Raw genomic sequence first — 115,343 nt, forward strand, 5'->3', positions numbered from 1 at the left:
CGGTGCTGCACGGCATCTCGGCGTCTATTGTGTGCGTCTGCTGCGTCGCAAAACATCCGGGTTTGCACTGATTATGAAACATGAACCAGATGTCAGGTTGGTGTCAGGTTTGCCACGTGTTTGCCGCGCGTCCGCGGCAGGCAGCGTACTCAAGCCTGGGTTGTGGCTCCCGTTTTGATGGCCGGCAAAGCCCCCGCAGGGGAAACAGCACCGTGGGCGGCCCCTTGCCCCACGCCGCTCGCGCGCCGGCGCCGGTCCTCGCGGATCAAGTCGCTGGCGCGCTCCGCGATCATGATGGTCGGGGAGTTGGTGTTGCCCGAGGTGATCAGCGGCATGATCGACGCATCGACCACGCGCAAGCCATCGATGCCGATCACGCGCAGGCGCTGGTCCACCACGGCCTGCGGGTCATCGGGACGGCCCATGCGGCAGGTGCCCACCGGATGGAAGATGGTGGTGCCGATCTCGCTCGCGGCCTGGGCCAGTTGCTCGTCGGTTTCGAACGCCGCGCCCGGCAGCCATTCCTGCGGCTTGTAGGGCGCGAGCGCGGGCGAGGCCACGATGCGCCGCGTCAGCCTCAGCGAATCCGCCGCGACCTTGCGGTCGGCGTCGGTCGTCAGATAGTTGGGCGCGATCACCGGCGCGTGGCGGAAATCCGGATCGGCGATGTGCACGCTGCCGCGCGAAGTCGGGCGCAGGTTGCACACGCTGGCCGTGAACGCATTGAAGCGATGCAACGGATCGCCGAACTTGTCGAGCGATAGCGGCTGCACGTGGTACTCCAGGTTGGGCCGCGCATACGATGCATCCGAGCGCGCGAAGGCGCCGAGCTGGGACGGCGCCATGCTCATCGGGCCGCTCTGGTTGACCGCGTACTGCAGGCCGATGCCAAGCTTGCCCCACCAGCTGCCCGCGCGCGTGTTGAGCGTGCGCACGCCCTCCACCTTGACCACGCTGCGCAGCTGCAGGTGGTCCTGCAGGTTTTCGCCCACGCCGGGCAAGGCATGGCGCACCGCGATGCCCGCCGCCTGCAGCCGCTCGGGCTGGCCGATGCCGGACAGTTCCAGCAACTGCGGCGTGTTGACCGCGCCCGCCGCCAGGATGACCTCCTCGCGCGCGGCCACCGTGAATGGATTGCCGCCGCCGAGATAGTCCACGCCGGTGCAGCGGCGTCCCTCGAACGTCAGCGCGCTCACCTGGGCGCCGGTGACGATCGTCAGGTTCGGCCGCTCCGCCGCACGGCGCAGGAACGCCTTCGCGGTATTCCAGCGGATGCCGCGGCGCTGGTTGACCTCGAAATAGCCCACGCCAAAGTTGTCGCCGCGATTGAAGTCATCAGTGCGTGGGATGCCGGCCTGCTCGGCGGCATCGATAAAGCGCTCCAGGATGTCCCAGCGCAAGCGCTGCCCTTCCACCCGCCATTCGCCACCCGCGCCGTGGAATTCGTCGCCGCCGCGATGATGGTCCTCGCTGCGCTTGAACAGCGGCAGCACATTGTCCCAGCGCCAGCCATCGTCGCCCGTCAGGCGCGCCCAGTCGTCATAGTCTTCGCGCTGCCCGCGCATATAGATCATGCCGTTGATCGACGACGAGCCACCCAGCACGCGGCCGCGCGGGTAGCCCAGCGAGCGGCCGCCCAGGCCGGCTTCCGCCACGGTGCGGTACATCCAGTCGGTGCGCGGGTTGCCGATGCAATACAGGTAGCCCACCGGGATGTGAATCCAGTGGTAGTCGTCGCGCCCGCCGGCTTCCAGCAGCAGCACGCTCACCTCGGGGTCCTGGGTCAGGCGGTTGGCCAGCACGCAGCCGGCCGATCCGGCGCCGACGATGATGTAGTCGTAAGTCTCCATGCTTTCTCTTGTCAGGCCTTGCGCCACGTTTGGAACGGTTGATGATGAGTCCGCGCGGGAACATCCCGCCAGGATGGCAAATGCATGCATCCATGCGCGGCATGCCGAGCTTGGGCCGTGGCTGCGTGCAATGGTTCAGTTGACGGCAGCCAGGCGCACATCATGCACGCTCACGTCGCCTGCGGCTGCAGATGCTTGCGCAGCCAGCCGGTGAGCGCGGCCAGCACCTCGCCGCGCAGCGGCTGTGCCTCGTTGAAGATCTCGTGGTAGCCGGTGTCGAACCAGAGCGCGTCGCGCAGGTCGGGCGGCGCGTTGTCGAAGAAGCGGCGGCTGCCGGCCGGGTCGACGATGCGATCGTCGCCCGCCACCAGCATCAGCATGGGCGCTTCCAGCATGGGCGCGTCGGTTTGCGCCTGCGCCATGCCGCGCACGAAGGTCTCCAGCACGCCGGCGCTGATGGTGCCCTGCACCAGCGGATCGGCGCGGTACTGCGCCACCACCGCGGCGTCGTGCGACAGGTAGCGCGCGTCGATCGGGTTAGGCACGCGCAGGCGCGGCACCAGCGTCAGCAGCATGCGGTGCAGGGCCAGCATCGGGGCCGACAGCCTCAAGGCCAGCGCCGGCGATGACAGCACGAGCGCGCGGATGGGCCGCACGCGCGCGGTGGCGAAGCGCGCGGCCACCAGCCCGCCCATGCTGTGCCCCAGCAGGAACGGCAGCTCCTGCCACTGGCCCACCGCGGCGTCGTGGATTTCGGTGAGGTCTTCAACGAACACATCCGGATGCTCCGCCACCATGCGCGGCCCGCCGCTGGCGCCGTGGCCGCGCTGGTCGTAGGCGCGCACACGCAAGCCCAGGCCGCACAGCAGCTCCGCCACGTGCTGGTAGCGGCCGCAATGCTCGGCCAGGCCGTGCACCAGCAATAGCGAACCGGCGGGCTCCGGGAACAACTCGGGATCGGGCTGCCAGGTGCGCAAGAACAGTTCGGTGCCGTCACGCATGCGCTGGCGGCTTTCGATAGGAGTGACGGGCCGCGCGGGGGCCTCCTCGGCAGGGCCGGCGCCATCGGCGCCGATGGCGGCCGGCTCGGCGCAAGCAGCGGTACTCGGTCGATCCATTCGGTTGATCTCCATCTGCGTTCCGCTACGATGCCGCCGGCCTTTCCTGGCTAGGAGGCCGCGGTGCTGTCCTCGCCGTGACGATGGCAGGCCGGCACCGCGCCATTGCTGCCGCCGCCCGTTTCCACTTCCTCCGCCGCCAGGCCAAATCCCGCCTGCGCCATATCGGCGAGGATCGGGCAGTCGGGCCGCGCATCGCCGCTGCACGCCTCGGCCAGCTGGCGCAGCGTGTCGCGCATGGCGGCAAGCTCGGCAATGCGCTGCTCCAGGTCCGCCACGTGGCGCAAGGTAAGCGCCTTGACGTCGGCGCTGGCCCGCGCGCGGTCGTGCCACAGCGACAGCAGCCCGCGTATCTCGTCCAGCGAGAACCCGAGATTACGGGCACGCCGCACGAAGCGCAAGGTGTGCACCGCGCGCTCGTCGTAGCGGCGGTAGCCGCCCTCGCTGCGCGGCGGTGGTGCCAGCAGGCCGATGGACTCGTAGTGCCGGATCATCTTGGCGGAGACGCCGGAGGCCTGTGCCGCATCGCCGATATTCTTGCCGATATTCATGCTTGCTCTCCCGCCGGCTTCCAGCGCCGCAGCAGCAGCGCATTGCCGACCACGCTCACGCTGGAGAATGCCATGGCCGCGCCGGCCACTACCGGGTTGAGCAGGCCGGCCGCCGCCAGCGGGATGCCGATCACATTGTAGAAGAAGGCCCAGAACAGGTTCTCGCGAATCTTGCGCACGGTGCGGTGCGAAATCGCCAGCGCGTCGGCCACCAGCGCCGGGTCCCCGCGCATCAGCGTGATGCCGGCGGCATGCATGGCCACATCGGTGCCGGTCGACATGGCGATGCCGACATCCGCCGCGGCCAGCGCCGGCGCATCGTTGATGCCGTCGCCCACCATCGCCACCACGGTGCCGCCCGCCTTGAGCCCGTTCACGCGCTCGGCCTTGTCGGCCGGCAGTACTTCCGCCTGCACCTCGTCCAGCCCCAGCGTCTGCGCCACGCGCGCGGCGGCGCCCTGGTTGTCGCCGGACAGCATCACCGTGCGCACGCCAGCGGCGCGCAGCCGCTCGATCGCGCGCCGCGCGCCAGGCTTGATGGCGTCGCCAAAGGCAACCAGCCCCACCACGCGGTTTTGCGCTGGCGACGCATCCCGCGCGCCGGTCTCGATCAGCCAGGACACCGTGCGGCCCGCTTGCTGCAGTGCCTGCGCCTGCGCTTCGAGCGTACCCGCCGCTGCGCCAAGCGAGGCACGCAGGCGCTCGCTGCCAAGCTGCAACGCCACGCCATCGACCTTGCCGGACAAGCCCATGCCGGGCAATGCACGCACATCGGTAGCCGTCGGCGCGTGGATGCCGCGCGCGCGCGCCGCTGCCAGCACCGCGTGCGCCAGCGGATGCTCGCTGCCGGCCTGCAGCGCGGCCAGGCTGGCCAGCAAGCGTGGCTCCGCATCGTCACCGGCACCCGCCGGCACCGCCAGCGCCACCACTTCCGGCTTGCCCACCGTGAGCGTGCCAGTCTTGTCGAAGGCCACCACCTTGACCCGGTGCGCCACTTCCAGCGCCTCGGCGTCCTTGATCAGGATGCCGGCGCGCGCACCCGCGCCGGTGCCTGCCATGATCGCGGTCGGCGTGGCCAGGCCGAGCGCACACGGGCAGGCGATCACCAGCACCGCCACCGCGTTGAGCAAGGCCGCCTCCCAGTTGCCGCCGAACAGGCCCCAGCCTAGCAACGTAACCAGCGCGATGCCCAGCACCACCGGCACGAACACCGCGCTCACACGGTCGACCATGCGCTGGATTGGCGCCTTGGCCGCTTGCGCGTGCTCGACCATGCGGATGATGCGCGCCAGCACCGTCTCCGCGCCCACCGCCACCGTGCGCGCCACCAGGCGGCCTTCGTAGTTGATGGCGCCGCCTGTGAGCAGCGCGCCGGGCTCCTTGGGCACCGGCAGGCTCTCGCCGGTCAGCATGGATTCGTCCGCATGGCTGCTGCCTTCGATCACCTTGGCATCCACGGGCACGCGTGCGCCCGGCAGCACCACGATCTCGTCGCCGACCCGCACCGCGCCCAGCGGCACGCTCACCTCGGCGCCGTCACGGCGCACGATCGCGCTATCGGGGCGCAGCGCGGCCAGCGCGCGGATGGCGTCCGCCGTCTGCCGCTTGGCGCGGGTTTCCAGCCACTTGCCCAGGCGCACCAGTGTGATGACCACCGCCGCGCTCTCGAAGTACAGGTGCGGCATATCGTCCGCGCCACGCCACATCAGCCACAAGGACAAGCCGTATGCCGCCGAGGTGCCGAGCGCGACCAGCAGATCCATATTGCCCGCGCCCGCGCGCACCGCCTTGAAGCCAGCCTTGTAGAAACGCCAGCCAAACACGAACTGCACCGGCGTGGCCAGCAGCCACTGCACCCAGGCCGGCAGCATCCAGTGCACGCCGAACCATTCGGCCACCATGGGCGCCACCAGCGGCAACGATAGCGCCGCCGAGATCGCCACCGGCCATGGCCCGGACCAGAAGCCTTCGCCAGGCACCGCCCCAGCCGGCAATTCGCCGGTGACCGGCACCGCGCCATAGCCGGCGCGCGCCACCGCAGCGGCCAGCGCATCGGCATCCACGGCACCGCGCAGCACGGTCACCTCAGCCTGCTCCGTCGCCAGGTTGACCTGCGCATCCACCACGCCGGGCACGGCTTTCAACGCCCGCTCGACACGGGCTACGCAGGAAGCGCACGTCATGTCGCTGATGGACAGCGTCATGGCCTGGTGCGGCACCTCGTAACCGGCAGCCCTCACGGCCTCGGCGGCGGCCGGCAGCACGGTTGCGCTATCGGCCTGCAGCGTGGCTTCTTCGGTGGCGAGATTGACGGCGACCTGGCGCACGCCAGGCACCTTGCCCAGCGCGGTCTCGACGCGCCGCACGCACGAGGCACACGTCATGCCGCCGATCGGCAGCCGCCATTCGGAGGCCGGCGCGCCTGCTGCGGCGCCGGGTACGGGAAGGAGTTGGGAGTGAGCGGGCATGGCAGGGATCGGGTCCACAGTGATGACAACCACATCATGGACCTTACCATGTTGGGAAGGTCAAGCCCGCACGCAAGCAATGCATTCATCACGTGCCGCGCGCGAGAACGTTCGGAAAAGGCCTTGCGCTTCCCACGGTGGGAAGGTGCAAACTTCAGGGGTAGACCGAAGTCCGGCCCGGCCAGCGCAGCGACAGGTACGCTTTTTGGACGGCCGGGCGCTCACCTTGATTCCGTACCCCAGGTACTAACAGGAGATTCCAGATGATCCAGTTCCAGGTTGAAGGCATGTCGTGCGGCCATTGCGTCGGCGCCATCACCCGCGCCGTGCAAGCGCTCGATCCCGCCGCGAAGGTGTCGGCCGACATCCCCGCGCAGGCAGTCACGGTAGAAGCCACCGCCAGCGGCCAAGCGCTGCGCGAAGCCATCGAGGCTGCCGGCTATCCCGTCAAGGGCAGCACCCAGGCCGCGGGCTGAGCCGGCAGCAGCACAAAGCAAAACGGGCGCCAGCAATGGCGCCCGTTTTGTCGTCTGGCGAGCCGCTTAGAAGCGGTAACCGACGTTCAGGTAGGTCACGACCGGATCGATCTTGATCTTGGTATGCGACACAACGGTAGCATTGCCTGCCGCACCCGCGTTCTGCGTGGTGAGCGTGGCCGTGCTGGACAGCGGCAGGTAGGACACCGACAGGCCAACGAACCAGTTATCGGTGACGGCGTAGGTCGCGCCGACATTGAACACCGGATTCCACGAGCTCTTGGCGCTCGCCGTCATCCTTGCGTTCGGACCAAACTCGGAGCGCACGAAAGTCTGGTTGTTGATGGTTTCGTCGGTGAACCACGTGTAGTTCACGCCAAGGCCCACGTAGGGGCGGAACTTGGTTTTCGCTTCCCCGAAGTAGTACTTCACCAGTACCGCCGGGCTCCATTGCTTCACATTGCCCAGCGTGCCGTATTTGGCAAACGTGCCAGCCCCCTCTACGTCGTGCTTCGGCGGGATCCCCGCCACGATTTCGCCCGCGATATTGTCGGTAAAGAAATGCGTGAACGCGATGCCAAGCGTATCCGCGGACTTGATCTTGGCACTCGTGCCGGCTTCGGTCCGGTTGACGGGGAAGCCACCGATGCTATCGACGACCAGCGCATCGGCCGAACTCGTCGGCATCACGCGGAACCAGCCCAGGCTGACAATATTGCTGCCGGCGCTCTGCGCTTGCGCGGCGCCAGCAATTAGCATGGCTACGCTGGCCAGCAGGATCTTCTTGGGGGACATGCCTCTTGCTCCTTATTAACTCTCTACCCGAGGCAGGCATTATCCCGTCTGGTGTGACCCGCCTGTTTCAAACGCTTAATACTTTTGTAGAAGCCCGCCCCTAAATCACGGGTTAACCATTAAAAACGCAGGCAAACGAGCCAAACCGGCCAGGCAAACCGTATGCAATTTGCGACGCTCGCCGTTCAAAAAACCTACTGCACGGTATAGGCCTACTCGCTGCAAGGGAATTACGCCGTGCCGGCACTCGCCAGCACGCATGCCGCGAGATCCCACAGGGCATAGCCGACGCTCTTGAAGACCAGTGGGCTGCCGCGGCGCGCGCGCAGTGCGTCCGCGGCGAGGATGGCGTGCTCGAACGGCTGCACGGTGGACCAGGCGATGCCCGCCTGCAGCAGGTCGCCCGCCTCCTCCTCGATGCCGAACAAGGTATCGGCCAGCAGCCGGCCGTGCGCCGAGGCCGCCTGGCAAAGCGCCGGGGGCAGCTCGCACATCTCCGGGCGGAACGCGCCCACCGCGGCGATGAAATGATCGTCGCGCCACAGGCCGCTATCCAGGTCCGGCAGCACCGGCACCAGGCTGGACGTCACCGTCACCACCATCGACACGCGCGGCAAGACGGCGCGCACGTCATCCACCGTCTGCGCCTCCACGCCCAGCGTGCGCGCATGCGCGGCGAGGGCTTCGGCCTTGGCGGCCGTGCGCGAATGCAGCCACACCCGGCGCGGCGAGAGGCCGGCGGCAAAGGCTTCCAGATGGGTCAGCGCCTGCACGCCGGCACCGATGATCAACAGCTCGCCAGCGGGATCCGGCGCGAAGCTCTGCGCCGCCAGCAGCGACACGGCGGCGGTGCGCCGGCCCGTCACGGTCGGCCCGTCCAGCAGCGCCAGCCGGCGTCCCGTATGGGCGTCGGCCACCACCACCTCGCCGAGGATGTTGGGCAAGCCGCGTTGCGGATTCCCGGGGTGCACGGTGATGTTCTTGGTCATCACCAGCTCCCGGTTGCGCGCCGGCATCACCAGCAGCGTGCCCTCTCCGCCGGCGGGGTCCCCCACAGGCAACGCAATGCGCGGCGGCGCCATGGCCGTGCCCGCGCGCAGCTCGGCCAGCATGGCGGCAATGGCGCGGGCCAGAGCGGGGTAAGGCAGGCGGGCCGCGGTCTGGGCGGCGTCTAGCAGGGCAACGGACATGGCGGGTGACTCCGGAGGCGGTTCGCGATGCTGGATTATCGGCGAACTCGCCGCCGGCCTCCCCCCACGCTCTACAGGTTCAGCCGATTCAGGCGGATCAGCGCGCCAGCAAGGACATCACCTGCCCGGGATAGCGCGTACCCGCTACTGCGTCCGCCGGGAACACGGCATCGATGGCCGCCATGTCGGCCGCGTCCAGCACCACATCCAGCGCGCCAAGGTTGTCGTCAAGGTTGGCCACGCGCCGCGTGCCGGGGATCGGCACCAGCATGTCGCCACGCGCCAGCACCCACGCCAGCGCCAGTTGCGCCGGGCTGCAGCCCTTGTCGCGCGCCAGCGCGTTCACCTTGTCCACCAGCATCAGGTTGCGCGCGAAGTTCTCGCCCATGAAACGCGGGCTGGTACGACGGTAATCGTCCTGCGCGAAATCCTCAGGGCTACGGATGGCACCGGTCAAGAAACCCCGGCCCAGCGGGCTGTACGGCACGAAGGCAATGCCGAGCCGCTGGCACGTAGCGAGAATGCTCTGGTCGCCACCCGCCTCCACGTCGCGCGTCCACAGCGAATACTCGCTTTGCAGCGCGGTGATGGGATGCACAGCATGCGCGCGCTCGATGGTCTGCGCACCGGCCTCCGACAGTCCCAGCCAGCGCACCTTGCCCGCCTTCACCAGTTCCGCCATCGCGCCCACGGTTTCCTCGATGGGCACCTGCGGATCGACCCGGTGCTGGTAGTACAGGTCGATATGCTCCACCCCGAGCCGCTTGAGGCTGGCGTCACAGCTGGCTCGCACATACTCGGGCCGGCCATCCACGCCGCGCGCCACCGGGTTGGCGGCGTCGCGCACGATGCCGAACTTGGTCGCCAGCACCACGCTGTCGCGGCGATCCGCGATGGCCCGGCCTACCAGGCTTTCGTTGGTGTACGGGCCATAAATATCAGCCGTATCAATAAAATTAACGCCTTTATCGATAGCGTGATTGATAGTGCGAATAGATTCGACGTCGTCATGCGCGCCGTAGAACTCGCTCATGCCCATGCAGCCCAGGCCAAGCGGGAATACCTGGGGGCCATGCCGGCCCAGCTTGCGTAGTGCGGTCATGCGGAACTCCTTGGTTGAGGAACCTCGGCAGTATCGCCAAGGCCGGGGCGCGGAAACAGCCGGCTGCGCTGCATGCGTCATGAAGCACAGCTTCACAATCCGGAGGCCCTTTTTAGCTGGACACAGTGGGTTCTGATCCCGGGTTCTCCCGGCGGGACAGGAAGTCAACCAGCACCCGCAGCTTAGGCAGCATGTGCCGGCTCGATGGCCACAGCATCCAGAATGTGCCTTGCACCACGTTGTACGTGTCCAGCGCCGTCACCAGGCGCTGGTCGCTCAACGCCTCCTGCGCGACGAAATCCGGCACGTAGCAAATGCCCAGGCCACCGATCGCCGCGGCCAGCACGCCTTCGATGTTGTTCAAGGCGAACGTGCCCGGCAAACGCACTTCCTCGTCGCCGGCACCTTGCGTCAATACCCAATCCTGGAGTTTCCCGCTGGAGGGAAAACGATAGCGCAGGCAAACATGCTGCTCCAGGTCCTTCGGCCGCGTGGGCATGCCGTGCCGCGCAAAGTAGTCCGGCGCAGCGCACACCACCTGGCGAAAAGGCCGCAGGCGCCGCGCCATCAGCTGGGAATCCGCCAGCGCGCCGCTGCGGATCACCAGGTCGAAGCCCTCCTCCACCACGTCCACCATGCGGTCGCTGAAATCCAGGTCAAACTCGATCTCCGGATAGGCGGCGCAAAACGCGGCCAGGTCGGGCAGCAGCAGGCGATAGCCGATCGCCGGCACGCTGATGCGCAGCCGGCCGCGCGGCGCCTCCTGCAACCGCGACAACTCCAGTTCCGCGTCGTCGATTTCCTCGAGGATGCGACGGCAGCGCTCGAAGAAAAGCGCGCCCTCATCCGTCAGCCGGATCTGCCGCGTGCTGCGGTGAAACAGCCGGATGCCGAGCCTGGCCTCGAGCCGCATCACGCTCTTGCCGATGGCCGATGGCGAGACACCAAGAAGCCGTCCCGCCGCGACGAAGCTCCGGGTCTGCGCCGCGCGCACAAAGGCGTACAGGCCACTAAGACTATCCATGACGATCCATGCCGCTTCATTAAAGAATTTTTGTCCATTAAGCACGGAAATCCAGGTGCTTTAAGACGTATTAAGGCCATCCTATCATCAGTCCACTTTCGCGAATGGCTATAGCCACGTGCCATCGGCGGCAGCAACATGCGACCCCCGCCCCGCCCTCCAAACCGGACTCCCGATGCCCAAACCTGCACCTGACGCCGCGCGCACCACGGCGCAAAAACTGTTGATCCTTGGCGCGGTCTGTCTCGCCGCGCTGGCCATGCCCCTGAGCTTCACCGGCCCGGCGGTAGCCCTGCCAGCGATCGCCGCCGATCTCGGCGGCAGCCCCATCGCACTGAACTGGGTCACCAACGCCTTCATGCTGTGTTTCGGCAGTTGCCTGATGGCAGCCGGCGCGCTGGCCGACCGCTTCGGGCGCAAGCGTGTCTTCCTCGCCGGCATGGCTGGCTTTGCGCTTAGCTCGCTGGCCCTCACGGCAGCGCCCGACATCGCCTGGCTGGATGGCCTGCGCGCAGTGCAAGGGGTGGCTGGCGCCGCCGCCTTTGCCGGGGGCATGGCAGCGCTGGCGCAGGAGTTCGAGGGGCAGGCCGCAACCCGCGCCTTCAGCTTGCTGGGCACCACGTTCGGCGTGGGGCTCGCCTTCGGGCCGGTGCTGGCGGGATGGCTGATCGGGCAAGCCGGCTGGCGCGGCGTCTTCCTCAGCGCGGGCGCGATCGCCGTTTGCGCCGTGGTGCTGGGCGCACGCTGCATGCGCGAGTCGCGCGACCCCGCCGCCAGCGGGCTCGACTGGCCGGGCGCGGCCACCTTTACCGGCGCGCTGACCTTGTTCACCTATGCGGTGCTGCGCGCGCCGGACAGCGGCTGGGGCAGCTTGCCGGTGGTCTTGCTGCTGGCCAGCGCTGCCGTGCTGATGCTGGCGTTCGTCATGATCGAGCAGCGCGTGCGCGCGCCTATGCTGGACCTGTCGCTATTTCGCTATCCGCGCTTTGTCGGCGTGCAATTCCTGGCGGCCGCGCCCGCGTATTCGTACGTGGTGTTGCAAGTGCTGCTGCCGGTCCGCCTGATCGGCATCGAAGGCTACAGCGCGATCGAAGCCGGCCGCATGATGATTGCACTGTCCGCACCCATGCTGGTGGTGCCGCTGCTGGCCGGCCATCTGACCCGCTGGCTCTCGGCCGGCCTCATCTGCGGCCTGGGCTTGCTGGTGTGCGCCGGCGGCCTGCTATGGCTGGCCCAATGCGCGCCGGGCCAGCCGAGCGCCGGGCTGGTGCTGCCCATGCTGGCGATTGGCCTTGGCATCAGCCTGCCCTGGGGCCTGATGGATGGCCTCGCCGTCAGCGTGGTGCCCAAGGAACGCGCGGGCATGGCCACCGGCATCTTCAGCACCACGCGGGTGGCGGGTGAAGGCATTGCCCTGGCCATCGTCGGCGCCATGCTTGCCGGGCTTGCCCAGTCCAGGCTGCACGCCATCGCCACTGCGCCCCCGGCCACGCTGGCGCAAGCCGCTCAGCGGCTCGCCATGGGCGACCTGCCCCGCGCCATGCGCCTGCTGCCGCAGGCGAGCGAGCAGGCGCTGGTGCAAGGCTATGACGATGCCTTCCGGCTCCTGCTGTATATCCTCGCCGCGATCACCGTTGCATCGGCGGCATTGGTATTCGGCTTGCTTAGCCATTCACGGTTGCCGCATCTGTCGGCATCCGCACCAGAAGCCTTGCGCTAGATCGGCCAGCCTGAGACGGTCGCAGTTTCACGCTCACGCCCGCCGGTGGCCAATAGGTGCCATCTGGCAACGCATTGCGAACGCCTGCCTTCAGCGATAATCGTCATTCGAGCGTCGCAAACTTCATGGATCGTGTCTGGCGGGACCGAAGAGTCTGCGCCTACGGCCCGAGGCGCCGGCTAAAGCTTGAGCGCGATCCGACAGAACAATAGATTGACAATGATCACAGGACACGTCTTTATTGCGACCAGCCTTGACGGCTTCATCGCCCGACCCGATGGGGACATCGACTGGCTTCTGAAACGGGATGAGCCGGCAGAAGACCATGGCTATCCGACCTTCATCGCCGACAAGGACGCGATCGTTATGGGCCGAGGCTGCTACGAAAAAGTCCTCACGCTGGGCGAATGGGCTTACGACAAGCCCGTTCTGGTGCTGTCCCGGCAATTGGCCGGCAAGCCCGTGCCGCAGAGGCTGCAGGGAAAGGTGCGGTTCTCGGATAGCACGCCCACGGATGCGATGAAGCAACTGGAGGCAGCAGGCGTGCGTCGCGTGTACGTCGATGGCGGTCAGTTGGTTCAGTCGTTTCTGCGCGACGGATTGATCGCTGATCTGGTGGTCACCACCGTGCCAGTGTTGATCGGGGCAGGCAGACCATTGTTCGGCGCCCTGCCGCGCGACGTCAGTCTGGCGCTCGAATCGAGCCGGCACTTTCCGTCCGGCCTAGTGCAGTCGACCTATCGCGTGCTGTGCTGATTTGCGAAGATACGATGATGAGGCTTGTACATCTGGCCTCGCCACACCATGAAGCCTGACGTCTCCCTTGACCCCGACCTGCTGCCCGCCATGGCCGCCTTCGTCCGCGTGGCGCGCCTGGGCAGCTTCACCGCCGCCGCCGCCGCGCTGGCGGTGAGCCCGTCGGCCATCTCGCAGACGATCCGCCAGCTTGAGCAGCGCCTGGGCGTACGCCTGTTGCAACGGACCACGCGCCGGGTCGGCCTGTCCGAAGCCGGCGCCGCGCTGCTGGCCCGCGTGGAGCCCGCGCTGACGGAGATCGGGGCCGCGGCCGACGACACGCGCCAGCAGCGCGAAATGCCCGCCGGCACGCTGCGCATCACCACTTCGTACTCGGCTGCGGCCACCGCGCTGCAACCGGTGCTGGTGGAGTTCATGCGGCTCTATCCGTCGATCTGCGTCGACGTGGCCGTCGACGACCGCTTGACCGACCTGATCGCGGAGGGCTTCGATGCTGGCCTGCGCCTGGGCGAAGCGCTGCAGCGCGACATGGTGGCGATTCCCATCACCGACCCGATGCGCATGGTGGTGGCCGGCGCGCCGGACTACTTCGCGCGCCGTGGCAAGCCCAAGCTGCCGCGCGACCTGCAGGCGCATGCCTGCCTGCACTACCGCTTCGGCCCCGCGGGCCAGGTCTATCGCTGGGAGTTCATGCACGCCGCGCGCCAGGCCACGGTCGATACCGGCGTCGCGCTGATCGCCAATGACAAGGCCCTGCTGCACCAGGCCGCGCTCGCCGGGCTCGGGCTGCTTTACGAGTTCGAGGTCTTGCTGCGCGCGCCTCTCGCCTCGGGCCAGCTGGTCACGGTGCTGGACGACTGGCTGCCGCCGTTCGATGGCTTCTACCTCTACTACCCGGGCCGCCTGCTGATGCCGGCCAAGCTGCGCGTGTTCGTCGACTTCCTCAAGGCGCGCGCACCGCTCGCGCCGGCGTAGTCAGCGGCGTAATCAGCGGCGCGGCGCCTTGGCTACGGCGCCGCGCACTTCGATGCCGATGCGGTCAACCACCTTGCCCGCGGCATCCAGCAACTCCACCTCATGCCGGCCCGGCCAGGGCAGCCAGGAAAGCTGTCCGCCGCGCCCCAGCGGCTTGCCGTCGATGCGCCAGCTCACGCGTTGCGCGGTCTGTCCGCTGACGCCCTCGGCATGAAACCAGACGCGCTGCGCCGCCGGCGGGATATCGGGATCCAGCGCGAACACAGTGCCGTCGGCAGGGCTGGCGATGGCGGTGACGCGATCCTTGGTGGCACGCACGCTATCCGCGCTGGCTATGTTGACAACGCGCATGGCGGTACCCGCGAGGAAGACCTCATCGCGCGCGGGCTCGAGATCATCGGCGAAGCGCAACGCCACACGCTCCACGCCGGCAGGCATGGCCGGCGCCACGCTCGGCACCGAGCGGTGCAGCGCCTCCATGATCTCGTGCCACACCGGCGCGGCGCCGGACACGCCCGAAACCTCATGCATGCTTGCGCCACTGGCGTTTCCCACCCACACGCCAACCGTGTAGCGCTGCGACCAGCCCACGCACCAATTGTCGCGCATGTCCTTCGACGTGCCCGTCTTGACCGCGGTCCAGAAGCGCGTGGTCAGCGGGCTGTCCAGGCCAAACGTGCGCGCCCGCGCATGGCGATCCGACAGCACGTCGGCAACCAGATAGCTTGCCGCGGGCGACATCACCGCGCGCATTGTCACGGGCGGCGCATCGGCGCGCAGCCGCACGCCCGCAAAACGCCCGCCGTTGGCGAACGCGCGATAGGCATTGGTGAGCGCGACCAGCGGCACATCGGCGCTACCCAGCGCAAGGCTGTAGCCGTAGTAATCGCCCGCCTGCGCCAGCGGCAAGCCGAGCGCGGTCAGCCGCTGGTGAAAGCGATACGGCGTGACCATCACCAGCGTGCGCACGGCCGGCACGTTCAACGACGACGCCAGCGCGGCCCGCATGCTCACCCAGCCCGCATATTGCCGGTCATAGTTCTGCGGCACATAGAGGCCCCCGCCGCCGCCCGTGGGCAGGTTGACCGGCCGGTCGTCCAGCAGCGACGCCGTGGTCAGCCGCCGCCCCTCCAGTGCCTGCTCATAGAGGAAAGGCTTGAGCGTGGATCCCGCCTGGCGCGGCGCCCCCGCGTGGTCGACTTGCGCGGCCGCCGACAACGCGCCCGACGAACCCACATAGGCCAGCACGTCGCCACTCGCGTTGTCGATCACCACCACCGCGCCGTCCTCCACATTGCGCCCGGCGAGCTCGCGCAGATGTCGATCCAGGCTTGCCGTGGCGAGGCGTTGCAGGCCGGCATCGAGCGTGGACGTGATGGTGGCGGGCATCGGGCCGGCGGCGCGGGCTTGCGATACCAGCAAGCGCGCCAGATGCGGCGCGAGGTTCGGCGTGAGGCCCGAGGTCGATGTTGTGCCCGCGGTGCCGCCGCTGCTGCGCAGCAGCGCCAGTTGCGCGAAGCCGTCCAGCCCATCGCATGCCTTGGGCAATTGCTGCTCGCGCAGGATGCCGCACGCGCGCTGCGCCACCTGCGGCGCACGCGCGTTGGGCGCACGCACCAGCGCCACCGCCAGCGCCGCCTCGCGTGCATCCAGGCCGCTCGGATACTTGCCGAACAGCGCCTGCGACAGCGCGGACAGGCCGACCAGCTCGCCGCGAAACGGCACCAGGTTGAGATACGCCTCGAGGATCTGGTCCTTGCTCCAGTTGCGCTCCAGTGCCGTCGCGCGCACGGCCTGCGCCATCTTCTGCCCCACGCTGCGGCCGCTGTCGGCTCGCCGCAGGTCCTCGTCGAGCAAGCCGGCGAGCTGCATGGTCAAGGTGGAGGCGCCGCGCGTGCGCGTGTTCCACAGGTTGGCCCACGCGGCGGCGGCAACGCCCTGCCAGTCCACGCCGCTGTGCGCATAAAAGCGGCGGTCCTCCGACAGCACGATAGCGGTGCGCACCGCGGGCGATATCTCCGCCAGCGTGACCCAGTCGCCGCGGCGCGCACGGAAATCGTCGCGCACGCGGGACAGGGTTTCGCCATGGCGGTCGAGCACCACCACATCCGCGCTGCGCCAGCTGGCGCGCACGCTGTCGAAGGACGCAAGCGCATACGCGGGCGCGCAGGCCACGCAGGCCGCGCAGACCAGTACGGCTACCGCGCGCTGGCCCGCGTTCATTTGTCCCGCCCGGCCGCCACGCCGGCCACCAGCAGCACTTGCGCGGCCGCGTAGGTCCACCAGATGCCGAGCGCAAAGGTATCGAACGGCACGAGAAACCGCGCGGTGCCGAGCAAGCCGTCGGACACGGCGAAACACAGCGCACCGATTGCCGCCAGCGGCGTCGGCAGTTTCGCCAGCAACGCGGCGCAGGCCATCGCCGCGAGCGCGCCGACATAGACCGAGACCGGCACCGCCAACGTGCCCAGATTGGGCCAGAAGCGCGCGAGCATCACGCCGGCCGCGCCCACGACCACACCGCAAGCAATCAGGCGATGCGCGCGTCCGTCGCCCGCCATGGGCACGAACAAGCCAAGGTAAGCAAAGTGCGCGATCAGGAAAGCCCCAAGGCCGCCGATGAAGGAGAACGACAGCCACGGCATCGCCAACAGAAAGTCCCCCAGCGCAGAGAACAGCAGCGCCGCCATCAGCCAGCGCCGCTCGCGGCGCAAGGGATGGAAGTGCGCGGCGCGTACCAGCAGCAGCGCCATGGCGGTCTTCCACAACGGCTGGAAGGCGATCTGCCCGTTCAACGGCGCGCCGGGCGGCGAGTCCATCGCGACGGTGACCAGCAGGCCGCCGTAGACCAGGCCGGCCATGGTGCCGGCCAGCCACCACTCGCGCACCCGCGCGGGCATCATCATTGCAAGCCAGCTCAAGGGCGTGCTCCTACGGTCAGTCTGGCATTGGGTTGCGCGCCGAATACATCCGGCGCGTACATCGCCTCTACCCGGGTGGGCGGCAAGGCGAACTCGCCGGCATTGTTCAGGCGCACGGTGTATTCCACCGTGGCAATGCCGCGCGGCATGTAGGCGTAATACTCACGGAAGGCCTGCGGCGTGCGCTCGGTGAACGCGGGCCATGCGCCCTTGCGCCGCTCGCCGCGCGTGGCGATCTCCGAGTCGCGCCCAAGGCCGCTGCCGAGGATGGTGGCGCCGGCGGGCACCGGGTCGCTCACCACCACCCAGGTCATGTCGGCCTGCGCATCGATCTCCAGCTTCACGCGATACGTGTCGCCGCGCGACCACTTGCCCGCCACCGCCTGCTCCACCGCCGTCACGCTGCGCGTGATGCGGTAGCCCGCCGAGAGCGGCGCGGCGAGCGGCACCGCCGCCAGCGCCCGCACCGTGGCCCAGGGTTTGCCCGCGCCTTGCTGCACGGCCTGCAGCGTGGCGGATTCGCCCGCGCGTGGCCACGGCAGGCTGATGCTGCCGCTTGCCACGCCATCCACCTTCACGGCGCGCGCCCAGTCGAAGCTGCGCGATGCATCGGCCACGCCTTCCAGCGTCACGCGCGTGGCGCCCGACACCGGCGTCTTCTCGAAGGCTTGCGCAAAACGCGTGATCGCCAGCGAGCCCCAGGCGTTGGCCGTGGTCGTGCCCCAGGCGCCGCGCATCTGCCGGCCGAGCAAGCCGGTAGCGAGTTGCGCGCTTTCGTCCTTCCAGCCGGGCAGGTCGAGCGACAGCGCCAGCAGGCGCGCGGCGTTGAGATCGCCGCCGCTCATCAGCCACCACCAGTTGTCGTCGCGCTCGGTCGAAAATGCCAGCCGCGTGCCTTGCACGGTCAGCCGCGAGCGCAGGATCTGCTGCGCTTGCGCGAGGCGCTCGTCGCGTTGCGGGATATCCTGCACGCGCGACAGCACGGCAATCCAGTCGAGCAGCGCGGAGGTGGGCCACTGCGCCGGCAGGATCTGGATCGAGCCCAGCATGCGCGCCTGCGCGTGCCCGCTGCGCGAGAGCGCCTCTAGCGCCGCCAGCTTGCGTACTTCCAGGTCTTGCGTCGGTGCCCAGCGTTCGCGCTTGATGCGGCCTTCGATAAACGCGGCCAATCCGCTTTCCATGCGGGCCCGCGATTCGTCGGGCAGGCGCAGCGGCAGCCCCGCGCGCACGGCTTCGTCGGACACGGCCAGCAGGTAGGCGGTCAGCACCTCACTGCCGGCATTGCCGTCGTTTTGCAGCGGGAAATACGAGGCCAGCCCGTCGTTGTCGAGATAGCCGGGCAGTTGCGTAGCCAGTGCATTCCATTGCGCCGCATCGCCCAGCCCGATCGCGCGCGAGGCACGCTGCTCCAGGCACGAGAACGGATAGTCGCGGAACCACGCGCGCACGCCCGGCATGCCGCCTGCCAGCGAGGCTTGCAGGTTCACCTGCAGGCCACCGCGAGGCTGGCCCGCACCATCGGCCAGCGCACCCTGCGGTGCGCGTACCGGCACCGACAGGTTTGGCGCGAGCTGCGCCAACGTGGCTTGCTGCACGGTAAGCGGCACCGCCGGCACCAGTTGCTGCGAGAGCTTGACGCGGTCGCTGGCGCCGCCCGTCTTGCCGGCCTCGGTCGCTTCCACCTCCCACTGCACCGTGCCGTCCTGGGCCGGCGAGCCCGCCGGCAACAGCGGCGCGGCCACATCCCAGCCGATCTCGCGCGATTCGCCCGCGGGAATCTCCACCGTCTGCGCAGCCAGCGCCTGCGGCTGCACGGATTGTCCCGGCGGGCTCACGCGCGCCACGGCCTGCACCGTCATCGCGCGCTGCGTGGTATTGCGCAGCGTGAACATCGCGCGATAGCGGTCTTCCTCGCGCACCAGCGGCGGCAGTCCCGAGATCAGCTGCAGGTCCTGCGTGGCAGCAATGGTGGCGCTGCCGTTGCCGAAGCGGCCCACGCCCAGGTCGGCCACGGCCACAATGCGGAATCGCGTGAGCGAATCGTTCAGGGGCACCGTCAGCGTGGCACGCCCTTCGCCGTCTAGCTGCACGCGCGGATTCCACAGCAGCAAGGTATCGAACAGCTCGCGCGTCGGGCTCTTGCCGCCGCCGCCGCCCGCCGGCACGGCCTTGCGGCCGTAGTGGCGCCGGCCGATGATTTCCATCTGCGCGGTAGCGGTCTCCACGCCATAACTGCGTCGGCGCAACATGGCGTCGAGCAGATCCCAGCTCGTGTTCGGCATCAGCTCCAGCAGTGCTTCATCCACCGCGGCAAGCGCGACTTCGCCATTGGCGGCAGGCTTGCCGTCGGGCAGCTTCACCTGCACGGCTACCTGCGCCTTGCCGCGCACGGGGTAGCTCGTCTTGTCAGGCGTGACCTTCACATCGAGCTTGTAGCCGTCGTTGCCCACGCGGATCTCCGCCAGCCCGAGGCGGAATGCCGGCTTGGACAGGTCCACCAGCGCGCTCGGCGCAGCATACTCGCGGCCCTCGCTGCGAAACGCCTGCCACCACTCAGTCGGCTGGCGCCAGCCCCAGATGAAGAACGAATACCAGGGCACCTCGCGCAGGCGCCCGCGCAACGCCAGCACCGACACATACACATTGGGGCCCCACTCCGGCCTTACCTTGACCCGCACCGTGGGATCGCGCCCGTTGAGCTCCACCACGCTGGTCTCCAGCACCCCCTCGCGCTCCACCGCCACCAGCGCGGTGGCATGGCGGAATGGCATGCGTACCTGAAACACGGCAGTCTCGCCCGGCGCGTAGGCCTTCTTCTCGGGCAGCAGGTCGATGCGGTCGTTGTTCTCGCCGCCGAACCACAGCTCGCCCTGGCGCGTCACCCAGACCGAGGTGGCAGCCTGCGATACGCGCCCCGCGTTATCCCGGGCCTGCGCGATCAGTTCCACCTGGCCGGCCTCGGGCAACGTCACGTCGCATTGCATACGGCCTTGCGCATCGGTACGGCCCTCGCACACGATGCCCAGATCCTTGTTCTCGTTGCGGTTGTCGTAGCGATAGAAGCCGCCCACCACACGCTTGCGCACCGAGGTGGTGATACGCACCTGCGCGCGCAGCGAGATCGGCACGTTGGCCTGCGGCCGCCCCTGCGGATCGAGCGCCACGGCATGCACGGGAAGCTTCTGCCTGACCGAGACCCAGCTCTCCGTGCGGATGCCAGCTATCACGCCCGCCGGCCACATCGGCACCGTCTGGCGCAGCGTCTGGATCTCGCCGTTGGGATCGGCAAAGCCCGACTCCACCACCAGGTCCTTGGGTGCGTCGAGCCTCGGCATGTTCTTGAGGGTGAGCGTGCCGCCGCCGTTCTTGTCGAGCTTCAGCGGCAGTTTGTCCGCCACCAGCTTCTGCGCATCGTCGCGCTGCGTATTGCCATCCTCGCCCTCGTCCTCATCGCCGCTGCTATCCTTTTGCGGCTTGCGCGGCGCGGCGAAGGCATAGCTGTCGTAGTCGGCAAAGCGCACGTACTTGTCGCGCAGCAGCGCCGACACCTGCACCGGCAAGCCTGCCGCGCCGCCACCCGAGACGTAGTGCACTTCCAGGTTGAGCGGCACCTCCGCCGGGGCTACCAGCGCCCCGCCGCTGCCGGCCTTGAGCGTGCCCGCGAGCACCGGCAGGCGGAAGGCCTCGACGCGGAAACTGCCGCTGTCCAGCACACGGTCCTTCGCATCGCTGAACGACACCGTATAGACGCCCAGCTTCGCCGCGGCGGGAATCGCGAACGTGCTTTCGGCGCTGCGCCCACCGGTAGCGGTGCTGCGCCATTGCACCGGCTGCTCGTAAGTCTGGCCGCTGCCTTCATGCTGGATGACCAGCTTCTCCGGCAAGGGATCGCCCGCGCCCGGCAAGGCGAAGCCATTCGCAGTCTCGGTGCGGATCATGTGCTTCATCGACACGGTCTCGCCGGCACGCAGCAAGGTACGGTCGAAGATGGTGTGGACGCGCACGTCCGGCACCGCGCTGGTGTCGGTCGGCACGTTGAAGCGCCAGCTCTCGATGCCCCGGTTCCAGTCGGACATCACGAAGGCCATGTCGGCCTGGCCGCGTGCCTGCGGATGGTCCGCGGCGATGCGTGCCGAAACGAAATAGCCGGACAGCCCGGTGTCGTCGCAACTGCGCTCGCGCACGTCGTCCAGGCCGTTGAAACGCGCCAGCCCGGCGGCATCGGTGCGGCCCGAGGCCAGCAGCTTGCCGCTGCAATCGCGCAGCGCCACTGCGGCGTTGGCCACCGGCTTGCCGTCGTCGAGCGTGGTGACCCATGCCAGCGCGGTCATCTTGCCGGGGCCTCGCGCGAGCTTGAAATGCACGCCGAGGTTGGTCACCAGCGCGGCGGTGCGCACGTACATGGGCGCCGGCTTGCCAAGCAGCGCCTCGCCCAGCATCGGCGAAGCGATCTCCACCACATGAAAGCCCGCTTCGGGCAGGGGAATGCCGACCACCTCGAACGGGCGTGGCGCCTTGCCGCCCGGCTCAACCAGTTGCGGGATGGCGAGCTTGCGCGCGCCGGCCACGCCATCGAGCAGCGAGATGGAGCGGGTCTCGATGGAAGGCGCATTACGCGGGTTGTTGACCGCGGACGGCGAGCGGCCGGCGAGAATGGCATCCAGCTCGCCGCGCGTCCAGCTGCCTTCGTGCAGCCGGCGAACCAGCCCGTACCAGCGCAGTACCGCGCCGTCGTCGTCCACCTTCAGGCGGCGTACCGTGCCGGCTTGCGCGCGCACGCCTTGCACCGGCAGGTCGGCCTCGACATTGCGCAGCGTCACCGGCAGCAGCGCCGGATAGTCGGCCGCTGGCTTGCCCTTGGGGAGCTCGCCAAAACGCTCGAGCACGCCGAACGGCGCGGCCGAGAATTTCGCCAGGGGCGGCATCGCGGCCATGCTCACCTTGAGCGGGAACAGCTCGGCATTGGACAGCACGCGGCCGCTGTCGTCCTTCAGGCCAGCGGGTACAGACAACGTGAACTCGGCCTTCTCGGCAAAGGGCGGCTTGAAGCTGACACTGCTGACGGGCGCGTCGCGCGCCGCTTCCGGCTCGAACTGCGGGGCGCGCGGGCCTTTCGGCGTATTGAGCAGGATATGCTCGGCGTCCTTGCGCGAAATCGGCGCGGAGAACGACAACGAGATCGGCCGCAATGGCGTGCAGGGCGACTGCGCGCGCTCTCGCTCGCAGGTAAAGCTCGCGGTGAAGGGCTCACGCACGGTGTAGTCGAAGCGCCGTTCGTCGCGCGTGGCCAGCCCCGAAGGCGTGGCGATGCCGCTGCCCAGCACCAGTTGCATGCGCGCGCCGGACGGCAGGCGCTGCTGGCAGGCCAGCAGGTGGACGGAATCCACCTCGTCGGCCTTCAGCTTCCAGTGCAGCGCGCCCAGCACGGCGTCACGCTCCTTGCCGGCAACGAGACGCACGGGGATGCGCTCGCCCAGGCCTTGCGCCTGGCACCAGGCGGCGTTGCGCACCGAGTCGGCGGTGGCCGGGCCGTTGAAGCGCAGCGCAAAGACCTGGTCCTCTTCGATCTCGCCGCCGCCGGGACGCGCGGAGACCACGGTGGGCCCGCCGGTCTCGAAGCGATACTCCGGCTTGCCGGTGTACGCCTTGCCGGCCTCGCTCTTGAGGCCGGCCGCCATGCGCACCGTGCAATTGACGCCTGGCGGCAGGTCGCGCGCAAAATCGAATGCCCAGTTCTTCGCGTCGATCCAGCGTGCCTGTCCGGTGATCGCGCTGCCTTTGCAGGACACCGTGGCGGGCGGGCTCGCCTGCAGGTCGCCCAGCGGCACCATGGCTTCGTCAAAGCGGATCGCCACCTGCCGCACGCGAGCGACCTCGCCCTCCGGCGAGAAACGGACCACCTGCGCGGCCTGGCCGGAACCCGGCATCGTCGCCAACATTGCCTGCAGGCAGGCCGCGGCGGCCCACCAGTACCCACGTCTCTCACGCTTGTCCATCCGCGCGACGATCTGCGTCATCCTGCCCCTCCCGATTACGGCACCCGGCGAGGGTGACATGCGCCGATGGCAAGCGCAAGTCCGCGCGCGCTGCGAGCGATCCGCAGGCTAGCGCAAATGCGACAGTGGCAACGGCCCGTCGCGCTTGAGCGCGGTCAGCACGATGTTGGAACGCACGCTTTCCACGCCCGGCACGCGCATGAGCTTCTTCATCGTGAATTCGGCCAGCGTCGGCAGGTCGGGCACCATGATGCGCAGCAGGTAGTCGGCCTCGCCCGCCACGGAGTAGCACTCCTGCACTTCTTCCAGCAGCAGGATGTCCTCGCGGAAGCGCTCGACAATGGTGTCGCCGTGATGGGCCAGCTTGACGCTGGTGAACACCAGCACGCCAAGCCCGAGCGATGGCGGCGACAGCACCACGCGGTAGCCGGTGATCACGCCGTCGGCCTCCAGCCGCGCGAGCCGGCGCCCGATCTGGCTGGGTGAAAGATGAATGCGCTCAGCAAGCTGCTGGTGGGTGGAGCGGCCGTCGGTCTGCAACGCCGCCAGCAGCGCGAGGTCGAATGGGTCGAGATTGATCATGGTCATGTCGCTTCGGTCGCGTTAGACGCGCTGGGTGCGTTAGGCGCGTTAGGCGCGTTGGTCGAGTCGGAATCGCTTCTTGTTGTGCACTGGGCCTGCGGGTAGGAATGCTACCCCGCCGCCGCCTGGCGGCGGGCCGATTGTCGCTGGCAGCGCACCCGCGCACATTTTCCGCAGACAATACCAAATTTTTGCGCACTTGATGCATCGCTTGACGAAACCAAGCCGTTTTTGCGGGCCATTTGCGTCACCTCCTCGCTAAACTGTGCGGTAAATCTGCAGGAGATAAAACATCATGGACGCAATGGCTACCGCCACTCACGCTGGCGACGCCCAGGCCAGCTTTTCCGGCACCCTGACCGACAAGCTCAAGGAACAATTCGACGCCGGCCTGCTGTCCGGCCAGGAATTGCGCCCCGATTTCACCATCGCGCAGCCGCTGGACCGCTATACGGACACCGACCACGCGGTGTGGGCCAAGCTCTATGACCGCCAGGCCTCGATGCTGCGCGGCCGCGTCTGCGATGAGTTCCTGCAAGGCCTGTCCACGCTGGGCATGGGGCGCGACCGCGTGCCCAGCTTCGACCAGCTCAACGAAACCCTGATGCGCGCCACCGGCTGGCAGGTGGTGGCGGTGCCCGGCCTGGTGCCGGATGCCGTGTTCTTCGAGCACCTGGCCAACCGCCGCTTTCCCGCCAGCTGGTGGATGCGCAAGCCCGAGCAGCTCGATTACCTGCAAGAGCCCGACTGCTTCCACGACGTCTTCGGTCATGTGCCGCTGCTGATCAACCCGGTCTTTGCCAATTACATGGAGGCGTACGGCAAGGGTGGGCTCAAGGCCGCCTCGCTGGGCGCGCTCGACATGCTGGCGCGGCTGTACTGGTACACCGTGGAGTTCGGCCTGATCCGCACGCCGGAAGGCCTTCGCATCTACGGCGCGGGCATCCTGTCGAGCCAGGGCGAATCGATCTACAGCCTGGACTCGGCCAGCCCCAACCGCATCGGCTTCGATGTGCGGCGCATCATGCGCACGCGCTACCGCATCGACACCTTCCAGAAGACGTACTTCGTGATCGACAGCTTCGATCAGCTGTTCGACGCCACCCGCCCCGACTTTGCGCCGCTGTATGAGGAACTGCGCACACAGCCCACGCTGGGCGCGGGCGACGTGGGGCAATCCGACCTCGTGCTCCAGCGCGGCTCGCGCGAAGGCTGGGCCGACAGCGACGACGTCTGACACGCGCTACCCGTGCGCGCCCTTTGTGAAACAATGACGGCGTGCCCGCTCCACCCCCGCCCCGATGCACATCGCAAGGGCCGGGAGGCCGAGCAGGCGGGCCGGCATTGACCTTGCCAACTTCCTTTTCGACCATCGAGCCCATCATGTCCCCTGCGCCTGTCGTTCCCCTAACGCTTGAAGAACGTGCACCGCTGCTGGCCAGCCTGCCCGGCTGGAGCACCGTCGATGACCGCGATGCGATCCACAAGCGCTTCACCTTCGCCGATTTCAACGCCGCCTTCGCCTTCATGACGCGCGTGGCGCTGGCCGCGGAGAAGGCCGACCACCATCCGGAGTGGTTCAACGTCTACAACCGGGTCGACGTCACCCTGTCCACCCATGACGCCAACGGCCTGACCCGGCGCGACACCGACCTGGCCGCCTTCATGGACCGCGCGGCTGCTACGCTGGCGAAAGCCTGAGCACGCGTGCGGCAAGCCAGGGCACGCTGGAGACCGCTGGGGACTGTAGGCAAACCGAAAGCTCGCTGATGGTCGTGCGCTGTACAATCGGTGGCTGACCGTTTGTAACTTTCGTTACTCTCCCGATCCCTTTCCAGCCTCCCAGCCTGCCACCATGCGTATCCTTCTGATCGAGGACGACCGTCAGATCGCCAGTGGCGTCGAAGCCGGCCTGGCCCAAGCCGGCCATCAGGTGCGCGTGGTGCACGATGGCGTCTACGCCACCGAGCACCTGCTGCGCGAACAACACGACCTGGTGATCCTCGACCTGGGCCTGCCCGGCATCGACGGCATGACCCTGCTGGCGCGCTACCGCGCCCGCAACCGCACCACGCCGGTCATCATCCTGACCGCGCGCGACGAGCTCGAAGACAAGCTCTCCGGCCTGAACGCCGGCGCCGACGACTATCTGGTCAAGCCCTTCGCCCTGCCCGAGCTGGAAGCGCGCGTGCGCGTCTTGCTGCGCCGCAGCCAGCACGGCGAGGCCGCGCCCGAGCGCGACGTGCGGCTCGGCCGGCTACGCCTGTCGGGCAACGACCGCCGCATGTTCATCGATGGCAAGCCGCTGGAGCTCTCGCCGCGCGAATTCGCCGTGCTGGAGTTGCTGCTGCAGCGCCAGGGCCGCGTGGTCAGCAAGGCGCAGCTGCAGGACCACCTCGCCACTTTCGCGCATCCCGCGGGGGAAGGCGGAGACACGGTCGGCGACACCGCCATCGAGGTCTACGTGCACCGCGTGCGCAAGAAGCTCGAAGAATGCGACGTGGAGATCGTAACCGTGCGCGGCTTCGGCTACCTGCTGCAGATCCGCGCCGGCACCTGACGCCGCGCCCAGGGAGAAGCCTGCCATGTGGCTGCGCACACGTCCTCCCCAGCCTCCCAAGGCCCTGACCGACGCCGCCGCCGGCGCGTCCGGCAAAGCCGCGACCGCCGCCGCGACGCCATCCGCGCGCTCGGCCTCCACGCAAAGCCTGCGCGTGCACTTGCTGCGCGCGCTGGCCACGCCGCTGTTCGCGCTGGTGCTGACCAGCGGCTCGCTCTCCTACTGGCTGGCGGCGCACTACACCACGCAGGTATTCGACCGCGCCCTGTATGGCGTGGCCAACAATATCGCCCAGCAGATCCGCATTGCCGGCCCCCGGCTGGAGCAAGACATCCCGATGATTGCGCAGACGCTGGTCGAGGCCGAAGGCACCGACCGCATCTACTGGCGCATCCACGGCCCCGACGGGCTGATCGGCGGCATGGACACCTGGCTGGGCTACGGCACCGGGCAAACCTCGCTGCACGATGCGCGGCTCTTCTACGCCTGGTTCAGCGGGCGCCAGGTGCGCGCCGTGCGGCTGCCGGTCAACCTGCCCAGCCCGGCCTCGGATGAACTGGCCACCAGCGAGGCCGGGCGCGTCCCGCGCGGGCCCATCGTGGTGGAAGTGGCCGAGCTGCTGGACCGGCGCGAGACCGCCGCCAACGAGATCCTGCTTTCGGTCTCCGTGCCGCTGATCCTGCTGCTGGTGGTGGGCAGCCTGATCCTCTCGCATGTGCTCAAGGAAGAGCTTGTGCCGCTGCAGATCCTCACCGACAAGCTCAATCGCCAGACGGCACGCTCGCTGGCGCCGCTCGATGAAACCCAGGTACCGGCCGAAGTGGAGCCACTGATCCGCGCGCTCAACGCGCTGCTGGCCCGGCTACGCGATGCGCTGGACGCGCAGCGCAAGTTCATCGCCGATGCCGCGCACCAGTTGCGCACGCCGCTCACCGCCGTCAAGCTGCATGCCGACCGCGCGGTGCAGTCGGCGGATCCCGCGGTGACGGACCACGCGCTGCGCGAGCTGCAATCGGCGGCCGACCGCGCGGTGCGCCTGTCCAACCAGCTACTCTCGCTGGCCCGCGCCGAGCCTGGCCTATCGCTGGAGCGGCTTGGCCCGATCGAGCATTTCGACCTGGCCACGCTGGCCTTCGAGACCGGCGCCGAGTGGGTGCCGCAGGCGCTGGCCCGCCAGATCGACCTGGGCTTCGAGACCTTGCCCGGCCCCACCTTTACCGGCGCGGCACCCTCCACGGTGCGCGGCAACCGCCTGCTGATGCGCGAGGCGCTCAGCAACCTGATCGACAATGCCGTGAAATATGTGCCGCCTGGCGGGCGCATCACCGTGCGCGCCGGCGGCGAGGCGCTCGGCCATCGCGGCATGGCGGTGGTGATGGTGGAAGACAACGGGCCTGGCATCGCGCTGGCGCGCCGCGAGGAAGTCTTCAAGCGCTTCTTCCGAGGCGACCATACGCCGGGGCCCAATGCGCCGGCGCAACCGCCCGGCGGCGCGGGCCTGGGTCTGGCGATCGTGCATGAAATCATCGGCCTGCATCACGGCACCATCCGCATCGAGGATGTGCCCGCCTCCGGGGAGGAGGCCGAGGTGCGCGGCATGCGCTTTGTGATCCGCATCCCGTGCGAGGCCGCCGGGGCGGTCTGAGGCGGGACAAGCCGCGGCGCGGCTCGCCCTTGTCTTTTCCAGTGTTCTACCTGGCCTTCTTTTCCTTCGGCGCCAGCATGGTGCCGCGGCATTTCGGGCTGCCGCAACGGCACTCGAACTCCTTCTTGAGCTTCTTGGTGTAGCGCGCGTCGATCACCAGCCCATAGTCATAGAACAGCTCCTCGCCGCCTGCGATGTCGCGCAGCGCGTGGATGAACACCCGCCCCTTTTTCTCGCGCGCCTCGCAATTGGGCTGGCAGGCGTGGTTGATCCAGCGCGCGCGGTTGCCGCCGAACTTGGCGTCGATCACGTCGCCGTCTTCCAGGCTGAAGTAGAAGGTATGGTTGGGATCCGCCGGATCGTGCGGATGGCGCTTGAGCGCCTCCTTCCAAGAAATGTGCTCGCCCTTGTATTCGATGATGCGCTCGCCCTCGGCAATCGGCGCGTTCGCATAAACGCCCTTGCCATGCACGCCCGAGCGGCGCACTTCGACGCGGTCGGACGCGGTCTTGCGCTTGCCTTCCTTCGGGCTCTTGACGCGCTTGGCGTCTTTCGCCTCAGTCCCTTCCTGCTTCAATTCCTCTTGCTTTGCCTGTTCCGCCATGTGCCATCCCGTATAGATCCGCCTGCCTGCCACCCCGCGTGGCTGCGCGCCGCCCCGGGCGCGATGGCGATGATACCTGCCCATATTGGCCGCGGCATCCCCTTGCCGGCAAATAGCCGCGTATACGGACAACGTGGGGCAACCCAGGGCAACCCGCATGAACCTGCACACGTCAAGCCAGGTATACGACGCACTGGTTTACGGGGGAGGCCCACCATCAAGAACAGCCTTAATCAGCGCTTCGGTGTTTACGTATACGACCGCGACCGCGTTGATCGCCTGTGGATAACCTGGCAAAAATCTGGGGATAAAGACATGCAATTCATGTGGGCTGCCTGGGGTTGGCATGGGGATGCATCAGGCATAAGTCGGAGGGTTTCACCCGACCCTCTCCGCCAAATGGCTAAGTCATCCACGTCCGCCAACACCGGGTCCCACCACTTCTGCTTCTTGCAACACACTGATTTGAAAAGCGTTTATAGAGTTATCCACAGAAAAGGCTGCCGTTTACCTACTACTACTATCTGTATACATTAAAGAAAGAAGTAAACAGAAAGGACTACGTCCTGCTATCGGTGAGCAAAGAGAACCAGGCAAAAAATAAAAGGCTGAAAAGCCGCTTCAGGCGTGGCTTCTTTTTTGAGCAGAAGGAATCCGCTGGCCACGGCACGGTTTACTGCCGTGCACCCATGGTTTTTTGATGAGAAGGATCGCGTATACGTCGCCCGTAGGCTGGACGCGGACGTATACGCGATCAGGGCTGTCTGGCAGCGGTATACGTCGGCCCCGCCAGGCGTGTAAACGCGCATCGTCTGCTGCGTTGGCCAGCGCATGCATGACGCGAATAGCCCCGGGATTCCGGCTGCGCCTGGCCATCGGTCGTCATGCACAATAGTGCATACGGCTTCCTGGCGGCCCCTTGAGCCTCGCTGCTACGCTGCAATGGGTACGCAGTCCCCGCAGCTCGGCTCCAGCGAAAGAATCGCCCACAGCGCCTGTCAGGCCCCTTTATGGGCAGGGATAGCCGCTGCGCGCCGGCCAACAGCCGTTGGCACGCGCCCAAGGCCCGGGCATCAGAGAGATTTCGCCCTGCACGCACCGGGCTGCGCTTCTGCGGTGCAATGCCCCTGAGAGGGCCTGCGGGGCGATTAGAGCCGTTTTTCAGGCGTGGATGCCCTCTGGGATACCTGGGCGCGTTAACTCGCCTGAGGCCCATCCTGACGCCGCCGAAGGCCCTGCTTATTTCCCCGAATCCCCACAAAGCCCCAGCCAGCGCGGCCTGGAGCGGGGTGCGCTGTAACAATCTGTTCCCGGTTGGCGTGGCCCGACACGGTATGATGTGGCCCGCGGCGCCTTTGCCGGCGCCGGTGCGCAGTGCGCCGGCCCAGCCAGGCGTCCTTGTTTTATCAACTCGACACGGAGTGAAGCATGACGAAAACCGAACTGATCGACGCCATCGCGGCCGGCGTGGACGGCCTGACCAAAGCCAAGGCAGAACAAGCGCTGAACGTGACGCTTGGCGCCATCATGGAAGCCGTGGCCAAGGGCGACACCCTGAGCCTGATCGGCTTTGGCACCTTCAGCCAGGGCGAGCGCGGCGAACGCATGGCGCGCAACCCGCGCACCGGCGAAGAAATCAAGGTCGAAGCCGCCAAGACCGTCAAGTTCAAGGCTGGCCAGAAGTTCAAGGACGCAGTGAACCAGTGAGTCCCGCGGGCGGTCTCGTGCCAGCCCAGTTGGATCAACCCCGCCGTGCCGCCACCAGTTGCCTGATGGCATGGGTGAGCGCCAGGCGGGGCGCGTTATCCACAGTGTTCGACCCGCGGTTATCCTGCCGCTTCGCGGTATACGCCGCATCCTCCGCCAGCCCGGTAAGATAGTGCCCTGTCGGCGCCTTCCCTCTGTAAATACAAGGGTCTAGAGCGTCCTGCTCAGTAGGCCTCTCATGCACCTTCGTTCGCCGCGCGGCAGATTTCCACAGCTTTATTCACAACGTTTCCCACAAAATTTTCCACAGGCACGAGGGCTTGGCCTGAGCCTGCTGATGACGCTCGCGCTGGTCTCGGGTTGCACCACGCCTTCTCCGCCCGCCCGGCCTCAGGCGACCCCCCTCCCCGATACGGAAAGACCCGTGACAACGCCCGGCGCCACGCAGCGCCAGCGCATCGTCGAGATCGCCTGGCAGGAATGGCAGCGCTGGGGTGGCCAGACCGTGCGCCTGGGCCGCGACGACACCGCGTGCGTGGCCGACAGCCCGCTGCCCGCGCCGGTATTGCCCGGAATGCCGGTGGCGGGGGCCAATGAGGAGGGAGTGGATGCCGCGGACCGCTCCGCCGATCGCGAGGAAGAAGACAGCAGCGAGTCAGCCTGCCTGCACTTTCCCGATGGCACCGGCATGGAGGCCACGCCCCAGGGCTGCAAGCTCGCCCAGCGCTATTGGGCCATCGTGGGCAAGACTGTCACCTGCCGCCAGATCACCCAGGGAAACTGGGCCTGGTCCGCGGTGTTTATTTCCTGGGTGATGCGCAAGGCCGGCCTGGACGACCGCCAGTTCCTGACCGGCGATTCGCACTCGATGTACGTGGTGGACGCGCGCGACGGCATTTTGCCCGCGCCGGCGTTCCGCATCGAACCATTGCCCGCCATGCCCCGCCCGGGCGATGTGATCTGCGCCGCGCGCGGGCGCGACAAGTACCTCGACAGCGCGGCCGAGATCGGCTTTGGCACCACGCCCATGCACTGCGACATCGTGGTCGAGGTCGACCCGGCGGCACGCCTGGTCAAGGCCATCGGCGGCAATGTCCAGCAATCGGTGTCGATGGAGCTGATCGAGCTCGGTGACTCCGGCATGATCGACAGCGTCACCAACTCGCACATGCCGTGGCTGCTGATCATGCGCAACACGCTGCCTTGAGCCTGAGGCGTTGCTGGATGGCCTGCGGTCAGGCCGGCGCACGCGGGTAGCCCCCGGCTTGACCAGTCCTGCAAAATCATTAACATGGTAATTAATCGGGCTGCGGCATGGTTTTTCCCGCGCTGGCATCCTGGCCCGACCCCACCTGAACCGCATTCCGATAGCGCGCGCACCGACGCCGCGAGCAACGCGAGAGGAGACCTGCATGGCTGTAGCCAACTGTCATCCGGCGGAATGGGAGGCGCGCGTCAAGCTCGCCGCCTGCTACCGCATCTTCGACCGGCTGGGCTGGACCGAGCTGATCTACAACCACATCACCTTGCGCCTGCCGCCGGAGGCTGGCGGCGGTGGTAGCAATCCCCATTTCCTGATCAATCCCTTCGGCCTGCGCTATGCGGAGGTGACCGCTTCCAACCTGGTGAAGATCGATCTGGCGGGACAGGTCATCGGCGAGAGCCGCTGGCCGGTCAACCCGGCCGGCTTCACTGTGCATGCGGCCATCCACGCCGGCATCCCGGGCGCGCACTGCGTCATGCATACGCATACCACGGCGGGCATGGCGGTCGCCTGTTCGGCGCAGGGCCTGTCGATGAGCAACTTTTACGCAGCGCAATTGTTCGGCAAGGTGGCCTACCATCCGTTTGAGGGCATCACCGTGCACGACGACGAAGGGCCGCGCCTGGTGCGCAATATCGGCGACAAGCCCGCCGTGATCCTGCGCAATCATGGCCTGCTGGCCTGGGGCGACAGCATTGCGCGTACCTTTTCCACGCTCTGGCTGCTCAACCGCGCCTGCGAGATCCAGCTGGCCACGCTGGCCATGGGGGCGGCGCTGCCGGTGCCCGAGGAGATCCAGCGCAAGTGCACGCGCGACTCGCTGCAGTTCAATCCCAAGTTCGGTGCGGGCGAAGATGTGTTCGCAGCACTGACCCGTGAAATTAACCACATCGATGAATCGTATCGTGATTAGCAATCATTGATTCGTCGTGGGAATAAATCTACAGGAACAAGGCAGTCATGACATCCCTATGCATCGTCGGCGCAGGCGCCGTCGGCGGCTTTATCGGCGCGCGGCTCGCCCGTTCCGGCCAGGCGCTGAACATACTGGCGCGCGGCCAGTCGCTGGAGGCGCTGCGCTCGCAAGGCCTGACCCTGATCGAGGGCGAGCGCACCGAGACGTTTCCGGTCAATGCGCAAGGCGATCCCGCAGCGCTAGGTACGCAAGATGTGGTGATCCTGGCGGTGAAAGCCCCGGCATTGCCACAACTGGCGCAGACCATCGGGCCGCTGATCGGCCCTGATACGGTGGTGGTGACAGCGATGAACGGCGTGCCGTGGTGGTTCTTCGAGCGGCCTGGCCCGCATGCCGGGTTGTCGCTGCGCACCGTGGATCCGCAAGGTGCCATTGCGCGCGCCATCCCGGCCGCGCAGGTGATCGGCTGCGTGGTGCACCTGACCGCCTCCACGCCGGCCCCGGCCACTGTGCGCCACGGCTTTGGCGCGCGCCTGATCCTGGGCGCCGCGGGTGGCGCTACCGGCATGGCAGCCGGCAAGCTCGAGGCCGTGGCCAGCCTGCTCGCCAGCGGTGGCCTGGAGGTCGAGCGCAGCGCCGCGATCCAGCAGGACATCTGGTTCAAGCTGTGGGGCAATATGACGATGAATCCGGTCTCCGTGCTGACCGGCGCCACCTGTGACCGCATCCTCGACGATCCGCTGGTCAATCGTTTCTGCCTGGCGGTGATGGAAGAAGCTGGCAAGATCGGCGCGGTCATCGGTTGCCCGATTGCGCAGAGCGGCGAGGAGCGCAGCCAGGTCACGCGCAAGCTGGGCGCCTTCAAGACTTCGATGCTGCAGGATGCGGAGGCCGGGCGGCCGGTGGAGATCGATGCGCTGGTGGCATCGGTGCGGGAAATCGGCGAGCACGTCGGGATCGCGACCCCCAGCATCGATGCGCTGCTAGGGCTGGTACGGCTGCATGCGCAAGTGCGCGGGCTTTACTGACCAAGTGTGCCCGGGTAACGGGGGGTCGTATTCTCGCTATAAATCAAGATGGCCTTTTTATTTTGTATTTGATAAATGTCGAGAATTATTTTGGCCTGGGTTGCCGATATTTGGCTCACTGCCCGTTGAGCGAACTGCCTCAAAGGCACGCAAACCATCCATGCCAAGAATACTTTCCACTAATGCTTGGCTTGATTCATTGTTATCACAAATATAAAGGGACCTCTATGAGGCCCCTTTTTCACCCTTGCGTCGCCAGCTTCGCGCGCTGGCGCCCCGCCCATATCCCCTCGACCGCATAAACAACCAGCGATATCCAGATCATCGCGAAGCCGATCTGCTTGCTGGCCGGGAACGGCTCGTTCCAGAGCCATACGCCGAGCAGCAGCTGCAGCGTCGGGCCGGTGTACTGCAGCAGCCCCAGCAAGGACAGCGGGATACGCCGCGCGCCGGCCGCGAACAGCAGCAGGGGGACGGCGGTGACCGGCCCGGCAAGCAGCGCCAGCAACTGCACCCCGCCGCCCACCTCGGTGAAGTCAGCCTGGCCCGTCGCGAACAGGTACGCCAGAGCGCTTGCCGCCAGCGGGAACAGCAGCATGGTCTCCAGCGAGAGGCCTTCCAGCGCGCCCAGCGTGGCCGTCTTGCGCAGCAGCCCGTAGCCGCCAAAGGTCGCGGCCAGCGCCAGCGCAATCCATGGTAACTGGCCCGCGGCTACGGTCAGCCAGACCACGCCTGCCGCAGCCAGCGCAATGGAGGCCCACTGGCCGGGACGCAGGCGCTCGTGCAGGAACAGCACGCCCAGCAGCACATTGAACAGCGGGTTGATGAAGTAGCCCAGGCTGGCGTCGACCACCCGGCCGTTCGATACCGACCAGATGTAGAGGAACCAGTTGCCGCTCAGCAGCAGCGCACTGGCGACGAAGCCGGCCAGCAGGCGCGGATTGGTCCGGACGCCGCGCAGCCAGCCCCAGTGGCGCCGCCAGGTCAGCACCAGCCCGAGGAACACCAGCGACCACACCATGCGGTGCAGCAGGATCTCCATCGGCGCGATGCCATGGAGGGATTTGATATAGAGCGGCAGCAAGCCCCAGATGATGTAGGCGAGCAGCGCGTAGATGATGCCGGTTTGCATGAAGAGTCCCAAGGAATCGGGGGATTCTACCGGCGTAAAAAAGCCCGTGCTGGGCACGGGCTTATGGCTGGCTTGCGCCACCTCGCACGGATGGCGGCAGCGCGCTTACAGCTTGCGCGCGAAGCTGAACTGCGAAAATGCTTGCTCGGCCACGTTGAACCACGCTGCTTCGTTGTTGCGGAACACGCGCCAGTCGTCGTAGATCTTCTTGAACGATGGGTTCTTGGCGGTTTCCTCGGCGTAGGCGTCCTGGGTGGCCTTGAAGCAGGCTTCCATGATTTCCTTGGAGAACGGACGCAGTTTCACGCCGTTTTCCAGCAGGCGGGCCAGCGCTTGCGGATTGACCGCGTCGTACTTGGCCATCATGTTGGTGTGGACTTCGATCGTGGCCGTTTCCAGCGCGCGCTTGTACAGCGCGGGCAGCTTCTCGTACTCGGTTGCCGACGAGTAGAAGGACAGCTGCGCGCTGCCTTCCCACCAGCCCGGGTAGTAGTAGTACGGGGCGACCTTGTAGAAGCCGAGCTTCTCGTCATCGTACGGGCCAACCCATTCCGCCGCATCGATGGTGCCCTTTTCCAGCGCGGGATAGATGTCGCCGCCAGCGATCTGCTGCGGCACCACGCCCAGGCGCGACAGCACCACGCCAGCGAAACCGGCGATCCGGTACTTCAGGCCCTGCAGGTCGGCAACCGTCTTGATCTCCTTGCGGAACCAGCCGCCCATCTGCGCGTTGGTATTGCCGCCCAGGAAGTTGACGACGTTGTATTCCTTGAAGAATTCGCGCATCAGCTTCATGCCGTTGCCCTGCAACATCCAGGCGTTTTGCTGGCGCGAGGTCAGGCCGAACGGGACGGTGGTGTCGAAGCACAACGTCGGGTTCTTGCCGAAGTAGTAGTAGCCGGCGGTGTGGCCGATCTGGACGGTGTTGTTCTGCACGGCGTCCAGCACCTGCAGGCCCGGCACGAGTTCGCCGGCGGCAAAGACCTTGATGTTGAATTTGCCGTCGGTCAGTTCCTTGACCCGTTGCGACAGCAGCTCGGCGCCACCGTAGATGGTGTCAAGCGACTTGGGGAAGCTCGAAGCCAGGCGCCATTCCACGGCCGGATTGCTGCCGATCACGGCCGGTGCGCTGGCACCGGCGGCGGCCGGCGCGGCGGCCTTTTCTTCCTTGCCGCACGCGGCCAGCGCACCCGTGGCGGCCACGGCCGATGCCTTCAACAGAAAGGAACGACGTTCCATGACTTCTCCTCTTTTATAGATTTTTAGTGCGGCAGCAGGGGATGGGCACGCCCGCGTCATGCGCGGGCATTCCGCTCTGCACCGAGACGCGCAAGCAGCCGGGGTAAAGCCACCGCGCAACAATGAGCCTGTTACGGAGACACGCCAGGAATGTGGCGTATCCTGGCATGCCTTCGTAACAGGCTCGGGGGCCGGTCCGTACCCGTTCGGACAGGCCAGATGATTATAGCGGTGGCCCTTTCGCCACGGGGGGCCGTGCAAGTGCGGGTTTTCGCTAGGAAAGTGCAGATTTAGCGGCTGCTGCACATCGTCCTGTCATCGCGCTCCGCTCCCATTGGCATGGCCGCACCGTCGCGTGCCAGATGGCGCAAGCGATGTATTCCATATGGTGAGAAGGACGCCTCGCCGCGGATTTTGTAACCCCGCTTGCGGTCCAATCGGTCGACTGTTAAAAAATCACGCCTTACTGGTCCTGCCCTATGTTGTTCGCCGTTTCGCCCGCTTCCGGCCGCCTGCCGGCGCTCCGCTTGCGTTGCCTCGCCGTTGCCGTGCTGGCCGCCTGGGGACTGAATGCGTGCGCGCAGACCGGGCCTGACCTGGCGGCAGCCGATGTGCCAGCCACACCCACGGTGCCGCAGCGTCCGGCTCCCCCGCCTGGCGCCGACCCGCTGGCAGCGCTGATTGCGGACGATCAAGCCGCTGCGGCATCGGTAGCCGGCGACACGCCGGCCGCGGCTGTCGCGCAGGAAGCGCCCAAAGCCGCCGCTGCGGATGGTGCTGCCCCCGCCCCCACCCCCGCCCTGCCAGAGCCGCCCCCGCCTGCTACCTGGGCCAATGCCGGCATGGATGACAACGGTAACGAGCTCGCCGGCCCGCCCGATCCACCCTTGCCCCCGGAGCCGGTTGTTGCGCCTCCCCCGCCCGTCGTGCTCTTTCCCAAGCGCCTTGGCGAGTTCGTGGCGGAGGCCGTGCCGAAGGTCGCCACGCCCGCCGAGGGCGAAGTCGCCGACACGCCGGCCAGCGCCGACGAAAGCTATGCGCTGGTGTCCCAGCTGCCCGCCGATGATCCTGCCGGCAACCAGGTCTGGCGCCTCAGCTACAGCGGGCGCGCCGCGTATGACGATCGCACCGCCGCCACCCGTGCCTGCGCTGGCGGCGGCACCTTGTCCACCGGCATCGGCGGCGGACTCGCGTGCCGCAGCACCGGCGAGGTCAAGGTCAAGGAGTCCCTGTTCTCGCTCGACGGCGGCGCGCAGGTGCAACTGGTGGCGCAGGCCAAGGGGACCGATGCCACTTCGATCAATGGCCGCCCGGCCGCGGTCGATCCCTATGCCCTGCTGCCGCAGATCTATACCTCGGTCAGCGGGCTGTCGGTGCTGGACGGCGCCACGATGTGGGCCGGCCGGCGCGAGAGCTCATCGTTCCTGATGTCGTCGGGGCTGCTGCCGCCTACGTCGCCGGCGATGCGTTTCGGCGTGGATAACGCCCGCTTTGGCGACATCGCGCTCAACTACCAGTACACCGCGCGCAATGACCTGAATGGCGCCAACCTGCCGAGCTATCACTCGTTGCGTACCGCGCCCATCGCCACCAATGAGAAAGGCTCGGTGCAACTGGGCTATACGCGGGTGGAAGCGCAGCCGCTGATCCAGCAGACCGGCAGTGCGTGGTGGGTGTCGGCCATGCACGAGCAGCAAGGCGTGCTCGCCGGCACCAACCGCTTCGGCATGCAGTTTGGCGAGGGCAGCCGTAACGCATTGACCGGCTACACCGGCATGGGGCCCGCCTTGTCGCGGGTACGCGTGGCCGAATCGATGGAGTGGAAGCAACGCTCGGGGCTGGGCCTGGCGGGCTCGGTCGAGTCCAGCATGCAGTTCGACCGCTCGCCGGTGGGCACGCTGCAATGGATGGCCACGCGTGTGCGCCCCGCCTATATCGCCAGCGACCAGTTCAAGCTGACCTTCGAAGTGGCGCACGACCAGATCTCTTCAGGCTTCGGCGCCAGTGGACAGCGCACTGCGGTGACCGTGGCGCCTACCTTCACGCTTGGCAAAGCGGCCGGCAACGCCAACCTGCGCGCCTTCTACACCTACAGCAGGGCCAACGACGTGGACGGCATTGCCTTTGCCTCACCCACCGATACCTGGGCTTCGCAGACCTCGGGCTCAATCTTCGGCGTGCAGCTCAATCGCCGCTGGTAGGCGCAATAGCGGCTGCGGCCCCTGCTCGCCATGGCGCCTTGCGCGTGAGCGGCGCGCGGCCCGGCAGCACCGCCGGTGCTCGCAGCAGCCAGTGGAAGACCAGCGTGGCGCTCAGCCCGCCCGCTAGCTGCGCCAGCACGAAGCCCGGCACGTCGATGGCGCGAATGCCGGTGAAGGTTGCCGTCAGCGCGCACGCAAGGGTCAGCGCCGGGTTGGCGAATGACGTCGATGCCGTGAACCAGTACCCCGCGGTGATATAGCCCGCCACCGCGAACGGCAGCAGCCCGGGCCGGCTGCGCCCGGTGCCGATTGCTATGCCGATGAGGCCAAAGGTGGCAACAAACTCGCTCCACCACATCGATGGCCCGGTACGGCTTTGCGCCGACCAGGCCAGCATCGGCTCGCCAAACATCGCATGCGCGCAGGCGACCCCTGCGATGGCGCCGCCCATCTGCACTAGCCCGTAGCGCCAGGCATCGCGCGCCGGCAGCGCGCCGCGCACCATCGCCGAGAGCGTGACGACTGGGTTGAAGTGTCCACCCGAGACCGGTCCCAGCGCGAGCAACAATGCAATCAGCCCGCCGCCCGTGGCCAGCGAGTTCGCCAGCAAGGCCAGCGCGATATTGCCGCCGGCCAGCTGCTGCGCGCGAATGCCCGAACCCACCACTATCGCTACCAGCAGTGCCGTGCCGAGTCCTTCCGCGACCAGGCGCTGGCAGAGCGTGCTCGCAGCCGCAGGTACGCTTGCGCTGTGCGACTCGGCAGCGTGGACCGGGTCGGCCATGGTATCGGGGGAAGGCGCGTGCATCGGGTTTGCAGTGATGGGCGGGAGCGCGCAGTGTTTCGTCTTTCGCCTTGCAGCGTCAATGCATGCTTGGGTAGTTTTGAATGAACCGGTGGTATCGAATGCTTGCGTGCTTTGCTGAATCGCGATCGGGATGGCATGGATGGTGACATGACATCGCGAAAATCGGAGGTCAGGACCAAATGCAAAGACCGGATTTTGGGGGTAATTTGCGCAATGCCGATAATCGCGGGCGCGATGGCACTGGACGGACGAATTCGTGCCTGAACATTAGGCGGTGACAGGTGATATTGCAAGGGTTTGCGCACGTGGGGCGAGGCCGCTGCAACGGAGGTGATAGACGCGTCCAGGCCGCGTTCCAAGCGGCCAAATGCGTGTGGATGAGGGCAGAACCAGCAGCCCAGGGCTGGGCCTCTCAGACGCGCCGGAAGAAGGCCCTGCAAGGCCGCGATGAAACGATGGCCACAATGGAAATGAAAAAAGCCCAAGACCTTTTCAGATCTTGGGCTTTTTCGTAATGCTGGTGGCCTGGGACGGAATCGAACCGCCGACACAAGGATTTTCAATCCTCTGCTCTACCGACTGAGCTACCGGGCCAAAGAAGCGAAACTATAGCAGCGCTTTTCGACCCGGTCAAGCGCTGCGTGCATCACCGCATCATTGTTCCGCAGGTTCCGGCTTGTTGCGGCCGAGTTCCACGCCAAGCTGCTTGAGCTTGCGGTACAAGTGGGTGCGTTCGAGGCCGGTTTTCTCGGCGACGCGGGTCATGCTGCCGTGCTCGCGCAGCAAGTGGTATTCGAAGTAAGCGCGCTCGAACAAGTCGCGTGCTTCGCGCAGCGGCATGTCGAACGAGAAATGCATCTCGGCTTCGGGCAAGCGTTGCGGGCTGCCATTGGCGGCCTCGGCGGCGCTTTCCGCGGCAATCGCCGCCGTGCCCTCGCCATTGCCGTTCGCGGCGAGTGCCGCGCCTGCGGCCACGCCCGAGCGCGGACGCTCGATGCCACGCGCCAGGCCCTGCTCGACTGCCGAGAGCAGCTTTTGCAGGGCAATTGGCTTCTCGAGGAAATTGAGCGCGCCAATCTTGGTTGCCTCCACCGCGGTATCGATGGTTGCGTGTCCCGACATCATGATGACGGGCATGGAGAGCAAGCCTTGCGCCGACCACTCCTTGAGCAGCGTGACGCCGTCGGTATCGGGCATCCAGATGTCAAGCAGCACCAGGTCTGGCGTATTGCCGGCACGGTACTCGCGCGCTTTCTGCGCGTTTTCTGCCACTTCGACCACATGGCCTTCGTCGCTGAGGATTTCCGAGAGCAACTCCCGGATACCCATTTCGTCGTCGACTACGAGGATGGTTGCCATACTTCCCCTCTTGACCCCACCGCGGCTTGCCGGGTTCGGGGCCGCACATTGACTATGCCAGTTTAACGAACAGGATGGAGATCTGCGCCCCGATGATGTCGGAGCCCTCCATGCGATTGCGCAACTCGATGCGTGCGCCGTGTTCGTCAATGATCTTCTTCACCATCGCAAGACCCAGGCCTGTTCCTTTGGCCTTGGTGGTCACATACGGCTCGAACGCGCGACTAAGGATACGCGGAGCGAAACCGGGACCGTTATCCGCAATGGTGAGCTTGACGGCCTGCCGGTCTTCGCCGGCAGAATCTTTGTATTCTACAGTCTCGGTGTGCAGAGCGATATGGGGCACCGCCCTAGCCGCGCCGAGGTTGTCCGCCACCGCATCCTGCGCGTTTTGCAGCAGGTTGTGAATCACCTGGCGCAGCTGGGTCGGATCGCCCTTGATTTCGGGCAGGCAGGCGGCCAGCGCCGGATGGATCACGGCGTGCTCGTGCGCGCCGGTGTCGTCGATGCCGTAGAGATGCAGCACTTCGGCAACCAGGCCGTTGAGCTGCAGTGACTGCAACAACGCAGGCGGCGTGCGGGCGTAGTCGCGGAAGTCGTCGACCATGCGCTTCATGGCCTGCACCTGGTTGACGATGGTGGTGGCGCCGCGCTTGAGCACGTCGACGTCGGTGCCCTCCAGTTTGGGCGAGAGCTTCATCTGCAGGCGCTCGGCCGAGAGCTGGATCGGGGTCAGCGGGTTCTTGATCTCATGCGCGAGGCGCCGTGCCACTTCGCCCCACGCCACCGAGCGTTGAGCGGAAATCACATCGGAAATGTCGTCGAATACCACCACGTAGCCGGGTTCGTCGCGCTCGTCGCCGCGCCCGCCCGGCAGGCGCGCGCCGCGCACCAGCAGCGTGAGCGCTTGTTCCTCGTCGCTCTGCGGCAGCTCGATCTGCTTTTGCCAGTGCTGCGCGCCGCCCAGCATCTCACTGGTGCTCTGCTCGGAGAAGGCCTGCCGCACGATGTCGCCGAACTCGCCGAGGGCCGGGATGCTGTCGATGGGCTGGCCCAGCGCGCCGGAAAACGGCTGGCGGAAGATGCGCTCGGCCCCGGGATTGGCGGTGATCAGCACAAAGCGGCGATCGAACACGAACACGCCGGCGGTGAGGTTCTGCAGCACGCTCTCGAGATACGCCGTCGATTTCTCGAGCGCGCTGCGGTTCTGCTCCACCGCGATGCGCGCCTCAGACAGCTGGCGCGTCATCATGTTGAACTGCTGGGTCAGCATGCCGAGCTCGTCGCGGCTCTTGAGCTCGCGTTTGGGCGAGAGGTCGCCCTCGGCCACTTCCTTGGTCCCTTGCAGCAACATCAGCAGCGGCCGCGCCAGCTGCCCGCCGAGCAGCAGCGCCAGCATCACGGCAATGAACACCGCGAGGAACAGCGTGAGCGTCAGCGTGCCGATATACATCTTGCGCAGGCCGGTGCGGCCGAGCGCCTTTTCCTGGTACTCCTGGTAGGCGCGCTGGACTTCGTCGGCGTTGCGCGCCAACGCTGCCGGCACCGGATGCACGACCTGCAGGTAACGCTCCTCGCGCACGGTGTCGCCCACCAGCCCGAAGCCGGACGATGCGGCGTCCTCGGGGCGGCGCTCGACAGACAGCCCCGATCCGGCCCAGCGGCCGGCACCATTCACGCCCGGCTTGCCCGCGGGCCGGCTGGCGCTATCCGCGGTTGGGGGTGCGTCGGTTTGCGCGGTGGGCGCGGGACCTAGCGGCACGATGACGCGCAGCCGGTACAGGTGGGAGCCATCGGTACGCTCGGGCTGGTGATGGCTATCGACGGATGGATCGGTGCCCCCTTCCACCGCGGCATAGCCGCCGGCCAGCCGGGCCTGCTCGGCCAGCACGCCAGAGGGCAGGTCCGGCACCAGCGACGCATAGTTGCTCGACGCCGTGGCGATCACGCGGCCGCTGCCGGTAAAGATGGCGGCTTCCTGCACGCCGTATTGCTCGCGCAGCCGGTTGAGCTGCAGCGAGGTGGCGACATTGGGCGAGCTGGTGAGCTGGTCGGCCATCAGCCGCGCCTTGCCTTGCAGGTCCGACAGCGAGCTGTCGATGGTGGAGCGGCCAAGGTTGAGGCCGGCCTCGAGCGCGGTCTCGACGCGAACGTCGAACCAGGACTCGATGCTGCGCGAGACGAACTGCAGCGACACCAGGTAGATCAGCACGCCGGGCAGCACGCCCACCACGCCGAAGAACACGGCGAGCTTGGTCATCAGCCGCGTGCCGAACTTGCCGCGGCGGTAGCGCAGCCACAGCGTCAGCGCCAGCGCGCCGATGATCAGTACCAGCAGGATGCCGATCACCAGGTTGATCTTGAACAGCAGCGTGAAGTACCGATCGAAGAATTCGGTATTGGCCGAGGCGCCGGCGAGCAGTGCTACCAGCACCAGCGCCAGGAACACGATGATGCCCGCCACGACGCGGTAAAGCACGCGCCGGAACCGGCTGTCCCACAGGCTGGGGGGCGCGCTCATGGCTGGCCCGCGGCGGGCTGCACCAGGGTGGTGGGAGAGAGCACGGTCGATACGGTCTGCGCGAACGGCACCGCGCGCGTTTCGCCGGCCACCGCGGCGGACGCGGCAGACGCCGGCGCCGGCACAGGCACCAGTTGCGGCGCAGGCGTGGGCGTGGGCGCGGGCGGCGGCGGGAATTCGCTCGGCACGGTGAAGTTGAAGCGCCGCCATTCCGATGCCAGGTTCCACTCGCGGGTGTTGACGGCGTTGATCTGGAACGGCTTGGGCAGTTGCGTCAGGTCCAGGCGCATGCGCGCCTCGGCCTGGTAGGTCTCGCCCGGCTTGACCATGCTGCGCTCGAACACGCGCCAGCCCCGCACGCGCTGGATGAATTGCAGCGCGCCCTTCAGGCGCATGAACGGCAATTGCAGGCCGCCAGTCGACACACGGTACTGGCGCGTGAGCGGATGGTAGGACAGCCGCACGCTGCGGCTGGCATTGACGGGCTTTTCATCGAACCAGTACCAGCGTGGGCGGGTGAGCTGGAAATCGACGACGAAATACAGCGAGATGCCTTTGTTGAGCGCGTCTTCAAGCGGCGGCGGCAGATCGAAATCGAAACTCGCGGCCAGGTCGAAGCCTCCGTCCTGGTACTCGATGCGGGCCTCGTTGACTTCGATGCCGTCGGCGCGGGCCGTGCCCGGCAGCGCGACCAGCGTCATCAGGATACCGAGCACGATCGTCGCTGCGAGCCACCACGACGCCAGCCGCGCGCGCAAGCTGCATATCGGGCCGGCGCCGGCTACTGAAGCAGTTGCCCGAGCTGCAGCAAGGGGCACGCACGCACTGTCGTCTGGGACGCGAAGGACGAACAAGCGAAGCGGGTTCGGCATTGGGATCGATTGGGATCGGTCAGGGTCGTTTCTGGAAACGGGCGTAGAAGAAGCCATCGTGATCGGTGGGCAGGCCTTCCTGGCTGCCATTTCCGCCACCGGCCAACTGATCCTTGCTACCCGGCAGCATCTGGCCGGGCGCTTGCAATCGTATCGCATCTGGTAGCTGTGCACCAAACCAGCGCGCCTGCTCTTCGTTCTCCGTTGGGAAAATTGAACAGGTGACATAGACCAGGATGCCGCCCGGCTTGAGCAGATTCCAGAGCTGCGACACGATGCGCCGCTGCTCGGTGACCAGCCGGGGGATATCCACCTCGCGGCGCAGCCAGCGGATGTCCGGGTGGCGGCGCACGATGCCCGAGGCGGAGCACGGCACGTCGGCCAGGATGCGGTCGTACTGGCGGTTGTCCCACCAGTCCTGCGGGCGGCTTGCGTCGCCTACCACCACGGTGGCTTGCTGGCCCAGGCGCGCAAGGTTCTCGTCGATGCGGGTGGCGCGCTGCGCATCGCTCTCCAGCGCGGTGACTTCCACGTTGGCGAGTTCAAGGATGTGGCCGGTCTTGCCGCCGGGCGCGGCGCACGCATCGAGCACGCGCTGGCCGTCGGCCAGGTCCAGCAGCGCAGCGGCCAGTTGCGCGCCGGCGTCTTGCACCGAGACATCGCCCTCGGCAAACCCGGGGATCTGCGACACGGGAAACGCGCGCACCAGCCGCACGGCCTGCGGGCCGATGGCCACGCCCGCCATGCCGGCATTGAGCACGCGCTTGAGGTAGTCAGGCACCGAGACCCGCGCCGTATTGACGCGCAGGGTCATGGGCGGGCGCACATTGGCGCTCTCGGCCAGCGCGGTCCACTGGTCCGGGTACGCCTTGCGCAGCGCATCCAGCCACCATGCGGGCAGGTTCCAGCGCGCTTCGTCGTCCTGGCGCACCTCGGCCAGCAGTGCCTTGCGTTCACGCAGGAAACGGCGCAGCACGGCGTTCACCAGCCCGCGCGCGTGCGCGGTCTTGGGCTCGGAGGCTGCCGCACTGACGGCCTGGTCGACCACGGTGAACTCGGTATAGCCCCCTTCCCCCTGCTCGTCCTCGACCAGCAACGCCAGGGCCACGGCCAGCAGGGAGTCCACCAGCGCGCCAGGCGGCCGGGTCACCAGCTTGGTGACCAGCGCGCGCGCCGTGCCGAACTGGCGCATGGTGCGGTAGGCCAGGTCCTGCAGGGCGCCACGCGTGGCGGCGTCGCGCACGCGGTCCAGGCGGTACTGGGCGGCGGCGTTCTCGATGGCCAGTGGCAGCGCGCTGCCTTCGTTGACGCCGCGTACGGCAGCCGCGGCGGCGAGCATCTGGAAGGCGAGGGATTCGTGTTGCAGGCGCATGACAGTGGGGCAGTGAGACGGTAAAACGGGGTGGCAGGAGGCAAGCCGCAAGCGGCGAGGACTGGCGGCAAGGCCGGGCGAGGCCAAAAACACACTGCCCGCCGCTTCCGGGGAAGCACGGCGGGCAGTTTACCCTGTATGTGGCGGGGGCCGGCGTTTTTGCGCCTGGCCGGCCGCAGCGAGGGGGTAGCGCGGCGGCTTGGACCGCGCTTGGACCACGCTTGGACCGCGCCTACACCGGATAGACGCCGGTCTGTGCCATCTGCATCAGCCGCGCCACGCGTTCCTCGGTCGCCGGGTGGGTCGAGAACAGGTTGGCGATGCCGCCGCCCGAGAGCGGGTTCATGATCATCATCTGCGCCGTGGCTGGATGCTGTTCCGCGGTCTGGAACGGAATCCCTTGCGCATAGCGGTGGATCTTGTCGAGCGCCATCGCCAGCGCCTGCGGGTCGCCGCTGATGGTGGCGCCGCCGCGGTCCGCCTCGAACTCCCGGGCGCGGGAAATCGCCATCTGGATCAGCGAGGCCGCCAGCGGGGCCAGGATTGCCACCGCGATGCTGGCAATGGGGTTGGAGCGGTTGCCGTTCTCGTCGCGCCCGCCAAAGAACATGGCGAAGTTGGCCAGCGCGGCGATGGCGCCGGCCATGGTGGCGGCGATGGTCGAGATCAGGATATCGCGGTGCTGCACGTGAGCCAGCTCGTGGGCCATCACGCCGCGCAGTTCGCGCTCCGACAGCACCCGCAGGATGCCGGTGGTGGCCGCAACCGCGGCATGCTCCGGATCGCGGCCGGTGGCAAAGGCGTTGGGGGCATCCTCGTTGATCAGGTACACGCGCGGCATCGGCAGCTGGGCGCGCTGCGCCAGCTCCTGCACCATGCCGTAGAACTGCGGTGCCGTGCTCGCGTCGACTTCCTGCGCGTTGTACATGCGCAGGACCATCTTGTCCGAGAACCAGTAAGAGAAGAAGTTCATGCCCAGCGCCATGATCAGCGCGAACATCATGCCGCTGCGGCCGCCGATCATGCCGCCGATGACGATGAACAGCGCCGTGATGGCGGCCATCAGCATGAAGGTCTTGACCCAGTTGAACATTGTCGTGATCTCCGAAAAAATCATCCTCGCGCGCGCACCGGGTGGCCGGGCTGGCCGTGCTGCGCAAAGCGTGGCGCGGTGCTGTTTAGATAGTACCCCGGCCCGGAAATTCAACCGTCACCTGCCTAAAAAAAGGGCAGGCGGCGCCGGCAGCCGTTCGTTGCGCCAGCGGGTTTGGCAACCGTTCCTAGCGTTGGGCTAAGGCCAGGCGCGCGCCCAGCCCGATGAATGCCATGCCCACAATGCGGTCCATCCAGCACTTTAGGCGCGGCACCTTGCTGGCGCGGCGGGTCAGGGTGCCCGCCATCCATGCCACCAGGCTGTTCCATAGCGTCGACATCGCCACCATGATCCCGCCCAGGGCCAGGAATGCCAGGGCCTGGTGCTCGGCGTTGCGATCCACGAACTGCGGGAAGAAGGAAATGAAGAACAGGATCACCTTCGGATTCAGCACATTGGTGAGGAAGCCCTGCATGAACAAAGCGCGCAGGCCGCGCGTGCCCGGCTGGGCAGTGGGGGCCGCTTCCGCGCCGGGGGGCGCGGATCGCTGCCAGATCAGGCGCAGCCCAAGCCACACCAGATAGGCAGCGCCGGCAAACTTGATCAGGGTAAAGGCGGTGGCCGATGCCGCCAGCAAGGCAGTCAGGCCGAAGGCGATGGCCAGCGAGTGCACGCAGCATCCGGCACTGACCCCGAGTGCCGAGACCACGCCTGCCGCCCTGCCCTGCGCCACGCTGCGCCCGACGATATAGGCGGTATCCGGGCCAGGCGTCACATTGAGCAGGAACACCGCGCCGACGAACAAGGGAAGGTCAGTCATGCCGAGCATGGTTGGCTGCCGGTGGATGGGATGCGGAAATGGGTCGCGGAGCATGCTGCGGCAAGTTGGCCACCGTGGCTTTGCCGCAAGCGCAGGGCGATTATGCCGTGCCGCCAGGCACGGCGCAGCGGGTACCCGGCGGCAGCGGCATGCTTTGCAGGAACTGCTGGGCCGGCACGCGGCGCCCGCCCGGCTTCTGCAGCTCGGCCACACGCAGCGTGCCCTCGCCGCAGGCGATCACCACGCCATCGGCATCCGCCGCGAGCACGGTGCCCGGCGCCTGCGGGTGGCTGGCCGTGGACGCCAGGGCCTGGGCCTGCCAGCACTTGATGACGGTCTCGCCGACCTGCACGGTGGCGCCGGGGAACGGGTTGAAGGCGCGCACCTGGGCGGCCAGCGCCGCAGCCGGGCGGCGCAGGTCCAGCGGGGCTTCTTCCTTGGCGATCTTCTCGGCATAGGTCACGCCCTCGGCCGGCTGCGGCGTGCCGGTGAGCGGCTGGCCCGCGGCGAGGCGGCGCAGCGCCTCCACCACCATGCGCCCGCCCAGCGCGGCCAGCGTGTCGTGCAGGGTGGCGGTGGTGTCGCCGGGGCCGATCGGCACGGTTTCGCCCTGGATCATCGCGCCCGTATCCAGCCCTTCGTCCATCTGCATCAGCGTGATGCCGGTCTGCGCATCGCCGGCCTCGATGGCGCGGTGGATGGGCGCGGCGCCCCGCCAGCGCGGCAGCAGCGAGGCATGGATGTTCAGGCAGCCGTAGCGTGGCAACGCCAGCACCTCGGCCGGCAGGATCAGGCCGTAGGCGGCCACCACCATGACATCCGGGGCGATCTGCGCCAGCGTGTCCACGGCGGCGCCGGCCTCTTCGGGATACTTGCCGTTGCGGCGCAGCGAGCGTGGCTGCAGCACCGGGCCCAGGCTGCGCTCCAGCGCGTACTGCTTGACCGGGCTGGCCTGCAGCTGCAGGCCGCGGCCGGCTGGCCGGTCGGGCTGGCTGAGCACCGCCACCACCGGGAAACCGGCGGCGTGGATGGCTTCGAGCGCCACGCGGGCGAATTCGGGCGTGCCGGCAAAGGCAACGCGCAGCGCTTGGGATGGGCTTGCGGCTTGGGACATGGCACGCTCCGGCATAAAGCGGCACCGGCCGCATCAGCGGCCGGTAACTTGATTCATCGGGAAGGCAATACGATAGCAGACCGCTAGCTGGCCGGTAGCAGCCCAGCGCCGGCGCGCGGCCGGCCGCGGCGGCCTTACATACGGGTGCGTTCGCGCTTGTGCAGCTTGACCAGCTTGGACTTGATGCGCTGAAGCTTGAGTGGCGACAGGTACTCGACGAAGACCTTGCCCTTGAGGTGGTCCATCTCGTGCTGGATGCACACGGCCAGCAGCTCGTCGGCTTCGATCTCGAAGGGCTCGCCCTTCTCGTTCAGGGCACGTACGCGCACATGGTCCGGGCGCTCGACCCGGTCGTAGACCTCGGGCACCGACAGGCAGCCCTCTTCGGCCACCTTGCGGGTGTCGCTGGACCAGAGGATCTCCGGATTGATGAAGACCTGCAGTGCGTCACGGGTCTCGGAGATATCGATCACCACCACCTGTTCGTGCACGTCCACCTGGGTCGCGGCCAGGCCGATGCCGGGGGCTTCGTACATGGTCTCGGCCATGTCCTCTACCAGCTTGCGAATGCGGTCGTCCACCACGGCAACCGGTTTTGCCACGGTATGCAGGCGGGGATCGGGGTAGGTCAGGATGTCGAGTTTAGCCATGATGCTGGGGCGCAACGCCTGCCGCTCACACATGTGACCCGCGCGTTGCGGCTACGGGTGTTTACATGCAGAATCGGGGCGCAAGTACAAAAATTCAAGGCGCGCCGCAACAGGCACGCTCTCCAGGGTCAATCCGGCTGTTCTGCCAGCCGGTTCGAGAAAATGCGCGATCTTACCAAAGAACACCAGGCGGCGCCGGGCCGCAGGCCGTACGCGTTTGCCCGTTGGATATTGTGTGCGGCCGGAATCACCGCCGCCACAGGGGCGCCAGTACATGCCGCCGATCTTACCGTCACCCCGGCCCAGCGGGCCCAGGCCAGCGTTACCGCGCAGCAGGGCATCGCCGCCGCCGACCTGGCTTCGGACGCGCCCCAGCAGTATGTCGTGCGTAGCGGCGACACGCTTTGGGGGATCTCCGGGCGCTTCCTGCGCCAGCCCTGGCGCTGGCCCGAGCTGTGGGGGATGAACCAGCAGCAGATCCGCAATCCACACCTGATTTATCCCGGCCAGGTCCTGTACCTGATTCAGCGCGACGGCCGCGCCTGGCTTTCCACTCGCCCCGATGCCGGCGGCACGGTGCGGCTCACGCCAGCCGTGCGCAGCGAAGGCGGGCCCGATGGCGCCATCGCCAGCATTCCCGCCAAAGACATCGAGCCGTTCCTGATCCGCCCGCTGGTGGTGGACCAGGGCATGCTGGAGACCTCGGCGCGCATCATCGCCCTGCCCGAGTCGCGGGTCTACCTGGGCATCGGCGACATCGCCTATGCGCGCGGCATTTCCCCGCCCGAGGCGGTGGTCGGCAGCGACTGGCAGGCCTTCAAGCCGGTCAAGCCGGTCAAGGACCCGGTTACCGGCCGCGTGCTGGGCTATGAAGCCGAGTACCAGGGCAATGTCCGTGTGTCGCGCCCGCCGGAAGGCTTCGACGCGGTAACCACCGTCAAGGTCACGGCAGCCCAGCAGGAAATGGGCTCTGGCACCTTGCTGATGCCCCAGCCGGCGCGCGAACCGGTGCGCTATGTGCCCCGCGCGCCGGATGTCATGCTTGATGGCCGCATCGCGGCGGTCTATGGCGGCGTGCAGTTCGGCGGCGCCAAGCAGGTGGTCGTGCTCAATATCGGCACCGCCGCGGGCCTCGAGCCTGGCCACGTGCTCGCGCTGTCGCGCGCCGGCCAGGTGGTGCGCGATCGCACGGACGGCAACCGCGCCATCCAGCTGCCCGACGAGCGCTATGGCCTGGCTTTCGTGTTCCGCGTGTTCCCCGGCTTGGCCTATGCCCTGGTCACCGATGCCTCGAACGCAATCGAGGTGGGCGACCGCGTGACATCGCCGCGTTGACCGGGCTGGCAGCAACCGGCGCCAACCCGGCGCCCGTGCCCACCACCACCCGCAGCGCTGCCGATATCGAGGCGTGGCTGCGGCTGACCGGTGCCCGCGGCCTGGGCACCGGCGCTTTGCGCCAGTTGCTGGCCACCTTCGGGCTGCCGCACCAGCTGCTGGCGCAAACCGTCAGCGCACTGGCGGCGGTCATCCCCGAGAAGCACGCCCGGGCGCTGCTGGCGCCGCCCGATGCTGTCACGATGGCGCTGGTCGAGCGCACCGTGGCCTGGGCCGCCGAGCCCGGCAACCATGTGGTGACGCTGGCCGATGCCGCCTATCCCCGTGCCTTGCTGGACCTGTCCGACCCGCCGCTGGTGCTGTACGTCAAAGGCCGGCTGGGCGCGCTTGGCGGCCCGGCCATTGCCATGGTCGGTGCGCGCAGCGCCACCGTGCAGGGCGTGGAGGATGCGCGGCGTTTTGCCCGCGTGCTGTCCGGCGCCGGGCTGACGGTGGTGTCGGGGCTTGCGCTGGGCATCGATGGCGCAGCGCACGAGGGGGCTCTGGAAGGCGCTATGGAAGGGGCTGGCGGCACCGTGGCGGTGATCGGCACCGGCGCCGACCTGGTCTACCCCGCCCGCCATCGCGACCTGGCCCACCGCATCGCGGCCCATGGCGCCATCGTCAGCGAGTTCGCGCTCGGCTTGCCCGGGCGCAGCCACCACTTTCCCCAGCGCAACCGCATCATCGCGGCGCTCGCGCGCGGCGTGCTGGTGGTGGAGGCGGCCGCGCGCTCGGGCTCGCTCATCACCGCGCGGCTGGCAGCCGAGATGGGACGGGAGGTCTATGCCATTCCCGGCTCGATCCATGCGCCGCTGTCCAAAGGTTGCCACCTGCTGATCCGCCAGGGCGCCAAGCTGGTGGAGACCGCGCACGACGTGCTCGAGGAACTCGGCATGGCCGGGGATGCCGCCCGGCCGGTGGCGCCTGCGCCCATGCCGGCGCTGGACGATGTCCTCGGCCTGACGCTCACCCACGACCCCGTCACGCTGGACGCGCTGTGCGCGCGCACCGCCCTGCCGCCCGAGCAAGTGGTGGCCAGCCTGTTGACCCTGGAACTGGCGGGCGCGGTGGAGCGGCTGCCGGGCAATGTCTATCGCCGGATAAGCTAGTGAGCAACCCTGGTACCGCCGGCCGAAATACGGATTTCCTGGCGACCGCTACAATCAAACGATTTCCCGTGCCTGAAAAGGCTCATGTTTCCCCCATCATGACCGTTTACTTTCCGGAGCAGGACCCGGGCGCAATCGCCCAGGTGTTGGCAGCGCGACCGCAAGGCCGCCTGGTAGCCTGCCTGTGCGCAGCCTGGTGCGGCACCTGCGGGACCTACCAGGAGGCGTTCGCGGCGCTTGCTGCCCGGTTTCCGGGCGATTGCTTCGTCTGGATCGATATCGAAACCCATGCCGACCAGCTGGGCGACCTCGATATCGATAATTTTCCGACGCTGCTGGTGCAGCCGGCGGCGGGCGGCGCGCCGCAGTTCTACGGCACGTTGCTGCCGCATATTGAAGTGCTCGAACGCATGCTGGCGCGCGGCGCGGCGATGGTGCCAACGGCCGGCGCAGCGGTGCCGAACGTGCTGGAGTGGCTGGCGCCGCATGCTAACGGCGACTAACCCCGGTCATCGGCGCCCGGCGCAAGCCAGGAGCACGAGCGCCGGACTGCGGTCAAAAAACGAAGTGGGCGGCGGCTGTTCAGGGCCGGCCCGCATGCCAGCAGCGCCCGTTTGACGGCGACGGCGGAGGCAGCTTGCTTGCACCGCCGTCGGAACCGCGCTTATTATTGGCGCCTCAAAGCCCCAAGCTCGCTGTTTACATATAGTGCAGAGCCCTTAGTGGCAATAATTCGCAGGCCGCCAGAGTGCGGCCAGCAAGGATCCGATCCATGTCAAAAGCCCTCATCATCGCGGAAAAGCCATCGGTTGCTGCCGATATAGCCCGTGCCCTCGGGGGCTTTACCAAGCATGACGAATACTTCGAAAGTGACGATTACGTTATTTCGTCGGCCGTCGGCCACCTGGTTGAAATCGCCGCCCCGGACGAATACGAAGTCAAGCGAGGCAAGTGGAGCTTCGCCAACCTGCCGGTGATTCCCCCCCACTTCGACCTGCGCCCCATCGCCAAGACCGAGTCGCGGCTGAAGGTGCTCAACCGGCTGATCAAGCGCAAGGACGTTACCGGCCTGGTGAACGCCTGCGACGCGGGGCGCGAAGGGGAACTGATCTTCCGCCTGATCCAGCAGCACGCCAAGGCCAAGCAACCGGTGCAGCGCCTGTGGCTGCAGTCGATGACGCCGCAGGCGATCCGCGACGGCTTTGCCCGCCTGCGCGACGATGCCGACATGCTGCCGCTGGCGGACGCCGCGCGCTGCCGCTCGGAAGCCGACTGGCTGGTCGGCATCAACGGCACGCGCGCCATGACCGCGTTCAACAGCAAGGGCGGCGGCTTCTTCCTGACCACGGTTGGCCGGGTGCAGACCCCCACGCTGTCGATCGTCGTGGAGCGCGAAGAGAAGATCAAGAAGTTCGTCCCGCGTGACTACTGGGAAGTGCGCGCCGAGTTCATCGCCGCCGCCGGCCTGTACGAAGGCCGCTGGTTCGACCCCAAGTTCAAGAAGAGCGAGTTCGATCCCGAGACGCGCGAGTCGCGCCTGTGGAGCGAGGCCGAGGCCAAGAGCATCGTGGCGGCCTGCCGTGACAAGACCGGCACCGTCACCGAAGAGTCCAAGCCGTCCACGCAACAGTCGCCGGCGCTGTTCGACCTGACCACGCTGCAGCGCGAGGCCAACTCGCGTTTCGGCTTCTCGGCCAAGAACACCCTCGGCCTGGCCCAGGCGCTGTACGAAAAGCACAAGGTGCTGACTTACCCGCGTACCGACGCGCGCGCGCTGCCCGAGGACTACATGGACACGGTCAAGCAGACCATGGACATGCTGGCCGAGAGCTCGCCCAACTACCTGCCGCATGCCAAGAAGGTGCTGGCCAGCGGGTGGATCAAGCCCAACAAGAAGATCTTCGACAACAGCAAGATCAGCGATCACTTCGCAATCATCCCGACGCTGCAAGCCCCGAAGAACCTCTCGGAGCCGGAGCAGAAGCTGTATGACCTGGTGGTGCGCCGCTTCCTGGCGGTGTTCTTCCCGGCGGCCGAGTTCCAGGTCACCACCCGCGTCACCGAGGTGGCGGGCCATCATTTCAAGACCGAAGGCAAGGTTCTGGTCAATCCGGGCTGGCTGGTGGTCTACGGGCGTGAAGCCCAGGGCGATGATGCCAACCTGGTGGCAGTGGCCAAGGACGAGCGCGTCAAGGTCGACAAGGTCGACGGCGTGATGCTGACCACCAAGCCGCCCGCACGCTACAACGAAGCCACATTGCTGTCCGCCATGGAAGGCGCCGGCAAGCTGGTGGATGACGACGCGCTGCGCGAAGCCATGGCCGGCAAGGGCCTGGGCACGCCAGCCACGCGCGCGGCCATCATCGAAGGCCTGCTCGCCGAGAAATACCTGGTGCGCGAAGGCCGTGAGCTGATTCCCACCGCCAAGGCCTTCCAGCTGATGACGCTGCTGCGCGGGCTCGGTGTGCAGGAACTGACCCAGGCCGAGCTGACCGGCGAATGGGAGCACAAGCTGTCGCAGATCGAGCGCGGCGGCCTGAAGCGCGACGAGTTCATGCGCGAGATCGCGCAGATGACGCAGCAGATCGTCAAGCGCGCCAAGGAATACGACAGCGACACTATCCCGGGCGACTACGCCACGCTGGCCACGCCGTGCCCGCAGTGCGGCAGCCAGGTCAAGGAGAACTACCGCCGCTTTGCCTGCACCGCGTGCGAGTTCTCGATCAGCAAGATCCCGGGTGGGCGCCAGTTCGAGATCGACGAAGTCGAAGAACTGCTGCTGAAGAAGGAAATCGGTCCGCTGCAGGGTTTCCGCAGCAAGATGGGCCGGCCGTTTGCCGCCATCCTCAAGCTGGGCAAGGACGACGAAGGCCACTACAAGATGGAATTCGACTTCGGCCAGAATGACGACGACAACGACGGCGAGCCGGTCGATTTCACCGGCCAGGAAGCGGTTGGCGCTTGTCCGAAGTGCGGTGGCTCGGTCTACGAGCACGGCATGAAGTACGTGTGCGAGAACAGCGTGGCCGTGCCCAAGAGCTGTGACTTCACCACGGGCAAGATCATCCTGCAGCAGGAGATCTCGCGCGAGCAGATCGGCAAGCTGCTGGGCGCGGGCCGCACGGATCTGCTGACCGGCTTCAAGTCATCACGCACCGGGCGCAACTTCAAGGCCTTCCTGGCCAAGCAGCCGGACGGCAAGATCGGCTTCGAGTTCGAGGCACGCGAGCCCAAGGCGGGCGCCAAGACGGCGGCCAAGGGCGCTGCGGCCAAGACCGCATCCGCCAAGGCTGGCGACGAGGATAAGGCTGCGGAAACGGCGGGCAAGGCCAAGGCGCCGGCCAAGAAGGTGGCGGCCAAGAAGGCCCCCGCTGCCAAGAAGGCCCCCGCAGCGAAGAAAGCCGCGGCCAAGACGCCAGCAACCAAGCGTGCTGCCGGCAAGTCCCGCGCCGACGACGAAGCCACGGCCGACGCCGAGGAAGAGTGAGTCGCTCGCGGAGCCGGCGTCCTGCCGGCTCCGCGCTTCCCTTCCCCTTTATCTCTACTACCCCTCGATCCTGCGCTCTCCTTCCTGGTTGTCGCTGCGGATCTTGCCCTCTTCGAGCAGGAAATCGATAAAGGCGCGGACCTTGGTCGGCAGGAACTTGCGGCTCGGGTAGACCACGCTGATATCGCGCTTGGGCAACTGGTACTGCGGCAGGATGTGCGTCAGCCGCCCCGCCTCGATATTGGGGCGTGCCAGGTAGGACGACAGCATCGCCACGCCCATGTCGGCCAGCGCCGCCTGGTGCGCCAACTCGGCATTGCTGCACAGCAGGCCCGGGCGGATCGGCACCGTCACCTCGCCCTCCGGGCCCGACAGCGTCCATTCATGCTCAGCGGTGGGGATGCGCATCGCGATGCAGCGGTGGTTGGTCAGCTCGTGCGCGTGGCGCAGCGGCGGGTGCTGGCGCAGGTAGCCTGGCGAGGCGCACAGGATGATCTCGGCAGAGATCAGCGGGCGTGCCACCAGGTGCGAACCCAGCCCCAGGTCCGACAGCACCACGCCCACGTCGCGGCCCTCTTCCACGATATCGACGATACGGTCCGATAGCAGCACGTCGAACACCACTTCCGGGTACAGGGCCTGGAAGCGCGCCAGCGTGTCCGGCAGCAAGTGCAGCCCGAACATCACCGGCGTGACCAGCCGCAGCGTGCCGGAGAGCGACTGGCTGCGCGCCGTCACCACGGCCTCGGCCTCCTCCACGTCCTCCAGGATCTGCTGGCAACGCTGCAGGTAGGTCTCCCCGGCGTCGGTCAGCGACAGGCTGCGGGTGGTGCGGTTGAGCAACCGCGTGCCAAGGTGGCTCTCCAGGTCGGCCACATAGCGCGTGACTACCGCATTGGACATTTCCAATTGTTGCGCCGCACGAGCAAAGCTGCCCAGTTCGACCACTTTGGAAAAGACGCGCATCGATTGCAGCCGGTCCATGACATAGTCTCCAGTCTTGCCCGCGAATTTTTACGGAAAGTGGGTTATTTATTGTTGAAACTACAACTAATCATTGTCGCGGGCAATATTTATTCATATCAGGGAAATGCCTAATATGACGTCATCGGATGCCGCATTGCAGCGAAGGCTGCTGAGAAGACTAGGTGTCCTGCCTGTGGAAAGGATTCAATCATGAAAAGCCAACGTTTCGCCCTGATCGCCGCTGCCGCCACGCTCGCAGCCACCCTGACCGCCGCCCCCGCCTTTGCCAAGGCCGGCAAGTTCGACCCGTACACCGATGGCGCCCGCGCCACCCAGACCTCGGTCTACAGCAACGGCGGCAAGGCTGGCAAGTTCGACAGCTTCACCGACGGCGCCCGTGCCGGCAAGTTCGACGCGTTCACGGATGGCGCCCGCGTTGGCAAGTTCGACCCGTACACCGACGGCGCCAAGGCCAGCAAGTTCGACGTATTCAGCGACGGCGCCGCCACCCTGTAATTCAGGCGCCCTGTCGGCGGGAACCGCGTCTTTTGGCGGTTCCACCCCTTTCGGCTGATCTCCACAGGCCGACGGGGAGGGTGCGAAAGCGCCTTCTCCGTACTAACTGGAGGACACGCCCGTACCACGCCGGTACGGGCGTGTTTGTTTTAGGGCACCGCTTTTGTTGCGCACGCTTACGACCGTCGAGTGATGCATGATACCCCCGGCGAGGTTCTCCGGCTGCGTCGCCGCATCAATCAAGGCATAAAAAAACGGGCCAGTCATGGCCCGTTCTTGTTGCCGGCATCGCAGGCCGGCTGCCGGCGGGCGGGGGATGATCCCCGCCTGCGCCAGGCAGATCAGTCGTCGTGATGGTGGTGGCCACGGCCGTGCTTGCGCTTGTAGCCGCTGCGGTAGTAGCGGTCATCGCGGTAGCCGCGGCCGCGTTCTTCCGCGTAGGAGTTGCTGCGCGAGACGTTGCCGCCCAGCGCCGCGCCTGCACCGCCGCCAACCGCTGCCCCCAACAGGCCGCCGGTGCGCCCGCCCATGGCGTTGCCCGCTGCCGTGCCTGCGCCGCCGCCCAGCGCGCCGCCGATGATGGCGCCAGTGCGCTCGCGGCGGTTGGACGTGACCGCGCCGCCTGCGCCGCCGCCAACCGCGCCGCCGATCACCGCACCGGTCGAGCCGCCGAGCGCGCCACCGACCGCCGCGCCGGCGACACCGCCGAGTGCGCCGCCGAGGGCATTATTCATATCGCCCGCAAACACCGGCAGCGCGGATGCCGCCAGGGCGATGGCCAGGGTGAAACTGCGAACGGGATGCCGAGACATGTTCTTCTTCCTTGGGTTGAGCAACTGTGACGCAAGTGTAGAGATGTAGCCGCGAGCTTGCTGTAACCACGTGTAAGGCCCTGTAACCGCTGCAGAAACCAAAAACGGGCCGCCAGAATTGGCGGCCCGTTCTTTAACGGCGTGAAGCGCGGAGTTACTAAGAGGTTAGGACTGTTGTGCGGCTACGCGCACTCGCATTCTTCCCTGAGCGATCCGCGTGCCTCGTGCAGATCAACAACATTTTCCCTGCCCCCCGCCGTAGCGGGCCTCCTGCCGCTCGCGAAAGAACGCCTCGTAGGTCATGGGCTCGCGGTCGGGGTGGGTGGCCTCCATGTGCGCCACATAGGTCTGGTAATCCGGCAAACCCACCATCAGGCGCAGGGATTGGCCCAGGTAGCGTCCCATGGTTCCAAGTTGCTCAAGCATGCTGGATCTCCTGTTTCCAAATCCAAATCCAAATCCAAATCCAAATCCAAATCCAAACCCGATATCGGGGCAGCGCTGGCCGGTGGCCAGCGCACGCGCTCAATGCTGCGCCGAAGCCGAAGCCGGCATCGGTTCGAACGGTGTCTCGCGGTCGGTCGGCCGGTTTTCCGCACGGGCCTTCATCGCGATCTTGAAACCGTAGAACACGATCGACAGCACCACGAACATGAACAGCGCGCATAGCCCGGCATCCAGGTAGTCGTTGAAGACGATGCGGTGCATCTGCTCCATCGACTTGGCCGGGGCCAGCACCTTGCCCTGGGCGATGGCGTCGCTGAACTTGGCCGCGTGGGTCAGGAAGCTGACCTTGGGATCGGCGTCGAACAGCTTTTGCCAGCCGGCGGTCAGCGTGCAGATTAGCAGCCAGATGGTGGGCACCAGGGTGACCCAGGCGTACTGCCCGCGTTTCATCTTGACCAGCACGCAGGTACCGAGCACCAGCGCCACCGCGGCCAGCATCTGGTTGGAGATGCCGAACAGCGGCCACAGCGTGTTGATGCCGCCAAGCGGGTCAACCACGCCCTGGTACAGGAAGTAGCCCCAGAACGATACGGTCAGCGCGGTGGCGATCAGGTTGGCCGGCAGCGAGTCGGTGCGGCGGAACGAGGGCACGAAGCTGCCCAGCAGGTCCTGCAGCATGAAGCGCCCGGCGCGGGTGCCCGCGTCCACCGCGGTCAGGATGAACAGCGCCTCGAACAGGATGGCGAAGTGGTACCAGAAGGCCATCATGGCCTGGCCGCCCACCACCTGGTGCAGGATGTGGGCAATCCCCACCGCCAGCGTCGGAGCACCGCCGGCGCGCGAGATGATGGAGTTCTCGCCAACGTCCTTGGCGGTCTGGATCAGCACATCCGGCGTGATCACGAAGCCCCAGCCCGAAACCACCTGGGCCACCGATTCCGGCGAGGTGCCGATCACGGCTGCCGGGCTGTTCATGGCGAAGTACACGCCCGGCTCGATCACCGAGGCCGCGACCAGCGCCATGATGGCGACGAACGATTCGGCCAGCATCGCGCCGTAGCCGATAAAGCGCATATGCGCTTCGCTCTCAAGCAGCTTGGGCGTGGTGCCCGAGGAGATCAGCGCGTGGAAGCCCGACACCGCGCCGCAGGCGATGGTGATGAAGAGGAACGGGAACAGGTTGCCCGACCACACCGGGCCGCCGCCCTTGGCGAACTGGGTGAACGCCGGCATCTTCAACTCCGGCGCCACGATCAGGATGCCGATGGCCAGCGCGATGATGGTGCCGATCTTCAGGAAAGTGGAGAGATAGTCGCGTGGGGCCAGCAGCAGCCACACCGGCAGCACGGCAGCGATAAAGCCGTAGATGATCAGCATCCACGTCAGCGCCTTGCCGTCGTAGGTAAACAGCGGCGCGAGCACGGCGCTCTCATGCACGTACTGGCCACCGATGATGGCCAGCATCAGCAGCACGAAGCCGATCACCGACACCTCGCCGATGCGGCCCGGGCGGATGTAGCGCGTGTAGATGCCCATGAAGAGGGCGATAGGAATCGTCACCCCCACCGTGAACGTGCCCCAAGGCGAGCCCGCCAGCGCCTTCACCACGATCAGCGCCAGCACCGCCAGGATGATGATCATGATCATGAAGCAGCCGAACAACGCGATCATGCCTGGCACCGTGCCCATCTCGGACTTGATCAGGTCGCCCAGCGAGCGGCCGTCGCGGCGCGTGGAGATGAACAGCACCATGAAGTCCTGCACTGCCCCGGCAAACACCACGCCCGCCAGGATCCACAGCATGCCGGGCATATAGCCCATCTGCGCGGCCAGCACAGGACCCACCAGCGGGCCGGCGCCGGCAATGGCGGCGAAGTGGTGGCCGAACAGCACGGCCTTGTTGGTCGGCACGTAGTCCAGCCCGTCGTTATGCCGCCAGGCCGGCGTCATGCGCTTGGGGTCGAGCTGCATCACCTTCTCGGCGATGAACTTGCTGTAGTAGCGGTAGGCGATCAGATAGATACAGATCGCTGCGACCACGATCCACAAGGCACTGACGGCTTCGCCGCGAGACAGTGCAACGGTGGCAAAGGCGAAGGCGCCAAGGATGGCGACGGCCAGCCACACCAGGTGTTGCCCGATGCGATTCATGATGAGGGTCTCCTCAGACCATTTTTAGGAATGCCGGCGGCGGCAGGTGCCGGAAGCAAGGGGGGCACCTGGGCGGCGTCCCCTGGTGGCGGCGGGCGGAGGGGTGGGTGGCGGGATGGTCCCAGCCATGTCTCCGTCGACGCCCGGTATGTCTCGCAAGATCCGGATCTGGTCGTCGCAGGCGGGCGATGCAAACAGCATTGACGCTAGCCGCACCCACTGCGCAGGACGCATGCATGACGCCGCTTGAGCGGCGCGCGCGCGTCCGGCGTGTAGTATTGACACCCGTCCCTGGCGGCACAAGCGCGGAACTACGCAGCGATGCTGCGTGTTACTACGTAGATCGACGCTCGCATGCCGCTTGCGCGTCATCCGTGTTTACCCCGGTCCCGATGAAACTCCGTCAGAAAATCCTATTATTGGCCGTCGCGCCGCTCGCCGTGGCCATGTTCGGCATCGCGCTGGCCGTGCGTTACCAGGCCACCCAGCTGGCAAGCCACGAGCGCGCCCTGGTCGAGGCGGCCTACCTGCAGAGCAAGGAAGTCGAGCTGCGTCACTACGTAGAACTGGCACAAAGCGCGATCGCGCCGATGGTGCGCTCGGGCCACAACGATGCGGCCACCCGTGACGCCGCCATGCAGGCCTTGGCGCGCCTGGACTACGGCCCCGACGGCTACTTCTTCCTCTATGACCTGCAAGGCCGCAATCTGATGCACCCGCGCCAGCCCGAGCTGGTCGGACAGGATTTGTGGAGCCTGCGGGACCCGCAGGGCGCGCTCACCATCCAGAAGCTGATCGCCGCGGCCCGTTCCGGCGGCGGGTCGGTGCGCTATATGTGGAAAAAGCCCTCCTCGCGGCAACTGGCCCCCAAGCTGGGTTACGTGGTCGCCGTGCCGGAGTGGAACTGGATGCTGGGCACCGGCATCTATCTCGACGACGTGGAGCGCACCCTGCGCCAGCTCGATGCGCGGGCGGAGACCGATATCCGCGAAACCATGGCGTGGATCGGCGTGATTGCCGCGATCAGCATCCTGCTGGTGGCCGCCAGCGGACTGGCGCTCAATGTGAGCGAGCACCGCGAGGCCGACGCCAAGCTGCGGCAGCTGGCCCAGCGCGTGGTGCAGTCGCAGGAAGAGGAGCGCGCGCGGCTGTCGCGCGAGCTGCACGATGGCATCAGTCAGCTGCTGGTGTCGGTCAAGCTGCTGCTGGAGACGGCCGCCAACCGCCTGCGCATGGCCCCGGACCAGGGCCAGTCGGTTGCGCCCGTGCTCGGCACGGCGCTGGTCCGCCTGGATACGGTCTTCAACGAGGTGCGCCGGGTGGCGCGCAACCTGCGCCCCGCTCTGCTTGACGACCTTGGCCTGTTCGCCGCGCTGGAGCACCTGGCACGCGAGATGCAGGAAGGCAGCGGGCTGCAGATTTCCGTGTCGCACACGGGCAAGCCGCGCGAACTTGCCGACGAGCAGGCCACAGCCCTCTATCGCATCGCCCAGGAGGCCCTGACCAATGTGGAGCGGCATGCGCATGCGCGCCATGTCACGCTGGTGCTGGCGTTCGATGCCAACGCTACCCGGCTGACCGTGCAGGATGACGGCGCCGGCTTCGACGTAGCGCGCATGCAGCTCGATCCGAAGCGCGGCATCGGCCTGCGCAACCTGCGCGAGCGCATTGCCGCGCTGGGCGGCGAGTTCGATATCGTCTCCGGGCCGGGCTCGACCCGGCTGAGCGCCGCGGTGCCGGTGGTGCCGGCACAGTCGGCCGCACGCTACCACCCGGATGCGCCGGATTCGCCAGATTTACGAGGAAACCCCCACTCATGACCCCCGCCCCCGCCCGCGTCCTGTTGATCGACGACCATGCGCTGGTGCGCGACGGCATGCGCATGCGCCTTGCCCTGCAGCCCGAGCTTGCGGTGGTGGGCGAAGCCGACGACGGCGAGGCCGCGCTGGCCTGGCTGGCGCGGGCCAGCGCCGAGCACATGCCTGAGCTGGTCATCACCGATATCGGCATGCGAGGCATGGGCGGCATCGCGCTGGCCGGCGCGCTGCATGAGGACTATCCGGAGCTGGCCGTGCTGATCGTGTCGATGCACGACAACCTCGAATACGTGCGCCAGGCGATCCGCGCCGGCGCGCGCGGCTATGTGCTCAAGGATGCGCCCGCCGACGAGCTGATGGCTGCCATTGCCGCGGTGCTGGCCGGCCGCGTCTTCTACAGCGCCCGCATTGCCCGCAGCATGGCCGAGCAAACCCCGGCCGCCGGGCCGCTCGATGCGCTCACCCCGCGCGAGCGCGACATCTTCAACTGCATCGGCCGCGGCCAGTCCAACAAGGACATTGCCGCCGCGCTGGGCGTGTCGGTGCGCACCATCGAGACCCACCGGCTCAACCTGCGGCGCAAGCTGGGCATCGAAGGCCGCGCGGAGCTGGTGAAATTCGCCGTGGAGCAAGGGAGCACGGAGGGCGGCCCGGCCGGGTCCCAATGAAAAAAGCCCACCCCCGTTGACGGAGTGGGCTTTGTGGGCTTTGGAGATGGCTGAGAAAGCCGGATCCGCGTTGCCGCGTTCCCCTTTGCCGCGCGCGGAAGAGGGCGGGCGCTCGTCATGCCTGCGTGCTGGAAAACACCGCGGGCTTCGCTTCAAGTGGCCCCTAGCTAAGCCACCCCTCTCCCCGGCCCTCTCCCCCTGAGGGGAGAGGGAGAGACAGCCGTCGTCGTGGCGCTGGCTTTGGCCTGTTCCAGGGCTTCGGCTGGTGTGCCTGTTATTTAGGCAGCAAGACGCTTGGCCAGCGCGGCCTTGGCATCCACCAGGGCTTGCGGCAGGTTGTGCTTGAGTTGCGTGAACAGCTCCTCATGCAGCGCCAGTTCCTGTTGCCAGGCGGCGTGGTCGATCGAGGTGACCTGCTCGAACTGCTGCTTGGTGAAGTCCAGGCCTTCCCAGTTCAGGTCCTCGAAGCTGGGCGAGGTGCCGAACACGTGGTCGGTGCCCTTGCCACGGCCTTCGACGCGGTCGATCATCCACGACAGCACGCGCATGTTCTCGCCAAAGCCCGGCCACACGAAGTTGCCGGCCTCATCCTTGCGGAACCAGTTGACGCAGTAGATGCCCGGCAGTTTGGCGCCGGACGCTTCCAGCTTCTTGCCCAGCGCCAGCCAGTGGCCGAAGTAGTCGCTCATGTTGTAACCGCAGAACGGCAGCATGGCGAACGGGTCGCGGCGCACCACGCCTTGCTGGCCAGCAGCCGCGGCGGTGGTTTCCGAGCCCATGGTGGCGGCCATGTAGACGCCTTCGGTCCAGTTGCGCGCCTCGGTCACCAGCGGCACGGTGGTGGAGCGGCGGCCGCCGAAGATGAACGCATCGATGGCGACGCCAGCGGGGTTGTCCCAGTTATCGTCGATCGACGGGCACTGCACGGCCGGGGCGGTGAAGCGGGCGTTGGGGTGGGCAGCCTTGGCGCCGGTTTCCTTGGCGATGGCCGGGGTCCAGTCCTTGCCTTGCCAGTCGATCAGGTGCGCCGGGGCTTCCTTGCTCATGCCTTCCCACCACACGTCGCCGTCATCGGTCAGCGCCACGTTGGTGAAGATGACGTTTTCCTTCAGGGTAGCCATCGCGTTGAAGTTGGTCTTCTCGCTGGTGCCCGGGGCCACGCCGAAGTAGCCGGCTTCCGGGTTGATGGCGTACAGGCGGCCGTCCTGGCCCGGCTTGATCCAGGCGATGTCGTCGCCGATGGTGGTGACCTTCCAGCCTTCGAAGCCCTTGGGCGGGATCAGCATGGCGAAGTTGGTCTTGCCGCAGGCCGACGGGAACGCGGCGGCCACGTGGTACTTCTTGCCTTCCGGCGAGGTCACGCCCAGGATCAGCATGTGCTCGGCCAGCCAGCCCTCGTCGCGGCCCATGGTCGAGGCGATGCGCAGCGCGAAGCACTTCTTGCCCAGCAGGGCGTTGCCGCCGTAGCCCGAGCCGTACGACCAGATTTCGCGCGTTTCCGGGAAATGCACGATGTACTTGGTCGGGTTGCACGGCCAGGCCACGTCTTTCTCGCCGGCAGCCAGCGGCTTGCCCACGGTGTGCACGCACGGCACGAACTCGCCATCGGTGCCCAGCACGTCGAACACGGCGCGGCCCATGCGGGTCATGATGCGCATATTGACGGCAACGTACGGCGAATCCGACAGTTCCACGCCGATGTGGGCGATCGGCGAGCCCAGCGGGCCCATCGAGAACGGCACCACGTACAGCGTGCGGCCGCGCATGCAGCCATCGAACAGGCCGGACAGCGTCTGGCGCATCTCAGCCGGGGCGGTCCAGTTGTTGGTGGCGCCGGCGTCTTCCTTGTTCTGCGAGCAGATGAAGGTGCGGTCTTCCACGCGTGCCACGTCGGATGGGTCGGACAGCGCCAGGAACGAGTTCTTGCGCTTGGCCGGGTTCAGGCGCTTCATGGTGCCGGCGGCGACCATCTGCTCGCACAGGCGGTCGTACTCTTCCTGCGAGCCGTCGCACCAATAGATACTGTCGGGTTTGGCGAGGGCCGCGAACTCGGCCACCCAGGCGACCAGCTTCTGGTGCTTGACCCAGGCTGGTACGTTGAGTGCGGGCGTGCCCTGCATGGTGGGGTGGTTCATACTGCTACTCCAAAGCGTAAAGGAAATCTTGCAAAGCCAGGCCGGTTGCCGCGGCCGGGAGACGGCTGGCAGCGGCCCCATGACCTGGGCAGACCGCGGCAATTCGCCACTGGTTCCGCACCGGGCCGCGTAGGGCGGCTCTGACCAGGATCGTCACATCCCGTTACAACTGCACAGCGACCGGAACTGCGCAAAAGGTCGCGACAGGCCCCGCGGCTGCGCTACAGTTGCGCTTCGCCTTTGGCAGGGCCGGGCAGGCTTTGTCCGGCGCGGCCCGGGTGACGGGAGCATGGCTCGACCGACAATCTGGGGCGGCACCGGAACCGGCAAGGATACCACCGCCGCACGCCGCTGTTTTTTGCTCCGCAGCAATGTTTGTGCGCGATTCCGGGCCATGCCGTATTGTCTCGTCTGCCCGTCCGTCGGCTCACTTTCGTGTCGAGTGGGATTGTTCCCGCCGCGTGCGGCATTCGGTGCGGTGTCGGGCGGCAGATGCTAAAACTATAACGTTGATGGGTGCGCCTCAATGTGGGTGTGCGCACCTTGCGATAGCCAAAATAGAGTTTCCGATGAAGATTGCCGTACTCGACGACTATCAGGATGCCGTTCGCAAGCTGTCGTGCTTCAGCCTGCTCGATAGCCATGACGTCAAGGTGTTCAACAACACCGTCAAGGGCGTTGGCCAGCTGGCGGCACGCCTGTCTGACGTGGAAGCCGTGGTGCTTATCCGCGAACGGTCGCGCATCACCCGGCAACTGCTGGAAAAACTCCCCAAGCTCAAGATCATCAGCCAGACCGGGCGCGTTGGCGGCCATGTGGATGTCGAGGCCTGTACGGAGCGCGGCGTGGCGGTGCTGGAAGGCGCCGGCTCGCCCGTGGCCCCGGCCGAACTCACCTGGGCCTTGATCATGGCGGCCCAGCGCCGCATTCCCCAGTACGTGGCCAGCCTCAAGCACGGCGCCTGGCAGCAGTCCGGGCTCAAGTCCACCACCATGCCGCCCAACTTCGGCCTGGGCCAGGTGCTGCGCGGGCAGACGCTCGGGATCTGGGGCTACGGCAAGATCGGCAAGCTGCTGGCGGGCTACGGCCGCGCCTTTGGCATGAATGTGCTGGTATGGGGACGCGAGAACTCGCAGAACGCCGCGCGCGAGGACGGCCTGGCCGTGGCCGAGTCGCAGGAGCAATTGTTTACCGACAGCGATGTGCTGTCGCTGCACCTGCGCCTGAATGACGAGACCCGCGGGGTGGTCAAGCTGGCCGATTTCTCCCGCATGAAGCCCACCGCGCTGTTCGTCAACACCAGCCGCGCCGAGCTGGTCGAGGAAAACGCCCTGCTGGCCGCGCTCAACCGCGGACGCCCCGGCATGGCGGCGGTCGATGTGTTCGAGTCCGAGCCCATCCTGCAGGGCCACGCCCTGCTGCGCATGGAAAACTGCATCTGCACGCCGCACTTGGGCTATGTCGAACGCGAAAGCTATGAGATGTACTTCCGCATCGCCTTCCAGAACATTCTCGATGTGCTGAGCGGCAAGCATGACAGCATCGCCAATCCCAAGGCGCTGACCCCGGCGCTGTCGCGCTAAGCGCTGGCCCGCAGGCACCCACCCACCGGCACCCTCGCCGGCGAGTGCGCTACGCTCAACGCGAACCGGGCAAAACCGCTACACTCGGACTTCCCGCGCGGCCTCTGGCCGCGTTTTTCGTCCTCCCCCCTTCTCCGCCCTCGTCGCCATGGATCCCAGGCTCGTGATGCTGTGCCTTGGCAATTTTGTCATCGGTACCGGCGCGATGATCGTCACCGGCATGCTCAACGACATTGCCGGCGATTTCCAGCTCGGGGCAGGCACCGCAGGCCAGTTGATCTCCGTGTTCGCGCTGGCGACCTGCGTCGGCGCGCCCTTGTTCGCCACGCTCGGCTCGCGCATCGATCGCCGGCTGCTGCTGGCGGGCTCATTGCTGGTCTATGCCGCGATGCACCTGGCCGCGGCTTTTGCGCCGAGCTTTGCCAGCCTGATGGCGATCCGCTTCCTGACCGCGATCGGCGCGGCCATCTTCACCCCGCAGGCCGCCGCCACCCTGCCGTTGCTGGTCAACGCGCAGACGCGCGGGCGCGCCATCAGCTTTGTCTTCCTGGGCTGGAGCGTGGCCAGCGTGGTGGGCGTGCCAATGGGGACGTGGATCGCCAGCACGCTGGGCTGGCGTTTCAGCATGGGGCTGGTGGGTTTGCTGGCGCTGGGCGCGTCGGTGGGCGTGTGGCAGGCCTTGCCGGCGCGGCTGTATGTGGAACCGGTAGGCCGCGCGGCCTGGGGCGCGGTGCTGCGGCACACGCCGATGGTGCTGGTGGTGGCCACCACCATGATCCAGTCGGCCGGGATGTTCACGCTGTTTACTTATATTGCCCCGCTGCTGCGCGACGTGCATGGCATCAGCGGCGGCACGCTCAGCCTGATGTTCCTGGCTTACGGCGCCTGCGGCGTCAGCGGCAATGTGCTGGCGGCGTCGCGCATGGACCGTGCCACGCCCGCGCGCATCGTTCAGGCCGCCATGCTGACCTCGCTGGCGGCCATGCTGCTGTGGCCGCTGGCGACACTGGGGCCGGTGGCGCTGGTGCTGATCTTCATGCTGTGGGGTGTCGGCGGCTTTGCCACCAACAGCGCGCAGCAGGCGCGGCTGGTCGCGCTGGCGCCGGAGCGCGCGGCGGTATCGATCTCGCTCAACTCGTCTTCCATCTACCTCGGCCAGGCCCTGGGCGCGATGGGCGGCGCGGCGATCTACGGGACCGCTGGCGCCGATTCCCTGCACTGGGGGGCAGCGGGGCTGATGCTGCTGGCGCTGGTGGTGTCGCAGCGGGCGCGGGTGCTGGGGCAGCGCTGGTGCCTGCGCGAGACGGCGCGGCAGCAGGCCTGAGCCAACCGGCTCATCGCCCCACTGGACCGAGCAGACAAAGCACACAAAGCCGCCAGCCGTGCGGCGCCGCACACGCGGCGGCCGCTTGATACCTCTGTTTGGAAAATCCCGGCGCTAAGATAAAGGGCACAGGATCAAGGAGACGGCATGAGCACATCCAACGGCATGCGCCTCATCGCCATCAGCGTCGGCAAGGCGGTCCCGCTCGTCGTGGCGGCGGTGGGCACCGAGGCGGTGGTGATGTCCGGCATCCGCAAGCATCCGCTCAGCACCTTGCTGCACCCGCTGCCGGTGGCGGTGCGCCCGCTGGGGCTGGCGGGCGACGAGCAGGCCGACCTGAGCGTGCATGGCGGCCTGGACAAGGCGGTCTACGCCTACCCGGCCGAACACTACGCCTGGTGGAACGCGCGCCGCCGGGAAGCACGGCTGCCCGAGGCCGAGAAGCCGCTCGTGCCCGGCGCCATGGGCGAAAACCTGACCCTGGAGGGCGTGCTCGAGACCGATCTGTGGGTGGGCGATCTGCTGCGCATTGGCGACGTCGTGCTCCGGGTGGAGTCGCCGCGCCAGCCCTGCTACAAGTTCAACGCCGTGATGGGCTACCGCCATGCGATCAAGCATATGGTGCAAAGCGGCTATTCCGGCATTTACCTGAGCGTGGTCACCCCCGGCGAGCTCCAGGCCGGCACCGCGGTGATCATCGAGCCGGGACCGCGCGAGGTGTCGATAGAAAGCATCAACACCCGGCAACGCAATGGCCGCCTGAAGCTGCTTTTCTGATAATGTTTGGCTCTCGATACAAGCAGGCATCTATTCGCGCTGTAATAGTTTGTAATGGCGTGGATTGCGCGGGCACTGGCCTTCAACGCCCCTGATCCTGTACTACTAGCGGTTTTCCGCAGCGCGGCACCGGTTTCCCAGAAGACCGGGCCACCGGGGAGCGGGCGCATTTTGCGCGCACTGTAAGAGAGTCCTCACATGAAAACGAATGGGATCGACCAGGCCAAGGGCTTCGTCGACGCTAAGTGGAGTCCTTCCACGGGTACCGGCAAGGGTGTGTCGCCCTGGTGGCTCGGTGCGGTCTTGATCGCGCTGGCTGCTGGCGGATGGTTCGGCTGGCGTGCCTGGACGGCGCCCAAGCCGGCGGCCAAGGCGCCGCCCGTGGTGGTGGTGACCACTGCGGTGGTGCAGCAGGGCGACGTGCCGCTGCGGGTGACGGCCAACGGCACGGTGAGCGCGCTCGCCACGGTGGAGATCCGCCCGCAAGTGTCCAGCACCGTGCGCACCGTGCATATCAAGGAAGGCCAGACCGTCAAGCCGGGCGACCTGCTCTTCACGCTCGACACCCGCATGGACGAGGCCAACCTTGCCAAGGCCCAGGCCCAGCTGATGCGCGACCAGGCCGACCTCTCCGATGCCCGCCGCACGCTGGTGCGCAGCAATGAGTTGCTGCAGCGCAACTTCATCTCCAAGAGCGCGGTGGATACGGCCCAGGCCAAGGTCGACGGCTTCGAGGCCACCCTGCGCGCCGACCAGGCCGCCATCGAAGCCAGCCGCGTGGCGGTCAGCTACGGCGCCATCCGCGCCACCATCGGCGGGCGCACCGGCGTGATCAATATGTTCCCCGGTTCGCTGGTGATGCCCAACAGCGCCCTGCCGATGGTCACCATTGCCCAGGTGCAGCCGATTGCCGTCACCTTCACCCTGCCCGAGCGCCAGCTCGCCGCGCTGCGCGAGGCACTGCACGCCGGCCCTGTCGCCGTGACCGCGTTGCCCAACGACGGCAGCAAGACCCCCGTGACCGGCAAGATCAGCTTTGTGGACAACACGGTGGACCCGCAGTACGGCAGCATCCGCATCAAGGCGCAGTTCGACAACGACGAGCAGCGCTTGTGGCCGGGGACGTATGCCAACGTGGACGCCGTGGTGCAGACCCTGAAGAACGCGCTGTCGGTGCCGCCGCAGGCGGTGGTGACGGGGCCGGAGGGCCGCTTTGTCTACGCTGTGCAGGCGGACAACCGCGTCAAGCCGATGCCGGTGAAGGTGCAGGTCTCGACTGCTAGCGCCGCCGTGATCGACGGCGTGCCGCCCGGCACGCGCGTCGTGGTGGAAGGCGCGCAGAACCTGCGCGCCGGCAGCATGGTGCGGGAAGCGACGCCCGCGGCCAAGGCCGGTGCGGCAAGCGCTGCCGCCGCCGATGCCAACGCCAATGCCAAGCATTGAGCCCAGGGCACTGACACCATGACCCTGTCCGAGCTTTGTATCCGCCGCCCGGTGATGACGATCCTGCTGTGCCTGGCAGTCATCGTCACCGGCATTGCGCTCTACCCCACCATCCCGATCGCGGCGCTGCCGTCGTTCAACTCGCCGGTGATCCAGGTCACGGCCACCTTGCCCGGGGCCAGCCCCGAGACCATGGCGGCCTCGGTGGCGACCCAGCTGGAAAAGCAGTTCGCCACCATTCCCGGCGTGTCGGTGATCAGCTCATCGAACACGCTCGGCAACTCCAGCATCACCATCGAGTTCAACAACGACCGCGACATCGACGCCGCGGCCGTGGACGTGCAGGCGGCGCTGTTCCGCGCGCAGCGCGCGCTGCCGATCGAAATGACGGTGCCGCCGTCGTACCGCAAGGTCAACCCGGCCGATGCGCCGGTGCTGCTGCTGGCGATCAACTCGCCGGCCATGAGCCTGGCCGAGCTCAACGCCTTCGGCGACAACCTGATCTCGCCCAGCCTGGCCACCTTGCCGGGCGTGGCGCAGGTGCAGGTGTTCGGGCAAAAGCGCTTTGCCGTGCGCGTGCGCGCCCACCCGGACGCGCTTGCCGCGCGCGGCCTCACGCTGGATGAGCTGGCCACGGCGCTTAACCGCGCCAACGCCAACACGCCGGTGGGCACGCTGGACGGCGCGCGCCAGACGCTCACCATCCAGGCCAACCGCCAGCTTGCCAGCGCAGACGCGTTCCGCAACATCATCGTGGCCAGCCAGCCCAGCGGCGCGCTGGTACGGCTGTCTGACGTGGCCGATGTGGAAGACAGCGTCGAGACCATCAAGACCGGCAGCTGGCTTAACAACGAGCGCTCGATCGTGCTGGCCGTGCTGCGCCAGCCCGATGCCAATACGGTGGCGGTGGTGGACGCCATCAAGAACGCGCTGCCGCGCCTGATCCAGCAGATGCCGGATTCGGTCAACGTGGCCGTGGTCAACGACCGCTCGCAGTCGATCCGCGAATCCATCCACGATGTGCAGTTCACGCTGGCCCTGACCGTCGGGCTGGTGGTGATGGTGATTTTCCTGTTCCTGCGCCGCGCCGCCGCCACGCTGATTCCCACCGTGTCGCTGCCGATCTCGCTGATCGGCACGGTGGCGCTGATGAAGGCCTTCGGCTACAGCCTGGACAATGTGTCGCTGCTGGCCATCACGCTCGCCGTGGGTCTGGTGGTGGACGATGCCATCGTGATGCTGGAAAACATCGTGCGCCATATCGAGGAGGGTGTGCCGCCGCTCAAGGCCGCGCTGGTCGGCTCGCGCGAGATGGGTTTCACCATCCTCTCGATCTCGATCTCGCTGGTGGCGGTGTTCATCCCCATCTTCTTCATGCCGGGCGTGATCGGCTTGCTGTTCCACGAGTTCGCGGCGGTGGTGTCGCTGGCCATCCTGGTGTCCGCGCTGGTGTCGCTCACGCTGATCCCGATGTTATGCGCGCGTTTCCTGTCGGCCGAGAACGTGCCGATCGACGAGTCGCAACATGCCTATGGCGACCACGCGGATGCCGGCCATGCACCGGCCATCGTGCAGAAGCAGACCATCGGGCTGCGCTCCACCCAGTGGTTCGAGAACCTGTTCGAATTCACGCTCCACCGCTATGCGCGCGGGCTTGACTGGTGCCTGGCGCACCGCAAGTCGGTGCTGGCGGTGGCCGGCCTGACCTTCGTGCTGACCGCGGTGCTGTTCGTGATGATCCCCAAGGGCTTCTTCCCGGAAGAAGACATCGGGCAGATCCAGGTCAATGCCGAAGGCCCGCAAGACATTTCCTTCGACGCCATGGCCGAGCGCCTGCGCGATGCGGCCGAGCGCATGCGCAAGAACCCGGCGGTGCGCAGCATCGTGATCTCGATCGGTGGCGGGCCCTCCCCCGCCATCAACACGGGCCGCATGTTCGTCGAGCTCAAGCCGCTGGGCGAGCGCCCCAAGATGGCCAAGGTGGTGGAGTCCCTGCGCAAGGACGTGTCGGGCATCGCCGGCCTGGCGGTCTACTTCTCGCCGGTGCAGAACCTGCGCCTGGGCGGGCGCCAGAGCAAGAGCCGCTACCAGTACACGCTGCAAAGCGTGAAGGCCGGCCAGCTGCAGGAGTACTCCGACAAGCTGATGGGCAAGATGCGCGCCGATCCGCTGTTCCGCGATGTCACCAGCGATTCGCAGCAGTCGGGCCTGGAAGCGCAGTTGTCGATTGACCGCGACAAGGCCAACGCGCTGGGCGTGCAGATCCAGGACGTGCGCCAGGCGCTGTACTCCGCCTTTGGCGAGCGCCAGGTCTCCACCATCTACACGCCGATCGACAACTACTACGTGATCCTGCAGGCGGCCGACATCGACCGCGCCGACGAGACCGCGTTTTCCAAGATCTACGTGCGCAGCAAGACCGGGCAGATGGTGCCGATCTCCGCTTTCGCCACCACCGAGCGCCGGGTCGGGCCGATTGCCGTGAACCACCAGGGCCAGCTGCCCTCGGTGACGGTGTCGTTCAACCTTGCGCCGGGCGCGGCGCTGGGCGCGGCCTCGGCCAAGATCGATGCCTACAAGCAAGAGATCGCCATGCCCACCTCGATCTTCACGAGCTGGGGCGGCGACGCGGCGGTGTTCCAGTCGTCCCAGGCTACGCAGGTGCTGCTGCTGGTGGCGGCGCTTGCGGTGATCTACACGCTGCTGGGCGTGCTGTACGAGAGCTACATCCATCCGCTGACCATCCTGGCCGGGCTGCCGTCGGCTGCCGTCGGCGCGCTGCTGACGCTCTTCCTCTTCAACGTGGAGCTGTCGCTGATCGCCACCATCGGCGTGCTGATGCTGATCGGGATCGTCAAGAAGAACGCCATCATGATGATCGACTTCGCGCTGGCCGCGCAGCGCGAGCAGGGCATGGCCCCGGCGCGCGCGATCCGGCAGGCCTGCCTGCTGCGCTTCCGCCCGATCATGATGACGACCTTCGCCGCCGTGATGGGCGCGCTGCCGCTGGCGCTCGGCCTGGGCGCGGGCGCCGAGCTGCGCCAGCCGCTGGGCCTGGCGGTGGTGGGCGGCCTGCTGTTCTCGCAGGTGATCACGCTGTTCATCACCCCGGTGATCTACCTGGCGCTCGATCGGTTCTCGGGCACCGGCCCGCTGCAGATCGACGAAGAAGGCAATCGTCTGCCGGCCCTGGTGGGCGGGGAAGCTGCGCACTGAGCGTGCTGCCGTAGCAAATTGCGACGCCTCGGGGCGGTGCCGGATCGGTCGGCACCGCCCTTTTTGTTTCGACATCGTTTCGGCATCGTTGCGGCATCGCCACTAATTGCAGCGCTTCGTGCGCAGGGGCATGAATTGTGATGACTCATGCTTTACAAATAGTTACTTATTGATAATACTTCGCATTCTCAATAACGCGTGACCGGGTTCACCGAGCCACGCCTGACCACGCGAGCGAGCCACAGTTTTCGCACTAGCCAGCCAGCGTTTCGCTTTCTTTGGGGAAATTCCATGAAACGCCGCTGTCTGGCGCGCTTGCGCGCCTCCGTCCGAGTCACGCCTGTCGCTGCCGTGTGCGCTGCCCTTGGCGGTCCCGTCCTGGCTGCCGATCCAGCCGCCGATCTGGCCGCCGATCCGGCCCGCCACTTAAGCGAGGTGGTGGTCACCGCCACTCGCACCGAGGAGCGAGCCGACGCCGTTGCCTCCACCATCACCGCCATCGATGCCAGCCGGATCGAACGTGCCCAGCCCGTTGACGAGGCCGCCCTGTTCGCCGATGAGCCCGATATCGACGTGCCCCGCGACCGTCGCCGCTTTGGCGCCGGCAGCATCAATATCCGCGGCATCGAAGACAACCGGGTGCTGCTGATGGTCGACGGCGTGCGCCTGCCCGACTTCTACAACGGCGGCGGGCCCTCCAACCTGTCCAGCGCCACGCGCGACGCGCCCGAGTTCTCCTTCCTCAAGCGGATCGAGGTGCTGCGCGGGCCGGCTTCCAGCCTGTACGGCTCGGACGCCATCGGCGGCGTGGTGTCGTACGTCACCAAGGATCCCGAGGACATCATGCGCGGGCGCGCGGTGGGCGGCGAAGCCGGCCTGTCGTGGAACGGCATCGACCGCAGCTTCGGCCAGACCGCGGGCGTGGCCGGCGGCAACGAGACCATCAAGGGCTTGTTCATGTACGCGCACCGCAAGGGGCACGAAGTGCAGAGCATGGGTGGCAACGACACCACCTCGACTGGCCGTACCAAGGCCAATCCGCAGAACAGCGAAACCAACGCGTGGCTCGGCAAGATCGTGCTCGACCCCGCCGCGGGCCATCGCTTCAAGCTGACTTACGAGCATCGCGACAACGACACCTTTACCGATATCCGCCGGCTGTCCACCGCGCTGCCGCGCGTGACCTCCGCCAGCGGCACCGAGGACCTGTCGCGCAACCGCGTCAGCCTGGACTACGAATGGAAGCCGGCCAGCCGTGTCATCGATCGCCTGAGCGCGGCGGTGTTCTACCAGGAGAGCGAGTCCAACACCGTGACCAACCAGGTGCGCAGCCGCACCAGCTCGGGTTGCTCGGGCTCCACGGCTGGCAGCAGCCTGTGCGACGTCAACCTCCTGTTTGGCTTTCGCCAGCAGCAGACCGGCTTCAACGTGCAGGCCGACAAGTCGTTCAACACCGGCGTTGTTGGCCACCGCCTGATCACCGGCGTGGATTTCCTGCGTACCCAGACCAGCGAGATGCGCGACGGCACCACCTACAACCGCACCACCGGCGTGGTGTCCAAATCGCTGGCCGGGGACAATTTCCCGATCCACGATTTCCCCAAGGGCGAAACGCGCCAGACCGGCATCTTCGTGCAGGATGAACTGCAGTTCGCCGGCGGCCGCTTCACGCTCACGCCCGGCCTGCGCTTTGACCACTACTCGCTCGGCCCGGATGACGACAAGCTGTACAACAGCGTGGCTTCCAGGCCCGCCATCAGCAAGAGCGATTCGGCACTGTCGCCCAAGCTCTCCGCGCTGTGGCAAGCCACCGACCGCATCAACCTGTGGGCCCAGTACGTATTCGGATACCGCGCGCCCAACTACCAGGAGATCAACGGCAGCTTCCGCAACACCATCCAGAGTTACGGCGCCGCGCCCAATGGCGACCTGAACCCGGAGAAGAGCCGCTCGTTCGAAATCGGCGCGCGCTATACGGATGAGCGCGTGCAGACCAGCGTCGCGGTGTTCGACAACCGCTACAAGGACTTCATCGAGCAAGTCGCGCTGCGCTGCCCGTCGGACCCCGCTTGCCTTGCCGGGCTGCGCGCGACGTACCAGTACCGCAACCAGAGCAGCGTGCGCATCTACGGCGCCGAGTGGCGCGGCAGCTACCGCTTCCTGCCGCAATGGCGCGTGGACAGCGCTGTGGCCTACGCGCACGGCAACAACGAGCAGACCGGCCAGCCCCTCAACAGCGTCTCGCCGCTGCGCGCCAGCGCCGCGCTGACGTGGGAGCGCGGCAGCAGCAGCCAGGGCCAGGGCGCCAGCGTGCGCTGGCGCGGCGCGCGCGCCGTGACGCGCACCGACGACACTTCCTTCGCCTACTTCAAGCCGGGCGGCTATGGCGTGGCCGACATCCAGGGCTGGTGGCGCTTTAACCGCTACGCCAGCCTGGTGCTGTCGGTGAATAACGTGTTCGACAAGAAGTACTGGCTGTGGGGCGATGTGCGCCAAGGCAGCGTGGCCGCCAGCGAGCCGGGCCTGGATTTCTATACGCAGCCAGGACGGACCTTTGCCGCCAGCGTGAAGCTGTCGTTCTGAGCGGAGGCGAATCGACCCGACATGTCCCCACAAGATAAAACCCGGATGCGGTTTCTCCGCGCCCTGTGCCTGCTGTGGATAACCTGGCTGGTGCTCGGCATGCAGCCAGCGTCGGCCGCGCCGCGCATCGCGGTGCTGACCACCTCGCCGGTGCCCGCCGGCAAGTTCGAGCCGCTGCAGGCCATGGCGCGCGCGCACGGCATGACGCTGGACGCGCGCTACCTGGAGCGCATGAACGCGCAGGATATCGCGCCGTTTATCGACGGCGCCGGCCTGCTGATCGTGGACGCGCCGCGCGACCATATCGTCACCGAGATGCTGGCCAAGCTCGGCCCGCTTTGGACCAATGCGCGCGTGCCGCGCCTGCTGATTGCCACTGACCGCTTCGATGCGCATGGCATCGACAATGCGCTCGGCGCGCGGCTGCAGGCGTACTACGTCAACGGCGGCCGCGCCAACTTCGACGCGATGATGCGCACGCTGGCGGCGCAGCAGTTCAAGCTGCACGCGGACAACGCCATTCCCGCGCCGGTCGTTTTCCCCAAGGCCGCTTACTACCATCCGCGGCTTGCCAGCGTGGTCACCGCCTCGCCGGACGACGCGCTCAAGGTGTCAGGCCACGCCGGCGAACCGGTGATCGGTGTCGCCATACACCAGGCCTACGTGTCGGGTCTGGACAGCGCCTTCATCGACGACCTGATCACGCGCATCGAAGCGCGCGGCGCGCGTGCGCTGGTGTTCTACAGCGGCGTGATGGACGCGGACGGCGTGCTGCGCATGGCAGCACCCGGCGGCAGGCGCATCATCGACGTGCTCATCAACGGCCAGATCATGCTCAACGCGGCAGGCCGCAAGGCGGAGTTCGAAACGCTCGGCATCCCGGTGCTGCAGGTCATGCCCTATCGCAAGGGCGACGCACAGGACTGGGAGCGCGACCCGCACGGCATCAGCCTCACCGACACGCCCTTCTACCTCGTGCAGCCCGAGCTGGCCGGTGTGAGCGATCCCATGCTGGCCGCCGCCACTTCGCGCGAGGACGGCAGCATCGTCAGCCTGCCGGCGCAGCTCGATGCCGTGGCCGACAAGGCGCTGGCGCTCACGCGCCTGCAGCGCACACCGAATGCCGACAAGCGCGTGGCGATCCTGTTCTACAACTATCCGGCGGGCGAGAAGAATCTGTCGGCATCGTTCCTCAACCTGCCGCGCAGCCTGTCGTCCACGCTGGCTGCGCTGCATGCCGCGGGCTACCGCACCGAGGCCGCCGGCGAACTCGCGCTGCAGCGCGATCTTGGCGCGCTGCTAGCGCCTTTCTACCGCGAAGGCCAGCTCGGCGCGCTGCTCGATGCGGACCGCGCCGCGTGGATGCCGATGGCGCAATACCGCCGCTGGTACGATGCGCAACCCGCCGCGTTCCGCGCCGAGGTCAGCGCGCGCTGGGGCGAACCCGAAGCCTCGTCGATGGCGATCAGGCGCGACGGCGTGGCCGGCTTCGCCATCCCGCGCCTGCAGCTCGGCAACGTGGCGCTGATGCCGGTACCGCCACGCGGCGAGCGCGCAGACGCCGCCGAGAAAGCGCTCTATCACTCCACCAAGACGCCGCTCAACCATTTCTACATGGCGGCCTACCTGTGGGCGCGCGAAGGGCGCGAGGCGCTGGTGCACTACGGCACCCACGGCACGCAGGAATGGACGCCGGGCAAGGAGCGCGGCCTGTCCGTGACCGACCAGCCCTACATGGTGCTCGGCAGCGTGCCGGTGATCTATCCCTACATCGTCGATGACGTGGGCGAGGCGCTGCAGGCCAAGCGCCGTGGCCGCGCCACCATCGTCAGCCACCAGACGCCGCCGTTCAAGCCGGCGGGCCTGCACACCGATCTGTCGGCGCTGCACGACCAGTTGCACAACTACCTGCAGCAGGACGACGGCGCAGTGAAGGACACGCTGCGCGAGGACATCCTCAAGCGCAGCGCGCGCATGCACCTGCTCGACGACATGGGCTGGCCGCAGGCCCGCGCGAGCGCGCAGTTTGCCCAATACCTCGATGCGCTGCACACGCATCTGCACGAGCTCGCCGGTGCATTGCAGCCCTACGGCCTGCACACGTTCGGCCAGTCGCAGGATCCCGGGCTGCGGCTGTACACGGTGATGGCCATGCTCGGGCAACCGTGGCTCAAGCGCGTGTTTCCCGATGAGCCGGAAGAACTGTTCGCGCTCGACTACAAGCAGCTCGCGCAGTCGGCGCCGTACGCCATGCTGCGCAACTACGTGATCGACGGTGCGCCGCTGGCCAGCCTTGCCGACGCCGTACAGCGCGAAGACATGCAGCGCGCCCGCACGCTGTACGCCAGCCTGGACGCCGCGCCGGAGAGCGAATCCATCCTCACCGCGCTGGCCGGGGGCTACGTGCTGGCCGGCACCGGCGGCGACCCGGTGCGCAATCCCGACGCGCTGCCGACCGGGCGCAACCTGTATGGCTTCGATCCCTCGAAGGTACCTAGCCGCGAAGCGTGGCAGGCCGGCCAGGCCGCGGCTGAGAGCATGATTGCCGACTGGCGCAAGCGCCACGGCAAATGGCCCGCCAAGCTGGCCTTCTCGCTGTGGAGCGTGGAGACCATGCGCCATCAGGGCATGCTCGAAGCGCAGGCGATGGCCGCCATGGGCATCCGCCCGAAGTGGGACAGCGGCGGCCGCGTGGCCGGGGTGGAAGCGATTCCCGCCGCCGAGCTCGGGCGGCCGCGCGTGGACGTGGTGCTGTCCGCCACCGGCCTCTATCGCGATCACTTCCCCAACCTGATCAAGTGGCTGGCCGAAGCGGTCAAGCTTGCCGCCGCGCAGCCCGAGTCCGACAACGCCGTTGCCGCCAGCACGCGCGCGGTCAGCGCGCGGCTGGCGCAGCTCAAGGCCGCGGACATGACCCCGGAGCGCATCGAGTCGCTGGCGCTCACGCGCATCTTCGCCAGCGAGAGCGGCAACTATGGCACGGGACTGAACGACGCTACGCTGGCCAGCGACAGCTTCGGCAGCGGCAAGGAAGCCGACGCCAAGCTGGCCAACCTTTATCTCGCGCGCATGCAATACGGCTATGGGCCCGACGAGAGGACGTGGGGCGAGAAACTGCCACAACTGAATCTCTACGCGGAGAACCTCAAGGGCGTGGAAGGCGCGCTGCTGGCGCGCAGCTCCAACCTGTACGGCATGCTGACCACCGATGATCCCTTCCAGTATCTCGGTGGCATCGGCCTGGCCGTGCGCCACCTGACGGGCAAGGCGCCGGAGCTGCTGATCGCCAACCTGCGCGATGCCAACAACGCGCGCACGCAGACGGCGGCATCGTTTCTCGCCACCGAGCTGCGCACGCGCTACTTCCATCCCGGCTGGATCGAAGGCATGAAGGCCGAGGGCTATAGCGGCGCGCTCAATGTGCTCGATACCGTCAACAACTTCTGGGGCTGGACCGCGGTCGCACCGGAGATCGTGCGCGACGACCAGTGGACCGAGTTCGCCGAGGTCTACGTCAAGGACAAGCACAAGCTCGGCCTGGACGCGTGGTTCGAGAAGAACGCGCCACAGGCCCAGGCACAGGTAATCGAGCGCATGCTGGAAGCCGCGCGCAAGGGCTACTGGCGGGCCGATCCCGAGATGCTCAAGACGCTGGCCGACAGGTGGCAGGCGCTGTCGCAGCGGCACGATATCCGCAGCGACAACCGCAGCTTCAATCGCTACGTGCAGCAGCAGGCCACGGCGTCCGGCGCCGCAGGCTATGGCACGCAGGATCGCGCGGCACCGCCCGCCGGCGCACCGGCGGCAGCCGCCCCGCAGGCGGCGCCGCGTCCCGCTCAGCAGCAAGCGCAGCCCAAGCCGCAACCACAGCCGCAGCCCGAGCCGCAGCCCGAGCCGCAGCCCCAGCCCCAGCCCAAGGCGCAGCCGCAAACGGTGCCGGTGCAAGGCATGCAACTGGTCGAGAAAACGCCGCCCACGGCGGCTCTCGTGCCCGTGCTGTCGTGGCTTGCCGCCGGCATCGCACTGGCCGGCGCCATGCTGGGCGGCGGCCTCAGCGCGCGCCGCCGCGCTGGCGCTGCGCCCTTCGTCCAAAAACAATCCGAAACCCGCTAAGGCATCATGACCCCTACCCTGCTTGAAACCCTGATGTACGACGTCGGCCAGTTGTTCCTGTTTCCGACGCTGGCCCTGATCGGGCTGCTGTTCCTGTACGCCTTCTGGGCGCTCGGCGAGTTCATCACGCAAGGCTGGCAACGCCGCCGCCACGGCATCGAGACGGGACGCGGCTATGTGCTGGTAGCGTTCGCGCTGCGCCACCGCATCAAGGACCCGGACACGCTCGACGTGGCCGCGCACCGGCTGCTGGAGTGGCCGCGCATTGCCACGCGCGTCGCGCCGATGCTGGGACTGGTGGCCACCATGATCCCGATGGGTCCCGCGCTCAAGGGCCTGTCCGGCGGCAACCTCGCCAACGTGGGCGAGAACCTCACCATCGCGTTTTCCGCGGTGATTCTCGCGCTGATCGCTGCCAGCATCACCTTCTGGGTGGTTAACGTGCGCCGCCGCTGGCTCGCCGAGGAGCTGGTGTGGCTGGGCAAGCATCAACCGCAGTGGGAGGCCGGCGCATGAGGTTCCTGGAGGAGAGCGAGGCCGACGATCCCATCCTGTCGGTGGTCAACCTGATCGACGTGTTCCTGGTGGTGATCGCCGCGTTGCTGGTGGCCATCGCGCAGAACCCGATGAACCCGTTTACACACGCGGACGTCACCATCATCACCAATCCCGGAAAGCCCAACATGGAGATCGTCTCCAAGCAGGGCGAGAAGGTCGTGCGCTACCAGGCCAGCGGCCAGGTAGGCAGCGGCGACGGCACCAAGGCCGGTGTGGCGTACCGGTTGCAGGATGGCTCGATGGTGTATGTGCCGGAAGCCGCGGCCGCGCAGTAAAACTGCGCAATAATGAGCACGAGCGAGCCATCGCAACCAGGATTACCTAGCCATGCAGATTCGTCACAGCGTTGCCAGCCTAGCCAGCTTTGTCCCTACCCGCGCCGCCGGACTGGCGCTCGCGGCCGCCATGTTCGCCGCGCTCGCCGGTTGCGCGGGCACGCCGCCTGCCGCCGTGGCTGGCGATGTCGCGCATCAGTTCACCGGCAAGACCTACGTGCTGCTGGGCGAGGTCCACGACAACGCCGATGGGCAAAAGCGGCGCCTGCTGGCGTTGTCGGACGCACTGGCAGCCGGTTGGCGCCCGGCCATTGCGATGGAGCAGTTCGACCGTGAGCGCCAGGCCGATATCGACCGCGCCCGCCGTGAGCGCCCCGGCGACGCGGCGTATGTCGTGGCGCAGGCGGGCGGCAAGAGCTGGCAGTGGGAGCTTTACACGCCGGTAGTGGCGCTGGCCTTGCGCTACGACCTGCCGCTGGTGGCGGCCAACCTGTCGCGCGCGGATGCGAGCAAGATCGTGCGCGGCGGGCTGGATGGCGTGTTCGATGCGACAGAGCGCAAGCGCCTCGGCCTTGCCGCGCCGTTGCCCGCGGACGTGGTGACCGAGCAGACCGCCGTGCTCGACCGTGGCCACTGCGGCAATTTCCCCAAGGCCATGCTGCCCGGCATGCTGGACGCGCAGGCCGCGCGCGATGCGGTAATGGCTGCCTCCATGCGTGAGTACGCCGACCGCGGCGCCGTGCTGATCGCCGGCAACGGCCACGTGCGGCGCGATGTGGGCGCGCCGCGCTGGCTCGCCGCCGAGCCGGGCGCGATCTACAGCGTGGGTTACCTGGAGCAGGCCAGCGGCCGCGAGATCGGTGCCTATGATCGCGTGGTGCTGGTGCCGGCGCACAAGCGGCCCGATCCGTGCGAGGGCGCCAAGCCGGCGGCGATGGCCGAGCCGGCCTGAATCCGGCGGCGCGCCTAGCCGAACAGCTCCTCGGCCACGGTGGGATGCAGCTGCACCGTGGTCTGCAGGTGTGACAGCTTCACCCCGAGCCGCACCGCCACGGCAAACGCCTGCATGATCTCGGCGGCGGCATTGTCCATCATGTGCGCGCCCAGCACGCGCCCGCTGCGCGCATTCACCACCAGCTTGACCATCGAGGCCTGCTCGCTGCCGGCAAAGCGATTCTCCAGCGAGACGAAGCGGCGCACCACGGTGTGGATGCGCTCCGGCTTGCCAGCTTCCTCGATGGCGGCATGCTCCGTCAGTCCCACGCTGCCGATGGCCGGCTCGCAGAACACCGCCGTTGGCACCAGGTCGAAATCCGCGCGGTCGCCGCGGCGGCCGAACAGGCGGTCGGCCAGCCAGCGGCCCTGAGCGCCGGCGACCGGCGTGAGGTGCAGGCCGTCGATGACATCGCCAATGGCATGGACCGAGCGCACCTTGGTGCGGAACGAGCGATCCACCTGGATGCCGCCCTTCTGCGTTTTCGCGATGCCCAGCGCCTCCAGGCCGAGCCCATCCCAATGCGGGTCGCGCCCGATAGCCGCCAGCGCCGCCTGCGCGCGCACGGTCTGGATGCGCTCCCGCCCGTTGCCATTGTTGCCGCCATTCGCGCCATTGCCATGCTGCCGGTAGCACACGTCAATGGCGCCGTTGGCCTGGTTCAGCAGCGTCACCTCGGCATTGAAATGCAGGCGCACGCCCTTGGCGGTGAGCGCCTCGGCCAGCGCCTCGGCCACTTCGTGGTCAAAGCGCGCCAGCAGGCGCGCCTCGCGCACCAGCATCTCCACCTTGACGCCATAGCGCGACAGGATCGAGGCTTGCTCCACCGCCACATAGCCGCCGCCGATCACCACCAGCGAGGCTGGCAGGCTTTGCCAGGTGAAGATGTCGTCGGAGGTGCAGGCCAACTCGCCACCCGGCACCGGCAACGCGCGCGGCCGTGCGCCGGTGGCAATCAGGATGCGTTTGGCGCGGATGGTCTCGGCGCCCACCTGTACCTGGTCGGCGGCGCTCACCGTGGCATCGCCGCGCAGCAGCTCCACGCCGGCTTGCTGCAGCCGGTGCGTGTAGGCCACGTGCAGCCGCGCCATCTCGGCGTTGACGCGCACAATGGCATCGCTCCAGTCTTCCTTGCCGCCGGTGTGCGAAAGGCAGCCAGACAGCACGGCCGCGAGGCTGGCGCCATACGAGAGCATTTTCTTGGGCACGCAGCCGCGGTTGATGCAGGTGCCGCCGATCTCGTCGCGCTCCACCAGCACCACGCGCGCGCCCAGCGTGGCCGCGCGCCGCGCAGCCGCCACGCCGCCCGAGCCGGCACCGATCACCACGAAATCCGCTTCGCGCTGCGCACCGGGCTTGCGCTTGCCACGGCGGGGGACTTGCTCGACAGCCTGCTCGGTGCTGGCCCTGCGGGCGCTCTGGCGCTCGGTCGTGGATCTTGCCTGGCGTTTCGTCATCAATGCCTCCAGTAGCGGCGCGAAGGCCGCATTGCACATCGTGATGACGGAGCCGCGAGCACGGCCGGCGCGCTGGAGCGCTACCCGGCGGTGCCAAGCTCCGTCTTCATGACAGACGGCCAATCGCGCAAAAAGGTTTCCCCGTCGCGCCGGCCGAGTTCGTAGGCACCGATCATCGCGCCGGGCTGGGTGTAGTCCCAGCTCGAGATCGGAACCCGTTGCGAAGGTTGCAGGTAGAGCCGGCGCTGCGCGCCGTGTTGCAGGACAAAGCGGCGCGGGCGCGGGTAGAGCCGCGTCACCAGCACCAGCACATTGCCGGGCGTTGCGTCGAGCGCGTCGACCGGCACATTGTCGACCATGCCGCCATCCAGCACGGGCCGGCCGTCGCGCCGCAGCACCGGCGTGAAGGGCGGGGTCGAGGACGATTGCAGCAGCAGGTCCGCCAGCTGCTCGGGCGAGCCGCAATCCTGCGCGCGCACGAACTCCGGATGGAAGCCCAGCTTGCGGCCCAGGCGCGGGTGCAAGGTCTTGAGCCAGTGCTTCTCGATGTTGTAGGCGACCAGCCCGGCCATCACCGCTAGCCGCGGGCCGCTCCAGCGCGGGATATGGGCCACGCCGATGCGGATCTCCGGTGCCGTCTTCAGGTTTGCCAGGCGGCCCTCGCCGAAGATGTTCAGCAATGCGGTGCGGTAGATGCCGTAGTGCGGAAACACGCGCTGCTTGCTCAGCAGGTTGCCCCAGTACGCATTGCGCCGGTTGCCGGCAAGCACCTCGCCGTAGTACGCCATCACTTGGCGGGAGTCGTGCGCATAGATCATGCACGCCGTGGCGGCTCCGGCCGAGATCCCCGTGATCACGCGCGGGCGCAGCCCCAGCTCGGGCGCCACCGTATCCCACCAGCCTGCCTGCCACCAGCAGCGGTTGCCGCCGCCGGCAAACACCACCTGGTCGAACGGCGAGGCGGCGGCGGGCTGGTTGGGGGCAGGCGTCAGGCTGCGGGGCTCATGCATGGAGATAGCTTGGGGGATTGCGTGCAATGTAGCGTGCAATTGGGTGATGCGCCGCTCACAGCAGCGCGTAAGTGGTGGTGGCCTGCACGGCCAGCTTGCCATCGGTGCCGGTCAGCTCGATCTCGCCGAACACCACGGTCTTGCCCAGGCGCAGCACCTTGGCGCGCACCAGCACATCACCCTCGATCACCGGGCGCATGAAGTTGGTGGTGAGCGTGACGGTGGTCATCGGCCTGAAGGCGCCGAGCGCATTGGCGACGGCCACGATCATGGCGGTATCGGCCGCGGACATCAGCACCTGGCCGCACACCACGCCACCCGCATGGCGAAATGATTCGTCAAAAGGCAGGCGCAGCGTTACGCCCTGTGCATCAACGTGCTCGGCACGCAGCCCGAGCTGGCGCACCCATGGCGCCAGCACCCGCTGCAGGGTGCGGTCGATATCGGCAAGCGTGAAGCCGGATTCCGGCGTTGGTTCTAGCGTTGGCTCTGGCATGGCACGCCCGTTTTGTCTGGGATGGGGCCGGGCCAGGTTGCTATTCCGTCTCCTGCGGCGCGGCACGATGTTTGAGCCAATGATACAGGGGGCCGGTGCACAGCACCACGAAGGCCATCCGGATCACGTGGAAGGCGGTGACCAGCGGCACGCCAAGCTCCAGCACCTTGGCCGTGATGCACATCTCGGCAATGCCGCCGGGCGTGGTGCCGAGGATGGCGGTGGCGGGATGCACGCCGGACAGCGCCGACAGGCCCCAGCCGAACAGCGCGGAGAGCACCAGCGCCGCCAGCGTGTACACCGCCACGCCGCCGAGAAAGCGCGGCGCGGTATGGAGGAAGTCGCGCGAGAAACGCGCGCCCAGCGACACGCCGATCATCAACTGGCCGGCGCGGCTCATCCACGTGGGGATGGCGGACAGCTCGAAGCCCGAAGCGGTCAGCACGGCGGCCGCCAGCAGCGTGCCGATCACGAAGGGATTGGGCAGGTTGAAGTGCTTGAGCACCAGCGCCACGCTGACCGTGATCGCGATCAGCACGGGCAGCCACAGGTAGTCCACCGTGCGTGGCCCGGGCACGTATGGGTCAAGCCCGTGGATGCCGCCGTACTGGAACAGCGCGGGCACGGCTACCACTACCATCAGCACGCGCAGCGAATGCGCGGCCGCCACCTGGTCGATGCGCGCGCCATTGCGCTCGGCCAGGTTCGCCATCTCCGACGCGCCGCCGATGGCGGTGGAGAAGTACGCCGTCTTGAACGCCACGCCGGTGGTCTTGCGCAGCAGCCAGGCGCCGCCGCAGCCGAGCAGCAGCGCAAACAGCGAGCCCGCGACGATATACGGCAGGAACTCGATCAGCCGCGCCACCACGTCGGACGTGAAGTAAAGCCCGAGCGAGGTGCCAATGGCCCACTGCCCGGCATTGCGCGCCTGCGTGGGCGCGCGCAGGTCGGCACCGCGCATGCGCGCGATGGCGACCGCCAGCAGCGGGCCGATCATCCATGGCAGCGGTGTGTGCAGCAGCGTGCAAACGAGCGCGGCGGCCAGGCCGAGCAGCAGCGTCAAGAGGACCGGACGCCAGCGGTGAAGGAGAGAGGGCATGTGGCAGCGGCCTGGCGATTGCGCCAAAGCCATCTGAATTGACGACGGTGTTTACTCCCTCTCCCCTCAGGGGGAGAGGGTTGGGGAGAGGGGTGGCCTAGCTAGGAGCCACGAGAAACGAAGCCCATGGTTTTTTCGAGCATGGCGGCGTATCCAGCGCCCGCCCTCTCCCCCGGCCCCTCTCCCACAAGTGGGAGAGGGGAGACCACATGCGCAGTGCCAGCCGGGTCAGCAGTCAACATTCAACAGGCAAAAGGCCCGGCACCCTGGAGTGCCGGGCCTTGCCCGCATTTTGCGCTAATCAACCTGTGGCGTCAGCCACTTTGCCACGCGCCGAGCGCCGGGCCAGCCAGCCCAGGATGCGCGGGATCAGCACCACCGCCACCGTCATGGCCAGGATGGTGGCCGAGATCGGCTGGGTCACGAAGATCGACCAGTCGCCCTGGCTGATCGACAGCGCATTGCGCAGCTGCTTCTCAGCGATGGGGCCAAGGATCATGCCCACGATCACCGGCGCGGTGGGGAAGTCGAAGCGGCGCATGGCCATGCCCAGCACGCCGATGATGAACAGCAGCAGCAGGTCGAACCACGACTGGCGGATGCCGTAGGCGCCCAGGCCCGCGAAGATCAGGATGCCGCCGTACAGCAGCGGCGTGGGGATGCGCAGCATGCGCACCCACAGGCCGATCGCCGGCAGGTTCAGCACCAGCAGCATCACGTTGCCGATGTACAGCGAAGCCAGCAGGCCCCACACCAGGTCGCCCGAGGTCTGGAACAGCATCGGGCCCGGCTGCAGGTTGTAGTTCTGGAACGCCGCCAGCAGGATCGCGGTGGTGTTCGAGGTGGGGATGCCCAGCGTCAGCAGCGGAGCCAGCGTGGCCGTCACGGCTGCGTTGTTGGCGGCCTCGGGGCCAGCCACGCCTTCGATCGCGCCCACCGTGCCGAACTCATCCTTGTGCTTGGACAGCTTCTTCTCGGTGGCGTAGGACAGGAAGGTCGGGATCTCCGCGCCGCCGGCCGGGATCAGGCCGAAGGGAAAGCCGATGATGGTGCCGCGGATCCACGCCGGCACCGAGCGCTTCCAGTCCGACTTGGTCATCATGACCGAGCTGAGCTTGTTGAAGCCGCCTGCGGGCTGCGGGAAGAAGGCGTTGAACAGCGCCTCGCCCACCGCGAACAGGCCGACCGCGACCACCACGATGTCGATGCCGTCGTACAGCTCCTGCACATTCATCGAGTAACGCGTCTGGCCCGACAGCGAGTCCATGCCGATCAAGCCGATGCCCAGGCCCAGGAACAAGCTGGTCATGCCGCGCAGCAGCGAAGAGCCCAGCACCGCCGACACCGTGGTGAAGGCCAGCAGCATGATCATGAAGTATTCGCCGGGCCCGAACTGCAGCGCCACGTCGGCCGCGACCGGCGCGAACATCGACAGCAGCACGGTGGCGATGGTGCCGGCGGCGAACGAGCCGATGGCCGCGGTGGCCAGCGCCGGGCCGGCGCGGCCGCTCTTGGCCATCAGGTTGCCTTCCATCGCCGTGACCATGGTCGACGATTCGCCCGGCGTGTTCATCAGGATGGAGGTCGTGGAGCCGCCGTACATGGCGCCGTAGTAGATGCCGGCGAACATGATCAGCGCGGCGGTGGGTTCCACCTTGGCGGTCAGCGGCAGCAGCATCGCTACCGTGAGCGCGGGGCCGATGCCCGGCAGCACGCCAATGGCGGTGCCCAGGAAGCAGCCCACCAGGGCCCACATCAGGTTGATTGGCGTGATGGCGATGGCAAAGCCATGCATCAGCAGGTTAAGAGTATCCATGGATCATCAGCTCCGTTCAGAACCCGGCGACGGGCAGCAACGGCAAATTGATGCCGAGCAGGAATTCAAACAGTGCCCACATCGGCAACGTAATGCACAGGCCAATCAGGGCATCGCGCAGGAAGCGCTTGCTGCCGTAGCCACGCGCCACGCAGACCATCAGCAGGGTCGACGCCAGCACAAAGCCCAGCGTGCCGATCAGCGCCATGTTGGCCACCAGGCCGGCAGCCACCCACAGGAAGCCGCGGAAATTGTGCGGGGCGTCGGGCAGTTCGGCGTCTTCTTCCGGCATATTGCGAAAGCCGCCGCGAATGCCTTGCCAGGTCAGCGCCGCGCCGCACGCGGCCAGGCCGATGGCGACCAGCGTGGGCATGAAGCGCGGCGACAGGCCGGCATAGCCTTCGTCGCCGGAGATGCCCGACAGGCCGACGAAGTAGAAGGCGGAGAGCAGCAATACGGCAATGCCGATCGCCAGGTGTGAGGGTTTCATGATTGGAAGTGGCTCCTTCAAGCGGTGCCTGCGGCCGTGTTGTCCGGCCCTTGGCGTCCCGCGGTTTGTCGTCCCCGCTTAAGGCGGGGGCCCGGCGATGTGTAGTTTGGTTTTTAGGTATCGCAGGTGGACACCGGACCCCCGCCTGCCGCATGCGCACCGAGCGTTACGGTGCGCCGCAGGCAGGGCCGACAGGTAAAACGCTGAAACGATATTGCGGTGAAACGCGCAGGCAGCGTGGCTTACTTCGCCACACCCAGCTCGCGCAGCGAACCGCCCAGGCGGGCCGACTCGCTGTCCACGAACTTGCCGAACTCGTCGCCGGTCAGCAGGAACGGGGTCCAGTCATTCTTGGCCAGCGTTTCCTTCCACAGCGGGGTTTCGGTTGCCTTGACCACCGCATCCACCAGCGCCTTGCGTTGCTCGGCGGTGATGCCCGGCGCGCCGTACACGCCGCGCCAGTTGTAGATTTCCACGTTGATGCCCTGCTCCTTGAGCGTCGGGATATCTGCGGTGCGTTCCTTGGAGGTCACGGCCAGCGCGCGCATCTTGCCGCTCTTGATGAAGGGCAGGAACTCGGACACGCCGGCCAGGCCGACGCTCACGTGGCCGCCCAGGATCGAGGCCGACGCTTCACCACCGCCCTGGAAGGGCACGTAGTTGATCTTCTTCGGGTCCACGCCGCTTTCCTTGGCCACCAGGCCCGCCAGGATGTGGTCGATCGAACCCTTGGAGCCACCACCCCAGCTCACGCTGCCCGGGTTGGCCTTGAGCTGCGCGGTCAGGTCCTTCATGGACTTCAGCGGCGAGTTCGCCGGCACGGTGATCACCATGGTGTCGGCGAACAGGCGCGCGATCGGGGTGGCGTTCTTCAGCGTGACCGGGGGATGGTTGGTTTCGATTGCGCCAACCATCACCGCGCCGGTGACGATCATCGCGTTGGGGTTGCCCTTGTCGGTATTGACGAACTGCGTCAGGCCGATGGTGCCGCCCGCGCCGCCCTTGTTGTCGTAAGAGGCCGTCTTGGCCACGCCGGCGGAAACCAGCGCCGCGCCCAGCGAGCGGCCGGTCTGGTCGAAGCCGCCGCCCGGGTTGGCGCCGATCATGAACTTCACGCTGTCGAGCGCGAACGCGGGCGCGGCAGCCACGGTGGCGGTGATCGCGGCCGAAGCCATGACGACGTGGGCAAAGCGATGAATCGAGCGACGCATTACGGTCTCCTGTTCTTTTTTCAGAGGATTGCCGGTGAGCGGTTGCCGGCGTTGCTGGCGAGGACCGACCCCGGAGGTGTCCGGCTGGCGGTGAAGCTGGCTGTCGGGGGCGGGAGAGTCGTGCGGTGCGCCGGCGCTGCGTGCGTTGACCGGGTGGCTAGGCGTTGTCTCCAGTCCCAGGCAGCGCTTGCATGCCGGACTTGTTCTTTGGCTTTCTGACTTGGTCTGGCCGGTACAGCGGCCATGGCGCGATTCTAGGGGGTAGAAACTGTCAAAAGGCTGTCAATTTGTCAGGCAATGGGGTGGGGTTTACGTGGGGTCGGATGTATGGACATTTGCTTTTTTTAGATTTTTTGGTCTTTTTAGCGGCCTCTCATGTCCTCTCATTCCCCGATCGGCAGCGTCAGGACCGCCCGAACCCCTTTGCCCTGCAGCGCAATCCCCAGCGCTACCGTTCCCCCGAAGCGCGCCGCCATTTCGCGGGAGATCGCCAGTCCCAGGCCGGAGCCCGGCTCCACATTCCCGACCCGGCGGTAAAACCGCGCAAATACTTTCTCGCGTTCCTCGGCGGGAATGCCCGGCCCATCGTCCTCCACCACCAGGCAGGCGGCGTCCCCGATGCGCGTGGCGGAAAGCGTGATGCGGCTGCCGCGCGGCGAATACTGGATCGCGTTGTGGGCAAGATTGGCAAAGGCTTCGCGCAATAGCGCGGCATCGGCCCGTACGGGCAGCGCCAGCCCCTGCGGCCGCTCCCAGCCAAAATCCTGCTGCTTGCCGCGCGCCAGCGGCAAGTAGTCCAGCGCCACCTGCTCGGCCACGGCGACGGCGTCGATCAGCTCCAGCGGCTCGGCTTCGCCTGGCGCGTCGCTGCCCGGGTGCTGCCGTACCCGCGCCAGCGCCAGCAGCTGGTTGGTCAGGCGCGCGGCCTGCTCCAGCTGCGTGACGATGCCGCCTACCGCCTCCCCGGCGGCATCCCGCGCCCGCGCGGGATCGGCGCTGGCGCAAAGCTGGCGCTGGGCGAATTCGGCTTGCGTCTTGAGGATGGCCAGCGGCGTGCGCAGCTGGTGCGCGGCGTCGGCGATGAATTGCGCCTGGGCCTGCGTCATGGCGGCCGAGCGCGACACGTGCAGGTTGACCGCATCGACCAGCGGGCGGACTTCCATGGGCACATGGTCGAAGGCCAGCGGTGTGAGGTCGTCGGCGGAGCGCGCCTGCACGTCGTCGCGCACGCGCGCCAGCGGGCGCAGCACATAGGTGATGCCGGCCACCAGGATGCCCGCGCTGATCAGGATCAGCAGCACGTCGCGCGCCAGCGCGCCGCGCCACACGGTGGCGATCAGCGCAAAGCGCGGCTCCGCGGTTTCGGCCACCTGCACGATCACGCGCATGTGGGCATTCGGGCGATACACCGGGTGCGCCAGCACGGCGATGCGCACCGGGTCGCCGTGATAGTCGGCGTCGTAGAAGCGCGGCTGGTTGCTGGCGATCTCCCCCTTGGGCAGCGGCAGGTCGTCGTAGCCGGTGACGGTTTCGATCTTGCCGTTGCGTTCCAGCGAGACGCGATAGAAGACATGGGTCTGCGCCGCGGTCTCGAACATCTCCATGGCGGCGTCAGGCAGCGCGATCTGCACGCTTTCCCCAGCCATGCCGATGGCGTTGTCGATGGCGCGCACCGAGCCGTACAGCGAGCGGTCGTACGCCGCGTTGGCGGCGTCGCGCAGCGTGCCATAGGTCAGCCACGTGTCGAGCGCCATCATGGCCGCCAGCGCGGGCACGAGCAGCAGCAGCAACTGGCGGCGCAGGCTGCCTTGCAGCCAGCGCCGCAACCAGTGCCGTGGCAGGCGGCGCAGCATCAGGGCTGTCCTTCCGGTTCCAGCAGGTAGCCGAAGCCGCGCAGCGTGACGATGGTCACGCCGTGGCCCGAGAGCTTCTTGCGCAGCCGGTAGACCAGCACTTCGATGGCATCGGGGCTGACGTCGGCATCGAGCGAGAAGACCTTGTCGAGCAGTTGTGCCTTGGTCAGCGGCTGGCCGCTCTTGGCCAGCAGCGCGCCCAGCAAGGTCGATTCACGCGGGGTCAGCGCGAGCGGCGCGCCTTCGAGCGTAAAGCTGCGCGTTTCGCCGTCGAACACCAGCGTGCCGCACTGCAGGCGCGGATGGGCGCGGCCGCGGCTACGCCGGATCAGCGCCAGGATGCGGGCTTCGAGCTCGGCAATGGCAAAGGGCTTGGGCAGGTAATCATCGGCGCCGAGGTTGAGGCCGCGCACGCGTTCGTCGAGCGTGTCTTGCGCGGTCAGGATCAGCACCGGGGTGCGGTCGTCGCGCCCGCGCATGGATTTGAGCACGGCCAGCCCGTCCTTGCCGGGCAGGCGCAGGTCCAGCACCACCACGTCGTACTCCTCGGCCATCAGCCGCGCCTCGGCCTGCAGGCCGTCGGCCACATGCTCGATGACAAAGCCGCCCTGCTCCAGGGCACGCGCAACCCAGCGCGCCAGTTCAATCTCGTCTTCCACCAGCAATAAGCGCACGGCGGTCCTCCCCTGCCAGGTAAGCGTCCGTTTGAAATCACGCGATGGCTTTGCCACCATGGCTGGCAAGGCCGCCGCCCCCCGCGAGGACACGCCGCGGGCGCTTATAATACCTCCGCCCCGGGCTGCGCGCGGCGAGTGCGCCATGGCCCCTTTTTGGCCACCGATGTCACCGCCGATGGTTCCCGCCTTGCGCAAGCTGCCCCCCTCCCCGTCCCCCTTGCCCTTCTCCTTCACGCGCCCCTTCACGCGCCCCTTCACGCCCCCCTCCATGGTTGCCGAACTACCAGAAAGCTGGCACCGGCGGCGCGTCCTGGCCGGCGCCGCCGCGGCCACGCTGGCGGGGCTGAGCCATGGCGTGCATGCCCAGGCCGTCGCGCCGGTGCCGGCGGGCTACCCGGCAAGCTACGCCGAGATCATCGCGCGGGGCGTGCAGGAAGGCTCGGTCAACCTGCATGCCTCCACCGACGTGGAGATCGCGCGGCCGTTGCTGGCCGCGTTCGAGGCGCGCTACCCTGGCATCAAGGTGCGCTATCAGGACCTCAACACGCTGGAGCTGAACGGCCGCTTCCTGGCCGATAGCGCCGCGCTGGGCGCGGGCCAGGTGGGCGGCCCCGACTACGCCGATGTGCTGTGGAGCACGGCGATGGACCTGCAGATCAAGCTCGTCAACGATGGCCATGCCCTGCGCTACCCCTCGCCCGAGCGGGCCGGCCTGCCGGCGTGGGCCGCCTGGCGCGACGAAGCCTGGGGCACCACCTTCGAGCCCGCCGTGATCGTCTACAACCGCCGCCATTTCGCCGGCATGCGCACGCCGCGCAGCCGCACCGGCCTGGCGCGCCTGCTGCAGGAAAACACGCCGCGCTGGCGCCAGCGGGTGGTGACCTACGATGTGGAAAAGTCCGGGGTGGGCTACCTGCTGGCGCAGCAGGACGCGCGCATGGGCGATGAGTTCTGGTACCTGGCCCAGGCGCTGGGGCGCTGCGGCGTGCAGTTGTCGGCGTCCACCGCGAACATGATCGAGCGCATCGCCTCCGGCGAATTCGTGTTGGGCTACAACCTGCTGGGTTCGTACGCGCTGTCGCTGATGGAGCGCGGGGCGGAGATCGATGTCATCGCGCCGCGCGACTACACGCTGGTGATGTCGCGCGTGGCCTTTATCGCGCGCCGCGCGCCGCATCCCAACGCGGCCCGGCTCTGGCTGGATTTCCTGCTTTCGCGTGCGGGCCAGACGCTGCTGGGGCAGAGCGCCTCGCAGCTCTACACGATCCGCACCGACACCGACAGCGAGCACACCGCCGCGGCGCTGTCGGAGCGGCTGGGCTACGCGCTCAAGCCGATCAGCGTCGGCCCCGGCCTGCTGGCGGCGCAGGACACCCTGCGCAAGCGCAACTTCCTGGCGCGCTGGCGCGAGGCCGTGCGGGGCTGAGCGGCGCAGGCGCCGCTGCGGCGATCAGCCGGGCAGCGCCTTGGCGGCGAGCGTTGGCGCAGCCCGCTTGGCCTCGCCCTCGGCCTCGGCCTTCTTCTTGGCCTCCTGGCACATCGAGGCAACTTCTTCCTCTAGCTTCGGCACTGGACGCGCCACATAACCCTGGCGCAAGGCTGGCGACAGCTTGAGGGTGTCGATGAAGGCGTCGGCCACTCGCTCGGCATTGCTCTCGAGATCGAAATCTTCAGGGGCGAACAGCCAGTGCGACAGCATGCCGCCAATCGAGGCGTGGAACACATTGACGGCAAGGTCCAGGTCGAGGTCGGCCGGCAACTGCCCGCGCTCCATCGCCATGCGCAGGTGCTCGCGCATCTTCACCGCGCCTTCCTGGTGCGACTGGCGCTGCCGCTCGAAGATGGCGCCGTTGTCCGCCACCATCTCGCACTTGTGGAAAACGATCTCGAACACGCGCCGCCACTGCGGGTTTTCCACGGTCTGGCGCAATACAAAGGCGCAGATGTCGCGGATGCTGGCAAGCGGGTCTTCCTGGCTCGCGATGCGTCCCGGCTCGCACAGTGCCTCAAGCGGCAGGTGGACGCGGTCGGACATCGCGGCGAAGACATCGCTCTTGTTCTTGAAATGCCAGTAGATGGCGCCGCGCGTCACGCCGGCCGCCTCCGCAATATCGGCTAGCGAAGGGCGGGCAACGCCGCGGGCGTGAAATACCGCCTCGGCCGCGTCGAGAATGCGATGGCGTGTTTCAAGCGCCTCTTCCTTGGTGCGTCTGACCATGATGTTCTCTGGTGCCGGCCACGAAAGACCGGTCTGGTTCTGTCTCCCTGAGTGCTGGCGGTGAAGCCCGCCTTGCACTGTGCGCGCCGCGCTGGCGCGTTAGGACGTGGATATATAGGGCGGCTATCGCCGCGTTGCAACAAGTTCTTACATACATGCTTGAATGTATATATAATACGCGTTCGCCTGACTTTCGGCCAGCCCATCGGCGTGATGGGCTGGCAGACGGCGGCGCGCACCTCTCCACGGTTCGCGCTGCCATGTCGGCATGTCGTTACTAATTTGCAACCTTTCGTCGCATGTGCCATGTCAGCGTTGCAAATTGTGGCTAGCATTACTCTTTTTGCCCGCCTCTGAGCCATCTGCCAGCGGTGGGCCGCGCCGTATCCGGATACGACACCGGGAGCGCATGCGGCCGATCTCAAATTGCCATCATGGGGTTATCGATGAGGAAGTCCCAACGTATCACTTGCGTTGCCGCTGCCGTGTTGTCGGCGCTTGCGCTGTCCGCCTGCGGCGAAAAGAAGCCGCAGGGCGGCGCCATGCCGCCGCCGGAAGTGGGTGTCGTTACCGTCACACCTACGACCGTTTCCGTTATCAATGAACTGCCGGGCCGCCTCGAAGGCGTGCGCACCGCCGAAGTGCGGGCGCGGGTTGCCGGCATCGTGCTGTCCCGTAACTACACGGAAGGCGGCGAGGTCAAGGCAGGCCAGCTGCTGTTCAAGATCGACCCCGCGCCCTACCAGGCACAGCTCGAGTCGGCCAAGGCCAGCCTTGCCCGCGCCGATGCCAACGCCGTGGCAGCCCGCCAGAAGGCCGAGCGCTACAAGCCGCTGGTCGCCGTCAATGCGGTGAGCAAGCAGGAATACGACGAAGCCGTGGCGGCCGCTGGCCAGGCCACCGCCGATATCGCCTCGGCCAAGGCTGCCGTCAGCACCGCCCAGATCAACCTCGGCTACACCGCCGTCACCGCGCCCATCAGCGGCCGCGTGGGCCGCGCGCTGGTGACCGAAGGCGCGCTGGTCGGCAGCGGCGAAGCCACCAAGCTGACCATGGTCGAGCAGGTCGACCCGATCTGGGTGACCTTCACCCAGCCCGCGAGCGAAGTGATGAAGCTGCGCCGCGCCATCGAGAGCGGCAAGGTCAAGGGTGTCGACGGCGGCGCGCGCGTCCATCTGTTCATCGAGGACGGCCGCGAATACGAGCAAACCGGCAAGCTGCTGTTCTCGGACATGACGGTTGACCCGACCACTGGCGCCATCACGCTGCGCGCGCAGTTCCCCAACGCCAAGCGCGAGCTGCTGTCGGGCACCTTCGTGCGCGTCAAGATCGAGCAGGGCGTGGACGAAAACGCGCTGACCGTGCCGCAGCGCGCGCTGATCCGCAATGCGCAAGGCGCATCGGTGATGGTGGTGGGCGGCGACGGCAACGTCGCGGCGGTGCCGGTCAAGGCGCCCCAGGCCATCGGCGAGAGCTGGATCGTCACCGAGGGCCTGAAGGGTGGCGAGAAGGTGATCGTCGAGGGCTTGCAGAAGGTCAAGGTCGGCGCGCCCGCCAAGGCCGTGCCGTTTGTCTCGAAGACCGCCGCCGCCTCGGCTCCCGCCACGCAGCCGGCCGCCAGCGGAGGAGCCTCGGCTCCTGCCGCGGTGACCGCTGACAAGGCCGACGCCAAGCAGGGCTAATCACAGCGCAATTCGAAGGGAGCCAGTGTTATGGCCAAGTTTTTTATTGACCGGCCGGTGTTCGCGTGGGTGCTTGCGCTGATCATCGTGCTGGGGGGCTTGTTGTCGGTGGTGCAACTGCCGATCGCCCAGTACCCCAACATCGCCCCGCCGACGATCTCGGTCACGGCGACCTATCCGGGCGCATCCGCCAAGACGCTTGAAGACTCGGTCACCACGGTGATCGAGCAAGAGCTCAACGGCATTCCCGGGCTGCTTTACTACAACTCCACCAGCGAAGCCACCGGCCTGTCGACGATCACGATCGCCTTCCAGCCGGGCTCCAACATCGACCTGAACTCGGTCGAGGTGCAGAACCGCCTCAAGCGCGTGGAAGCGCGCCTGCCGGCGGAAGTGCGCCAGCAGGGCGTGCGCGTGGACAAGGCCGGGAACAACTACATGATGTTCCTGACGGTCACGTCCAAGTCCGGGCAGGCCGACGCCATCCAGCTGGGCAACTACATCTCGTCCAGCGTGATCGATTCGATCCGCCGCGTGCCGGGCGTGGGCCAGGCCGACCTGTTCGGCACCGAGTACGCCATGCGCATCTGGGTGGACCCGGCCAAGCTGACCGGCTTCAACCTGACGCCGCAGGACGTCACCGCCGCCATCTCGGAGCAGAACGTACAGGTCGCCGTGGGCGAGCTGGGCGGCACGCCGTCGCCCAAGGGCACGGAGCTCAACGCCACCGTCACCACCGAGAGCCGCCTCACCACGCCGGAGCAGTTCGCCAACATCCTGCTGCGCACGAACCCGGACGGCTCCTCGGTACGCATCAAGGACATCGGCCGCGTCGAACTCGGCGGTGCCGACTACTCCACGCTGGCCCGTACCAACGGCAAGGCGTCGGCGGCCATCGCCATCAAGCTGGCCCCGAGCGGCAACGCCCTGGCCACCGCCACCGCGGTGCGCGCCAAGATGGAAGAGCTCTCCAAGTTCTTCCCGGCCGACTACCAGTACACCGTGCCTTACGACACCTCGGCCTTCGTCAAGATCTCGATCGAGGAAGTGATCAAGACCCTGGTCGAAGCCGTGGTGCTGGTGTTCCTGGTGATGTACCTGTTCCTGCAGAACATCCGCGCCACCATCATCCCGACGGTGGTGGTGCCGGTGGCCCTGCTGGGCACCACCGGCATGCTGCTGGCGTTCGGCTTCTCCATCAACGTGCTGACAATGTTCGGCATGGTGCTGGCGATCGGTATCCTGGTGGACGATGCGATCGTGGTGGTGGAAAACGTCGAGCGGATCATGAGCGAGGAAGGACTCTCGCCACGCGACGCCACGCGCAAGGCCATGGGCCAGATCACCGGCGCCATCGTCGGCATTACGCTGGTGCTGACCGCGGTGTTCATCCCGATGGCATTCTTCTCGGGCTCGGTGGGTAACATCTACCGTCAGTTCTCGCTGTCGCTGATCGCGTCGATCGCGTTCTCGGCGCTGCTGGCCTTGACGCTCACGCCGGCGCTGTGCGCCACGTTGCTCAAGCCGGTCGAGGCTGGCCACCACCACGAGAAGACGGGCTTCTTCGGCTGGTTCAACCGCACCTTCGCACGCGCCGCCACCGGCTACCAGAGCATGGTGGGCCGCATCCTGGCGCGCGCCGGACGCTACCTGATCATCTACGCGGTCATCGTCGTGGGCATGGTGGTGCTGTTCAAGCGCCTGCCCTCCTCCTTCCTCCCCGAGGAAGACCAGGGCTACATGATCACGGTGGTGCAGCTGCCCAACGGCGCCACGCAGGAACGTACCATCGGCGTGCTCAAGCAGATCGAGGACTACTACCTGCAGAAGGAATCCAAGGTGGTGGACCAGATGATCACCGTGGCGGGCTTTTCCTTCTTCGGCCGCGGCCAGAACGGCGGTATTGCGTTCGTGCGCCTGAAGGACTGGAAGGAACGCACCGGCAAGGACGAGACCGCGCAGGCACTGGTTGGCCGGGCCTTTGGTGCGCTGTCCTTCATCAAGGACGCCATCATCTTCCCGCTTAACCCGCCGGCGATCTCCGAGCTGGGCAACTCCTCGGGCTTCGACTTCCGCCTGCAGGACCGCACCGGCCAGGGTCACGCCAAGCTGATGGAAGCGCGCAACATGATGCTCGGCATGGCCGCGAAGAATCCTGCGCTGGTGGGCGTTCGCCCCGAAGGCCAGGAAGACGCGCCGCAGCTGCAGATCGACATCGACCGCGAGAAGGCACGCGCGCTGGGTGTTTCGGTGTCCAATATCAACGCGACGCTGGCCATCGCGTTCGGCTCTTCCTACGTCAACGACTTCATCTACGAAGGCCGTGTGCGCAAGGTGATCGCCCAGGCGCAAGGCAACGACCGCAAGCTGCCCGACGACCTGACCAAGCTGCGCGTGAAGAACAGCAATGGCGACATGGTTGCGTTTGCCGCCTTTGCCACGTCCAAGTGGATCATGGGCTCGCCGCGCCTGGAGCGTTACAACGGCTTGCCGGCGGTGAAGATCGCTGGCCAGGCCGCGCCGGGACGCAGTACCGGCGAAGCCATGAAGATCATGGAAGACAACTTCGCCAAGCTGCCGCCGGGCTTCGGCTTCGAGTGGTCGGGCCAGTCTTATGAAGAGCGCCTGGCCGGTTCGCAAGAGCCGATGCTGTACACGCTGTCGCTGATCATCGTGTTCCTGTGCCTGGCCGCGCTGTATGAGAGCTGGTCGATCCCGGTCGCGGTGCTGCTGGTGGTGCCGCTCGGCGTGCTCGGCGCGCTGCTCGGCGTGACCCTGCGCGGCATGCCCAACGACGTGTACTTCAAGGTGGGCCTGATCGCGACGATTGGCTTGTCGGCGAAGAACGCCATCCTGATCGTGGAATTCGCCAAGGATCTGCAGGCCCAGGGCCGCAGCGTCATCGACGCTACGCTCGAAGCCGTGCACCTGCGGTTCCGCCCGATCCTGATGACCTCGATGGCCTTTATCCTGGGCGTGCTGCCTCTGGCGATCGCCAGCGGCGCGGGCTCGGGTGGCCAGCGCGCCATCGGTACCAGCGTGATCGGCGGCATGATCACCGCCACGGTGCTGGCGATTTTCCTGGTGCCGGTGTTCTTCGTGGTGATCCGTAGCCGCTTCAAGGGCAGCAAGCGCGAGCAGATGCTGAACGAGCAAGGGCTCGAACCCAAGGAAGGAATCTGACATGACAAAGACACTGACCACGCTGTTGCTGGTGGCGGGCGTCCTCTCGGGTTGCACACTGGCACCCGTTTATGAACGCCCTGCCCCGCCGGTGGCCACCAGCTTCCCGGCCGCGCCGGAAGGCTACGCGGCCGCCGAAGTGAAGACCGGCGAAACCCGCCGGGCGAGCGAGATCGGCTGGCGCGAGTTCTTCCGCGACCCGCGCCTGCAAATGCTCATCGCGACCTCGCTGGAGAACAACCGCGACCTGCGCACTGCCGCGCTGCGCATCGAGGAAGCGCGCGCGCTGTACCAGGTGCAGCGCGCCGACCTGCTGCCCACGGTGAACGCCACCGGCGGTTTCAACCGTTCGCGCACCCCGGCCCTGCAGTCGGCTACCGGCAAGCCGTTTGTTTCCCAGTACTTCCAGGCGGGTGCGGGAGTGACTTCGTTCGAGCTGGACTTCTTCGGCCGCGTGCGCAGTCTGTCCAACGCGGCGCTGTCGCAGTACTTCGCCACCGAGGAAGCACGCCGTTCCGCGCAGATCTCGCTGGTCTCCGAAGTCGCTCAGGCCTACCTGTCCGAGCGCTCCTTCGCCGAGCAATACGAGCTCGCGCAGAACACGCTGAAGACGCGCGAATACACGCTGAGCCTGGCCAAGCAACGCTTCGATGCGGGCGCCACGTCGGCGCTGGACCTGCGCGACAACGAATCGCTGGTGGCGCAGGCCCGCGTTTCCGCCGCGCAGCTGGCGCGCCAGCGCGCGCAGGCGCAGAACGCGCTCGAGGTGCTGGTGGGCAAGCCGCTTGGCACCATCGAGAACCTGCCCGAACCGATGCGCTTGTCGGACGAGCGCATCATCAGCGACATCCCGGCAGGGCTGCCGTCGGACCTGCTCGAGCAGCGTCCCGACATCCGCCAGGCCGAACAGTTGCTGCGCTCCGCCAACGCCAATATTGGCGCGGCGCGTGCGGCGTTCTTCCCGCGCATTACGCTCACCGCCAACGCTGGCGCGATCAGCCCGACCTTCTCGAGCCTGTTCGACTCCGGTACCGGCGCGTGGTCGTTCGCACCGCAGCTGGTGCTGCCGATCTTCGACTACGGCCGGAACCTGTCCAACCTGGACCTGACCAACGTGCGCAAGAACATCCAGATCGCCAACTACGAGAAGACCATCCAGACGGCCTTTGCGGAAGTGGCGGATGCACTGGTGGCGCGCGGCACGCTGGAAGAGCAGGTGACCAGCCAGGAGCAGGTGCGCAACGCCGAGGCAGCGCGCTACGAGTTGTCGACGTTGCGCTTCACGAACGGCGTGGCCAGCCAGCTGGACCAGCTCGACTCGCAGCGTCAGCTGTTCGCTGCGGACCAGGCCCTGATCCAGGCGCGGCAACTGCGCCTGAACAATGCCATCGACCTGTACCGGTCGCTTGGCGGCGGCCTGAGCGAGACCGGACCGGTGGCCTCGGCGGACGTCAAGCCGGCGGTGACCACGCAGTAAGGTAGAAAGGTTCGTCCTGCCATCCGGTGCGGTCTGCCGGATGGCCTCGAAGCGAAGCGCCAACAGCGCTTCGCTTTTTTTATTTCCCGGCTTCGGGCCATGGTGCCGGTGGGAAGTTCTCCAAATCGCAAGGCACTGCGTTAGGATGGCGGTGCGCGCCGCGCAAACGCTCTCTCCCACACCCCGCGCAAGTCCCCAAGGAAGCCTGTCATGGAAGTCCGCCCGCTTGATGCCGATGATGTCGAGTTGGTCTGCCGCCATCGCGAATCCATGTTCCGCGAGGCCGGGCGCGGCGATGAGGTCCTGCAGGCCATGACGCAGCAGTTCCGGCCGTGGCTTGTGCCGCGCCTGCGCGATGGCAGCTACTTCGGCTTCGTGCTGGTGGACCAGGGCCAGCCGGTGGGCGGCATCGGCCTGATGGCGATCGACTGGCCCCCGCATCCGGCCCATCCCATGCAGGACAAGCGCGGCTACGTGCTGAACGTGTATGTGGAGGCAACGCATCGCAAGCAGGGGCTGGGGCGCCGCCTCATGCAGCTGGCGGAGGACGAGTTCGCCAGGCGCGACCTCCAGTACGCGATCCTGCATGCCACCGAGATGGGGCGGTCGCTGTATGTCGCGCTGGGCTGGCACGCCACGAGCGAGATGGAGAAAGCCATACGCGCGTAGCGCGCTAGCCGTTCCAGCGCAACGCCAGCGTATCGTCCGCCGCGCGGGTCGCGTGCGTGCCCTGCTTGCCGCTTTCCCGGTCCAGCGTGGCGCAGAGCCACGACACGCCTTGCGCCGGCGCGCGGCGCAGGCTGAAATGACGGATCTGCATCGGCACCGCGGACAACTGGCGCAATGCGCCGGTTGCGCCGTCGACAAGCGGGAAGTACATCAAGGCCAGGTCGGGCCGGTAGCGCTCGTATCCGCCGATGCCTTCGTAGTCGTTGAGGAAGTCACCGCAGCCATAGAGAATCAGGCGGCCGCGATACACCTCGGCACCCCTGATGTGATGGGACGAGTGCCCGTACACGATATCGGCGCCGCCCGCATCGATCAGCCGGTGCGCGAAGGCCTGCTCCTCGCGCGAAATGTCGAAGCCCCAGTTGCCGCCCCAATGCAGCGACACCACCAGGATATCGCCCGCGCCCTTCGCCGCTGCCGTCAGGCGGGCAACCCCATCGGCGGCGCGCACTGAAATGTCGGGCAGGAAATGGATGCCGGCGCGCCCGGGGGCCGCGGCCCAGTCCGCCGGCACGCCGCTCGCCGCGGTGGCATAGGCAAAGACGAGCACCCTTGCCCCTTGCGCGAGCGCGATCGCCGCAGGCGCGCTGGCTTGCGCCTCGTCGCGTCCGGCGCCCGCTGTCCGTATGCCAGCGCCGTGCAAGGTTGCCAGGGTTTCGTCGAGCCCGGCGCGCCCCCAGTCCAGCACGTGGTTGTTCGCCAGCACGCAGCAATCGAGCCGCGCGCTGCTCAGGCACGCCACATTGGCGGGGTGCATCCGGTAGTGGATGCCCTTGCCTGGCTGTGCGTCCTCGCTCGCGGTGACAGCGGTTTCCAGGTTGACGATGCGCACATCCGGCTGGAAGCGATCCAGCTGCGCGAGCGCGTCGCCCCACGGATAAGCAGGATCAACCGGCCGCTGTATCGCGCCTGTGGCACGCTCGGCCAGCTCGACGTAATCGACCGCTGAGCGTAGCCAGCCCTCGAACAGGTGCGGCTTGCCCGGATGCGGCAGGATCTGGTCGATGCCGCGGCCGGTCATCACATCGCCGCACAGGAACAGACGCACGCAGTCGCGCGCTGTCCGGGTCACGTCTTCCATGGCGCATTTCCCTCCTCCCGGCTGGCGCGGTCGCCCGCTCGCCGGATCGACGGATCGACGGATCGACGGATCGTCGGATCCGTCGCCCCTATTTTGCGCCGTCGAGCGCCCCATGTGCCGCCCGGCCAGGCAAAAGGTGGCATGCCTGTGGCGTTGCAGTGACTAGAATGAAGCAGGCCGGCGCCGACGGCCGGGCTCCCGCGCCCAGACGATTTCCAGGAGACAACGATGACCGTCACCAACGCCCGGTCGGGCACCAACGTCCACGAAATCGCGGACGGGATCTATCGGATCAATACCCCGGTCCACATCGACGGGGGCCCGGGCGGCTTCTCCTTCAACCAGTACCTGATCGTCGACGACGAGCCGCTGTTGTTCCATACGGGGCTGCGCAAGATGTTCCCGTTGGTGCATGAAGCCGTCGCCAGCGTGATCGCACCGGGCAGGCTGCGTCATATTGCTTTTTCGCACGTGGAAGCCGACGAGTGCGGCTCGCTCAATGAATGGCTTGCGGCGGCGCCCCACGCATCGCCGCTGTGCGGCACCGTTGCCGCCATGGTGTCCGTCAACGACCTGGCCGACCGGCCCGCGCAGGGCCTGGCGGACGGGCAAGCCGTGCCGCTTGGCCGCCATACCGTGCGCTGGTTCGATACGCCGCACTTGCCGCATGCCTGGGAGTGCGGGCTCATGATGGAGGAGCACACCGGCACGCTGCTCTGCAGCGACTTGTTCAGCCAGGGCGGTGCCGAACTCCCGCCTCTGACCGAGGCCGACATCCTCGGGCCGAGCGAAGCGTTCCGGCGCGGCATGGATTATTTTTCCCACACGCCGAGCGCCGGCGCCATGCTGGAACGCATGGCGCTGCTGCAGCCGACCACCCTGGCCTGCATGCATGGCAGCGCCTGGCGCGGCGACGGCGCCGGCCTGCTGCGCGCGCTTGCCCAGGCTCTAGCGCACTAAGCACGGCTGGCGCGCGACGGTGGATCAGGTCTGCGGTGTGTCCTTGAACACGGCAAGGCGTTCGGCCGCCGCGCTGAACGCCGCCAGCGCCGGATACGCCGACGCCTCGACGCATTCGGGCAGCATCAGCTGCGTGAAGCTCCACGCCACGGCGGCGCTCACCTCGGCCTGCGTGAGCAGGCGCTCGTCCGCGGGAAGCGCGGCCCCCGCCAGTTCCGTCTCCAGCGCCCCGTAGGCGGCATGCAACTGCCCCTGCACGCGCTCGATCCACGGCTCGTGCTGTTTTTCCGCCGGGCGCAGGTTGCGCTCATAGACGATCTGCACCGTTTTTTCGCAGGCGGCGAGCGCCAGGCCGATCACGCGCAAGGCGTGCTGGCGCTGCTCTTGCCGCGCGGGCATCAGGCTGCGCGCGGCCAGCGTCTCGGCATAGTCGAGGATCAGGCCGGACTCCATCAGCACCACGCCGTTGTCGCAAACCAGGGTGGGCGCCTTCACCACGGGATTGATCGCGCGAAACTGCTCGAACGTGCTGAACACCGAGACGGCCCGATGCTCGAACGGCAGGTCCAGCAGCCGCAGCGAGATCGCCACGCGGCGCACATAGGGTGAGTCGAGCATGCCGATGAGTTGCATATTGCCTCCGGAAGGGTATCGGGTTGCGCATTGAGCCGCGCGGAGTTCCAGCATAATCGCGGCACGCCATCGCCATGAATGGCAAGGCATCGGAAATCGGCACCGCGCACCGATGAATCATCGGCGGCGCACGGCAGGTGCCATAGGAGGATGGGATGGAACTGGACAAGAAAGACCGACTGATCCTGGCGGCGCTGCAGGCCGATGCCCGGCAGAGCCTGGCAGCACTGGGCAAACGCATTGGCTTGTCGCAGCCGGCCATGAGCGAGCGCGTGCGCAAGCTCGAAGACGCGGGCGTGATCGAGGGCTACGGTGCGCGGGTGAACCTGCGCGCGCTGGGTGTCGGCCTGCAGGCGATCATCCATATCGAGACCACGCACGCCTATATCCAGAAGTATGTGAAGCTGTTCGAGAGCATGCCCGAAGTGCTGAGCGCCGATCGCGTGACCGGGGCGCATTGCTTTATCGTGCGTTGCGCCATCGCCGATCCGGCCGACCTGGAGCACGTGGTCGACACGCTCGCGGCCCACGGCTCGGTGACCACATCGCTGGTGCTCTCAAGCCCGGTGCGCAAGACCGTGACGATTCATGCGGCCAGGGCGGCTTGAACCCGCTGTTTTTGCTCCCCTCTCCCACTTGTGGGAGAGGGAGTGACCGCCCTCGTCATCGCAAACGGCTTTGGCCCCTTCAGAACTTATACGTCGCCGCCACAAACATGATCAGCGGGTTCGGGCTGATGGTGGCCTTGGAGGTGGACAACACCGTGCCGTCGGACGCCTTGATGATCATCGATGACGTCGTCTTGAGCGGAATGTAGGTGACCGATGCGGTCAGGCCCCATTGGTCCGTGATCGCAAAGGAGCCGCCGATGTTGAACACCGGCGCGAACGAGTTCGACGCCTTGGCCTGCACGGAAGTCGGCCCCGGCTTGCCGGCGCCGGCGGCCAGCGTGGCGCCCAGGTTGTTGTTGACCGAAGCGGCGAACGCCGGGTTGAGCTCGATGTTGGTGAAGAAGTTGTACGACACACCGATGCCCAGGAAAGGACGCACGCGTGCGGCAGGCTCGAAGAAGTGGTACTGCACCATCGTCGCCGGGCTCCACTGGCGTGCGCTGGTGATGATCGGGTTCAGGCTGGGGTCGCCTAGCGGCTGCTGCCCCAGCGCGCCCGCCGGGCCCGGCGGAATCAGGTTGCCGTGGCCGTAGAGCTTGAACTTGGGCGGAACGCCGCCCACCGCCGTCAGCGCGATGTGGTCCGTGAAGAAGTGGCTGAAGGTCAGCCCCAGCGTGTCCGCGTTGGATGTGCTGATGCTGCTGCCCGGCGCCGTGAATGACGACGGCAAGCCCAGCGGGCCGTTGATGGGCACGTCGATCACGCTGGTGGTGAACGGGCTGCTGTTGCCGCTGGTGTTGATGTGGAACCAGCCGGCAGCGACGACGTTGTCACCGGCTTTCTGTGCATGGGCTCTGGGCATGCCGCCCAGCCAGGCGAGCGCGGCGATCAGCAATGGCGCTGCCAAACGAAGGGCATTCATCGTCATCTTGTCTTCCCGGAATAAGTTGGATCGCATGGCCGTCATTGCACGAAGGCGCCGATGGTGAAGTACGGGCTGCCACTGCGCGACTCCAGAAAGCCGAACACGCCGCCGGTGAAGATGAACTTGCCGGTGGGGCTGCCCGCCGCGCCATCCTTGCGCGTGGTGGTGACCACGCCGGCCAGCTGCTGCGAGAAGTCCAGCTTGAGCGCCGTGGCGAGCGAAGCATCGGACGGGTGGAACGGGTCGAGCATGGCCGCATCCGCCGCCACCAGCGCGGTGGTGCGGTAGTCGAAGTTGCTGTCCACGCCGACGTACTCGCCGTTGACCGTGCCCTGCGTCACGGCGATGGCCGGCGCCATCATGCCGATGCCGATCTCGTCGTCGGCGCCCAGCGGCATGCCGTTGGTGACCGAGCCGTTGGCGTAGCCCACGCGGATCATCACCGGGACCAACTGGCCGCGCAGCTTGCCCACGATCAGGTACGCGCGGCCCAGCGTGGCGCCGAGCGTGGGCGGATCGATCTCACCCTTGTAGTTGGCCGACATCAGGCTGCCGTTGGCTTGGGGCACGAAGTTCTTGCCCTTTTGCGAGCAGGTGCCGCCGGTCTTGTTGTCGCACACCTGGAACGAGCCGTCGGCCGCCAGCGCCATGCGGTAGTCCTGCGCCACCGTCTGGAAGTTCTTCGACGGCACCTCGTGAAAGCCATAGCCGTTGTACTGGCCGGCGATCTTGGTGAGGTCGGTTTCGGTCTGCGCGAAGCCGATGAACTGGAAATACGGGAAGGTGGTATCCGGCACCGCGCCCGCACCCAGGACACCATTGAACTGGATGCGCGCACCGGGAATGGTGCCGCCCGCCACGCCCTCGCCAACGAACAGCCGCGCCGGGCGCTTCGGGTCCAGGCTTGCGCCGTTGAGCTGGAACGCGCACTGGTTGAGCTTGTCGGTGGGCAGGCCCGTTTCCTGCGACAGCGTGCCCGTCATCACGTTCTGGCCGCCGGTGGTATCGCTGCGGGTCGGCAGCACCGTGCCCGTGGTGCGCGGCACCGAGGAGTCGAGGAAGGTCACTTGCCAGGTCTTCCTGGTGGTGTCGATCTGCACCTTGACCAGTTCGCCCGAGCCGGTGCCCCCGGTGAAAGTGGTGGTGTAGTCGAGCGTCGCGGGACACAGCCGCACCGGTATGGCCGGGGCAGAGCTGGTGCTCGCGGCGGTGCCGCCACCGCCGCTGCCGCCATCGCCGCCGCCGCATGCGGCAAGCATCGCGGCACCCAGCAGTGCCGCGCCGTAGCGCAGGATCCGCTGTCCATGATGACGCCTCCACGGCGTACGCTGCCGGTGCTGTCCGTGCTGCAAAGGATGCTGATGCATGATGCTGTCTCCTGAAGCGCTGTTTCGCGCGTGGTGCTTCTTTGTTTATTCTTCGTGGTCGGGGGGCCGACTCAGGGGGGGGGGCTCACTCAGGGGCCCACTCAGGGGTCCACTCAGGGGCTCGCGAATACGCTCACGCGGAACGTCGGGTTGCTGCCGGCAGCGCCGGCAAGGTGGGCGAACACATGGCCGGTCGAGATCAGCGCGCCGGGCGTGCCGCTGTTGTCCACCGTGGTCACCACGCCGGGCTTGGCCTGCGTGAGGTCGAGCTGGTAGCCACCCTTGGCATTCATGGTGAGCGGATCGATCAGCCCCACCGCATTGCCCTGCACGATCGACGAGGTGTAGGCCAGGTCGCTGCCCGAGCCCACGTAGCCGCCGTTGAGCTGCGCGTTGGTGAGGTTGGTGGTGGGCGCCAGCAGGGCCAGGCCGGACTCGTCGTCAACGTTGAGCTCGAAGTCGAGCGGGTTCAGGCTGATGCGCGCGTAGCCGGTGCGGATCAACAGCGGCACTTGCTGGCCGCCCAGCTTGCCGACGACCATGATCCCCTTGGCCTTGCTGCTATTGCCCGCCGTGAACGACGAGGTGTAGAAGTACGGGTACTGCTTGTTGGCGCCGTAGTTCGCGCTTTCGAATGCGCCGTCGTTCTGCGTGCGTGCTTTCCACGGGTTGCCGGTGGAGCGGCAACTGCCGCTGGCGGCGGTGCAGGTGCCGTCGGCGTTCAAGGTCTCGACCGCCTGCGCGGTGGCTGGCAGGAAGTTGCCGCTCGGGGTCAGGCTGCCGCCAGATGGCACCACGTGGTAGCCCAGCAGGTTGTACGTGCCCGCTACCTTGGTGAAGTCAGTCTCGGTCTGCGCGAACGCCAGCACCGGATAGATCGGGAACGTCTTCGCCGGAATCACGCCGAGCCCGGCGACGCCTTGATAAGAGATGGTGGCGCCGGGAATGCCACCGCCCGCCACGCCATTGCCGACAAAAATCACGGGCGGGTTGGCGGGGTCGATGAGGGCCTGCGAGGCATTGTCCGATGGCGTCGCGCTCTGCAATGCCAGCGCACAGCGATTCTGCTCCGCCGTGGGCAGCGACTTGAGGTTAGCGATCTTGCCGGTGAAGGTCACGCCGGCACGCGTTGGATAGACGCTGTTGGTGATCTTGGGCACTGGCGACTCGATGATCTGCAGCGTGTAGGTCATCGCGCTGGTATCGAACTGCATCTTGACGAGCTCGCCGCCGCCGGAGCCGCCGGTGAACACCGTCGCGTAGTCGAGCGAGGCGGGGCACAACGGCGTGGCGGCCGGGCCGGTAGTGGCCGGACCCGAAGCGGGGCAACTGCTGGTGCTGGCGCAGGACGCAACATCCGCCTTGGCCGGGTTGGGTACCCCATCGCCGCCGCATGCGGCGAGCATCAGTGCGAGGCTCGTGCCAGCCATCGCTGCAAGGCCATTGCATACATCCAGACGGGCCATGACTTGTCTCCTTCTTATCGGTCTTGTTGTTTTGCGTGCCGCCTTGCGCGGCAATGCACTGTCCTTTCCGTGCAGCGACTCTCGCTGCCGGGGCCAGCGAGCGTCAATAGAGCGTGCGTTCCAAACATGGCGTGCCGCGCCTGTGGCATGGCAGCGCAAGCGCTTGCGCTGCTTGTTCAAACCGCCGCGCACGTGCCCGCGCAAGCGGATTCAAACGCGCGCGGCGCTGCCTGGCGGGCACGGTGATGCAGCATCAGAATTTGTAGTCGCCGTTTTTCGCATCGAAGGCGCTGGCGTCGAAGGTCTTGCGCACCGCCTTCTCGAAGACAATCTTCTCGACCATGTTGCCCTCCGCGTCCCAGGCGGTTTCCACGCGCGGCCAGGGGTTCTTCAGGTCCAGCATCAGCTGCACCCGCTTGGCGTAATAGCGTGGCGCACCGGCCGGCAGGTCCCAGGTGAGCGCGACCATGCGCATGCCCTGCTCCTGCACGATGTCCGCGCGCGTGAACTTCTCCGTGAGCCCGGCGGCGCGTAGCGACCTGGCATCGCGATCCAGCATCGACACCACGTACTGGAAGCCCAGGTCGCGCACCGTGTGGTTGGACTGCGCGCGCGCGATGGTGCCGTCAAGCGCGATCCACATCGAGGTGAAGCCCAGCATGCCGCCGAGGTGGCCGTACATCTCATCCTTGCGCTGCGTCTCGTCGTAGATGATTTCCTGGCCGGCCTGGCTGCCGCCTGGCAGCCACTTCGCATAGAGCTGGCGCGGCGCGTGGCGGTAGCGGATCATCATGCGCGCGGGCTGGTCTTGCCACTGGCCGTTGAGGCGTTCCTGGCGCGTCATCCAGTACTCGTACTCGGGGTAGCGGTTCATCTCGGTCTTGGCCCACAGCAGCGCGGCCTCGGGCTGCAGTGCGTTGATGGCCGCAAGCAGCTGCTCATCGGGCAGCTTCGCCAGTTCGCCGCTGGCGATCTGCTTCGACAGCAGCGCGGCCTGCTGCTGCGCCGTGAGCCCGTCGTAGGCGGTGCCGGTGCCGGTGCCGGCACTGGCGGGGGACTGTGGCTGCGGTTGTGCGAGTGCCGGCAACGCGAGCGCGAACACGAACACGAACGCGAGCACGAACATGCAGGCCGCTGCGCGATGGCGCAGCAAGGGCAATGGGTTCTTCAATGCGGATACGGGTGCGCTCAGCGCATGGGAATACGGGGCTTTCACGATGCGGGTCTCCTGTTGTGGCGCTGGCCCGCGCAAAAAACGCGGGCGACAGCGGTCCACCGCGTGCGCCGGGCGTACGCGTGGTGTCGTTGAGAACGGAATGCCTGAGTGCGGATCGCCGCGGAAATGCCGGGCTAAGGGCGGCCGGATGCCTGGCTCAAGCGGGGCTCTCGCAACTCGGGTTCCTGGAGGCAGCCAGGCCTGCGCCGGCGGTTGGCCGGCGCCAGCGCGCCGCTAGGTTCTGGAGCGGGTACGCATCCAGTCGTCGAGCGGATTGCTCGGGAAGACGAAGGGGTGCTCGCGCGCGCCGCGCACCGTCATGCTGGTGACGGCGGCGCGTGTCGCGCCCTCGTTGCGTGCCGCGCGGCGTGTCTTGCGCACGGCAACGGAAAGGGTGTCGGCGCGTTGCGCCTGTTCTGCCGCCAGGGCAGCCAGCGCGGCCTGGCCGGCGTGCGCTTCAGCGTGCTGGGTCTTGCCGATCTGGAATACGTCCTGCAGCGCGCACAGTTGCTGGCTGGCGGGCACGGGTGCCTTGAGCGCGGCCACCACCATCGCGCTCAACTGGGCGAGCACGTGCGCGTCGCTCAGGTCCTTGCCTTGCGTAAAGGCCGGCAGCAGGTTGCCAAGCTCGTCGCCGGCCAGCACACCGGCCAGCGCCTTGAGCGCAAAATTCAGGCGCCAGCCCAGCTCTTGCGGCGGGATCTCGGGCAGCGCGCGGGCGAAGGCATCGGAGAAGCGGCCGAACACCGGCGCGTAATGGCCGAGCAGATAAGACTGGATGAATGGCGAGGTATCGGAATACACGCGCCCAAGCAGCCGCAGGAACGACGGGCCGCCCACGTCGGGCTCGCGCGCCATTTGCAGCGCGGGCACGAAGAGCGCGCCCATCACGTGTTCGCAGCGGATCTGCGCGCCCGGCCAGCGCGCCTCGCAGGCATCGAGCAGCGCCAGGCGGCGCATGTTGAGCGGATCGAGTCGGCGGCCCAGGACCGCCTGCATCATGATGTCTTTACTGCGGAAGTGGTAATTGACCGCGGCCAGATTGACGATCGCGCGCGATGTCACTTGCCGTAGCGAGGTGCCTTCGTAGCCGACCTCGATGAACAAGCGCTCGGTGGCGTCGAGAATGCGGGCCTTGGTGTCTCCTGCCGTGCCTTTTCCGGTCTTCATAGGGGGCGTCTCTCTTATGGTCATGCCGTACAACCCCAGCAAAACTCCACACACTGCAGCAGCTCCCTGCTCTGACGGCAAACGGATGCTTGAAACAGTTGTACGGAGCCTAGCGAGCGCTGCGCGCGTTTCACAAGTGCATTTTTGGAGCGTTGCCTCTAATTGGATTGGATTGTGCCTGCATGCCGCGCGTGCCTCGCCGGCTTTTGCTTCCCTGCCAAAGGGGGGCGTGGCCTTGCGGGCCAAGGCCCGCCGCCGCGCGCAGCGGCAAGCGGCGCTCATCGGGCCAGCTGCCCTGCCAGCGCCTGGGCGTTCTGCGCGCTGAGTGCGAAAACAGACAGTTGCGGGTTGGCCCCTATGCTGGTCGGAAACACGGAGCCGTCCAGCACCGACAGGTTGGCCAGCTGGTGATGGCGGCCATGGCTGTCGACCACCCCGCCCTGCGGCTGGTCGCTCATGGCGCAGCCGCCCATCAGGTGCGCGGTAAACAGCGCGGCGCGGAACTTGGCCAGCGGCAGCGTGGCGATGCCCTGCGTGGCTTGCGCCCAGCTTTCGTAGTACGGCGCGTCGAGGTGGGCCGGCCGCACCCGCAGCGCGCCCGCGGCGAACTGCGCCTCGGCCATGCTCAGCCAGGCGCGCCGCATGCCGTCCCAGACATAGTCGCTGATGTCGTAGTCGAGCACCGGGCTGCCATCGTCGGCAATGCGCACGCGCCCGCCTTCGCTCTGCGCAACAAAGCCATCGCGCAGCAGCGCCAGCATGGCGTTGGTATGCGGCAGCGCGGCCATGTCGGCGCGCAGCGCCTCGCCCACCTGGTTGAACACGCCAGCGCTGATGCCGGGGAACAAGGGCGGTACTTCCAGCTTGTAGCCCATCGGGCCGGTGGCGCCATCCTTCCACTGGAAGTGATCGGAGGCGATCGATTGCGGTGCGCCGTAGTACGGGTCGACCTGTTCGGGCATCACCGCCACGCTCAGGTTGACCGGATGGATGAAGGTGCGCACGCCAACGCGCTGATACGGGTCCGGCACGCGCGAGCGCAGCAACAGCGCCGGTGTGTTGATGGCGCCGCCGGCCGCCACGTAGTGCCGCGCGCGCACGGTCACCGCGATGCCAGTGGGCGTGCGGCCATCGGCACCCAGCGCTTCACCAGCAAGCGTGGTGACCGTCTTGCCGTCATGCTCCAGCGCGCGCACCCGTACGCGGTGGACCAGCGTGGCGCCCTTGGCCAGCGCGGCGGGAATGGTCGATACCAGCATCGATTGCTTGGCGTTGACCGGGCAGCCCAGCCCGCAATAGCCGGAGTTCCAGCAGCCTTTCACATTGCGCGGGATCACGTGCGACTCCCAGCCCAGCTTGTCGCAGCCGCGCTTGAGCACATCGTTGTTATTGTTCGGCGGCATGCCCCACGGCGCCACCGACAGCCGTGCCTCCATGCGCGCGAACCACGGTGCCATGTCCGCGGCGCCGTGGCCGCTTACCGCGTGGTGCGCGGCCCAGTGCGCCAGGGTTTCCTTTGGCGTGCGAAAGCTCGACGACCAGTTCACCGTCGTGCTGCCGCCCACCGAGCGCCCTTGCAGGATGGCGATGGCGCCATCGGAAGTGGCGCGCGCCGCGCCCTCCTGGTACAGCTCGCGATAGGCGCGGCCCTCGTCCATGTCCTTGAAGCTGTCGGAGGTGCGCAGCGCGCCTTCCTCCAGCAGCACCACGCGCAAACCGGCTTCGCTGAGGATCTCGGCGGCTACGCCGCCACCGGCGCCGCTGCCGACAATGACCACATCGGCGTCGAGCGAAACCGGCGCGGTGAGCGCGGCGCCGTCCACCACGTTCCAGCCGGCGGCGATGCCGGCACTATAGATATCGGGAATAGCCATGAGGGTTTCGCGTTTCGCGTATTAGGTATGGGTATTGGGTATGGGTTGGCTTCAGGCGTGCAGCGCACGAAAGACCGCGGGATTGGGGCCGGGATAGCCGCTGCCCGCCCACGCCGCCGGCAGCAGGTAGTAGCCCACGCTGCTGAGCTTGACCAGCACCACGGCGCCGGCATTCAAGGTGGCGAAGCGGCTGGCGCGCCAGCGCGCGAGAAAGCGGCGCGCCTGCTGCGTGTCGGTCTGCTTCCAGTCCTGGCCCACGCCGGCGAGTGCCCATCGCAACGGCCCGATGGCGAGCAGGTCGAGCAGCTTGCGCAACTCCGCGCGCGCGTTGGCATCCATTGCGGCGCATGTGGCGTCGACATTGCGCACGGCCTGGCCAAGCTGCAGTTCGCGCGGGCCGCGCTCGCGCTCGGCGAGCTCCGCCACCACGGCGGGCAGCAAGGCGGTGAACAACGCCACGTCGCCTTCGCGCAGAAACTGCATGCCGGTGGCGGGTTGCTTGTGCGCGGGCGAGCAGCCGGACAATGCCGGGACCAGGCCGGCGCACGCGAGTGCGGCGGACAGGCCAAAGCCAATCTTGAGAAAGCCGCGCCGCGAGAGCGCGGACGCGGGCGGCTCGGTGGCCGGGGTGTGCATGGTGTGTCTCCTGTTTTGCGCTTATCCGTCTGCTTGCGGGTGCATTGCGGGTGCATCGCGCGGGCCTTGCGATGCCCGTTGCCGATACCCCGCATTGACGCTCGCCGCAGTTTGGATAAAGATCAGGCCCCGGTCTTGATCCCGCATGACAGGTGATTTGATGCCACGCGCCAACGCGGCGCTCCCCGCCGCTGCTATCACCGACATCGCCCGCGCTGCTTACGTCGCCGAGACGCCCGGCACCGTGTCGCTGCCCTACCTGCGCACCGTGCTCGACTACGGCGAGGCCGCCGGCATCGCGCTGGCCGACCAGCTCGTGCTTGCGGGGCTCGATCCCGCCCTGCTCGACAGCGCGGCCGGCCCCGCCACGCGCATCGGCGTTGCGCACTACCTGACGCTGCTCGATGCGCTGGAGCGCGCCGCCGGCGATCCGCTGGCGGGCCTGCACGCGGGCGCGGCTTTCCGGCCGCGCCACTATGCCGAGATGGGTTATGTGGTGCTGACCACGCCCACGGTGCGCGAGGCCATCCTGCAGGGCATCCGCTACGAGGTGCTGGCCAACGATATCGGCCGCACCCGCCTGCATGAAACGGCGCAGGGCGCGTGGATGACGTGGGAGGCGCAGCACGGCCCGCTGTCGCGCCACGCGCACGAGCTGCACATGGCCACGTGGATCTGCTTTTCCCGCTGGCTGCTGGGCGACGGCTTTTTTGCCGAGCGCATCGAGTTTCCCCACGCGCCGCCACCCGGTGACCACGCCGGCGACTACACCCGGGTATTCGGCTGCCCGGTGGTCTTCAACGCCGGGCGCCACGCCATGCACATCGATCCCGCGCTGCTGGCGCGCCCTTCGATGCAGGCCGATGCAGAAATGCAGACGCAGATGACGCGTATCGCCCAGGCCCAGCTGCGCGCGCTGGAGGCGGACGGCGCGGGCGAGATCGCGCAGGCGCGCGCCTTTATCAGCGCGGCGCTGCATCGAGGCGATGTGCCGATCGCGGCGGTGGCGGCGCACCTGCGCTTGCCGGTGCGCACGCTGCAGCGGCGGCTGCAGGCGCAGGGGCTGAGCTACTCCGCGCTGGTCGACGGGTTGCGCCGCGCGCAGGCCGAGCACTACCTCGCCGACCCCGCTATCAGCCTCGCCCAGCTGGCCATGCTGCTTGGCTTTTCCGAGCAGAGCGCGTTCAGCCATGCGTTCAAACGCTGGACCCAAGAAACCCCGAATGCCTGGCGCAAGCGGTTGCTGGGCCGCGCGCCGGGATAGCCACCGTCGCCTTTTTGCCATGTCCGGCAGATCGGTGCCGGTTTCAAACGCAGCGGTGGGTACGCCCCTCAGTGCGGGAAAGCGCGCTTTCTTCCTGTTTTATGCGCTCAAAGAGCCGCTAAAATCCGCTAAAAATTAGAGTAGCGATTCAAATCTCCGTGTTGACCCGGGGCGCTGGCGTGCCTACGATGACATCCGTCAATGTCACAATCAAGGATGTTGCAACGCAATGCGGCATCCCGCCGTGCATGCCAGCGACACGAGAGACAGCTTATGAACGCGCCAGCAGACCTGCCCCCAGAGTTATCCACAGCCCAGCCATCACCGAAGGGGCCCGGCCCCGCCGAGCACATCGATATCGCCATCATCGGCACCGGCTTCGCCGGGCTGGGCATGGCGATCCGCCTCAAGCAGGCAGGCCTGCATGACTTCGCGCTGTTCGAGAAGGCCGCCTCGGTCGGGGGCACGTGGCGCGACAACCACTATCCGGGCTGCGCCTGCGATGTGCAGTCGCATCTGTACTCGTTTTCTTTCGCGCCCAACCCCAACTGGTCGCGCATGTTTTCGCCGCAGCCGGAGATCCGCGCTTACCTGGAGCGCTGCACCGACCAGTTCCGCCTGCGCCCCCACCTGCGCCTGAACCACGAACTGCGCCGCGCCGTGTGGGACGACGCCAGCGGCACGTGGCAGCTCGACATGGCCGATGGCAAGCGCGTGCGGGCTCGCGTGCTGGTGTCGGGCATGGGCGGCCTGAGCCGGCCGGCGTATCCCGATATTCCGGGCCTGGCGCGTTTTCGCGGCGAGGCGTTTCACTCGCAGCACTGGAACCATGACTACGCGCTGGCGGGCAAGCGCGTGGCGGTGATCGGCACTGGCGCCAGCGCCATCCAGTTCGTGCCGCAGATCGCGCCGCGGGTGGCGCACCTGGACCTGTTCCAGCGCACGCCGCCGTGGATCATGCCCAAGCCCGATCGCAAGGTGTCGGCTGCCGAGCGCTGGCTGTTCCGCCGCCTGCCGCTCACGCAAAAGCTGATGCGCACCGGCATCTACTGGGCGCTGGAGTCGCGCGTGCTTGGCTTTGTGGTGCATCCCAAGCTGATGACGGTGGTGGCGCGCATTGCGCGCCGCCATATCAAGCGGCAGATCGCCGATCCCGCGCTGCGTGCCACCGTCACGCCGGACTACACCATCGGCTGCAAGCGCGTGCTGATCTCCAACGACTATTACCCCGCGCTGGCGCGCGCCAATGTGGATGTGGTGACTCACGGCATCGACCACGTGGAGGAAGACGCCATCGTGATGCGCGACGGCACCCGCCGCAAGGCGGACTGCATCATCTTTGGCACCGGCTTTCACGCCACCGACCCGATTCCGCGCGGGGCCATCCTCGGCCGGCGCGGCGCCGACCTGCTCGACGCCTGGCGCGATGGCGCCGAGGCGTACCTGGGCACCACCGTGGCCGGCTTCCCCAACCTGTTCCTGGTGGTGGGGCCAAACACCGGGCTGGGGCATAGCTCGATGGTGTTCATGATCGAGTCGCAGGTGAACTACATCCTCGGCGCGCTCAAGGCCATGGGCCAGCAGCGTGTGCAGGCCATCGACGTGCGCCCGAGCGCGCAGCGCGACTACAACGCCGGGCTGCAGCGCAAGCTGGCGGGCGCGGTGTGGTCGGAGGGCGGCTGCGTGAGCTGGTACCTCGACCCCAAGACCGGCAAGAACACCACGCTGTGGCCCGGATTCACCTGGCAGTTCCGCCGCGCCACCGCACGCTTTCGCATGGCCGACTACGAAATCCGTCCGCTGATGCAGCACGCGCTCGCACCCAGCGCAGCCAACCACGCCATCGAGGCGTGAGCGCGTTGCGCGTCCGGCCGCGAACCTGACAAGAAGAACACCGAGGAGACACCGCATGAAGGATTTCAAGAACAAGGTGGCCGCCATTACCGGCGCGGGCTCCGGCAT

The 115,343-nt window shown here is 67.2% G+C and carries 88 protein-coding genes and 1 tRNA gene (1 of these 89 running past the window's edge); 40 read left to right on the plus strand and 49 right to left on the minus strand.

Annotated elements, in window-relative coordinates; translation table 11 throughout:
* Window positions 1-149 precede the first annotated feature (149 nt).
* The 4 genes from ACX12D_RS19305 to ACX12D_RS19320 form a co-directional block, all read right to left on the minus strand.
* Window positions 150-1,850 (minus strand): GMC family oxidoreductase, encoded by a 1,701-nt coding sequence (locus ACX12D_RS19305; protein ID WP_459372325.1) that lies wholly within the window; start codon window positions 1,848-1,850, stop codon window positions 150-152.
* 170 nt (window positions 1,851-2,020) lie between these two features.
* Window positions 2,021-2,968 (minus strand): alpha/beta hydrolase, encoded by a 948-nt coding sequence (locus ACX12D_RS19310; RefSeq protein ID WP_459372326.1) that lies wholly within the window; start codon window positions 2,966-2,968, stop codon window positions 2,021-2,023.
* A 50-nt stretch (window positions 2,969-3,018) separates the two neighbouring features.
* Window positions 3,019-3,519, minus strand: coding sequence for a Cu(I)-responsive transcriptional regulator (gene cueR, locus ACX12D_RS19315; protein ID WP_459372327.1), 501 nt, complete (start codon window positions 3,517-3,519; stop codon window positions 3,019-3,021).
* Complete coding sequence (locus ACX12D_RS19320) at window positions 3,516-5,987, minus strand: heavy metal translocating P-type ATPase (RefSeq protein WP_459372328.1); 2,472 nt, start codon at window positions 5,985-5,987, stop codon at window positions 3,516-3,518. The genes cueR and ACX12D_RS19320 overlap by 4 nt, the downstream gene beginning before the upstream one ends.
* A gap of 263 nt (window positions 5,988-6,250) precedes the next feature.
* Here ACX12D_RS19320 and ACX12D_RS19325 point away from each other — a divergent pair, with 263 nt between their 5' ends.
* Window positions 6,251-6,463 carry a heavy-metal-associated domain-containing protein gene (locus ACX12D_RS19325; RefSeq protein WP_043350852.1) on the plus strand — a complete coding sequence of 71 codons (213 nt, stop codon included), beginning with the start codon at window positions 6,251-6,253 and terminating at the stop codon, window positions 6,461-6,463.
* Between the two features lie 66 nt (window positions 6,464-6,529).
* Here the strand turns inward: ACX12D_RS19325 and ACX12D_RS19330 are convergent, their stop codons facing one another.
* The 4 genes from ACX12D_RS19330 to ACX12D_RS19345 all read right to left on the minus strand — a co-directional run bounded on the left by ACX12D_RS19330 (window position 6,530) and on the right by ACX12D_RS19345 (window position 10,574).
* Window positions 6,530-7,258, minus strand: coding sequence for an OmpW/AlkL family protein (locus tag ACX12D_RS19330; protein WP_459372329.1), 729 nt, complete (start codon window positions 7,256-7,258; stop codon window positions 6,530-6,532).
* Window positions 7,259-7,488: 230 nt separating this feature from the next.
* Complete coding sequence (locus ACX12D_RS19335) at window positions 7,489-8,448, minus strand: delta(1)-pyrroline-2-carboxylate reductase family protein (protein ID WP_459372330.1); 960 nt, start codon at window positions 8,446-8,448, stop codon at window positions 7,489-7,491.
* Window positions 8,449-8,545: 97 nt separating this feature from the next.
* Window positions 8,546-9,550, minus strand: a complete 1,005-nt coding sequence (locus ACX12D_RS19340; protein WP_459372331.1) for an aldo/keto reductase — start codon at window positions 9,548-9,550, stop codon at window positions 8,546-8,548.
* Window positions 9,551-9,662: 112 nt separating this feature from the next.
* Window positions 9,663-10,574: a LysR family transcriptional regulator gene (locus ACX12D_RS19345; protein ID WP_459372332.1), complete on the minus strand. Its 912-nt coding sequence runs from the start codon at window positions 10,572-10,574 to the stop codon at window positions 9,663-9,665.
* Window positions 10,575-10,749: 175 nt separating this feature from the next.
* Between ACX12D_RS19345 and ACX12D_RS19350 the strand changes: the two genes are divergently transcribed.
* The 3 genes from ACX12D_RS19350 (at window position 10,750) to ACX12D_RS19360 (ending at window position 14,025) form a co-directional block, all read left to right on the plus strand.
* Window positions 10,750-12,294, plus strand: coding sequence for an MFS transporter (locus tag ACX12D_RS19350; protein WP_459372333.1), 1,545 nt, complete (start codon window positions 10,750-10,752; stop codon window positions 12,292-12,294).
* 219 nt (window positions 12,295-12,513) lie between these two features.
* Window positions 12,514-13,050: a dihydrofolate reductase family protein gene (locus tag ACX12D_RS19355; RefSeq protein ID WP_459372334.1), complete on the plus strand. Its 537-nt coding sequence runs from the start codon at window positions 12,514-12,516 to the stop codon at window positions 13,048-13,050.
* Window positions 13,051-13,098: 48 nt separating this feature from the next.
* A complete protein-coding gene (locus ACX12D_RS19360) occupies window positions 13,099-14,025 on the plus strand; it encodes a LysR family transcriptional regulator (protein ID WP_459372335.1) in 927 nt (308 codons plus the stop codon).
* A 12-nt stretch (window positions 14,026-14,037) separates the two neighbouring features.
* On the opposite strand, the gene pbpC is transcribed toward ACX12D_RS19360, so the two are convergent.
* The 4 genes from pbpC to ACX12D_RS19380 form a co-directional block, all read right to left on the minus strand.
* On the minus strand, window positions 14,038-16,248 hold the full coding sequence (gene pbpC, locus ACX12D_RS19365) for a penicillin-binding protein 1C (protein WP_459372336.1): 2,211 nt from the start codon (window positions 16,246-16,248) through the stop codon (window positions 14,038-14,040).
* Window positions 16,245-16,946: a lysoplasmalogenase gene (locus ACX12D_RS19370; protein WP_441635822.1), complete on the minus strand. Its 702-nt coding sequence runs from the start codon at window positions 16,944-16,946 to the stop codon at window positions 16,245-16,247. Before ACX12D_RS19370 ends, pbpC begins: the two co-directional genes overlap by 4 nt.
* Window positions 16,943-22,963 (minus strand): alpha-2-macroglobulin family protein, encoded by a 6,021-nt coding sequence (locus tag ACX12D_RS19375; RefSeq protein WP_459372337.1) that lies wholly within the window; start codon window positions 22,961-22,963, stop codon window positions 16,943-16,945. Before ACX12D_RS19375 ends, ACX12D_RS19370 begins: the two co-directional genes overlap by 4 nt.
* A gap of 87 nt (window positions 22,964-23,050) precedes the next feature.
* Complete coding sequence (locus ACX12D_RS19380; RefSeq protein WP_150987569.1) at window positions 23,051-23,530, minus strand: Lrp/AsnC family transcriptional regulator; 480 nt, start codon at window positions 23,528-23,530, stop codon at window positions 23,051-23,053.
* 298 nt (window positions 23,531-23,828) lie between these two features.
* On the opposite strand from ACX12D_RS19380, the gene phhA reads away from it, so the two are divergent.
* From phhA to ACX12D_RS19400, 4 genes are all read left to right on the plus strand, one after another.
* A complete protein-coding gene (phhA, locus tag ACX12D_RS19385) occupies window positions 23,829-24,761 on the plus strand; it encodes a phenylalanine 4-monooxygenase (protein WP_441635869.1) in 933 nt (310 codons plus the stop codon).
* A gap of 146 nt (window positions 24,762-24,907) precedes the next feature.
* The gene (locus ACX12D_RS19390) at window positions 24,908-25,225 is read left to right on the plus strand and encodes a 4a-hydroxytetrahydrobiopterin dehydratase (RefSeq protein WP_459372338.1); all 318 of its coding nucleotides are present in this window, start codon (window positions 24,908-24,910) and stop codon (window positions 25,223-25,225) included.
* A gap of 154 nt (window positions 25,226-25,379) precedes the next feature.
* Window positions 25,380-26,084 (plus strand): response regulator transcription factor, encoded by a 705-nt coding sequence (locus tag ACX12D_RS19395; protein WP_043350877.1) that lies wholly within the window; start codon window positions 25,380-25,382, stop codon window positions 26,082-26,084.
* A gap of 25 nt (window positions 26,085-26,109) precedes the next feature.
* Window positions 26,110-27,729 (plus strand): sensor histidine kinase, encoded by a 1,620-nt coding sequence (locus ACX12D_RS19400; protein ID WP_459372339.1) that lies wholly within the window; start codon window positions 26,110-26,112, stop codon window positions 27,727-27,729.
* A 46-nt stretch (window positions 27,730-27,775) separates the two neighbouring features.
* Here ACX12D_RS19400 and ACX12D_RS19405 read toward each other — a convergent pair whose 3' ends face one another.
* Window positions 27,776-28,333: an SET domain-containing protein gene (locus ACX12D_RS19405; RefSeq protein WP_459372341.1), complete on the minus strand. Its 558-nt coding sequence runs from the start codon at window positions 28,331-28,333 to the stop codon at window positions 27,776-27,778.
* A 1,428-nt stretch (window positions 28,334-29,761) separates the two neighbouring features.
* Here ACX12D_RS19405 and ACX12D_RS19410 point away from each other — a divergent pair.
* The 4 genes from ACX12D_RS19410 to ACX12D_RS19425 all read left to right on the plus strand — a co-directional run bounded on the left by ACX12D_RS19410 (window position 29,762) and on the right by ACX12D_RS19425 (window position 33,248).
* Window positions 29,762-30,040, plus strand: a complete 279-nt coding sequence (locus ACX12D_RS19410; RefSeq protein WP_006162250.1) for an HU family DNA-binding protein — start codon at window positions 29,762-29,764, stop codon at window positions 30,038-30,040.
* A gap of 238 nt (window positions 30,041-30,278) precedes the next feature.
* Window positions 30,279-31,247, plus strand: coding sequence for a DUF2272 domain-containing protein (locus ACX12D_RS19415; RefSeq protein ID WP_459372342.1), 969 nt, complete (start codon window positions 30,279-30,281; stop codon window positions 31,245-31,247).
* 205 nt (window positions 31,248-31,452) lie between these two features.
* Window positions 31,453-32,217, plus strand: a complete 765-nt coding sequence (locus ACX12D_RS19420; protein ID WP_459372343.1) for a class II aldolase/adducin family protein — start codon at window positions 31,453-31,455, stop codon at window positions 32,215-32,217.
* Window positions 32,218-32,264: 47 nt separating this feature from the next.
* Complete coding sequence (locus ACX12D_RS19425; RefSeq protein WP_459372344.1) at window positions 32,265-33,248, plus strand: 2-dehydropantoate 2-reductase; 984 nt, start codon at window positions 32,265-32,267, stop codon at window positions 33,246-33,248.
* Between the two features lie 241 nt (window positions 33,249-33,489).
* On the opposite strand, the gene rarD is transcribed toward ACX12D_RS19425, so the two are convergent.
* Together rarD and ACX12D_RS19435 are read right to left on the minus strand one after the other, a co-directional pair.
* Window positions 33,490-34,380 (minus strand): EamA family transporter RarD, encoded by an 891-nt coding sequence (gene rarD / locus ACX12D_RS19430; RefSeq protein WP_459372345.1) that lies wholly within the window; start codon window positions 34,378-34,380, stop codon window positions 33,490-33,492.
* Window positions 34,381-34,485: 105 nt separating this feature from the next.
* Window positions 34,486-35,619: a TRAP transporter substrate-binding protein gene (locus ACX12D_RS19435; protein WP_459372346.1), complete on the minus strand. Its 1,134-nt coding sequence runs from the start codon at window positions 35,617-35,619 to the stop codon at window positions 34,486-34,488.
* A 479-nt stretch (window positions 35,620-36,098) separates the two neighbouring features.
* Between ACX12D_RS19435 and ACX12D_RS19440 the strand changes: the two genes are divergently transcribed.
* On the plus strand, window positions 36,099-37,820 hold the full coding sequence (locus ACX12D_RS19440; RefSeq protein WP_459372347.1) for a carbohydrate porin: 1,722 nt from the start codon (window positions 36,099-36,101) through the stop codon (window positions 37,818-37,820).
* Here ACX12D_RS19440 and ACX12D_RS19445 read toward each other — a convergent pair.
* The 10 genes from ACX12D_RS19445 to def form a co-directional block, all read right to left on the minus strand.
* On the minus strand, window positions 37,804-38,604 hold the full coding sequence (locus tag ACX12D_RS19445; protein ID WP_459374065.1) for an aquaporin: 801 nt from the start codon (window positions 38,602-38,604) through the stop codon (window positions 37,804-37,806). The genes ACX12D_RS19440 and ACX12D_RS19445 overlap by 17 nt on opposite strands.
* A 542-nt stretch (window positions 38,605-39,146) precedes the next feature.
* Window positions 39,147-39,222, minus strand: a tRNA-Phe gene (locus tag ACX12D_RS19450).
* Window positions 39,223-39,282: 60 nt separating this feature from the next.
* The gene (locus tag ACX12D_RS19455) at window positions 39,283-39,987 is read right to left on the minus strand and encodes a response regulator (RefSeq protein ID WP_459372348.1); all 705 of its coding nucleotides are present in this window, start codon (window positions 39,985-39,987) and stop codon (window positions 39,283-39,285) included.
* A gap of 52 nt (window positions 39,988-40,039) precedes the next feature.
* Entirely contained in the window at window positions 40,040-42,508 is a 2,469-nt protein-coding gene (locus ACX12D_RS19460; protein WP_459372349.1) for a sensor histidine kinase, read from the minus strand.
* A complete protein-coding gene (locus ACX12D_RS19465; protein WP_459372350.1) occupies window positions 42,505-43,380 on the minus strand; it encodes a DUF4390 domain-containing protein in 876 nt (291 codons plus the stop codon). The genes ACX12D_RS19460 and ACX12D_RS19465 overlap by 4 nt, the downstream gene beginning before the upstream one ends.
* Window positions 43,381-43,399: 19 nt before the next feature.
* Window positions 43,400-44,752, minus strand: coding sequence for a 16S rRNA (cytosine(967)-C(5))-methyltransferase RsmB (gene rsmB, locus ACX12D_RS19470; RefSeq protein WP_174424358.1), 1,353 nt, complete (start codon window positions 44,750-44,752; stop codon window positions 43,400-43,402).
* Between the two features lie 232 nt (window positions 44,753-44,984).
* Window positions 44,985-45,845 carry a zinc metalloprotease HtpX gene (gene htpX, locus ACX12D_RS19475; protein ID WP_459372351.1) on the minus strand — a complete coding sequence of 287 codons (861 nt, stop codon included), beginning with the start codon at window positions 45,843-45,845 and terminating at the stop codon, window positions 44,985-44,987.
* A 187-nt stretch (window positions 45,846-46,032) separates the two neighbouring features.
* Window positions 46,033-46,674 (minus strand): LysE family translocator, encoded by a 642-nt coding sequence (locus ACX12D_RS19480; RefSeq protein ID WP_459372352.1) that lies wholly within the window; start codon window positions 46,672-46,674, stop codon window positions 46,033-46,035.
* A gap of 91 nt (window positions 46,675-46,765) precedes the next feature.
* On the minus strand, window positions 46,766-47,779 hold the full coding sequence (gene fmt / locus ACX12D_RS19485; protein WP_459372353.1) for a methionyl-tRNA formyltransferase: 1,014 nt from the start codon (window positions 47,777-47,779) through the stop codon (window positions 46,766-46,768).
* Window positions 47,780-47,913: 134 nt separating this feature from the next.
* Window positions 47,914-48,429, minus strand: coding sequence for a peptide deformylase (gene def, locus ACX12D_RS19490; RefSeq protein WP_459372354.1), 516 nt, complete (start codon window positions 48,427-48,429; stop codon window positions 47,914-47,916).
* A 162-nt stretch (window positions 48,430-48,591) separates the two neighbouring features.
* Between def and ACX12D_RS19495 the strand changes: the two genes are divergently transcribed.
* From ACX12D_RS19495 to ACX12D_RS19510, 4 genes are all read left to right on the plus strand, one after another.
* Complete coding sequence (locus tag ACX12D_RS19495; protein ID WP_459372355.1) at window positions 48,592-49,764, plus strand: LysM peptidoglycan-binding domain-containing protein; 1,173 nt, start codon at window positions 48,592-48,594, stop codon at window positions 49,762-49,764.
* 35 nt (window positions 49,765-49,799) lie between these two features.
* A complete protein-coding gene (gene dprA / locus ACX12D_RS19500) occupies window positions 49,800-50,915 on the plus strand; it encodes a DNA-processing protein DprA (RefSeq protein WP_459372356.1) in 1,116 nt (371 codons plus the stop codon).
* A gap of 98 nt (window positions 50,916-51,013) precedes the next feature.
* Window positions 51,014-51,418: a thioredoxin family protein gene (locus ACX12D_RS19505; RefSeq protein WP_441635857.1), complete on the plus strand. Its 405-nt coding sequence runs from the start codon at window positions 51,014-51,016 to the stop codon at window positions 51,416-51,418.
* Between the two features lie 269 nt (window positions 51,419-51,687).
* Window positions 51,688-54,402 (plus strand): DNA topoisomerase III, encoded by a 2,715-nt coding sequence (locus ACX12D_RS19510; protein ID WP_459372357.1) that lies wholly within the window; start codon window positions 51,688-51,690, stop codon window positions 54,400-54,402.
* Between the two features lie 57 nt (window positions 54,403-54,459).
* On the opposite strand, the gene ACX12D_RS19515 is transcribed toward ACX12D_RS19510, so the two are convergent.
* Window positions 54,460-55,386: a LysR family transcriptional regulator gene (locus ACX12D_RS19515; RefSeq protein WP_441640446.1), complete on the minus strand. Its 927-nt coding sequence runs from the start codon at window positions 55,384-55,386 to the stop codon at window positions 54,460-54,462.
* 192 nt (window positions 55,387-55,578) lie between these two features.
* On the opposite strand from ACX12D_RS19515, the gene ACX12D_RS19520 reads away from it, so the two are divergent.
* The gene (locus tag ACX12D_RS19520; protein WP_459372358.1) at window positions 55,579-55,884 is read left to right on the plus strand and encodes a hypothetical protein; all 306 of its coding nucleotides are present in this window, start codon (window positions 55,579-55,581) and stop codon (window positions 55,882-55,884) included.
* Between the two features lie 341 nt (window positions 55,885-56,225).
* Here ACX12D_RS19520 and ACX12D_RS19525 read toward each other — a convergent pair whose 3' ends face one another.
* From ACX12D_RS19525 to ACX12D_RS19535, 3 genes are all read right to left on the minus strand, one after another.
* Complete coding sequence (locus ACX12D_RS19525; RefSeq protein ID WP_459372359.1) at window positions 56,226-56,696, minus strand: hypothetical protein; 471 nt, start codon at window positions 56,694-56,696, stop codon at window positions 56,226-56,228.
* 231 nt (window positions 56,697-56,927) lie between these two features.
* Window positions 56,928-57,122 (minus strand): YbdD/YjiX family protein, encoded by a 195-nt coding sequence (locus tag ACX12D_RS19530; RefSeq protein WP_006162283.1) that lies wholly within the window; start codon window positions 57,120-57,122, stop codon window positions 56,928-56,930.
* 99 nt (window positions 57,123-57,221) lie between these two features.
* Window positions 57,222-59,294, minus strand: coding sequence for a carbon starvation CstA family protein (locus ACX12D_RS19535; RefSeq protein ID WP_459372360.1), 2,073 nt, complete (start codon window positions 59,292-59,294; stop codon window positions 57,222-57,224).
* 392 nt (window positions 59,295-59,686) lie between these two features.
* On the opposite strand from ACX12D_RS19535, the gene ACX12D_RS19540 reads away from it, so the two are divergent.
* Together ACX12D_RS19540 and ACX12D_RS19545 are read left to right on the plus strand one after the other, a co-directional pair.
* Window positions 59,687-61,114, plus strand: coding sequence for a cache domain-containing protein (locus ACX12D_RS19540; RefSeq protein WP_459372361.1), 1,428 nt, complete (start codon window positions 59,687-59,689; stop codon window positions 61,112-61,114).
* Window positions 61,111-61,779 carry a response regulator gene (locus tag ACX12D_RS19545; RefSeq protein WP_459372362.1) on the plus strand — a complete coding sequence of 223 codons (669 nt, stop codon included), beginning with the start codon at window positions 61,111-61,113 and terminating at the stop codon, window positions 61,777-61,779. Before ACX12D_RS19540 ends, ACX12D_RS19545 begins: the two co-directional genes overlap by 4 nt.
* A gap of 278 nt (window positions 61,780-62,057) precedes the next feature.
* Here ACX12D_RS19545 and ACX12D_RS19550 read toward each other — a convergent pair whose 3' ends face one another.
* A complete protein-coding gene (locus ACX12D_RS19550) occupies window positions 62,058-63,914 on the minus strand; it encodes a phosphoenolpyruvate carboxykinase (GTP) (protein ID WP_459372363.1) in 1,857 nt (618 codons plus the stop codon).
* Between the two features lie 569 nt (window positions 63,915-64,483).
* Between ACX12D_RS19550 and ACX12D_RS19555 the strand changes: the two genes are divergently transcribed.
* The 10 genes from ACX12D_RS19555 to ACX12D_RS19600 all read left to right on the plus strand — a co-directional run bounded on the left by ACX12D_RS19555 (window position 64,484) and on the right by ACX12D_RS19600 (window position 80,738).
* Entirely contained in the window at window positions 64,484-65,497 is a 1,014-nt protein-coding gene (locus tag ACX12D_RS19555) for a D-2-hydroxyacid dehydrogenase family protein (RefSeq protein ID WP_459372364.1), read from the plus strand.
* Window positions 65,498-65,645: 148 nt separating this feature from the next.
* Window positions 65,646-66,821 carry an MFS transporter gene (locus ACX12D_RS19560; RefSeq protein WP_459372365.1) on the plus strand — a complete coding sequence of 392 codons (1,176 nt, stop codon included), beginning with the start codon at window positions 65,646-65,648 and terminating at the stop codon, window positions 66,819-66,821.
* Between the two features lie 147 nt (window positions 66,822-66,968).
* Window positions 66,969-67,598, plus strand: a complete 630-nt coding sequence (locus tag ACX12D_RS19565; RefSeq protein ID WP_459372366.1) for an MOSC domain-containing protein — start codon at window positions 66,969-66,971, stop codon at window positions 67,596-67,598.
* Window positions 67,599-67,796: 198 nt separating this feature from the next.
* The gene (locus ACX12D_RS19570) at window positions 67,797-69,041 is read left to right on the plus strand and encodes an efflux RND transporter periplasmic adaptor subunit (RefSeq protein WP_459372367.1); all 1,245 of its coding nucleotides are present in this window, start codon (window positions 67,797-67,799) and stop codon (window positions 69,039-69,041) included.
* Window positions 69,042-69,059: 18 nt separating this feature from the next.
* Window positions 69,060-72,257, plus strand: coding sequence for an efflux RND transporter permease subunit (locus ACX12D_RS19575; RefSeq protein WP_441640456.1), 3,198 nt, complete (start codon window positions 69,060-69,062; stop codon window positions 72,255-72,257).
* A gap of 291 nt (window positions 72,258-72,548) precedes the next feature.
* Window positions 72,549-74,840 (plus strand): TonB-dependent hemoglobin/transferrin/lactoferrin family receptor, encoded by a 2,292-nt coding sequence (locus ACX12D_RS19580; protein WP_459372368.1) that lies wholly within the window; start codon window positions 72,549-72,551, stop codon window positions 74,838-74,840.
* A gap of 45 nt (window positions 74,841-74,885) precedes the next feature.
* Window positions 74,886-78,953, plus strand: coding sequence for a cobaltochelatase subunit CobN (gene cobN / locus ACX12D_RS19585; RefSeq protein WP_459372369.1), 4,068 nt, complete (start codon window positions 74,886-74,888; stop codon window positions 78,951-78,953).
* A 6-nt stretch (window positions 78,954-78,959) separates the two neighbouring features.
* Complete coding sequence (locus tag ACX12D_RS19590) at window positions 78,960-79,469, plus strand: MotA/TolQ/ExbB proton channel family protein (protein WP_441640459.1); 510 nt, start codon at window positions 78,960-78,962, stop codon at window positions 79,467-79,469.
* The gene (locus ACX12D_RS19595) at window positions 79,466-79,786 is read left to right on the plus strand and encodes a DUF2149 domain-containing protein (protein ID WP_459372370.1); all 321 of its coding nucleotides are present in this window, start codon (window positions 79,466-79,468) and stop codon (window positions 79,784-79,786) included. Before ACX12D_RS19590 ends, ACX12D_RS19595 begins: the two co-directional genes overlap by 4 nt.
* Window positions 79,787-79,838: 52 nt before the next feature.
* Window positions 79,839-80,738 (plus strand): ChaN family lipoprotein, encoded by a 900-nt coding sequence (locus ACX12D_RS19600; RefSeq protein WP_441640461.1) that lies wholly within the window; start codon window positions 79,839-79,841, stop codon window positions 80,736-80,738.
* 14 nt (window positions 80,739-80,752) lie between these two features.
* Here the strand turns inward: ACX12D_RS19600 and ACX12D_RS19605 are convergent, their stop codons facing one another.
* The 9 genes from ACX12D_RS19605 to ACX12D_RS19645 all read right to left on the minus strand — a co-directional run bounded on the left by ACX12D_RS19605 (window position 80,753) and on the right by ACX12D_RS19645 (window position 90,886).
* Window positions 80,753-82,237, minus strand: a complete 1,485-nt coding sequence (locus tag ACX12D_RS19605; RefSeq protein WP_459372371.1) for a dihydrolipoyl dehydrogenase family protein — start codon at window positions 82,235-82,237, stop codon at window positions 80,753-80,755.
* An 80-nt stretch (window positions 82,238-82,317) separates the two neighbouring features.
* On the minus strand, window positions 82,318-83,247 hold the full coding sequence (locus tag ACX12D_RS19610; protein ID WP_459372372.1) for a patatin-like phospholipase family protein: 930 nt from the start codon (window positions 83,245-83,247) through the stop codon (window positions 82,318-82,320).
* 55 nt (window positions 83,248-83,302) lie between these two features.
* Window positions 83,303-83,743, minus strand: a complete 441-nt coding sequence (locus ACX12D_RS19615) for a PaaI family thioesterase (protein WP_459372373.1) — start codon at window positions 83,741-83,743, stop codon at window positions 83,303-83,305.
* Window positions 83,744-83,783: 40 nt separating this feature from the next.
* Window positions 83,784-84,842 (minus strand): AbrB family transcriptional regulator, encoded by a 1,059-nt coding sequence (locus ACX12D_RS19620; protein ID WP_416050032.1) that lies wholly within the window; start codon window positions 84,840-84,842, stop codon window positions 83,784-83,786.
* A 301-nt stretch (window positions 84,843-85,143) separates the two neighbouring features.
* Window positions 85,144-86,658 (minus strand): tripartite tricarboxylate transporter permease, encoded by a 1,515-nt coding sequence (locus tag ACX12D_RS19625; RefSeq protein ID WP_006162311.1) that lies wholly within the window; start codon window positions 86,656-86,658, stop codon window positions 85,144-85,146.
* A 16-nt stretch (window positions 86,659-86,674) separates the two neighbouring features.
* Complete coding sequence (locus ACX12D_RS19630) at window positions 86,675-87,148, minus strand: tripartite tricarboxylate transporter TctB family protein (protein WP_459372374.1); 474 nt, start codon at window positions 87,146-87,148, stop codon at window positions 86,675-86,677.
* Between the two features lie 242 nt (window positions 87,149-87,390).
* Window positions 87,391-88,359, minus strand: a complete 969-nt coding sequence (locus tag ACX12D_RS19635; RefSeq protein ID WP_459372375.1) for a tripartite tricarboxylate transporter substrate binding protein — start codon at window positions 88,357-88,359, stop codon at window positions 87,391-87,393.
* A gap of 383 nt (window positions 88,360-88,742) precedes the next feature.
* The gene (locus tag ACX12D_RS19640; RefSeq protein WP_441640467.1) at window positions 88,743-90,212 is read right to left on the minus strand and encodes a sensor histidine kinase; all 1,470 of its coding nucleotides are present in this window, start codon (window positions 90,210-90,212) and stop codon (window positions 88,743-88,745) included.
* Complete coding sequence (locus tag ACX12D_RS19645; protein ID WP_043352486.1) at window positions 90,212-90,886, minus strand: response regulator; 675 nt, start codon at window positions 90,884-90,886, stop codon at window positions 90,212-90,214. The genes ACX12D_RS19640 and ACX12D_RS19645 overlap by 1 nt, the downstream gene beginning before the upstream one ends.
* Window positions 90,887-91,157: 271 nt before the next feature.
* Between ACX12D_RS19645 and ACX12D_RS19650 the strand changes: the two genes are divergently transcribed.
* Window positions 91,158-92,315 carry an ABC transporter substrate-binding protein gene (locus ACX12D_RS19650; RefSeq protein ID WP_459374066.1) on the plus strand — a complete coding sequence of 386 codons (1,158 nt, stop codon included), beginning with the start codon at window positions 91,158-91,160 and terminating at the stop codon, window positions 92,313-92,315.
* A gap of 24 nt (window positions 92,316-92,339) precedes the next feature.
* Here the strand turns inward: ACX12D_RS19650 and ACX12D_RS19655 are convergent, their stop codons facing one another.
* The gene (locus ACX12D_RS19655; RefSeq protein ID WP_459372376.1) at window positions 92,340-93,107 is read right to left on the minus strand and encodes a TetR family transcriptional regulator; all 768 of its coding nucleotides are present in this window, start codon (window positions 93,105-93,107) and stop codon (window positions 92,340-92,342) included.
* Between the two features lie 446 nt (window positions 93,108-93,553).
* On the opposite strand from ACX12D_RS19655, the gene ACX12D_RS19660 reads away from it, so the two are divergent.
* The 4 genes from ACX12D_RS19660 (at window position 93,554) to ACX12D_RS19675 (ending at window position 100,118) form a co-directional block, all read left to right on the plus strand.
* A complete protein-coding gene (locus ACX12D_RS19660) occupies window positions 93,554-94,789 on the plus strand; it encodes an efflux RND transporter periplasmic adaptor subunit (RefSeq protein WP_459372377.1) in 1,236 nt (411 codons plus the stop codon).
* Window positions 94,790-94,819: 30 nt separating this feature from the next.
* On the plus strand, window positions 94,820-97,972 hold the full coding sequence (locus ACX12D_RS19665) for an efflux RND transporter permease subunit (RefSeq protein WP_459372378.1): 3,153 nt from the start codon (window positions 94,820-94,822) through the stop codon (window positions 97,970-97,972).
* Window position 97,973: 1 nt separating this feature from the next.
* The gene (locus ACX12D_RS19670) at window positions 97,974-99,449 is read left to right on the plus strand and encodes an efflux transporter outer membrane subunit (protein WP_459372379.1); all 1,476 of its coding nucleotides are present in this window, start codon (window positions 97,974-97,976) and stop codon (window positions 99,447-99,449) included.
* 210 nt (window positions 99,450-99,659) lie between these two features.
* Window positions 99,660-100,118 carry a GNAT family N-acetyltransferase gene (locus ACX12D_RS19675; RefSeq protein WP_459372380.1) on the plus strand — a complete coding sequence of 153 codons (459 nt, stop codon included), beginning with the start codon at window positions 99,660-99,662 and terminating at the stop codon, window positions 100,116-100,118.
* Between the two features lie 4 nt (window positions 100,119-100,122).
* Here the strand turns inward: ACX12D_RS19675 and ACX12D_RS19680 are convergent, their stop codons facing one another.
* Window positions 100,123-101,259, minus strand: a complete 1,137-nt coding sequence (locus ACX12D_RS19680; protein WP_459372381.1) for a CapA family protein — start codon at window positions 101,257-101,259, stop codon at window positions 100,123-100,125.
* A gap of 228 nt (window positions 101,260-101,487) precedes the next feature.
* Between ACX12D_RS19680 and ACX12D_RS19685 the strand changes: the two genes are divergently transcribed.
* Window positions 101,488-102,219, plus strand: a complete 732-nt coding sequence (locus ACX12D_RS19685; RefSeq protein WP_459372382.1) for an oxygen-binding di-iron domain-containing protein — start codon at window positions 101,488-101,490, stop codon at window positions 102,217-102,219.
* 24 nt (window positions 102,220-102,243) lie between these two features.
* Here the strand turns inward: ACX12D_RS19685 and ACX12D_RS19690 are convergent, their stop codons facing one another.
* Complete coding sequence (locus tag ACX12D_RS19690) at window positions 102,244-102,852, minus strand: glutathione S-transferase family protein (RefSeq protein ID WP_459372383.1); 609 nt, start codon at window positions 102,850-102,852, stop codon at window positions 102,244-102,246.
* A gap of 155 nt (window positions 102,853-103,007) precedes the next feature.
* Between ACX12D_RS19690 and ACX12D_RS19695 the strand changes: the two genes are divergently transcribed.
* Window positions 103,008-103,460 carry an Lrp/AsnC family transcriptional regulator gene (locus ACX12D_RS19695; protein ID WP_459372384.1) on the plus strand — a complete coding sequence of 151 codons (453 nt, stop codon included), beginning with the start codon at window positions 103,008-103,010 and terminating at the stop codon, window positions 103,458-103,460.
* A gap of 79 nt (window positions 103,461-103,539) precedes the next feature.
* Here the strand turns inward: ACX12D_RS19695 and ACX12D_RS19700 are convergent, their stop codons facing one another.
* The 7 genes from ACX12D_RS19700 to ACX12D_RS19730 form a co-directional block, all read right to left on the minus strand.
* On the minus strand, window positions 103,540-104,385 hold the full coding sequence (locus ACX12D_RS19700; RefSeq protein ID WP_459372385.1) for an OmpW/AlkL family protein: 846 nt from the start codon (window positions 104,383-104,385) through the stop codon (window positions 103,540-103,542).
* 41 nt (window positions 104,386-104,426) lie between these two features.
* Complete coding sequence (locus tag ACX12D_RS19705) at window positions 104,427-105,647, minus strand: DUF2957 domain-containing protein (RefSeq protein ID WP_459374067.1); 1,221 nt, start codon at window positions 105,645-105,647, stop codon at window positions 104,427-104,429.
* Between the two features lie 221 nt (window positions 105,648-105,868).
* Entirely contained in the window at window positions 105,869-107,221 is a 1,353-nt protein-coding gene (locus ACX12D_RS19710) for a DUF2957 domain-containing protein (RefSeq protein ID WP_459372386.1), read from the minus strand.
* 253 nt (window positions 107,222-107,474) lie between these two features.
* On the minus strand, window positions 107,475-108,347 hold the full coding sequence (locus tag ACX12D_RS19715; protein WP_459374068.1) for a DUF1571 domain-containing protein: 873 nt from the start codon (window positions 108,345-108,347) through the stop codon (window positions 107,475-107,477).
* Between the two features lie 324 nt (window positions 108,348-108,671).
* Complete coding sequence (locus ACX12D_RS19720) at window positions 108,672-109,607, minus strand: TetR/AcrR family transcriptional regulator (RefSeq protein ID WP_459372387.1); 936 nt, start codon at window positions 109,605-109,607, stop codon at window positions 108,672-108,674.
* Between the two features lie 278 nt (window positions 109,608-109,885).
* On the minus strand, window positions 109,886-111,481 hold the full coding sequence (locus tag ACX12D_RS19725; RefSeq protein ID WP_459372388.1) for a GMC family oxidoreductase: 1,596 nt from the start codon (window positions 111,479-111,481) through the stop codon (window positions 109,886-109,888).
* Between the two features lie 51 nt (window positions 111,482-111,532).
* Window positions 111,533-112,117, minus strand: a complete 585-nt coding sequence (locus tag ACX12D_RS19730; protein WP_459372389.1) for a hypothetical protein — start codon at window positions 112,115-112,117, stop codon at window positions 111,533-111,535.
* A 160-nt stretch (window positions 112,118-112,277) separates the two neighbouring features.
* On the opposite strand from ACX12D_RS19730, the gene ACX12D_RS19735 reads away from it, so the two are divergent.
* The 3 genes from ACX12D_RS19735 to ACX12D_RS19745 form a co-directional block, all read left to right on the plus strand.
* Window positions 112,278-113,381: an AraC family transcriptional regulator gene (locus ACX12D_RS19735; RefSeq protein ID WP_459372390.1), complete on the plus strand. Its 1,104-nt coding sequence runs from the start codon at window positions 112,278-112,280 to the stop codon at window positions 113,379-113,381.
* 273 nt (window positions 113,382-113,654) lie between these two features.
* Window positions 113,655-115,235, plus strand: coding sequence for a flavin-containing monooxygenase (locus tag ACX12D_RS19740; protein ID WP_459372391.1), 1,581 nt, complete (start codon window positions 113,655-113,657; stop codon window positions 115,233-115,235).
* Between the two features lie 55 nt (window positions 115,236-115,290).
* Window positions 115,291-115,343, plus strand: partial view of an SDR family NAD(P)-dependent oxidoreductase gene (locus ACX12D_RS19745; protein WP_459372392.1) — the start only. It continues 862 nt past the right edge of the window; only the first 53 of its 915 coding nucleotides appear in the window; it begins with the start codon at window positions 115,291-115,293; the stop codon falls past the right edge of the window.

The sequence above is a fragment of the Cupriavidus sp. PET2-C1 genome (genome assembly GCF_054515855.1).

Excerpts from the sequence above, each read along its gene's own strand:
- ACX12D_RS19740 (WP_459372391.1), top strand. The coding sequence starts at position 113,655 with ATGAACGCGCCAGCAGACCTGCCCCCAGAGTTATCCACAGCCCAGCCA.
- ACX12D_RS19420 (WP_459372343.1), top strand. The coding sequence starts at position 31,453 with ATGGCTGTAGCCAACTGTCATCCGGCGGAATGGGAGGCGCGCGTCAAG.
- ACX12D_RS19560 (WP_459372365.1), top strand. The coding sequence starts at position 65,646 with ATGGATCCCAGGCTCGTGATGCTGTGCCTTGGCAATTTTGTCATCGGT.
- ACX12D_RS19425 (WP_459372344.1), top strand. The coding sequence starts at position 32,265 with ATGACATCCCTATGCATCGTCGGCGCAGGCGCCGTCGGCGGCTTTATC.
- ACX12D_RS19505 (WP_441635857.1), top strand. The coding sequence starts at position 51,014 with ATGACCGTTTACTTTCCGGAGCAGGACCCGGGCGCAATCGCCCAGGTG.
- ACX12D_RS19720 (WP_459372387.1), bottom strand. The coding sequence starts at position 109,607 with ATGAAGACCGGAAAAGGCACGGCAGGAGACACCAAGGCCCGCATTCTC.
- ACX12D_RS19735 (WP_459372390.1), top strand. The coding sequence starts at position 112,278 with ATGCCACGCGCCAACGCGGCGCTCCCCGCCGCTGCTATCACCGACATC.
- ACX12D_RS19320 (WP_459372328.1), bottom strand. The coding sequence starts at position 5,987 with ATGCCCGCTCACTCCCAACTCCTTCCCGTACCCGGCGCCGCAGCAGGC.
- ACX12D_RS19550 (WP_459372363.1), bottom strand. The coding sequence starts at position 63,914 with ATGAACCACCCCACCATGCAGGGCACGCCCGCACTCAACGTACCAGCC.
- ACX12D_RS19725 (WP_459372388.1), bottom strand. The coding sequence starts at position 111,481 with ATGGCTATTCCCGATATCTATAGTGCCGGCATCGCCGCCGGCTGGAAC.
- ACX12D_RS19460 (WP_459372349.1), bottom strand. The coding sequence starts at position 42,508 with ATGAGCGCGCCCCCCAGCCTGTGGGACAGCCGGTTCCGGCGCGTGCTT.
- ACX12D_RS19660 (WP_459372377.1), top strand. The coding sequence starts at position 93,554 with ATGAGGAAGTCCCAACGTATCACTTGCGTTGCCGCTGCCGTGTTGTCG.
- ACX12D_RS19340 (WP_459372331.1), bottom strand. The coding sequence starts at position 9,550 with ATGACCGCACTACGCAAGCTGGGCCGGCATGGCCCCCAGGTATTCCCG.
- ACX12D_RS19390 (WP_459372338.1), top strand. The coding sequence starts at position 24,908 with ATGTCCCCTGCGCCTGTCGTTCCCCTAACGCTTGAAGAACGTGCACCG.
- ACX12D_RS19305 (WP_459372325.1), bottom strand. The coding sequence starts at position 1,850 with ATGGAGACTTACGACTACATCATCGTCGGCGCCGGATCGGCCGGCTGC.
- ACX12D_RS19520 (WP_459372358.1), top strand. The coding sequence starts at position 55,579 with ATGAAAAGCCAACGTTTCGCCCTGATCGCCGCTGCCGCCACGCTCGCA.
- ACX12D_RS19595 (WP_459372370.1), top strand. The coding sequence starts at position 79,466 with ATGAGGTTCCTGGAGGAGAGCGAGGCCGACGATCCCATCCTGTCGGTG.
- ACX12D_RS19325 (WP_043350852.1), top strand. The coding sequence starts at position 6,251 with ATGATCCAGTTCCAGGTTGAAGGCATGTCGTGCGGCCATTGCGTCGGC.
- ACX12D_RS19510 (WP_459372357.1), top strand. The coding sequence starts at position 51,688 with ATGTCAAAAGCCCTCATCATCGCGGAAAAGCCATCGGTTGCTGCCGAT.
- ACX12D_RS19400 (WP_459372339.1), top strand. The coding sequence starts at position 26,110 with ATGTGGCTGCGCACACGTCCTCCCCAGCCTCCCAAGGCCCTGACCGAC.
- ACX12D_RS19630 (WP_459372374.1), bottom strand. The coding sequence starts at position 87,148 with ATGAAACCCTCACACCTGGCGATCGGCATTGCCGTATTGCTGCTCTCC.
- ACX12D_RS19565 (WP_459372366.1), top strand. The coding sequence starts at position 66,969 with ATGAGCACATCCAACGGCATGCGCCTCATCGCCATCAGCGTCGGCAAG.
- ACX12D_RS19605 (WP_459372371.1), bottom strand. The coding sequence starts at position 82,237 with ATGACGAAACGCCAGGCAAGATCCACGACCGAGCGCCAGAGCGCCCGC.
- phhA (WP_441635869.1), top strand. The coding sequence starts at position 23,829 with ATGGCTACCGCCACTCACGCTGGCGACGCCCAGGCCAGCTTTTCCGGC.
- ACX12D_RS19705 (WP_459374067.1), bottom strand. The coding sequence starts at position 105,647 with ATGCTTGCCGCATGCGGCGGCGGCGATGGCGGCAGCGGCGGTGGCGGC.
- cobN (WP_459372369.1), top strand. The coding sequence starts at position 74,886 with ATGCGGTTTCTCCGCGCCCTGTGCCTGCTGTGGATAACCTGGCTGGTG.
- fmt (WP_459372353.1), bottom strand. The coding sequence starts at position 47,779 with ATGTCCCAAGCCGCAAGCCCATCCCAAGCGCTGCGCGTTGCCTTTGCC.
- ACX12D_RS19415 (WP_459372342.1), top strand. The coding sequence starts at position 30,279 with ATGCACCTTCGTTCGCCGCGCGGCAGATTTCCACAGCTTTATTCACAA.
- ACX12D_RS19610 (WP_459372372.1), bottom strand. The coding sequence starts at position 83,247 with ATGCATGAGCCCCGCAGCCTGACGCCTGCCCCCAACCAGCCCGCCGCC.
- ACX12D_RS19685 (WP_459372382.1), top strand. The coding sequence starts at position 101,488 with ATGACCGTCACCAACGCCCGGTCGGGCACCAACGTCCACGAAATCGCG.
- ACX12D_RS19690 (WP_459372383.1), bottom strand. The coding sequence starts at position 102,852 with ATGCAACTCATCGGCATGCTCGACTCACCCTATGTGCGCCGCGTGGCG.
- ACX12D_RS19465 (WP_459372350.1), bottom strand. The coding sequence starts at position 43,380 with ATGCCGAACCCGCTTCGCTTGTTCGTCCTTCGCGTCCCAGACGACAGT.
- ACX12D_RS19695 (WP_459372384.1), top strand. The coding sequence starts at position 103,008 with ATGGAACTGGACAAGAAAGACCGACTGATCCTGGCGGCGCTGCAGGCC.
- ACX12D_RS19455 (WP_459372348.1), bottom strand. The coding sequence starts at position 39,987 with ATGGCAACCATCCTCGTAGTCGACGACGAAATGGGTATCCGGGAGTTG.
- ACX12D_RS19440 (WP_459372347.1), top strand. The coding sequence starts at position 36,099 with ATGTTGTTCGCCGTTTCGCCCGCTTCCGGCCGCCTGCCGGCGCTCCGC.
- ACX12D_RS19620 (WP_416050032.1), bottom strand. The coding sequence starts at position 84,842 with ATGCCCTCTCTCCTTCACCGCTGGCGTCCGGTCCTCTTGACGCTGCTG.
- ACX12D_RS19655 (WP_459372376.1), bottom strand. The coding sequence starts at position 93,107 with ATGGTCAGACGCACCAAGGAAGAGGCGCTTGAAACACGCCATCGCATT.
- ACX12D_RS19590 (WP_441640459.1), top strand. The coding sequence starts at position 78,960 with ATGACCCCTACCCTGCTTGAAACCCTGATGTACGACGTCGGCCAGTTG.
- ACX12D_RS19495 (WP_459372355.1), top strand. The coding sequence starts at position 48,592 with ATGCGCGATCTTACCAAAGAACACCAGGCGGCGCCGGGCCGCAGGCCG.
- htpX (WP_459372351.1), bottom strand. The coding sequence starts at position 45,845 with ATGTTCAACTGGGTCAAGACCTTCATGCTGATGGCCGCCATCACGGCG.
- ACX12D_RS19710 (WP_459372386.1), bottom strand. The coding sequence starts at position 107,221 with ATGGCCCGTCTGGATGTATGCAATGGCCTTGCAGCGATGGCTGGCACG.
- ACX12D_RS19555 (WP_459372364.1), top strand. The coding sequence starts at position 64,484 with ATGAAGATTGCCGTACTCGACGACTATCAGGATGCCGTTCGCAAGCTG.
- ACX12D_RS19445 (WP_459374065.1), bottom strand. The coding sequence starts at position 38,604 with ATGGCCGACCCGGTCCACGCTGCCGAGTCGCACAGCGCAAGCGTACCT.
- ACX12D_RS19615 (WP_459372373.1), bottom strand. The coding sequence starts at position 83,743 with ATGCCAGAGCCAACGCTAGAACCAACGCCGGAATCCGGCTTCACGCTT.
- ACX12D_RS19435 (WP_459372346.1), bottom strand. The coding sequence starts at position 35,619 with ATGGAACGTCGTTCCTTTCTGTTGAAGGCATCGGCCGTGGCCGCCACG.
- ACX12D_RS19410 (WP_006162250.1), top strand. The coding sequence starts at position 29,762 with ATGACGAAAACCGAACTGATCGACGCCATCGCGGCCGGCGTGGACGGC.
- pbpC (WP_459372336.1), bottom strand. The coding sequence starts at position 16,248 with ATGAACGCGGGCCAGCGCGCGGTAGCCGTACTGGTCTGCGCGGCCTGC.
- ACX12D_RS19405 (WP_459372341.1), bottom strand. The coding sequence starts at position 28,333 with ATGGCGGAACAGGCAAAGCAAGAGGAATTGAAGCAGGAAGGGACTGAG.
- ACX12D_RS19650 (WP_459374066.1), top strand. The coding sequence starts at position 91,158 with ATGGTTGCCGAACTACCAGAAAGCTGGCACCGGCGGCGCGTCCTGGCC.
- ACX12D_RS19330 (WP_459372329.1), bottom strand. The coding sequence starts at position 7,258 with ATGTCCCCCAAGAAGATCCTGCTGGCCAGCGTAGCCATGCTAATTGCT.
- ACX12D_RS19625 (WP_006162311.1), bottom strand. The coding sequence starts at position 86,658 with ATGGATACTCTTAACCTGCTGATGCATGGCTTTGCCATCGCCATCACG.
- ACX12D_RS19355 (WP_459372334.1), top strand. The coding sequence starts at position 12,514 with ATGATCACAGGACACGTCTTTATTGCGACCAGCCTTGACGGCTTCATC.
- ACX12D_RS19375 (WP_459372337.1), bottom strand. The coding sequence starts at position 22,963 with ATGACGCAGATCGTCGCGCGGATGGACAAGCGTGAGAGACGTGGGTAC.
- ACX12D_RS19335 (WP_459372330.1), bottom strand. The coding sequence starts at position 8,448 with ATGTCCGTTGCCCTGCTAGACGCCGCCCAGACCGCGGCCCGCCTGCCT.
- cueR (WP_459372327.1), bottom strand. The coding sequence starts at position 3,519 with ATGAATATCGGCAAGAATATCGGCGATGCGGCACAGGCCTCCGGCGTC.
- ACX12D_RS19530 (WP_006162283.1), bottom strand. The coding sequence starts at position 57,122 with ATGCTTGAGCAACTTGGAACCATGGGACGCTACCTGGGCCAATCCCTG.
- ACX12D_RS19730 (WP_459372389.1), bottom strand. The coding sequence starts at position 112,117 with ATGCACACCCCGGCCACCGAGCCGCCCGCGTCCGCGCTCTCGCGGCGC.
- ACX12D_RS19535 (WP_459372360.1), bottom strand. The coding sequence starts at position 59,294 with ATGAATCGCATCGGGCAACACCTGGTGTGGCTGGCCGTCGCCATCCTT.
- ACX12D_RS19380 (WP_150987569.1), bottom strand. The coding sequence starts at position 23,530 with ATGACCATGATCAATCTCGACCCATTCGACCTCGCGCTGCTGGCGGCG.
- ACX12D_RS19640 (WP_441640467.1), bottom strand. The coding sequence starts at position 90,212 with ATGCTGCGCCGCCTGCCACGGCACTGGTTGCGGCGCTGGCTGCAAGGC.
- ACX12D_RS19700 (WP_459372385.1), bottom strand. The coding sequence starts at position 104,385 with ATGAATGCCCTTCGTTTGGCAGCGCCATTGCTGATCGCCGCGCTCGCC.
- ACX12D_RS19670 (WP_459372379.1), top strand. The coding sequence starts at position 97,974 with ATGACAAAGACACTGACCACGCTGTTGCTGGTGGCGGGCGTCCTCTCG.
- ACX12D_RS19545 (WP_459372362.1), top strand. The coding sequence starts at position 61,111 with ATGACCCCCGCCCCCGCCCGCGTCCTGTTGATCGACGACCATGCGCTG.
- ACX12D_RS19635 (WP_459372375.1), bottom strand. The coding sequence starts at position 88,359 with ATGCGTCGCTCGATTCATCGCTTTGCCCACGTCGTCATGGCTTCGGCC.
- ACX12D_RS19715 (WP_459374068.1), bottom strand. The coding sequence starts at position 108,347 with ATGTTCGTGCTCGCGTTCGTGTTCGTGTTCGCGCTCGCGTTGCCGGCA.
- ACX12D_RS19525 (WP_459372359.1), bottom strand. The coding sequence starts at position 56,696 with ATGTCTCGGCATCCCGTTCGCAGTTTCACCCTGGCCATCGCCCTGGCG.
- ACX12D_RS19665 (WP_459372378.1), top strand. The coding sequence starts at position 94,820 with ATGGCCAAGTTTTTTATTGACCGGCCGGTGTTCGCGTGGGTGCTTGCG.
- ACX12D_RS19575 (WP_441640456.1), top strand. The coding sequence starts at position 69,060 with ATGACCCTGTCCGAGCTTTGTATCCGCCGCCCGGTGATGACGATCCTG.
- def (WP_459372354.1), bottom strand. The coding sequence starts at position 48,429 with ATGGCTAAACTCGACATCCTGACCTACCCCGATCCCCGCCTGCATACC.
- ACX12D_RS19480 (WP_459372352.1), bottom strand. The coding sequence starts at position 46,674 with ATGCTCGGCATGACTGACCTTCCCTTGTTCGTCGGCGCGGTGTTCCTG.
- ACX12D_RS19540 (WP_459372361.1), top strand. The coding sequence starts at position 59,687 with ATGAAACTCCGTCAGAAAATCCTATTATTGGCCGTCGCGCCGCTCGCC.
- rsmB (WP_174424358.1), bottom strand. The coding sequence starts at position 44,752 with ATGCGCCTGCAACACGAATCCCTCGCCTTCCAGATGCTCGCCGCCGCG.
- ACX12D_RS19350 (WP_459372333.1), top strand. The coding sequence starts at position 10,750 with ATGCCCAAACCTGCACCTGACGCCGCGCGCACCACGGCGCAAAAACTG.
- ACX12D_RS19360 (WP_459372335.1), top strand. The coding sequence starts at position 13,099 with ATGAAGCCTGACGTCTCCCTTGACCCCGACCTGCTGCCCGCCATGGCC.
- ACX12D_RS19395 (WP_043350877.1), top strand. The coding sequence starts at position 25,380 with ATGCGTATCCTTCTGATCGAGGACGACCGTCAGATCGCCAGTGGCGTC.
- ACX12D_RS19675 (WP_459372380.1), top strand. The coding sequence starts at position 99,660 with ATGGAAGTCCGCCCGCTTGATGCCGATGATGTCGAGTTGGTCTGCCGC.
- ACX12D_RS19680 (WP_459372381.1), bottom strand. The coding sequence starts at position 101,259 with ATGGAAGACGTGACCCGGACAGCGCGCGACTGCGTGCGTCTGTTCCTG.
- ACX12D_RS19515 (WP_441640446.1), bottom strand. The coding sequence starts at position 55,386 with ATGGACCGGCTGCAATCGATGCGCGTCTTTTCCAAAGTGGTCGAACTG.
- ACX12D_RS19600 (WP_441640461.1), top strand. The coding sequence starts at position 79,839 with ATGCAGATTCGTCACAGCGTTGCCAGCCTAGCCAGCTTTGTCCCTACC.
- rarD (WP_459372345.1), bottom strand. The coding sequence starts at position 34,380 with ATGCAAACCGGCATCATCTACGCGCTGCTCGCCTACATCATCTGGGGC.
- ACX12D_RS19580 (WP_459372368.1), top strand. The coding sequence starts at position 72,549 with ATGAAACGCCGCTGTCTGGCGCGCTTGCGCGCCTCCGTCCGAGTCACG.
- ACX12D_RS19310 (WP_459372326.1), bottom strand. The coding sequence starts at position 2,968 with ATGGATCGACCGAGTACCGCTGCTTGCGCCGAGCCGGCCGCCATCGGC.
- ACX12D_RS19345 (WP_459372332.1), bottom strand. The coding sequence starts at position 10,574 with ATGGATAGTCTTAGTGGCCTGTACGCCTTTGTGCGCGCGGCGCAGACC.
- ACX12D_RS19570 (WP_459372367.1), top strand. The coding sequence starts at position 67,797 with ATGAAAACGAATGGGATCGACCAGGCCAAGGGCTTCGTCGACGCTAAG.